Consider the following 111,002-nt stretch of genomic DNA (forward strand, 5'->3'; position numbering starts at 1 on the left):
GCCGCGACCATGCCGACGCCGGCGCCCACGCCCCAGGACACCACGCGCCCCGCGCAGTCGGCCCGCCGTCGTACGCCGGTCCTCGTCGCCGTGACCGCCGTGCTGGCCGTCGGCGCGGCCGTCGCCCTCGTCCTCGCCCTGCGCGGCACCGGCGACGAGAAGAAGCACGTCGGCGGTGCCGCGGAGAGCGGCACCGCCGAGACCGGTTCCTCCGCACCGGGCGCCGTCACCACTCCCCCGAGCCCGTCGCCCACACCGACCCCGTCCGCGTCGCCGTCCGCCGCACCGGCCGGGAACGGCGGCTGGATCGCCCAGCTCCACTCCGAACCGTTCTCCTCGGGCACCGCGGCCCGCGATCAGCGCCTCGCCCAGATCCGTGCGTCCGTGCCCGAGGCCGTCTTCGTCCGCAGTGACGACTACGCCTCCCTCCGCCCGGGCTTCTGGGTGATCTACGCCCCGGGCCCCTTCACCGACGGTCGCGCGGCGCTGGCCTTCTGCGCCGAGCGCGGCCGTACCACGGCGAACGGGTGCATGGGCCGCTATCTGAGCGCGAGCCCGGCCGATTTCGCCCTCCAGTGCCGGCCCCCGGCGACGAACCCGACGGGGCGGTGCACCCGCGACTCCGACTGATCCGGTCCGGCGACGGTCCCCGCGATCTCCCCGCCGAAATTCAATTGTCCCGCCCACCTCCCTGCCCCTAGCGTGCTGCACGTGGGAATCAACGCGATCGTGAACTCCGGTCTCGGCCGGGGCTGCGCGCAGGCCATGCGGCCGCGCCGCGCCCCCGGTGCCCTGACCGGCCCGGGGAACCACGCCTTCTGACGGTTGCACCGTAGGGCTTTCCTCTCCTCATCCTCCTGTCTCCGGTCGGGGCCTTCGTCTGCCCGTATGCCCTTCACGGAAGACAAGGACCGCAGGCCATGGCCCGCACCATTCGCGCTTCCCGCGCGCTTTCGCAGAACTTTCTGGCCGACCACGCCACCGCCGACCGGCTCGCCCGGCTCGCCGTCCCGTATCCGCGGCGGGACACCCTCGTCGTCGAAGTGGGTGCGGGACAGGGCGCGTTGACCGAGTCGCTCGCCCCCCGCTGTCGGGAGCTGCTCGCCTACGAGATCGACCCCCGGCTCGTTCCGGGGCTGCGCGCCCGGTTCGGCACCGCTCCTCACGTCCGGGTCATCGGCGGCGACTTCCTCGCCGCAAGGCCCCCGCGTGCCCCCTTCTCCGTCGCCGGGAACGTGCCCTTCTCCCGTACCGCGGACGTCGTCGACTGGTGCCTGCGGGCCCCCGCGCTGACGGACGCCACGCTCCTCACGCAGCTCGAGTACGCCCGTAAACGCACCGGGGACTACGGGAGTTGGACCCTGCTGACGATCCGGAGCTGGCCGCGCCACGAGTGGCGGTTCCTCGGACGCGTCGCCCGGACCCGGTTCCGGCCGGTGCCCCGGGTCGACGCCGGGGTCGTACGCATCGAGCGCCGCCGCACCCCGCTGATCGCCCCGGACGCGTACGGCTCCTGGTCGCGCCTGGTCGAGCTGGGCTTCTCGGGGGTCGGCGGCTCCTTGCACGCCTCGTTGCGCCGCGCCCATCCCGGGCGCCGCGTCGACGCGGCGTTCCGGGCCGCGCGCCTCCCTCCGCGCACGCTGGTCGGCGAGGCGTCACCGGGGCAGTGGCTGCGGCTGCACGAGGTCCTCGCGGCCGGCTGAGCGCCGGTGCCGCACAGGCCGCGGCATCAACTCACATGACATGCAACCCCGAAGCGATCCGGGCCCTCTAAACGAAGGCAGAGGGCGACGCACGCAGAGGAGTGGTCCGTTGGACGGCATCGAGTCTTCCGCCGTGGGTGCCGCGTCCCAGGACGGGCGGCCCCGGCGCGGGGTGTCCCGCCGCGGGTTCATGGTCTACACGCTCGCCGCGTCCACACTGACCGTCGCGGCCCCCCTCGGCTGCGACGGGCCGCGGGCGGAGGGTGCCGAGACGGCCGCTCAGGGCACGCGCGGGGCTTCCGACGTCGTCGTGCGGGGCACCGACGACGAGATGCTCGTCCTGGAGGTCACCGAGGCGAACAAGGTGGTCGTACGGCTGCCGCGGGTCGAGGTCGGCCAGGGCATCACGACCGCGGTCGCCATGATGGTCGCCGAGGAGCTGGACGCCCGGCTGGTGGACGTGCGCATCCCGCTCGCCGACGCCCGCACCAAGGGCAACCAGTTCACTGGCGGTTCGAGCTCGGTGAGCTCGCTGTACGGCCCCGCGCGCCGGCTGGCGGCCACCGCACGCGCCCGGCTCGTGACCGCGGCCGCCCGGCGGTGGCATCTCCCGGCGCGGACCCTGCGTACCCGGGACACCATGGTCGTCGCGCCGGACGGACGTACGGCCACGTACGGGTCCCTGACAGCGGTCGCCGCCGGAGTCCGCCGTCCGGCCGTCCCCAGCAAGCCGAAACCGGCGTCCCGGCACCGGGTGATCGGGCGGCCGACGAGCCGGATCGACGCGCGGGACATCGTCACCGGCCGGGCGAAGTACACCGGAGACCTGTCGGTGGCCGGAGCGAAGCCGACCGTCGTGGCCCGGCCGCCGACGCTGGGCGGGAAGGTCGTCTCGGTGGACGCGCGGGCGGCGCGCGCGATGCCTGGGGTCCTGAAGGTCGTCAAGGTGGACACCGGTGTCGCCGTCGTGGCGGAGTCCTTCCACCACGCCTTCAAGGCCAGGGACGCCCTGCGGATCAAGTGGGCTCCGGGTCCGCTGGCGCGGCTGTCCGACGCCGCGATCCGCAGCCGGCTGCGGGCTGCCGTCCCCGCTCTCGGGGCACCGCCGAGCGGATCGGCACAGGTCGCGGCCGAGTTCGAGTTCGCCTTCGTCAGCCATGCGCCGATGGAGGTGCTGACCGCGGTGGCGGACGTGCGCGCCGGTCGGGCCGAGATCTGGTTCTCGTCCCAGGGCCCCATGGGCGCACGGGACACCATCGCCTCGGTCGTGGGCGTGCCGGCCTCGAAGGTGAAGGTCCATGTGGTGCGGGGCGGCGGATCGTTCGGACGGCGGCTCAACGACGACGTGGCGATAGAGGCGGCCCTGATCTCGAAGGCCGCCCGGCTGCCGGTGAAGCTGATGTGGAGCCGCGCCGACGACACCCGGCACGGCAGGATGCGCCCCGCCTCCCACCATCGGATCCGGGCCAGCCACGCGCGGGGCAGGGTGGTGGCGTTCGCCCATGCGACGGCCTCGGTGAGTGAGTCGTACGACGAGAAGGGGCTGACCGGCCAGGGCGGCGCTACCCCGCTGCCCAGTGACAGCGGCCTCTACAACTTCGGGCGTCTGTCCGGGGATTCGGGCTCGGTGGAGCTGGCGATGCCGCTGGGCGCCTGGCGTTCCGTGGACTCGGGGACGGTGCGGACCGCGGAGGAGATCGTCGTCGACGAGGTCGCCCGGAGCCTGGGCAAGGATCCGGTCGCCTTCCGCCGTACGACACTCAGGAGCAAGGCCGTCAAGGCCGTACTGGACAAGGTCGCCACCGCCGGGAACTGGGGCCGGCCGCTGCCGAACGGGCAGGCGCAGGGAGTGGCCGTACACGAGGAGTACGGCTCCTGCGTGGCCTGTCTGGTCGAGATCGACGCCACCGATCCGAAGCAGCCCCGGGTGACCAGGGTCGTCATGGCGGCCGACGTCGGAACGGCCGTCAATCCGCGCGGTCTTGAGGCCCAGCTCATGGGCACCGCGGTCGACGGTATCTCCACCGTGCTCCAGGCCGGACTGCACATCGACCGGGGCGCCGTCCGCGAGGGCAGCTTCGCCGACTTCCGCTACGCCCGCCAGCAGCACGCCCCGCTCCACTTCGAGGCGCACATCCTGCCCTCCCGCCGGGAACCCGGCGGAGCCGGCGAACTCGGTGTCCCGGCCGCGGCCGGCGCCGTCGCCAACGCCTATGCCCGCGCGACCGGGACCCGGCCCCGCCGCTTCCCGGTCGACTTCTGAGAAGGTGCCGATGCCGTCCTACTCCTTCGTCCTGAACGGCAAGCCGGTCACCGTCGAGGCACCGGCCGACATGCCGCTGCTGTGGGTGCTGCGCGACCTGCTGGACGTCACCGGCCCCAAGTACGGCTGCGGTGTCGGCGTCTGCCGTGCCTGCACCAGCCATCTCGACGGCGCGGAGATCCAGCCCTGTGTCGTCCCCGTGGCCGACTGCGCGCGACGCGAGGTCACCACCATCGAGGGCCTGGCCGACGGCGACACCCTGCACCCCGTCCAACAGGCCTGGCTCGACGTGGACGTGGCGCAGTGCGGCTTCTGCCAGCCGGGCCAGATCATGGCCGCGGCGGCACTGCTGAAGCGGACGCCCGAACCGAGCGACGCCGACATCGACCGGATCGAGAACGTCTGCCGCTGCGGCACCTACTCCCGGATCCGCGAAGCGATCAAGAAGGCGGCGGCGCAGGACTGATCCGCCTCAGTCGTCCGCGATCAGCTCCACGGGCGTGGCGATGACGTCCACGAGGGCACCGCCGCGCAGTGCGGTCAGCGCGAGTGGACGCCCGATGGCGTCCTCCAGCATCAGGCGCTGGAGTGTCTGCGCGCTGGTCACGGGCTCGCCTCCCGCGGTGATCAGCAGATCACCGGTGCGCAGCCCGGCACGGGCGGCGGGAGAGGCGGGTACGACCTCGACGATGCGCAGGCCGGTGCGCCGGCCGGTCCGCTCCCGCAGCGGTGGCGGCAGCGGGGCGGGGGTACCGGCCACCCCGAGACAGGCGCGGCGCACCCTGCCGTGGGCGAGCAGGGTGGCGACGATCTGCCGGCTGGTCGCGTTGATCGGGATGGCCAGGCCGAGGCCGACCTCGGCGATCGCGGTGCTGATGCCGACGACCCGCCCGTCGGCGGTGGCGAGTGCGCCGCCGGAGCTGCCCGGGTGGAGCGTGGCGTCGGTCTGGACGACGTCGTCGATGATGCGGCCGGCCGCACCGGCACTGGTGGGCAGCGACCGCCCCAGGGCGCTGACCACGCCGGCGGTGACGCTGCCGGCCAGTCCGAGCGGGTTGCCCACGGCCACCACCAGCTGGCCGACGCGCAGCCCGTCGGCCTCGCCCAGCCTGGCCGGGGGCGGGGTGGGACCGTCGGCGCGGACCACCGCGAGGTCGGACAGCGGATCGGCGCCGATGACGTGGAACGGGGTGGTCGTGCCGTCGGCGAACGACGCCGTGCCGGCGTCGGAGTGCCCGACGACATGGGCGTTCGTGAGCAGGAAACCGTCGTCGGTGAACACCACCGCGGAGCCGGTGCCGACCACGAACCGCCCTCTGGACCTGCGGTGCGCGACGTTCAGGGCCGCCACCTTGGGCGTGAGTTCGGCGGCGACCTCGGTGACGATCAGGGAGTAGGTGTCGAGTGCGGCCTGCTCCATGCCGGAGCGGTCGGGCTCGGAGACTGTCTCGGCCACGAGCGGTACCTTCCGCCTGCCCAAGGGACCCGCTTGCCCAAGGGGCTGATTACATGCTTACACCCTTGCGGCCGAAAAGGGCACCGGTCCTCACTCCGCCGGCTGTGCGGACGTCAGCACGCCGATCTTGTCGACACGGTGTTCGGGATTGCCCCTGTCGTCGCGCCAGTAGTTTCCGGCCGCGTTGTCCTCGGGGGTCAGACAGGTCGAGACGGTGATCATGGCCTGGGTGGGGCGCTCGCCCGGGGAGCCCGGCACGGCTGCCCGCTGCTCGGCGAGCGAGCGCGCGGAGCGGAAGGACGTCGTTCTGGTGTCGGTGATCTCGTACTCATAGCGCGTGCCGCCCGCTGTGACGAAGACCGGGTCGCCCACGTCAAGGTCCGGAAGCAGCCGCAGGGGGCCGCCGGCGGAGAGGCGGTGGGCCGTGACGAGGTAGTTGCCGACCTCCCCCGGGCCGACACCGCCCCGCTCGCCGTACGGGCTGGCCGCGAGGCCGCGGTTCTGGATCCGGGTGCCCGGTTCGTCGTCCGTCGTCCCCTCGTACGGGACGACGCGCAGGCCCTCGACGCCGATGTCCTCAATGGTCAGCGAGGCGGTCCGACGCGGGTCGCCGGTCTTGGGCGGAGCCGGCTGCGCCGAAGGGGACTGCTGTGGGGGTGCAGCCGATTTCGTCGCGGGGGACCACGATTCCCGGGCACGCGTCTGGTCGCCGGTGGTGCCCTCGCCGCCGGAGCAGCCGAGGAGCACGGCGATGCCGACGCCGGCCAGGAAAGCGGGACGCGCTCGGGAACGGGCCATGGCACTCGCGGAACGAACGAGAGCCGACCTGGTGTTCCCGCCGCCGGCTCAGCCCCTTAAGGTCGCCCACACGGCATTGCCGCCGGTGAGCCTCGACCGGTCGACTCCCCAGGTCTCGGCCAGCTGATCCACGAGGAACAGTCCGCGACCGCCCTCGTCGTCAGGGCCCGACTCGCACGGGGGCAGACCGTGGCGCAGGTGATTGCGGTCGTGCACTTCGACACGCAGACATCTGTCCGTGACGAGGCCCATGCCGCACAGGATGCGCGCGCTGAGGGTGTGCCGGACGGCATTGGTGGCCAGCTCGGACAGCAGCAGGAGGGCGTCCGCGCAGAGCTCGCCCGGCAGCTGCCATGCGTTCAGTCGCGCGCTCATCGAGCGCCGGGCCACTCCGACGCTGGAACGCTGCGCGGGGAGTTCGAGCCAATGGGTCCGGTCCGGGCTGAAGGCGTCCAAGGACAGCGGGGTGGAGGTCGTGTGGGGGGACACGGTTTCGCCTTCCGTGGGGGGCGGTCGCCGCGGGGAGCGGAGGAAGGTCAGCGAAAGGCCTGCGCGGGAGGGGTGTGCTGTTCTGACGGGCCCGGCGCCGTGGGTATCGGCGCATACCAACTCTCATGAGGGGCATGAGAGATCGGCGATGAAGCGGCTCGCGTGTGGCGGGACGGTTCACACAAGTAACTATGCTCGCACCCTAGTTCAAGCTGCAACCGACTCCCTGATAATTTCAGCAAGCCGGTATCGCTCTGGCTGAATCAGCAAGTCACTGTCAGAGTCACACTGATGACGGTCCATCAGGAGGTAGGGCGTGAGCGAAGGTCGATCGGGCGCAGGCAACGCCGGCGCACCCACCGTTCTCCGCATGATCCTCGGCCGACGGCTGCAAGATCGTCGGCGGGAGGCGGGCGCGTCGCTGGACGACGCGGCGAAGGCCCTGCGCGTGACGTCCCTGACCATCCGCCGCCTGGAGAAGGCGGAGGTCGCCCTCAAGCCGCTCTACGTGGAGAAGCTGCTCGAGACCTACGGGGCCGACCGGCAGGAGATCGACGAGTTCGTCGCCCTCGCCGAGCGGGCCAACGAACCCGGCTGGTGGCATGCGTACCGCGATGTGCTGCCGAACTGGTTCAGCGCCTACGTGAGTCTGGAGACCGGCGCCAAGACCCTGCGCACCTACGAGCCCCACTACGTCACCGGGTTGCTCCAGACCGAGCGGTACGCACGCGGAGTGCTGAGCGGAGGGTTCCCCAACGACGGCGACGAGGATCTTCAGCGCCGTGTGGACCTGCGGTTACGTCGACAGGGCCTGCTGGAGAGACCTGACGCCCCCACGCTGTGGGTGGTGATGGAGGAGGCCGTACTGCACCGGGTGGTCGGCAGCTCCGAGATCATGCGGGAGCAGATCGAGCGGCTCCTGGAGGTCTCCCGGCTGGAGCACGTCAGCGTCGACGTCGTGCCCTTCACCGCCGGCGCCCATGTCGGGGTGTGCGCGCCGTACACCTACTTCCGCTTCGAGGAACCGGAACTGCCCGACATCGTCTACACGGAGATCCTGTCCGGTGCCATGTATCTGGACCAGCGCTCCGATGTCGTGGCCCATCTCGAGGCGCACAACCGCATGTCCCTGCTGACCTCGGACACGGACAGCAGGGCACTCCTGAACCGCATGCGCAAGGAGTATTCATGACCACCATCGACGGTCAGGTCTACAACGGAATGCCCGCGTCGGACCTCGGCGAGCACGGCTGGGAGTCTCCTTGGAGCGGCCCCAACGGCGGCCAGTGCGTACAGACGAAGCAGCTCTCCGACGGCCGCGTCGCCCTGCGGCAGTCGACCGATCCCGCCGGCCCCGCGCTGATCTACACCCCGGCCGAGATGGCCGCGTTCGTCGCCGGAGTCAAACGCGGTCTCGCCGACCACCTGGCAATCGGCTGACCCCTCTCATCTGCGGGAAGGACCGAGCCGCCCCCCGGCCACGACCTGCCCGACGCCCCCCACGCACCTCACCGAAAGGGACAGGATGACCAACCCCCACGCCGCGCGGGACATCGACACCAGCAGGCCCCACTCCGCCCGGATGTACGACTACTACCTCGGCGGCAAGGACCACTTCGAGGTCGACAAGCAGGCCGCCGAGACCGTGGCGGCGGCCTACCCCGGCATCTTCGTGTGCGCCCGCGAAAACCGTGCGTTCATGCACCGCGCCACCCGCGTCCTCGCGCAGGAGCACGGCATCCGCCAGTGGCTGGACATCGGCACCGGTATCCCCACCGAGCCGAACCTGCACCAGGTGGCCCAGTCGGCGGTCCCCGAGGCCCGCGTCGTCTACGCCGACAACGACCCCCTCGTCCTGAAGTACGCCGAGCGCCTGATGCGCAGCACGCCCCAGGGCCTCACCACGTACATCGAGGCCGACGTCAACGACCCGGACGCGCTGCTGAGCGCCCCCGAGCTGGCGGAGGTCCTCGACCTGGACCGGCCCGTGGCCCTGTCGCTCAACGCCCTGATGCACTTCGTCACGGACGCCCAGGACCCGCACGGCATCCTGGGCCGTCTGCTGGCCGCTCTCCCCTCGGGCAGCGCGCTGGCCCTGAGCCACTGCACCCCCGACTTCGACCCGGCCACCTGGCAGAAGGTCACCGACATCTACACGAACGCCGGTACGCCGGTGCAGTTCCGCTCCCAGAAGGACGTCGCCCGCTTCTTCGACGGACTCGAACTGCTCGACCCCGGCGTCACCGTCGGCCACCGCTGGCGCCCGGACGACGCGCCCACCGCCTCGGACGCCGAGGTCAGCCTGTGGACGGGGGTGGGCATCAAGCCGTAGCCGTCGCCCAGCCCCGCCGTGTCGGGGATTCTGTAGCCGATGCCGATCGTGTGTGTCGTTGTCGTCATGGCCGTCGCGAACCTGCTCAACAACTGGCTCGCGCGGAACCCCGTCATGTACGTGATCACCTGTGTGACCGCCACGGCGGCGCTGCTGATGATCGCCCGCTGGGACGGCCTCACCCCGGAGGAGCTGGGACTGGACGCGGCGGGGATGCGCCGGGGGCTGCGGTGGGCTCCCGTCCTGGCCGGAGTCGTTCTCCTCGTCCTGCTCCTCCTCGTGGCCGTGCCGTCGAGCCGCGAGGCGTTCCGGGACTCCCGGGCGGCCGATCTGTCGCTGGGACGGCTGCTGTGGGGAGTGCTGGTGCGGGTGCCGTTCGGCACGGTGCTGCTGGAGGAGACCGCGTTCCGTGGCGTGCTGTGGGCCATGATCCGGCGTCGGCACGGAACGGCATGGGCCACGGCCGTGTCGTCGCTGCTGTTCGGGCTCTGGCACCTGCTGCCCTCCCATGGTCTCAACCGTTCGAACGCCGCCGTCGCCTCCGTCTTCGGAGACGGCCCGGCGGCGGTTGCCTCGACCGTCGCCGTGGCCATCGCCGCCACGGCCGCCGCCGGCGTCGTCCTGTGCGAGGTGCGCCGCCGTTCGGGCAGCCTGCTGGCGCCCGCGGCGCTGCACTGGTCGGTCAATGCCTTCAGCTACGCGCTGGCCTGGGCGGCACCACGGTGGTGGCTCGACAGCTGACAGCCCCGCTCCTCGGCGGCTGCCGAAGGCGGGGCTGGTCGGTCGGCGTCGATCTCCGGGTCACCGGCTCCGGGGCGCAAGCCGGCGCGCAAGCAGGGGAATGATGACGGCGGCGGCCACTACGTGCGACACGGACAGGACGATCTGTGTGGAGGTGGCCGTGTGCGGGGCGACGGCGGGTCCGGCGAGGGACAGCGCGGTGAGCGCGACCGTGATCGCCGTGAAGGTGCGGGCGGGCCGGCCGGCCCACCGGGCGAGGGCCACGGCCAGGACGACCCCGGCGACCGACCAGAAGATCACTCCGCCGGCGAAGCCGCCCACCGGGATTTCCGCGGCCTCCTTTGCACCCGGACTCGCCGCTGCCATCGGCACTCCGGCCGCCCGGCAGACGAGCGAGAACGCCTCGGTCACGACGGCGCCCGCGAGGACCGCGAGGACACCGACCAGCCATACGGGGCGGCTGTCGAGGAAGCGGGTGGTACGGCGGGGCGTGGACGCGGACTGGGCGAGGGTCTGGGTCTGGGACACGGTCACGCTCATGGTTGGGTCTCCTGTTCGGCTTCGGGGCTCGGTGTGCCTTTCGTGGAGTAAGACCGAGCCCCGTCGCAGAACTGAGCGGTCACCGGGGAAAGTTCTTCGAATTCTTCGAAGTGCGCACGTAGTCGAAGCGTGCGATGCCGCCGGCAGTGTTCTGGGAGACCAGGCCGATCCTGAGGGGCTGCTCGTCGCGCAGGGTCCACACGCCGGTCCAGGTCCAGTGCTCCCCGTCCGTGCTCGTGGCGGCCCGCACCCTCCAGGTAGGCGAGGTAGTCGGGGTGGTCGACGGGGTTGTGCCGGCCGGGCAGGTCGGGGCCGTCGAAGCCGTACGAGGCGGCGTTCCGGTGGGTGCCGACGTGCCACTTGCCGATCAGGCCCAGCTGGGGGTCCCGGTCGGCCAGGGCGGATGGGAAGGTGAAGGCGTCCTCGCGCAGATCCTCCAAGTAGCCCACGTTGCGTTCGTAGTTGGCGAGCATCCGGTGGCGGAACGGCGCCTGGCCGGTGAGCAGGCTGGCGCGGGCCGGGGCGCAGATCGCGGTGGGCGTGTAGAAGCGGTCGAAACGGGTGCGCGGGAAAGCAAACGGCAGCCCCGGCCGACCGGTGACCTGGTCGGGGGGCTGCCGGGGAAGGTGACTACTTCGCCTGTGCACCGCCGAGCCACTTGAGCCCGTCGATCAGGAAGCGGTTCTGCGTGGGGCTCGCGAACGTGGAGGACAGCCGGGTGTTGGTCTCGTAGTTCATGGCGTTGTGGCCGAAGTTCGCGTACAGCATCTTGTACTGGGAGTTGGTCCAGAGGATCGGGTAGTAGCCGCTGTACCAGGACTGGTTCGGGTCCGTGCCCAGGGGGAAGCTCGCCGGGTCGACGGATGCCAGGATCTTGATGTTCGGGTTGGTCCGCAGGTCGTTGGACCAGCTGTACCACTCGCTGACGGCCGAGGTGAAGGTCGCGGGCAGCCCGGTGGTGGCGGGGTGGGTGCGGTCCTCGGTGCGCAGGATCGCCGTGGTCGGCCCCCAGGTGTTGGACCTGAAGTTCCCGCTGCCGAGGAACTGGTTGTAGTACCAAGGCCAGCCGCCGGCGTTCGTGGTGAACGCCGAGACATGGAAGCCCATCCAGCCGCCTCCGGCCCGCATGTACCGCTCGAAGCCGGTCCGTTGGGCCGCGGACTGCGGGGCGTCGTCCAGGAACAGGACGACCTGGTAGTCGTTCACACCGCCGTTCGCGAGCAGGTTCCAGTCGGTGGTCGCCGTGTAGCTGAAGTTGTTCTCCGCGGCCGTCCGCGGGAACCACTCGTTGGCCTCCTTGACGAAGTCGATGTGGGCGGCGTCCCAGGTGCCGTTGTAGAAGGCGACGACCTTGAAGTCGGGGGCCTGGGGCCCGGCGTGGGCCGGGGCGGTGAACCCCAGCACCAGCGCCAGCAGAAGCACCAGTCGTGCCGCGAGCCGCCTCACGGGTAGCTCACCAGGTTGGCCACGTTGGTGGAGGAGTTGGACGGGCCGCCTCGGTCGTTGATGACGTGCCGGATCGTCCCGGTGCCGCCGAGCGACACGGTCACCATGTTCTGGAAGCGCACGTTCGGGTTGTCGGGAACCTCGAAGGCATGCTCGGCGGTGACGCTGGAGTTGACGTTGAAGAAGCAGTAGCTGCCGAGGCCGTAGGCCTGATGGCTGGTGACCGAATCAGCGACCTTGTAGGCGGCGTAGCCCTGCGTGGAGCCGTTCATCCAGGCCTCCTGGTTGGGTGGGTCGTACGGCATCTCGTTCTGGTAGAAGTACGTCCGGCCGCCGTTGCCGTTCCAGATCGTCTGGTGCTTCTGGTAGTGCTCGACGAACAGGCCGTACATCGTCACGTCGTCGCCGTTGACGATCAGTCCGGTGTCGGCCGTATTGCTGTTCCAGCCGATACCGGAGCCGTGGTCACCGCGCCAGATCCACATGTGATCGCCGATGACGTCGTCGCTGTTCACGACGAGGCTGGTGGTCGCCTTGCCGACGGCGGCCCCGCCGACGCGGAAGTACACGTCGTGCAGGGAGGTCGGGTTGGCCGAGTGGTCGGTGGAGGCACCGGACTCGCCCAGCTCCACGAGCGTCTTCGAGTTGGTGGTCCCGGCGTCGAAGAGGACGCCCGCGAGCTTCACGCCGTCGACGTCGGCGACCGTCATGGCGGTGACGCCGTTGTCGGGGATGAACGTGGCGAGGCCCAGTCCGAGGACGACCGTGTCGGGGCGGGTCACCTTCAGGGTCTGGTCCAGGTGATAGACGCCCGGAGTGACCAGCAGGTTCTTGCCTTCGGCCAGAGCCGCGTTGATCTGTCCGGCGGTCGCGCCCGGCTTGACGACGTAGAACTGGTCGAGGCCGAGCGAAGTGCCCGCGGCGTCACCGTTCGCCCACGTGGTGGCCGAGGAGTTGGCGCGCAGGGACGGTACGAACACCTGGTAGGTGCCCGCGTCGTCGACGTACAGGAAGGGCTTCTCCCGCACCGTGGGGGTCTCGTCCACGGTGGTGTAGGGCGGGTTGGGGAAGCTGTTGCCGGGCACGCCCTGGCTGCCGACGAAGACCATGTTCCAGTTGGAGCCGGTCCAGCTGCCGAGCTGGGAGTTGCGGGTCAGCCACTGCTGCTGGCTGCCCGAGTCGACCTGCCCGTCGATCTTGGTGTCGGCCATGAAGCCGCCGCTGGACCAACCGCCGTCGCTCAGCTCCAGGTTGCCGCGGACATGCATACGCCGGTAGCCGGAGGCCTGCGACACCGCCCAACGGTCCGTTCCGCCCGTGGGGTTGACCGACAGGTTCTCGGCGCCGCGCCAGAAGTTCTGGGTGGCGTTCTGCGGCGGGAACCAGTCGGCCTCCACGTGCACGGCGCCGTTGATGGTGACCGAGTCGGGCGACGCGCCGAGGCCCAGGACCTGGGTGTAGAAGCCGACGTTGACGTCGGCGTCGTACGTGCCGGGCTTGAACATCACGGCGTAGCGCTCGGAGCCGAACTGGTTGGTCTCCTGCTGCTGGAAGATCTCGTCCAGCCGGCTCTGGATCGTCGAGGACGACATGGACGGGTCGAAGACGACCACGTTGGGGCCGAGGTCGACATCCTCTGCCTTGGTGTTCGCGTTCGTGACCTGGGAACCCTGTGCGGCGCTCTCCTGGGCGGCCCCGGCGGGCTGGAGGGTGAGGACCAGGGTGGTGGCGGCCGCGGCCGCGAGGGCCGCTGCCCACGGGGCGCGGGACCTGATGAAACGGTGGCGGCCGCTGAAGGGTCGCCTGGGAAGTCGGAGCACGTCTTCTCCTGTGCCGCCGAAGCGGCGGGTGTGGGGGGGGTGGGTCGGGAAGGGGGGATCAGCCGTCGTATCCGGCGAAGACCTTCGTGAACTCCCAGGGCTGCTGGGAGATGCCCGAGCAGGAGTCGGCCGGGCCGCCGCTGCACGGACGGTCGCGGTTGACCGACCAGAACGTCAGCCGTGCCAGCTGGTGCTCCTGGGCGTAGCCGAGGATGGTGCGGAAGTCGTCGACGGTCACCGTCTCGTTGTTGTCGGTGATGCCGTTCATCGAGGAGATGCCGGAGTGCCGGTACGCCTCGTCGTCCGTGTAGCCGTAGGCGCTCTTGACCGTGTTCTTCAGCCCCTCGGCGGCCTGGACGGTGAGGTCGCCCATGTTCTGGCCGGAGCCGCCGAAGTTGAACGGCATGATCGTCCAGCTGTCGACGCTGAGCCCGGACGCGGCCGCCTTGTCGATCAGGCTGCTGTCGGGGCCGTTCTGGCCGGAGCCGAAGGTGACGTACACCTTGATCCCGGGGTTGGCGGCCTTGATGGCCTTCAGGGCGTCGACCGTGCGCTGCTGCACAGTCGGGCTGTCGTAGGCCTCGGCCTCGATGTCGATGTCGATCGCCTTGAGCCCGTAGGCGTCGATGACCTTCTGGTACGCGGCGGCGAGTTCGTCCGCGCTGCCGCAGGAGCTCTCCAGCTTGTTGCCGCTCCAGCCGCCGAAGGACGGGATGACATCGCCGCCGGCTCCACGGACGGTGTCGATGGTCTGCTGGTCGACTCCCCCGGTCAGCGGACGGCTGCCGTCCCACTGCGGGTTGCAGGTGCCGTTGCTGAGGACGAAGGCCAGCGTGAACCACTTGACGCCCGTCTCGTTCATCACGGTCGTGGGGTCGGGCGGGCTGCCCCAGCCGTTGTAGAGGTACGGCGCGACGGCCATGGACGCGGTGGGCGCCGGCTCTTCCGCGTCGGCGAGTGTCGCGCCCGCGCCGGTGAGCAGGACGGCGATGGCTGCTGTGTACAGAAGCCTTTTGGTCATCGGATTTCGGTCCGTTTCGCGTGGGGGGATGAAATTTGCAGGTGCATGACAGACCAGCGCACCCACTTAGTTCACCTCATGATCTAAGGAGTGAGGGAATGCCCTGTCAAGGGTCTGGTACGGACCAGCCCTGCCGACGTGCGACAGGGCCGGGGTGTCACGGTGGCCCCTGAACCCGCTTCCTCGGCACCGCTGCCACGCCGGACACGGCGGCCTCCAACAGGCGGCGGAAAGTGGGGCATTCCAGGTGGCTCGGGGCGGGGCAGTCGGCGGCATGCCGAAGGGAGTCACGCAGTACGCCCAGTTCACGGATCCGCCCGTCCAGCTCCTCCGCCTTGGCCGCGAGCATCTGCCGGTCGATGTGCGGCCGTCCGTCGGGCGTGAGCATGCGCGCGATCTCGTCGAGCGAGAAACCCGCGGTGCGCCCCAACGCGATCAGCGCCAGGCGCTCCAGCACTCCGGGATCGTACTGACGGCGCAGCCCTCGTCTGCCCGTCGAGACGATCAGCCCTTTTTCCTCGTAGAAGCGCAGCGTCGAGGCGCGAACCCCGGCGCGGTGTGCCACTTCGGCGATGTCCAGGTGTGTCATCCCCTTGACTTCAAGTCGGCTTGAAGTAGAACGCTGGCAGCCCGACCCGACGAAGGCAAGCACAGGAGATGATCATGGACGTCACGCGCAGGACCGACGACGGACAGGCGGCTCGTTGGAAGGGGGCCGCCGGCCACGCCTGGGTCGAGGCACAGGCGGTGTTGGACGAGGTGCTCAGGCCGTTCGAGGAACTGCTGGTCGAAGCGGTGTCCGACGAGCACGGAGGCCGAGTGCTCGATGTCGGCTGCGGCACCGGCGGCACCACGCTGGCCGTCGCACGACGGCTCGGTCCGACGAGTCACTGCGTCGGCGTCGACATCTCCGAACCAGTGATCACCGCCGCCCGGCAGCGCGTCGAGCAGGAGGGCACACCGGCGTCCTTCATCTGCGCCGACGCACAGGAGTACGCCTTCGAACCCGCCGCCTTCGACACCGTCATCTCGCGTTTCGGCGTCATGTTCTTCAACGACCCCGTCCGGGCCTTCGCCGGTTCATCGCCTGGCGCGGCCCCGCGGAGAATCCGTTCATGACGACGGCCGAGCGCGCCGCGGCACCGCTCCTGCCGAACCTCCCCGCCCGACGACCGGACGAGCCCGGCCAGTTCGCCCTCGCGGACTCGGAGAGAATCCACAGCATCCTGGCGGAGAGCGGATGGGCCGGGATCGACATCAGGCCGATGGACGTGACCTGCTCCCTGCCGAAGAGCGAACTGGTCGGCTACTTCACGCGACTCGGACCGGTCGGCATGACCCTGCGCGAGGCGGACGAGCAGACCCGGGCGCAGGTCGTCGAGACGGTCCGCGCGGCGTTCGACACCTTTGTGCAGGGCACGGAAGTCCGCTTCACCGGGGCCTGTTGGACGGTGAGCGCCCGAGCGTCGTCCGGGTGATCAGTGGATCGCGAACTGGACTCGGGTCGCCTGCACGGCGTCCGGCCGGAGCGCGATGCCAGTGACGGTGAGCTGTTCTCCGAAGATGTCGGTGACCCTGATCGCGCCGCCACATCCGCTGCCGTCCTCGGAGATGAAGTAGTTGTATTCCGTTCGCGGCAACTGACGCCAGCCGCCGCTGGTGCGGACCTCCAGCCGGGCCACCGGATTGCGGTGGCCCATCGCCTGGATGCCGCACCAATACCGGCTGGATCCGGTCTTGTACCGGATGGAGAGCGTGCCCGCGCTGCTCGGGCTCACCAGCTGCCACGCGATCGGGATGCGCCCGGCCGAGGGCGCGGCGAGCTTGGCGAAAGCCTCCGCGCTGAGGTCGATCTGACCGGGCGCGCACTCCCCTGGGCACTCGTTGGTGATACGGACGGTGATGGCGGCTCCGTTGTCCGCACGGACGAGCACATACGCCCCGCATGCCTTGGCCGACTCGTAGTCGGTGTGGTTCATCGCCCCGGTCAGCACGTCACTGCTCGGGTCGTAGAGACAGGCGCCGCTGCCGTCCGAGTCGTAGAAGGTGGCGACTCCTCGGTAGGTGGCGCCGGGTCGTATGCGGTCGGCCAACGGCGCTGTGCCGGACGCCGATCGGGACGTCTGCGTGGCCGACGGCTTCGCAGAGGCGGCGGCCTTCGGCGGGGCTTCTTCGGCCGACGGCTTCGCGGAGGTGTCCGTCGGACGGGGAGTCGCGGGCGGGGAGGCCGTCGCAGGCGGGCGGTTCGCGCGGGAGCCGGCGACGGGTGTGGCCGGGGCGGGTCCCGCGTCCGCGTCGCGGTCCGGGAGGAGTACGACGATCAGGGAGGCGACGATGACCGCCGCGGCCGCCGATATGAACAGCCACCGTCTGCGCACCGGACCTCCTCGACGGCCGCCATGGGCTGCCGTGGCGGACAGAAGCAGCGATCGTGCCAGACCCGGAAGCACGCCCACAACCCCGATCTCGGGGTGCGGTCGGGGCCGGCCGGCTCCGAAACTTTTCGTGTATCCGGCAACCCTTTTCCGGGCGCGGGCGACAGGCGCATAGTGAGGGCGCCGTTCTATGCGCCCGATGAAGGAACAAGATGACACGGAAGAACGCCCTGGTCGTCCGAGGCGGTTGGGAGGGACACCGGCCGGTCCAGGCCACGGAGTTGTTCCTGCCCTTCCTCCACAGCAGCGGATACACCGTCCGGATCGAGGAGTCGACCGACGTCTATGCCGACGCCGCCGAGATGGCCGGCACCGATCTCATCCTTCAGTGCATCTCGATGTCGGAGATCACCGCCGAGCAGCTGGCGGGACTGAGCGCGGCGGTCGAGGCCGGCACCGGCTTCACCGGCTGGCACGGCGGGATCTGCGACTCGTTCCGTGCCTCCTCCGACTATCTCCACCTGGTGGGAGGGCAGTTCGCGACCCACCCGGGCAAGGAGCCGTGCGAACGTCAGGGGGAGGCGGAGGACAACTTCCTGCCGTACACCGTCGACATCACGGAGCTCGGCCGACAGCACCCCATCACGGCGGGCGTCGGGGACTTCGAGCTCCGCACCGAGCAGTACTGGGTCCTGCACGACGACCTCATCGACGTACTGGCCACCACCACCCATCCCGACCGGACGTGGCAGCCCTGGCACCGGCCGGTCACCTCGCCGGCGGTCTGGACCCGTCGGTGGGGCGCCGGACGCGTCGTGGTGACGACACCGGGACACAGCCTCGACGTCCTGGAGAACCCCAGCGTGCGCACCATCATCGAGAGGGGCATGCTGTGGGCGACGCGCACCGCATCGGCGTCGTAGGTCTCGGAGTCATCTCCCGCGCGTACCTGGACACCCTCGGCGGCCATCCCGCCATACGGATCACCGCGGTCGCCGACCTCGACGCCTCCCGGTCGGCCGCGGTCGCCGCCGAACTGTCCGGCGCGCAGGCGCTGACCGTCGAGGAGTTGCTGAGCAGCCCCGACGTGGACACCGTACTGAACCTCACCGTCCCCGCGGCCCACGCCGGGATCGCCCTCGGCGCCATCGCCCACGGGAAGAACGTCTACGGCGAGAAGCCGCTGGCCGCCGAACTCGTCGACGCCCACGCCGTCATGGAAGCCGCCGCCCGGGCGGCCGTCGGTGTGGGGTGCGCGCCGGACACCGTCCTGGGCACCGGAGTCCAGACGGCGCGGGCGGCGGTGGAGGCAGGGAGCATCGGACGCCCCTTGTTCGCCACGGCCGTGATGGTCACCCCGGGACACGAACGCTGGCATCCCCACCCCGACTTCTACTACACCGCCGGCGGCGGCCCCCTGCTGGACATGGGCCCGTACTACCTCGCGTCCCTGATCCATCTGCTGGGCCCGGTGCGCGCCGTGATCGGGGCCGCCGGTCGGCTGCGCACCGAGCGCGTCATCGGCTCCGGCCCGCGTGCGGGCGAGCGGATACCGGTCGAGGTCGACAGCCATGTCTCCGGTGTGCTGGAGCACGCGGGAGGGACCCTGACGACGATCACGACGAGCTTCGACGGTGTGGCCACCACGGCAGCGCCGATCGAGGTCCACGGCGAGACGGGGACCCTCTCCGTGCCGGATCCGAACCGCTTCGACGGCGCCGTACGGCTCTTCGAACTCGGCGGCACGCGGTGGCGTACGCTCCCGCCCTCCGCCGGCTACGTCGACGCCGCACGGGGCATCGGTCTGCTCGACTTCATCGCCGCCGACGGCCGGCGGGCAGCTCGCGCGAACGGTGACCTCGCCCTGCATGTGCTGGAGACGATGGACGCCCTGCTCCGCTCGTCGGCCGAGGGGCGGCGCATCGAACTGACGACGTCGGCGGAGCCACCCGTACCCGTTCCGCTGACGCCTGCCGAGGAGTGGAGAGGAACCGTCGCGGGCTGACGCCGACGGGGGTCAGTCCACGGGCCACGTGTGCGCAGGGGCGTTGAGGTGCATGTAGTCCTTGTACGTCGTCGTCATCAGCCGCAGCGCCTCCCACCGGTCCGAGGTGACGGTCTTCTCCAGGTGGTGGACCGTCTCCGCCTGCCACAGGGCGCCGTTGCGGGCGGTGACGCAGCGCTGCTCGATGATGCCGAGCATGGGTTCGCGCCAGGTCGCGTCCATGCCGGCCAGCTCCAGACCCCGATGGGCCAGCGGCAGCAGGCGCCGCAACACCAGCTCGGTGACCGGCACTTCGCCCATGCCGGGCCAGTACAGGCGCGCGTCGATGCCGTCGCGGGCCGCGGTGTGGAGGTTCTCCTCGGCGACCGAGAACGACATCCGCGACCAGATCGGCCGGTCCTCGTCGACGAGGGCACGGGTCAGGCCGTAGTAGAAGGCGCCGTTGGCGATGATGTCGGCCACGGTGGGACCGGCGGGCAGTACGCGGTTCTCGATGCGCAGATGCGGCCCGCTGTCGGTGACGGCGTAGACGGGTCGGTTCCAGCGGTAGATCGTGCCGTTGTGCAGTGTCAGTTCCCCCAGTTGCGGAACGCTGTCGTGGTCCAGCGCCTCCTGCGGGTCCTCGTCGTCGCACAGCGGCAGCAGCGCCGGGTAGTAGCGGACGTTCTCCTCGAAGAGATCGAAGACGCTGGTGATCCACCGCTCTCCGAACCACACCCGAGGCCGTACCCCCTGTGACTTGATCTCCTGCGGACGGGTGTCGGTGGCCTGCTCGAACAGGGGGATGCGGGACTCGCGCCACAACTCCCGGCCGAAGAGGAAGGGCGAGTTCGCCGCCAGGGCGATCTGCACGCCCGCCACGGCCTGGGCCGCGTTCCAGTAGTCCGCGAACTCCTTCGGGGCGACCTGGAGATGGAACTGGGTGCTGGTGCAGGCCGCCTCGGGGGTGATGACGTCGGCGTACATCGACAGACGCTCCACGCCGTCCACCCTGATCCGCAGATCCTCGCCGCGCGCCGCGAAGATCTGCTCGTTGAGCAGCCGGTACCGCGGATCACCGGACAGAGCGGTCTCACCCACGTCCGACTCGCCCAGGGTCGGCAGAATCCCGACCATGATCAGATGCGCGCCCACGGCCGAGGCGCGTTCCTCGGCGTGGTTGAGTGCGTCGCGGATCGCCTGTTCCCAGGCGCCGGGGCCGCCGGCCGTCAGCTGCCGGGGCGGAACGTTGATCTCCAGGTTGAAGCGGCCCAGCTCGCTCGACCAGGCGGGGTCGGCGATCGCCTGAAGGACCTCGGTGTTGCGCATCGCCGGCCGCCCGGCGTCGTCCACGAGGTTGAGCTCGATCTCCAGACCGACCTGGGGTCGCTCGCTCTCGAAGGCGGACTCGCGCAGCATCTGGGCCAGCACATCGAGGCAGGTGTGCATCTTCTCCCGGTACAGGCGGCGGTCCTCCCGCGTGAACACCAGGGCCGGCACGTCACGTCCCATCGCGCCCTCCCGAGTTCCCTCGGCGGATACCTCTCGTCCCCAGCGTCGCACCTCGGACGGCACCCGAACAGTCGGCGCGCAGCCGCGGCTCGGTGCGCAGGCGGCGCACCGGCCCGCTGCTCACCCAGGGTGCTCGTGGACTCAGCACAGGGTGAAGCAGGAGGCCGACCTCGGCTGCCTGTGCGCGGCAGGGATCAATCATCCTCCGGCGAGAAATGCCGCGGCCCGGCCGCGCCCCCTGGTGGGGTTCTGGCGCGTCCGGGCCGCCGTGCTCGACTACTTGTCGTGCTTGTCCTCGTGCTGACCGTCCCACGTGGCAACAGCGTTGGCCGTCGAGACAGCCACCGCGGTGACGTCCGGAGCGTCCTTGTCGTGGTCGCCCGCGAAGCTGACGCCGACACCGAGGGCGGACAGCCCCGCGACCACTGCCGCAACGACCACAGCACGCTGAATCTTGCGCATAGTTGACCCTTTCTCAGGCGGGCACAAAGCCCTGGCTTGGCAATTTGGTGTGATCATATGCACACAAAACGTGGCGATTTCGGATCTTTGGCACGTACGTGTGCCGTGTCGGATCACAAGGGCCGACCGAAGGCAGCGACGCCACGGCTGCGGCGTCGGAGTGCTTTCACGACAAGATCATGAAGTCCGGCGTGCCATACCGGACCTTCTGTAGTATTTGGTACTAATCTCCGCGTCACGGTACGAAGTCGATCTCTCACGGATCGCACCCACCTCACTCACCGGAGATGACATGCACAAGCTTCGCAAGGCTGCCGTCCTGGTCGCCGCTGTCAGCAGCGTCGGACTGCTCGGCGCCGGCACCGCCGTCGCCAACGGCGGCGACGGTCACGGCGGCAAGGGCGGCGGCAACTTCAACGTCCTGCAGAGCTCCGAATGCAAGTCGCACGACCTGAACGTCGACGTCCTCGGCCAGGTCGGGGTGCTCAACGGCGTGCTGGGCCAGGGCCTCAACGGCGAGGGCAACTCGGGCGGCCAGGGCACGCACCTGGGTGCGGGCATGGGCTGCAGCAACAGCGCCTTCTAAGCACGTCACGTTCGCGTAGGCGGCCAAGAGCAGAAACAAGAGCAGAAAACAGATCCCGGCACCGGGCCCCAGGCCCGGCGCCGGGATCTCCGTCGTTGGGTCAGTCCTTGTAGTCGGGGGCGATGCGCTCGACGAGTCGGAGCAGTGCCGACCAGGCGAGGTCGTATGCCTTGTCGTCCTGGAGGTCCGAGCTGTCGTCCTCGCCCGCGAGTTGGCGCCCGGTGAGCGCGCAGACGTCGGGGCTCGGGGTGACAAGTTCGGCGCCCCCGGCGGTGGCCGCGGTCTGGATCTCGCAGGCCTTGTCCAGGTAGTACATGCGCAGGAACGCCTGGGCGGGGGTCTCACCGACGGTGAGCAGGCCGTGGTTGCGCAGGATCATCGCGGGGTGACCACCGAGGTCGGCGACGAGCCGCCGCTGTTCGGCGAGGTTGAGGGCGACGCCTTCGTAGTCGTGGTAGCCGAGCCTGCCGTAGAACTCCATGGAGATCTGGTTGAGCGGCAGCAGGCCGTGTCCCTGGGCCGCGACGGCGCAGCCGGCCTTGGTGTGGGTGTGCAGGATGCAGTGGGCGTCGGACCGGGCGGCGTGGATGGCGCCATGGATGACGAAGCCCGCGGGGTTGACCGGATGGGGGCTCTCCTCGACGGCTCGGCCGGTCAGGTCGATCTTGACGAGGTTCGACGCGGTGATCTCTTCGAAGAGCAGGCCGTAGGGGTTGATCAGGAAGTGCTGCTCCGGGCCGCGGAGCCGGACGGAGATGTGGGTGAAGATCAGGTCGGTCATCCTGAAGTGGGCCACCAGGCGGTAGACCGCGGCGAGTTCGCGGCGCAGTCGCAGTTCCTCGCCGGCCGCGGTCGAGGCGGCGGTGCGGTCGGGGCGCTGGGACGGCTCGGTCATCGGTGGCTCTCCTTCGAGGTGCGGAATGAGTGTGTGCCCCGGGCTGTGCGCCCGGGGCGGATTCGGTGCTGCGGGACCGGACCGGTCAGGCCACGCTGAACTCCGGTGCGACGGCGGCCGGTTCGCCCGCCAGGCGGCGGCGCCAGGCGTCCACGACGGCCTCCTCGGTCGGCTTGGTCAGGAGGCTGACGGCCACGTAGGCGACGAGGCCGGCGAGCAGGCCGTAGTAGATCGGCTCGTTGGCGAGGAGTCCGTCGGTCACCATGAAGGCGATGACCGTGGTGCCGCCCGCGATCATCGAGGCCATGGCGCCGGGCAGGTTGCCGCGCTTCCAGACGAGGCCGCCGAGGATGGGCACGAGCAGGCCGCCGACGAGCAGGTTGTAGGCGACGGTGAGCGCTTCGATGACGTCGCCCAGGACACAGGCGATGCCCATGGCGGCCACGCCGAGGACGACGATGGCGAGCCGGTTGGAGCGGATCTCGTCGCCCTCGCCCGAGCCGGTGACGGCGGGGTGGGTACGGCCGCGCAGCCGGGCCCGGATGTCGTTGTTGGCGACGGTCGCGGAGGCGATCAGGGCGCCGCTCGCGGTGGACATCATCGCGGAGAGGGCGGCGGCCAGGACCAGTCCTCGGACGCCGGTGGGCAGTGCGTGCCGGACGATCGTGGCGAACGCCTGGTCGGCGGCGGCGAGGTTGGGGTAGAGGGCCTTGGTGGCCATGCCGATGAAGGCTCCGGCCAGGGCGTAGACCAGGCAGTAGACACCGGCGACGGTGCCGCCCCAGGCGGCGACCTTGTCGGAGCGGGCGGTGAAGACCCGCTGCCAGATGTCCTGCCCGATGAGCATGCCGAAGGTGTAGATCAGGACGAAGGTGAAGATGGTCTGGCCGCCGATGGAGGTCGGGGAGAGATAGCCGTTCGGCAGCTTGTCGGCCATGGCAGCGAAGCCACCGGCCTTGACCACGGCGATGGGCAGCAGCAGGACGAGCACACCGAGGCTCTTGACCACGAACTGCACCATGTCGGTGAGGGTGATGGACCACATCCCGCCGAGCGCCGAGTAGCCGACGACGACCGTGCCGCCGATGAGCACCGCGACCCAGCTGGGCACGTCGAACAGGACGTCGAAGACGCTGGCGTAGGCGATCGTGGAGGTCACGACCAGCATGAGCGTGTAGATCCACATCACGATGCCGGAGATCACGGCGGCGGTGTCGCCGTAGCGCAGGGAGAGCATCTCGGCGACGGTGTAGACCTTCAGGCGGGCGATGCGGGCGGAGAAGAAGACGCTCAGGGCCAGCAGTCCGAGTCCGATGGCGAAGACCATGGCGGCGCCGGAGATGCCGTAGGTGTAGCCCAGGCGTACGCCGCCGATGGTGGAGGCTCCGCCGAGGACGACGGCGGCCATCGTGCCGGTGTACATGAGCGGGCCCAGTCGCCGGCCGGCGACGAGGAAGTCGCTCTTGGATGCGGCACGTTTCTTGCCCCACCAGCCGACGCCGATGATGCCCAGCAGGTATGCGGCCATGACGAAGTAGTCGACGGTCATCAGAGTCCTCCGGGAGCGGAAAGATGCGGAGAGGTCGGCGACCGGGTGCGGGCCGGGCCGGGGCGCCCTGGGAGTGGGGGTGCCCTGGGAGTGGGACGACGCTATCGGCGTTCGCGCCGGCGCCGAAGTGGCGGTTCTGTCCAATATGGAGTCGCCCATTGGATGATTCCGTCAGTCGTGTGCGAAGGCGCCGGACCGGGAGGATGTCACCTCATGACCGAGTCCGAGCAACCGTCCGTGCCCCTGAGCGTGCTGCTCGCCGACCCTGCCCTGGACCTGCGCCAGGTCGCAGGACCTGTGGGGAACCAGCAGGTCAGTACGGTCGGCACCACGGAGATCGAGGACCCGTCGCCGTACCTGGTGGGCGGCGAACTGCTCCTCACCGCGGGCGTGCGGCTGCCGCTCGACGCGGCGGGCATCGACACGTATGTACGGCGGGTCGTCGCCGCCGGGGTGAGCGCGCTCGGGTTCGGCGTCGCCCCTGTGCACGACGAGGTTCCGCCCGAGCTCGTCGCCGCCTGTGACCGCCACGGGCTCCCGCTCCTACGACTGCCGCCGGCCACCCCCTTCGTGGCCGTAGGGCAGGCCGCCTACGCCGCGATCGCCGAGGCCCGCAACCGTGAGCTCCGCGAGATCTCCCGAGCACAGTCGGCGCTGGCCGCGGCCGCCGCCCGGCCGGACGCCCACCAAGCCGTGCTCGACCGGCTCAGCGCGCACACCGGCGCCTGGGCGGTCCTCTACGACGCCCAGGGCAACGAACTGTTCAGCGCCGGCCCCCGACCCGACTCCCCCACACCGGGACGGGTACGCGACCTCGCCGTACGCACCGCCGCCCGCGTCCGCACCGGCCCCGCGGGACGATCCGCACCGGCCGCGGCAGCCGATCACCAGGGCGGAACCCACCTGACCGTCCACACCCTGCCCGGAGCGGACGGCACCACCACGACGCTCGCCCTCGGCCAGGCCGCCACCACAGCGCCGACCCTCGTCCACCGCCAGATCACCGGCACGGCGACCGTCCTGCTGGCCCTGCTCACCAGCCCCCGGCACGCCCTGGGCACCGACACCCACAGCGCCGGCGCGCTGGTACGGCTCATGCTCGGAGCCACCCCGGCCGACGTCGCCCCCGCCCTCGCGCCCGGCGGTACGACGAAAGCGGGCGACCACTGGATCGTGGTCCACGGCCGCCGACACACCCCCCTGCGCTCCACGCCGGCACCGCATCCGGGCGACGACCCGGCCCAACTGGCCGCCCTGGGCACTGCCTTGGGCACCCCCCACCTCTACGTCGACGGCTCCGAACTCACGGCACTGGTCCCCAGTGCACCGGACGCCCGCCCCTCGGCTCCCGCGCAAGCCGCAGACCTCGGCTGGGTCCTCGGTTTCAGCACACCCGTGCCGCCCTCCGAGCTGCCGCACGCCGATCGTCAGGCCGAACGCGCCCTCCAACGCGCGATCACCGGCCAAGTCCCCGCCGCCGTGCACACCAAGGACCCGCTCACCGTTCACGGGCTCATCCCCCCTGCCGACGCCCGCGACCTGGCCCGCACCCGCTTCGCCCCACTCGACCGTGCCGGCACGCCCGGCGCCCCGGTCCTCCTCGACACCCTGCGAACCTGGCTGACCCTCCACGGCAGTTGGGACCGCACCGCCACGACCCTGCACATCCACCGCAACACCGTGCGCCACCGCCTGGCCCGCGTCGCAGAACTCCTCGACGTCGACCTCCAGGACCCCGGCGTACGCATGGAACTCTGGTTCGCCTTGCAGTGGCTGCCGGGCGGGGTCGAGGACTGAGGGCGCGGTCGGGGTGGGATGGCGTGACGCGGGGGCCCGCTTCCGGGTGGCGGCGTGTCTGCGCGTGGGGCGGCGGCGGAGTTTCTCTGGGCTGACCACACAGCCACCGCGGCACGACACTCCTGGGCCAGGATGAGCCGGTGACAAGATGGTTCCGCAGCTACTGGGACGAAGACCACACCTGGTTCTACTTCGAGGTCGGCGACGACGGATGGGTGACCCGGCAGGTCGAACTCGAAGGGCCTGCGCTACGCCCCGTCGCAGCCGCCTCGGCCGAGGAAAACGACACTCGGTACGGCTTCACTGCCGAGACGCCCGTCGCCGACTGGGAAGGCCACGTCGAGGAGTCCCTGACCCTCCAGGACTTCGAAGACGTATGGGCCGTAGCCCGGCGATACCTCGCGGCGCGCGAAACCTGACATGCCGGCTTGCGCCTCCAGGCCCGCAGAGCGGCTGCTCACCTTCACATCGCGAATGGCCAGCGGCTTCCCCTGCGAACCAGATGGACGGGCGGGATGCGTGCGCGATGCGCGAGCGGACTGAGGAGCACCCGCCGTCACGAGCAGGATCGAGCGACATGCCGGGAACACCATGCCTGGATGCCTGAGTCGCCCCCGTACAGGATGCCCGGCTGTTGCCCTGGGGTCGCCCAACTCACGGCAGCCGAGGACTTCATGGACGACTGAGATCCGAGGCCGAGACAACAGCCTTGCCCCATCCGGGCACCCCGCCTAGCCTGACTTTGTGCCGCAAATAAACAAAGCCCGAACGCACAACGCCGTGCCGGGTTGCGACCTCACCCGGCTCCGCGTCGCCCTGACCGTGTTCTTCGCCCTCGACGGCTTCATCTTCGCCGGGTGGGTCGTCCGCATTCCCGCGATCAAGGAGCAGACCGGCGCCTCCGCCAGCGCCCTCGGCCTGGCGCTGCTGGGTGTCTCGGCCGGCGCCGTCGTGACGATGATGCTCACCGGCCGCCTGTGTCGACGTTTCGGGAGCCACCCGGTCACCGTGATCTGCGGCATCCTGCTCTCCCTCAGCGTCGCCCTGCCGCCGCTCACGCACTCCGCCCTGGCCCTCGGCGCCGTACTCCTGGTCTTCGGCGCCGCATACGGCGGGATAAATGTGGCCTTCAACAGTGCCGCAGTCGACTTGGTGCGGACCCTGCAACGCCCCATCATGCCCAGCTTCCACGCCGCTTTCAGTCTCGGCGGCATGACCGGCGCCGGCCTCGGCGCACTGGTCGCAGGAGCGCTGTCCCCCACGCAGCACCTGCTCGGCCTCACGGCGATCGGCCTGCTCGTCACGCTCCTCATGGGCCGTACGCTGCTACGTATCCAGCCCCCGCCGACACCTGAGAGCACGCCGAAGGACGAGTCCGCGCCGCCCCGCCCGGGTACGCGCACCCGTCCCCTCGTGATCACCTTCGGGCTCATCGCCCTGTGCACGGCCTACGGCGAGGGAGCCATGGCCGACTGGAGCGCCCTGCACCTCGAACAGGACCTGGATGCCGCAGCGGGCGTCGCGGCCATCGGCTATTCCTGCTTCGCGCTCGCCATGACCATCGGGCGGCTCACCGGCACACAGTTGCTCCAACGCCTCGGCCAGACCCGCACGTTGGTGTACGGCGGCACGACCGCCGCGGTCGGCATGCTGCTCGGCGCGCTCGCTCCCTCCCTGTGGGCCGCGCTCCTCGGCTTCGTGATCACCGGCCTCGGCCTCGCCAACCTCTTCCCCGTGGCCATCGAACGCGCCGGCACCCTGGCCGGCCCCGACGGAGTCGCGATCGCGTCCACGCTCGGCTACGGCGGCATGCTCCTCGGCCCGCCCGCCATCGGGTTCATGGCGGACTGGTTCTCCCTGCCCGGCGCCCTCACCAGCGTGGCGGCCCTTGCCGCCACGGCAGCCGTCATCGGCTTCAGCACACGACGTGCGACAGAGCGCTGATCCCCCACCTCCGGTTCGGAAAGAACTCACCCGCACTACGCCGCCGCGGTCGGCGACGTAGTCGGCAGCCCGTAGGCGCCGGCTTACCGGCCCAACCCTCTTCTTACGAATGCGGAGGGAGCGGTGGCGGAATGCGGCGGAAGGGTGCATCGATGGATCACGCTCGCCGCAGTCGGCGGAGTGGTTCTGGCGGTCTTCGCCTTCCTCGCCCATCGGAAGACCCGCTCCCAAAGCGCTTGGTTTGCATCGCCCAGAAACGGTGAGGCGTCCCGGATGTCCCCGCGCTTTGCCACAGCAGTCACAGCCATCACAGCAGTTACGGCGGTACCACCGGCCAGACCCGTATCGGGCCGCGTGCGTTCCCCACGGCGTGTGCTGGGGACGGGGACGGCGTGGTGAATCAGGCGACCGGCACTGCGCCTGATCGCGACATGCCCCAGGCTCGTGAAGGGGCGAAAGAGCGGGACGCTTTCTTCGACAACGCCAAGTATCTGGCGATCGTGCTGGTGGCGATGGGGCACGCATGGGAGCCGCTGCGCGACGGAAGCCGGAGCGTCACGGCGCTCTATACGCTCGTGTACGCCTTCCACATGCCGGCGTTCATCGTCATCTCCGGCTATTTCTCGCGTGGTTTCGATGCGAGCCCGGAGCGGCTCAAGCGGCTGGTGACCGGTGTCGCCGTTCCGTACGTCATCTTCGAGACGGCGTACACCCTCTTCACCAGGTGGACCGACCAGGTGCCGGACCGCCCCGTGAGCTTGCTGGATCCGCTGTATCTGACGTGGTTCCTCGCGGCGCTGTTCATCTGGCGGCTGACCACCCCGATGTGGCGGTTGGTGCGTCGGCCGCTGCCCCTCGCGCTGGCCGTCGCGATGCTGGCGACGCTGGCGCCGGCCATCGGCAAGGACCTCGACCTGCAACGCACGCTCCAGTTCCTGCCGTACTTCGTGCTGGGTCTGTGTCTGAAACCCGAGCACTTCCGGCTGGTCCGCCGCCGCGAGGTGCGCATGCTGGCCGTGCCGGTTTTCCTGTGCGCGTTCGTCGCGGCGTACTGGGCGGTGCCGCGGATGACCGGAGCCTGGTTCTACCACCGTGACAGCGCCCAGGAACTCGGCGCACCTGCCTGGTCCGGGCCCGTCATGACCCTGGTCACCTTCGGCTGCTCGCTGCTCCTGGTCGCCTGCTTCCTGGCCTGGGTGCCCCGGCGGCGCATGTGGTTCACCGTGCTGGGCGCGGGCACCTTGTGCGGCTATCTGCTGCACGGGTTCCTCGCCCAGGGCGCCAAGTTCTGGGGTTGGTACGACCCCGCCTGGATCCATCGGCCACCGGGCGCGATCGCCGTCACCGTGGTGGCGGCCGGCATCATCACCGTGCTGTGCACCCCACCCGTACGGCGCGTCTTCCGCTTCGCCGTGGAACCGAGGATCACGTGGGCCTTCCGGCGGAGTCCTTCTTACGCTCCGGCTCCGAGGGCGGCGGTACCAGGCCGTCGCACCATGTAGACGTCGATGGGGTCCTGAGTCTCCACGGTGAACCCGTGCCGCTCGTACAGTCGTCGGGCGGCGCTGCCCCGCAGGACGTTCAGGCGGACGAGCATGCGGTCGGCGTCAATCTGCTCCAGCAGTGTGCGAAGAACAGCCGATCCGAGCCCCCGGCCCTGGAGGCCCGGAGCGAGATAGAAGTGCTCCAGCCACCGCCCGTCGTCCGCCGGGCGCACCGTGACGCAGCCCGCGAAGGCGCCCTCGGCCACGATGATCGACGTGTGCTGCGGGGAGAAGGAGTCCCGCAGCCGCTGCCGCACCCGATGCTCGTCGAACCGTCCCAACCGCTCCAGGTCCGTTCGCATCACCGTTGCGCGCAGCTCCGCGATCGCCTCGACATCCGCCGGCTGCGCAGGGCGCAACGCCCATACCGCGGCAGCGCCCGACCCGGTCGCCGGCGCCGCCTGGCCCAGCCGTATTCCGTCCACCCGCGCACTCGTTCCGCCCATGGCCGGAGTATCTCAACGGTTCACCGGGACCACGTAAGCAACAAGATCGCTCACCGGCTCAGGATCCAATGATTCAGCTCGGCAACTGCTGCGTCACCCGCCACAGCCGACGCGGCAGTTCCCCCTCCTCGAAGGCGTACACGTCGACTCCTTCCCAGTCCTCCGCCAGCTCCTCCACCAGCGTGCGGTCGAAGAAGTGCACCGCGAAGCCGTCGTGCTCGAAGATGTCGTCGCCGTGGGAGACGCCGACGCCGTAGTGGGCGTCGCCGATGTGGCGGACGGTGTAGACGAGGGCGCCGCCCGGGCGCAGTACGCGGCGGACCTGGGTGACGAGCGCGTGGATCTCCTCCGTGGACAGGGCCATGCACAGCAGCATGTGCGCGAATACCCCGTCCACGGACGCGTCGGGCAGCGGTAGCGGCTCGCGTACGTCGTGGACCGTCGTCGTCACCGACAGGCCGGACTCGGCCGCCCTGACGCGGAGTTGCTCCAGGCCCTCGGCGCTGAAATCCGTGGCGTGCACGGCGAAGCCCTCGCGGGCGAAGTACAGGGCGTCCCGTCCGTGGCCCGCACCCAGCTCCAGCACCTCGTTCGCTCCGGTCCTCCGGAAGACCCCGGCTGCGTGCGTCGCGGGAGCGGACGGCTCATCTCCGTACATCCCCGGATGACCGGCGTACGTCCGCTGCCAGTGACTCCGCTGCCACCGAGCCAGTGACTCGTCCCGATCCCGCTCGCCCATCGGCACTCCTCCGTTTCGCGAAACCCCGACAGGGCCGAGGGCAGCCTAAGGTGCACGCACCGCGTTCCCCGGGAACCCGGCAACCGGCCGCTGCGCTCTTCCCCTCGACCGCACTCCATACGGCACACTCGGCGCATGGAGACACCCGAGTTCGTAGGGACCCTGGACCGGGAGGGCCGGTTGCTGGCCGCGGCCGCCGAGGAGGCGGGGACCGACGCGAAGGTGCCGTCCTGCCCGGACTGGCAGGTGCGGGACCTGCTGCGGCACACGGGGATGGTGCACCGGTGGGCGGCGGGATTCGTCAACGAGGGGCACACCCGCTTTCACCCCGCCGCCGATCTGCCCGACCTCGACGGCGCCGAGCTCCTGACCTGGTTCCGGGAGGGGCACCGCCATCTCGTCGGCACCCTCTCCGCCGCGGCTCCCGACGTGCAGTGCTGGCACTTCCTCCCCGCGCCGTCGCCGCTCGCGTTCTGGGCGCGGAGGCAGGCGCACGAGACCACCGTGCACCGTTTCGACGCCGAACTGGCCCGCGGCCGTACGCCGTCCGAGATCGACCCCGGTTTCGCCGTCGACGGCATCGGCGAGCTGCTGCTCGGCTTCCACGCCCGCCCCAGGAGCGCGGTCCGCACCGACGCGCCCCGAGTGCTGCGGGTACGGGCGACGGACACGGACGGCGCGGTGTGGACCGTACGACTGTCCCCGGAGCCGCCCGTTGCCACCCGCGACGATGCCCGGGCCGTCGACTGCGAGATCAGCGGTCCGGCGGCTCGGCTCTATCTGTCCCTCTGGAACCGGCTGCCGTTTCCCGCCGTCACCGGCGACGCCTCACTCACCGAGCTGTGGCGGGAGAAGTCCGCCGTCACGTGGAGTTGAGACCGACAGAACCACCATCACGTGGAGCTGAGATCCGCCGTCAAGTGGAACCGTTTCCGGCGAGCATCCGCGTCAGCACCTCGCGCTGCACCGGCAGCACCTCGCCGTGCAGTGCGCGCCCCTTCGCGGTGAGGGCAACCCGGACGCCCCGCCGGTCCTCCGGACACATGGCGCGCTCGACGAGGTCGTCCTTCTCCAAGCGGGCGATCAGCCGCGACAGCGCGCTCTGGCTGAGATGGACCTGCTCGGAGATCTCCTGCACCCGGTAGGCACACGAGTCTCCGGACAGCACATCCAGTACCTCGAAGTCACTTGCGCACAGGCCGTGTTGGTGGAGTGCGCGGTCGAGTTCGCACTGCGTGCGGGCATGCAGTGCCAGCATGTCCCGCCACTGTTCCACGAGCGCCTGTTCGGGCTTCTTCGCCGCCATAGCGCGGCACCGTAGCAGAGACGCCACTTTGTTGCATCCGAATTAAATGCGCTTGCATCAGATGCATGCGCATGTAGTCTCTGTGGCATGACCTCTCCGCTCACCACTCCCACGTCCCAGGGGCGTTGGACCCCTCGTCTGTGGGGCACCCTGCTGGTGCTCTGCGCCGCGATGTTCCTGGACGCGCTGGACGTGTCGATGGTCGGGGTCGCGCTGCCGTCCATCGGCGCCGATCTCGGTCTGTCCACCTCGACGCTGCAATGGATCGTCAGCGGCTACATCCTGGGATACGGCGGCCTGCTGCTGCTCGGCGGACGGACCGCCGACCTGCTGGGCCGACGCCAGGTCTTCCTGGTGGCCCTGGGTGTCTTCGCGCTCGCCTCGCTGCTCGGCGGGTTCGTCGACTCGGGCCCGCTGCTGATCGCCAGCCGCTTCATCAAGGGCCTGAGCGCGGCGTTCACGGCGCCGGCCGGCCTGTCGATCATCACCACGACCTTCCCCGAAGGCCCGCTGCGCAACCGGGCCCTGTCCATCTACACCACCTGCGCGGCCACCGGCTTCTCGATGGGCCTGGTGCTGTCCGGTCTGCTCACCGAGGCCAGCTGGCGCCTGACCATGCTGCTGCCCGCGCCCATAGCCCTGATCGCCCTGATCGCCGGCCTGAAGCTGCTGCCGCGCAGCGTCCGCGAGAAGGACCACGACGGCTACGACGTTCCCGGCGCCGTTCTCGGCACGGCATCGATGCTGCTGCTGGTCTTCACCGTCGTACAGGCCCCGGAAGCCGGCTGGGGGTCCGCCCGTACGCTGCTGTCCTTCCTCGCCGTCGCCGTGCTGCTGACGGTGTTCGTCCTGGTCGAGCGGCGTTCGCCGGGCCCGCTGATCCGGCTCGGTGTACTGCGTTCCGGCAGCCAGATCCGCGCCCAGCTCGGTGCCATGGCCTTCTTCGGGTCATACGTCGGCTTCCAGTTCCTGGTCACCCTCTACATGCAGTCGCTGCTCGGCTGGTCCGCGCTGCACACGGCGCTCGCCTTCCTGCCCGCGGGCGCGCTCGTCGCCCTCTCGTCGACGAAGGTGGGCTCGATCGTCGACCGGTTCGGTACGCAGCGGCTGATCGCGGCGGGCTTCGCGCTGATGGTCGTCGGCTATGCGCTGTTCCTGCGCGTCGACCTCGACCCGGTCTACGCAGCCGTGATCCTGCCCTCGATGCTGCTCATCGGCGCCGCCTGCGCGCTGGTCTTCCCGTCACTCAACATCCAGGCCACCAACGGCGTCGAGGACCACGAGCAGGGCATGGTCTCCGGTCTGCTCAACACCTCGGTCCAGGTGGGCGGCGCGATCTTCCTGGCCGTCGTGACGGCCGTGGTCACCGCGGGCGCGCCCGAGAACGCCACCCCGCAGGCCGTCCTCGACAGCTACCGGCCCGGCCTGGTCGTCGTCACGGGCATCGCCGTCGCCGGGCTGCTGATCACGCTGACCGGGTTGCGCACCGCCCGTCGTCCGCAGCAGTCCGTTGTGGTCGCCAAGTCCACCGCGAAGGAGGCGGAGCGCGTTTCGGTACGCGACTAGGGGGACGCCTCCCACACCGTGCGCCCGACGGGGGCTGCTGTTGCTCCGCCGGGCGCACGCCTGTGAGACCGCGCGGATGAGCGAATACGGGGGGCGGCATGATCAGGCCCGGCGGGACGCGATCACCGTCGAGATCGGATACGCGTTGTTCAGCGCGGCGTTCGCGGCCGCCGTCGTCCACGGAGCCGTCGCCGGTCCGGCCCTGCTCTTCCAACTCCCGGACGTCATGGAGACGATGTTGCTGCGAGGCGGGCCGGTCCTCGCGCCGGTGCTGTTTCTCGCCCGGGTGATCAACGTGCTGGTGCGGTACCAGCGGGCGCCGCTGCCTCAGCCCAGCCACCCCGGCCGCACCAGCCCCGACTCATAGGCCAGCACGACGAGTTGGGCGCGGTCGCGGGCGCCCAGTTTCACCATCGTGCGGCTGACGTGGGTCTTCGCGGTGAGGGGGCTGACGACCAGGCGGCGGGCGATCTCCTCGTTGGACAGGCCGATGCCGACCAGGGCCATGACTTCCCGTTCCCGTTCGGTGAGTTCGGCGAGGGCGTCGGCGGCCGCGGGCTCCTTGGAGCGGGCCGCGAACTCGGCGATCAGGCGGCGTGTGACGCCCGGCGAGAGCAGCGCGTCTCCCCCGACCACCGCCCGTACGGCACGCAGGAGTTCCTCCGGCTCGGTGTCCTTGACCAGAAAGCCGGAGGCTCCCGAACGGATCGCCTCGAAGACGTACTCGTCGAGCTCGAAGGTGGTGAGCATGACCACCTTGACGTCCTCCAGCGCGCTGTCGTCGCTGATACGGCGGGTCGACGCCAGTCCGTCGAGCCGGGGCATGCGGATGTCCATGAGGACGACGTCGGGGCGCAGTTCGCGCACCATCCGCAGCGCTTCCTCACCGTCGGCGGCCTCGCCGGCCACCTCGATGTCCGGCTGGGCGTCGAGCAGCGCCTTGAAACCGGCGCGGACCAGGGACTGGTCGTCGGCGAGCAGTACGCGGATCACCGGTCGTCCTCCTTCGCCTTCACCTTCAGCGGCAGTACCGCGAGCACGCGGAATCCGCCGTCGTCGCGTGGTCCCGCCTCGATCGTGCCACCCAGGGCCGCGGCCCGCTCCCGCATTCCGGCCAGTCCGTTGCCGCTGCCCCCGGCGTCGGCGCCGGTCGCGGGCCCGTCGTCGTCGATGCGCAGCCGTAGCGCGCCGCCGCCGTGATCGAGGTGCACGCGCGTGTGCCGCGAACCCGAGTGCCGTACGACATTGGTGAGGGCCTCCTGGACGATGCGGAACGCGGCGAGGTCCGTGCCGGGCGGAAGCGACGGGGACGCGCCCTCGATCTCGACCGAGAGGCCCGCGCTCGCCGCCTGCTCCACGAGCTCGGGCAGCCGATCGAGTCCGGGCGCGGGCGCACGCGGCGCGTCACCCGGCGTGCGCAGCGTGTCGAGCACCTGGCGGACCTCGCCGAGCGCCTCCTTGCTGGCGGCCTTGATGGTGGTGAGGGCCGTGCGCGCCTGCTCCGGGTCGGAGTCGAGGAGCGCGAGGCCCACGCCCGCCTGGACGTTGATGACCGAGATGCTGTGGGCGAGGACGTCGTGCAGCTCGCGTGCGATCCGCAGCCGCTCCTCGTCGGCGCGCCGCCTGGCCGCCTGGGCGCGCTCGGCCCGCTCCCGGGCCCACTGCTCACGCCGGACCCGGACCAGTTCGGCCAGCGCCACGATGGCGACCACCCAGGCGGCCACGACCCCTTCCCGCCCCCAGGCCTGAGGGCCGTCCCCGGACGGCGGCAGCCAGCGGTACAGCCAGTGGGCGATCAGTACATGTCCGGCCCAGAGCATCGCGACGGCCGCCCACGCGGCCCGGCGGTGCCCCGAGACGATGGCACTGAAGCAGGCCAGGGCCACGGCGAGGAAGATCGGTCCGTAGGGATACCCGGCGCCGAAGTAGATCATCGCGGCCGCCGCCGTACCGAAGACGACCGGAACCGGATACCGCTTGCGCCACAGCAGTTGGACGCAGGCCACGACCAGCAGCGCCCGCGCGAAGGGGTCCAGCGCCGCGCGTTCGCCGACCTGCTCCTGCGCCGCGTAGGTCGACCCGGCCATCACGAACACGGTGAGCGCCGCAGTCGAGCGCCACGGCCACCGTGCGCCCCGTTCCTCGTCGTCCCAGCGGTGTGCCCACGGCGGCCCGTGTCGCCACCAGCGCGACGGGCCGTCGCCACGTCCGTGAAGCCTGTCCATGCCCGCAACGCTAGACGCCGGGGACCACCCCGGACGTCAGCCGAGCGAGGTGATCACACGTACTCCCCGTGAAGTACGTCCATGAACTCGTACGGCTCATGGCGGCACACCCTCTGAGTGAGCGTCCGGTCGAGTTGCTGCTGCCGTCGCCCACGCTGTCGTCGCCCGCGCCGCCGGTGCCGTCGCTCCGCTAGCGGGCGGAGGCCCGGCCCTGCTGCGGATACACCAGGCCCACGCCGTGGGCGAGTTGGGCCACGGCATGCCGGAAGAACGTCTCGCGGTCCTCCACGACCCGGTGGAACTGACCGAACAGCTCGAACCCGACCAGTCCATACAGCTGCGCCCAGGCCGCGACGAGCGCGGTCACCGTCTCGGGCGGCAGGTCGGGGGCGAGGTCGGCCGTCATCCGTGCGGCCTCGGGGCGCAGTTCGGCGGGCAGCGGCGGCTTGGCCAGGCCGAGGCCCTGGTGCGCGTCGCGGAGGATGCCGATGAAGACGTGGCCGACCCGGGAGGCGGCGGGGACGGTGTCGTCGGGTGCGGTGTAGCCGGGGACCGGCGAACCGTAGATCAGCGCGTACTCGTGCGGATGCGCGAGCCCCCAGGCGCGTACCGCCTCGCACACCGCGACCCAGCGCCGGGCGGGCCCGGCGTCCGCGGCCTTCTCGTGCGCCGCTTCCGCGCTCTGGCCCACGGAGTTGTAGGCGTCGATGATGAGAGCGGTGAGCAGGTCGTCGCGGCTGGGGAAGTAGCGGTAGAGCGCGGAGGAGGCCATGCCGAGTTCGCGGGCCACGGCCCTGAGCGAGAGCTTGGCGGCACCTTCTGCCGCGAGCTGTTTGCGCGCCTCGTCCTTGATGGCGGCGGTGACCTCGATCCTGGCTCGGGCGCGGGCTCCTTGTGCGGTACTCATACGACAGAGTGTTCCATGTTTCGGAGCACTGCACACAAACAAGAGCAGCGAACACAAAAGAGAGCAGTGCTCTTGCTTTGGATCACCGATCTCGGGCACACTACACAGGAAGCGAGAGCAGTGCTCACAAAAGCGAGCGCCGCTCACCCAAGCGAGCACCGCTCTTCCACCATCTCTGGGGGTACCCCGATGTCCACATCCACCCACGTCCAGAAGCCCGGCTGGTTCACCATCAACGTCCTCAACCGTTCCGTGGCCTGGATGACGCGCCGCGGCCTCAGCATCTGGGGCTCCCGGGTCCTGGCCGTCCGCGGCCGCAAGAGCGGTGAGTGGCGCACGACGCCGGTCAACCTGCTCACCGTGGACGGCACGCAGTACCTGGTGGCGCCCCGCGGTCATGTCCAGTGGACGCACAACATGCGGGCCGCGGGCGGCGGCGAGCTGCGGCTCGGCAAGAACGTGGAGACGTTCACGGCGACCGAGGTCGCCGACGACGACAAGGCCCCGCTGCTGCGCGCCTACCTCAAGCGCTGGAAGGCCGAGGTCGGCGTGTTCTTCAAGGGCGTCGGCCCCGACTCGTCCGACGAGGAGCTGCGTCGCATCGCCCCCGACCACCCGGTGTTCCGGATCACGGTCACGAGCTGACGTCGCTGACGCCGTCGGCCTCGCCGCCGACGGGTCGGCGGTCCAGCGCGGTCAGGGCGCGCTGGGCCATCGGATGCGAGCGGACGAGCTCGCCGAGAGACGTCGAGCCGCGGGTGATGTCCGCAAAGGCCTTCCAGGCCGGCCGGACGCCGGACAGCGCCGCGTGGAAGAGGCCGGGGCGCCGCTCGAACAGGGCCAGCATCCGCTTGCCGACGGCCATCTCCACGCCCAGGCCCGCCTTGATGGCGAACGCGTAGTTCAGGGCCTGGCGCCGGGTGTCCACCGCGTCGTTCGCCTCGGCGATCCGCACCGCCCACTCCCCCGCGAGCCGCCCCGACCGCAGCGCGAACGAGATGCCCTCGCGTGTCCACGGCTCCAGCAGCCCCGCCGCGTCCCCGCACACCAGCACCCGCCCGCGCGACAGCGGCGAGTCATCGGCACGGCAGCGCGTCAAGTGGCCGGAGGAGATGCTCGGTTCGAATCCGGCGAGGCCGAGTCGCCCGACGAAGTCCTCCAGGTAGCGCTTCGTCGCCGCGCCTTCGCCCCGCGCCGAGATGACCCCGACCGTCAGCGTGTCCCCCTTGGGAAACACCCAGCCGTAACTGCCGGGCATGGGCCCCCAGTCGATGAGCACCCGGCCCTTCCAGTCCTCGGCGACCGTCTCCGGCACCGGGATCTCCGCCTCCAGGCCCAGATCCACCTGGTCGACCTTCACGCCGACGTGCGCGCCTATCCGGCTGGCGCTGCCGTCGGCCCCGACGACCGCACGGGCGAGCAGCGTCTCGCCGCCCTGCAGCAGGACGGCGACCGTGCGCCGGTCCGGCACCGCCGAGCCGTGCTGCTCGACCCGCGCCACCGTGACGCCCGTACGCAGCTCGGCGCCCGCCTTCTGCGCGTGCTCGACGAGCTGCTGGTCGAACTCGGGCCGGTTGATCAGGCCGAACAGCATCTTCCTGGAGCGGCGCGTGCGCGTGAAACGTCCGTTGTTGGAGAACGTCACCGCGTGCACCCGGTCCCGCAGCGGCAGCTCGAAGCCGGGCGGCAGGGAGTCGCGCGAGGGGCCGATGATGCCGCCGCCGCAAGTCTTGTAGCGCGGCAGCTCGGCCTTCTCCAGCAACAGCACGCGCCGCCCCGCGACCGCCGCCGCGTACGCGGCCGAGGCCCCCGCGGGTCCCGCGCCCACCACGACGACGTCCCACACCTGCTGTACGTCGTCCGCCGAAGAGTTCTCGCTGCTCACGATGGTCTACTGCTCCTGATCAAGCCGCTGCCGCACCTGTCTCCCGCATCCTACGGCGGCTTTCGCCGCAGTCCGCTGTGGGAGGATCACACCACTTACTCGTCACAACGTCGCACCCACAAGGAGCGTGCCCATGTCGTCGAATCCGGTCGCCGAGACCGTCGCCTCCCTGATGCCCAGGGCGCGGGCGGAGCTCACCGAACTGGTGGCGTTCAAGTCGGTGGCGGACTTCGACCAGTTCCCGAAGAGCGAGAGCGAGGGCGCCGCCAACTGGGTCGCGGACGCCCTGCGCGCCGAGGGTTTCCAGGACGTGGCCCTGCTCGACACCCCTGACGGCACGCAGTCCGTGTACGGCTACCTGCCCGGCCCCGAGGGCGCGAAGACGGTCCTGCTCTACGCGCACTACGACGTGCAGCCGCCGCTGGACGAGGCCGCCTGGACCACCCCGCCCTTCGAACTGACCGAGCGTGACGGCCGCTGGTACGGCCGTGGCGCCGCCGACTGCAAGGGCGGCGTGATCATGCACCTGCTCGCGCTGCGCGCCCTGAAGACGAACGGCGGCGTGCCGGTGCATGTGAAGGTGATCGCGGAGGGGTCCGAGGAGATGGGCACCGGCGGTCTGGAGCGGTACGCCGAGGAGCACCCGGACCTCCTGGAGGCCGACACCATCGTCATCGGCGACGCGGGCAACTTCCGCGTCGGCCTGCCGACGGTCACCTCCACCCTGCGCGGCATGACCCTCCTCCGCGTGCGGATGGACACCCTCGAAGGCAACCTGCACTCGGGCCAGTTCGGCGGCGCCGCACCCGACGCGCTGGGCGCGCTGATCCGCGTACTGGACTCGCTGCGTGCTCAGGACGGTTCGACGACGGTCGACGGGCTCACCGACGAGACGTCGTGGGACGGGATCCAGTACGACGAGGAGCAGTTCCGCGAGGACGCCAAGGTCCTCGACGGCGTCGAGCTGATCGGTTCGGGCGCGGTCGCCGACCGCATCTGGGCGCGTCCTGCCGTGACGGTCCTCGGCATCGACTGCCCGCCGGTCGTCGGTGCCACCCCGTCCGTGCAGGCGAGCGCCCGTGCGCTGATCAGCCTCCGGGTGCCGCCGGGCGTGGACGCGGCCGAGGCGACCAAGCTGCTCCAGGCCCATCTGGAGGCGCACACACCGTGGGGCGCCCGGATGCAGAGCGAGCAGGTCGGCCAGGGTCAGGCGTTCAGCGCCGACACCAGCAGCCCGGCCTATGCGGCGATGGCCGAGGCGATGGCGGTGGCGTATCCCGGCCAGGAGATGCAGTACGCCGGCCAGGGCGGCTCCATCCCGCTGTGCAACACCCTCGCCGCCCTCTACCCGGACGCGGAGATCCTGCTCATCGGTCTGAGCGAGCCGGAGGCCCGGATCCACGCGGTGAACGAGAGCGTGTCGCCGCAGGAGTTGGAGCGGCTCTCGGTGGCGGAGGCGCTGTTCCTGCGCAATTACGCGGGCAGTTGAGCCACCCCGCCGTGTCCCGCGCCGCGCGCCTCGACGCCCACGGCTCCATCGCGACCTGTCTCGCTCTCCTCAGCGACCACGAACTCGCCGGGCTGGTGGCGGAGAGCTCCTCCGTCACCACGGGCATCGGCGGGCGCGGCGCGGTCACGGAGGTCGCCGGCCGCCGTGTCTTCGTGAAGCGGGTGCCGCTCACGGAGCTGGAACTGCGTCCGGCGAACGGCCGCTCCACCGCGAACCTCTTCGGGCTGCCGTCCGTCTGCCAGTACAACATCGGCGGCCCGGGGTTCGGGGCCTGGCGGGAGCTGGCCGCCCACGAGATGACGACCAACTGGGTGGTGTCGGGCCGGTTCGCGGGGTTCCCTCTGCTCCACCACTGGCGGGTGCTGCCGGACGCGGTCCAGCCGCTCCCCGAGGAACTGGCCGACGTGGAGCGGGCCGTGGCCTCCTATCCGCGCGGCGCCGAGCAGGTGCGGGCGCGGATCGAGGCCCTGGCGTCCGCTTCCGCGAGCCTGACGCTGTTCCTGGAGTACGTGCCGTACACACTGCACGACTGGCTCGCCGGGCAACTCACCACGGACGACAGCGCCTGCGCCTTCGTGGAGAGCGAGCTCGAGGCAGTGATCACCTTCCTGCGGGGCCAGGAACTCCTGCATCTGGACACCCACTTCACCAATTTCCTCACGGACGGCCACCGCCTCTACCTCGCCGACTACGGCCTCGCCCTCTCCTCCCGCTTCCGACTCACCCCTGAGGAGAGGGACTTCTACGACCGGCACCGTGACTACGACCGGGCGTATGCCACCGGGTATCTCGCGAACTGGCTCGTCAGCACCCTGCGGGGCTGCGGCGGCCAGGAGCGTGATGCCTTCATGCGTGCGTGCGCCGAGGGCGCGCCGCCGGAGGGGCTGCCGCCTGTCGCGGCGCGGATCGTGGCCCGGCATGCGCGGACGGCCGTGCTGATGGTGGAGTTCATCGGACGGCTCCAGGAGGAGAGCCGGGAGACGCCGCTTCCGTACGAGGCACTCCGGACGGCGCTCACCACGGACGCGTGACGACGGAGGGTCACGGCGTCGGGATCCCGCCCTCCAGATACAGCGCCGCCCCGCGCTCGCGCGCCCGCAACGCCCACCTCAGCCGCTCGTAGCGGACGGGCGGCAGCAGGTCGGCGGCCTCCGCCTCGCTGACGAAACGCCAGTCGCGCAGTTCGGGGCCGGGCAGCAGCACCCGGTCGGCGTCGGTGGAGTCGAGGCGGCCTCCGTCGTAGAGGAGGCGCAGGCCGCCGTAGCCGGGCGGGGCGGGCGGTTCCCAGTCCACGACGAGCAGCCGGGGTACGTCGTCGAGCCGGATCCCGGTCTCCTCGGTGACTTCGCGCATGCCCGCGCGGGCGGGCGCCTCGCCGGGTTCGACGACACCGCCCGGGAACTCCCAGCCGGCCTTGTACGTGGGATCGACGAGCAGCACCCGGTCGTGTTCGTCGAAGAGGAGGACACCTGCGGCGACCGTCTCGGCGGTGGGCTCCGGGGTCTGCACGATGTCGCAGGCGGGGACGGTACCGCTGCCGACCGCGTCGGCGATACGGACCGCGGTCTCGTACGGGGTGAGAGTGCCGGAGTCGACGGGGTGGGCGTCGGCGCTGAGCCAGGAGGCCAGGGCCGCGCGGTACGGCTCTATGTGGTCGTAGGACCACTGCCGTACGCGCATCTCACCGTCGGGCAGGTCCGGCGGGACCTCCCGCCCCGCTATTCGCTCCCGCAGGATCGTTTCCGCCGGGGCGAGCAGCACATGCCGGACACTGATCCGGCGTGCGGCGAGACCACCGAAGATCTCATCGCGGTAGTCCTGGCGCAGCAGGGTCATCGGGACCACCAGGGTCCCGCCGAGCTCGGCGAGCATCGCGGCCGCCGTGTCGATCACGAGTCGCCGCCAGATCGGCAGATCCTGGTAGTCGCCGACCTCGGCGAGGTGCTTGGGCGGGAGCAGATGCGCGAGTGCTCCGCCGATGACCTCGGGGTCGAAGAGCGTGCTGTTCGGGATCAGGTCGATCAGTTCCCGTGCGGTGGTCGTCTTCCCCGCACCGAACGCACCGTTGATCCAGACGATCACGGTTCCCCCTCTTCTGTTGGCCCCCTGTGGCTTGCCCGCTCCACCCTGCCACCAAAACCAGCCGTCGTTTAGGGCGCAGATACGGCGACGCCGGTGAACCCCGACAGCGGGGGTCACCGGCGCCGTGCTCCGGCCGTCGGACTCGTCAGCCGACCTTGCCCTTGCCCTTCTTCACATGCGGGGTGTCATCCATCGCCATACGGAACTCCTTGGCGAGGACCGGGTCGACGGTGCCGATGGTCCCGTCGACGTCGAGGACAGCCGGACTATGGACCACAGCCGGGTTGCTGCCGAGAACGGCCGGACCGTGGAGAACGGCCGGACCGTCCAGCACGGCCGGCCCGTCGGGAGCGGCCGGACCGTGGGGAAGAGCCGGGTCGTCCCCGTGGGCGTGGGACGGCGAGACGGCCGCGACGACGAAACCGGTGGCAAGGGAGGCGATGGCGAGCATGCTGCGCTTCTTCATGCCGGTTTCAACTGCGGGAACCGGGCCGGGGTCACGCAACGCTTCCCGACGGAACCGCTGAGGACTTCATCGGCCCGACCTGGCATGCTCGGCTCGGCGGCGATGACGAGGAGAGCGGATGAGCGGGCAGAGCGACCACATCCACGTCGACGCGAAGGCGGTGCGCGACAGTGCCGCCACGCGCAACATCCTGGCGGCCGGCTTCGGTCTCGCAGCCGACCTCCCGGCCACCGTGACCACGGGATGCGGCCTGCGTGTGCCGTACGCGATGACGTCCTCGCGTCCGGAGAGCGTCACCTGCCTGCCCTGCCGCGAACACGCCGCTCGGCACCATCTGCGCATGGCCGAGGACATCGAGCGCCTGAGTGCCATGGCGGGCTCCACCCTCCCGCGGGACGACGCGGAGCGTGCGGCGGCCTCGCTGCGCGACGTCGCCCGCCGCTTCTCGGAAATGTGAGCACGGCCCAACACAATCGAACGCGCATCTTCCAACAGACTCCGACACGTCCTACCGTAAACGCACTGGCACCGATGACGCGTACATGTAGTCATCCTATCTTTCGGTGGTTCGGAGGAAGCGTAACGATGCGTCACCCTCACACCCGCACAACCCGCAGAAGATTGGTCGGAGCACTCGCGGCAGGGCTCCTGTGCACCGCAGGACTCGCCGCACCCGTCCACGCGGCCACGGCCGCCGCCGAAGACACGGCCCAAACACCGGCCGAAGGCCTCGCCCTCACCCCGCCGATGGGCTTCAACAACTGGAACTCCACGAACTGTCGGGCCGAGTTCAACGAAGCCATGGTCAAGGGAATCGCCGACATATTCGTCGAGAAGGGCCTCAAGGACGCCGGGTACCAGTACGTCAACCTCGACGACTGCTGGGCCCTGCCGACGCGGGACGCGAACGGCAAACTCGTGCCCGACCCCGTCCGCTTCCCGAACGGCCTCAAGGCGGTCGCCGACTACGTGCACGCCAAGGGGCTCAAGTTCGGCATCTACACCAGCGCCGGCACGAAGACCTGCAACGACGCCGGCTTCCCGGGCGGGCTGGGCCACGAGTACAGCGACGCGCAGCAGTTCGCCGACTGGGGCGTCGACTACCTCAAGTACGACAACTGCAACAACCAGGGCGTGGACGCGAAGCAGCGCTACACCACCATGCGCGACGCCCTCCTGGCGACCGGTCGGCCCATCGTCTACAGCATCTGCGAATGGGGTGAGAACAAACCCTGGGAGTGGGCGGCAGACGTCGGACAGCTGTGGCGCACCACCGGCGACATCAGCGACAGCTGGAGTTCGATGCTGTCGATCCTGAAGCAGAACCTCCCACTCGCGGAACACGCCGGTCCGGGGCGCTGGAACGACCCCGACATGCTGGAGGTCGGCAACGGCGGTATGACGGACACCGAGTACCGCTCGCACTTCTCGCTCTGGTCGATCATGGCCGCGCCGCTGCTGATCGGCTCCGACCTGCGCGGAGCGTCCGACGAGACCTTCGAGATCCTCGGCAACAAGGAGGTCATCGGGGTCGACCAGGACCCGCTGGGCAAGCAGGGCACGGTCGTGTCGTCGGAGGGCGGACGCTGGGTCGTCGCCAAGGAGATGCAGGACGGCAGCCGCGCGGTGGCGCTGTTCAACGAGTCCGCCAGGGCGCAGCGCGTCACCACGTCCGCGTCGGCCGTCGGCCTGCCCGAGGCCCGCGCCTACACCCTGCGCGACCTGTGGCAGCACAAGAGCTACAACACCGCGGGCGCGATCTCGGCCACGGTCCCGGCGCACGGCACCGTTCTCGTACGGGTCGCGGCCGACCCCCGCTGGGCCAAGCACCCGCCCGCCGTCGAACTCGGCCTGGACGGCAGCCCGTTGTTCGAGGCGGGCGAGCCTGCCACGCTGACGTCCACCATCACCGACCTGGGACGCACACCTGCCAAGCGCGCCTCCGTCGCCCTGACCGGGCCCGCGGGATGGACCGTCAAGGCGAAGTCACCGACGACGACCGCGGCACTGCCGACGGGCCGTTCGCTGCGCACCAAGTGGTCGGTCACCGCCCCGTCAGGGACGCCTGGGGGATCGTATGACCTGGCACTCAAGACGAGTTATCAGTCGCCCTCCGGTGTCCGGGTCGTCAGCTCGGTGCCCATTGCCGTGTCCGTGGTGGTGGCACCATCCTCGGGGACGTCCGGGCTCGGTGATCTTCCGTGGCTGTCGACCAGCAACGGCTGGGGGCCGGTCGAGCGCAATACCAGCAACGGCGAGAGCAGCTTGGGCGACGGCAATCCCATCACCGTCGAGGGAGTCGTGTACGACAAGGGACTCGGTGTGCACGCCGACAGCGTGGTCGAGTACTACGCCGGCGGCGGGTGCGAGACGGTCAGCGCGGACGTCGGTGTCGATGACGAGGCACAGACGACCGGCAGCGTCGCCTTCGAGATCTGGGCCGACGGCACCAAGGCCGCCTCGACGGGCGTTCTCACCACCGCGATGCCCGCCCAGCCGCTGACCGCGGATGTGACGGGCGCCGCGACGATCCGCCTCGTCGTCACCGACGGCGGCGACGGCTCCACCTGGGACCACGCCGACTGGGCGAACGCCCAGCTGAGCTGCTGAGGCCGGCACCTTCGCAGCCGGCCTCCGGCTGAACGTTCCTGTCGAGGCCTCCCCGCCTCACACCCCCGCCGCGGGGGGGGGCGCCCCCCCCGCGCGCCCCCCCGGGGCCGCCCCCCCCCCCCCCCCCCGCGGGGCCCCCCCCCCCCCCCGGGCCGCGCCCCCCCGCGGCCGCACCCACCAGTCCCGCGTCCGTCCCCATCTGCGCCGGCGTCACCGTCAGGCGCTGGACGAAGGACAGGGTGGCGTAGTCGCTCAGCGCCTTGCGCAGCGGCGTGAACAGCACATCGCCCGCCTTGCCGACACCGCCGCCGATGACGGCGATGTCGATCTCGACCAGGGTCGCGGTGGCGGCGATGCCGGCGGCCAGGGCCCTGGCGGCGCGCTCGAAGGAGGCGACGGCGACCGGGTCGCCCGCGCGGGCGGCGGCGGCCACCGCGGCGGCGGACGTGTCACCGTCGGGGCCCGGACGCCAGCCGCCCTCGATCGCGCGCCGGGCGATGTTCGGGCCACTCGCGATGCGCTCCACGCAGCCGCGCGAACCGCACGGGCACGGGTCGCCGTCGAGGTCCACGCTGATGTGGCCGATGTGGCCCGCGTTGCCGGTCGGCCCGGGGTGCAGCTGTCCGCCCAGGACCAGGCCGCCGCCGACGCCCGTGGAGACGACCATGCACAGCGCGTTGTCGTGGCCGCGGGCGGCGCCCTGCCAGTGCTCGGCCGCCGTGATCGCGACGCCGTCGCCGATCAGCTCGACGGGCAGCCCTCCGGCGGCGGTCCGCACGCGCCGTACGAGCGGGTAGTCGCGCCAGCCGGGCACGTTCACCGGGCTCACCGTGCCCGCGGAGGCGTCCACCGGGCCCGCGCTGCCGATACCGAGGGCGGTCGCCCGGCCCCACAGCTCGGATGCGGTGAGTTCGCCGAGCACCTCCTCGACGGCGCGCATGACGGTCTCGCCGTCCTCCTGCGCCGGTGTCGCACGCTGCGCACGCACCAGGATGCTGCCGTGGCCGTCCACCAGCGCTCCGGCGATCTTGGTGCCGCCGATGTCGAGCGCGGCCACGAGGTCGGTGTGCATCAGTGTCTGATCTCCCCGTCAAGGATCGGATCTCCCCGTCTGCAACGGGAAAAGGGTGGGCCGGTCTCACGGTGGGGACGCAGGCCGGAGATTGCGGTGGACAGTCTCTCCCGCATCTGACAACGTTGTCCAGGCTCTATGCTCGACGCCACATCCTCATACAAGACCATGGCCCGACGCATCCCCGTGGACGACAGGACAGGACACCGCACTGTGCCCGAAACCAGCCGCCGTGCAGATCGCCTCGCAGACCGCATCTCCGGGAACCGCTACGGCAATCGTCCGACCATGAAGGACGTGGCGGCGCGTGCGGGAGTCGGACTGAAGACCGTGTCGCGCGTGGTCAACGGAGAGCCGGGGGTCACACCCGAGACGGAGCGCCGCGTCCAGGAGGCCATCGACGCCCTGGGCTTCCGCCGCAACGACAGCGCGCGGGTGCTCCGCAAGGGCCGTACCGCCAGCATCGGCCTGGTCCTGGAGGACCTCGCGGACCCGTTCTACGGTCCGCTCAGCCGCGCGGTCGAGGAGGTGGCCCGCGCACACGGCGCCCTGCTCATCAACGGCTCCAGCGCGGAGGACCCGGACCGTGAGCAGGAGCTGGTGCTGGCGCTGTGCGCACGGCGGGTGGACGGGCTGGTCGTCATCCCGGCCGGTGACGACCACCGTTATCTGGAGCCGGAGCTGAGAGCGGGCGTGGCCACCGTGTTCGTGGACCGTCCGGCCGGGAAGATCGACGCCGATGTCGTGCTCTCGGACAGCTTCGGCGGCGCCCGCGACGGTGTGGCCCACCTCATCGCCCACGGCCACCGCCGGATCGGCTTCATCGGCGACATGCCCCGCATCCACACGGCCGCCGAGCGGCTGCGCGGCTACCGGGCGGCCATGGAGGACGCGGGGATACCGGTCGAGGACGCGTGGATGTCCCTGGGCGTGACGGACCCCGAGCGGGTGCGCCGGGCGACCGAGGAGATGCTCACCGGCTCCTCGCCCGTGACCGCGGTCTTCGCGGGCAACAACCGGGTGACGGTCACCGTGATCCGGGTGCTCGCCGAGCACTCCCGCCGGATCGCCCTGGTCGGGTTCGACGACATCGAGCTCGCCGATCTGCTGGAGCCGGGCGTCACGGTCGTCGCCCAGGACGCCGCCACCCTCGGCCGCACCGCCGCCGAGCGCCTCTTCCGCCAGCTGGACGGCTCCCTGGTCGTCCCGGAGCGCATCGAGCTCCCGACCCGGCTGATCACCCGTGGCTCGGGCGAACTGGCGCCGACGGACTGAGGGCGCCCGTGGACGACCGCACCCTGGAATCGCTGGGCCTGGCCGACGCTCCGCGCGATCATCCGCTGCTCTACCCGGGCGCGTGGCCGAGGGAGTCCGGCCTCCTGGACGGTGACCGGCTGCTGCCGCTGGACCGTCCGGTGCACGAGGACCGCGTCCCCGTCCTCGCTGTCGGGTCCAACGCCTGCCCGGCCCAGATGCGGCACAAGATGGCCGAGTCGGGCATCACCTCCCCCGTGCCGATGGTGAAGGCCCGGGTCACGGGCATCGAGGTCGGCGTCTCCGCGCATGTGAGCCGCCTGGGGTATGTGTCCGCGTCACCGTTCGAAGCGCCCGGACATGTCCGGGAGTTGTTCGTGACCTGGCTGGATGCCGAGCAGCTCGCGGTCGTCGACGCGAGCGAGGGCGTGCCGCTGCCGGACGGCAACTACGGCCGTGCCTGGCTGCCCGCGCCGGAGGTGCTCGTGGAGTTGGAGGACGGCACCGGCCTTCCCGGCGCGTTCGTGTACGTCAACCGCCACGGTGTCCTGCACGACGGCACTGGCGTTCCGCGCACTCATCCGGGACAGCGTGCCCTGCTCACCGAACTCCTCGCGGGCTCGGCGCGGTTGAGGGAGCTGTTCGGTGGCACACCGGAGGAGTTCTGCTCGCGGGCCCGCGCCGACCGGCGGCTGTGCGCGGCGGGGACGCGGCTGCTCGCCGAGGAGGGGCTGGTGACGGCCTCGGGACTGGAGCGGTACGGGCCGGTTCAGCAGGTCGGGAGTCCGGGGACCGGCTGGTCGTTGTCACCGCCCTGGATGTAGACGTCGCTGATGTAGACGCCCGTGTTGCCGCTGTCGTCGTCCGTCTTGGCCCACCAGACGTTCGTCCAGTCGCCGGAGGTCTCCCGGCGCCCCAGATTCGCCTGGCAGTAGAAGTAGTTGGTGCCCGCGTTCAGGGTGCCGGCCTCGGCGCCGTCGGCGGTGTACGACGTGGTGGTCCGCCAGACCTCGCAGTTGTACTTGCCGCCGCCGACGGACACGCAGGCGGGTGTCGGCGCCGGGGTGGTCTCGCCGCCCCCGCCGGTCGCGCCGCCGCTGTCGGTGCCGCCTCCCGTCGTGCCGCCGCCGGCCGTCTTGGTCGGTGCGGGCGTGGAGTCCTGGCCGCCGGACGTGCCCTCGCCCTTCTCGGACGGCGCCGCCGTCGGGGCGGGTGTCTTCTCGTCGCCCTGCTCGGTGGGCTTGGCGGTGTCGGAGCGGTCGGCGTCCGGGCTGCCGGACGCCGGGGAGGTGGCACCGGCTGATGTGACGGAGGACGTGGGCCGTGGGCCGGCTTGCGTGTCACCGGTGTCGTTCAGCACGGCGACCGCGACTCCGGTTGCCGCGAAGACGGCCACCACGGCCAGCACGGCCGGCAGGACGCGTCCGGTACGGCGGCGGGAGGGGGCCGACGCGGCCACGGGGCCGGTGGGCGCCGAGGGGTCCTGGGCGGCGGGCGTGGCGGGGCCGAAGCCCGGCATCCCCGACCCGGTCTGCGCCGACGAACCGAAGCCCGGTGTCCCCTGGGTCCCCTGTGTCCCCCAACCGGCCTGTCCTTCCTCCCCGGGCTGTGCCGGCGCTTCCGCCCCCTGTGCCACAGGCGCGACGGACTCCGGCGGCCCGAACGCCGACGGCACCGCCGGAGGAACGCCGGGCTGTGCCTCCTCCGGAGGAGCGCCGCTCGCCCGAAGTGTCGTCGTCGGTACGTCCGTCCCCGAACCGTCCGCCACCCGCCGCAGCAGTTCCCGTGCCTCGTCGGCCTCCGGACGGCCCTCAGGCCGCTTGTCCAGCAGGCGTTGGAGCACGGGGCCGAGCGGCCCGGCCCGGTGCGGCTCCGCCGGCGGCTCGGCGACGATGGCGGTGAGGGTGGAGAAGGTCGACGTACGGCGGAAGGGCGCGACGCCCTCGACGGCCGCGTAGAGCGTGGCGCCCAGGGCCCAGACGTCGGAGGCCGGACCGGGATCGGCGCCCTGGGCCCGCTCCGGAGCCATGTAGTCCAGGGATCCGACGAGATGGCCGCTGCGGGTGAGGTGGGTGGCCGAGCCGTCGCCCGGGTCGTCCATCGTGGCGATGCCGAAGTCGGTGAGGACCACACGCCCCGAGTGCTCGAGCAGGATGTTGCCCGGCTTCACATCGCGGTGCAGGACGCCGGCGCGGTGGGCCGCGGCCAACGCGTCCAGCACCTTGGCCCCGATGTCGGCCGCCTCGCGCGCGTCGAGCGTGCCGCGCTCGCGCAGGACGGCGTCCAGCGACGGGCCGTCGATCAGTTCCATGACGATCAGCGGGCGGCCGTCGACCTCGGTCACATCGTGCACGGCGACGACTCCGGGGTGGCGCACCCGGGCCGCCGCCCTCGCCTCACGCTGCATCCGCAGCCGTAGATCGGCGAGTTCGGGGCCGTCCGCGTCGGTGTAGGTGCGCAGTTCCTTGACGGCGACCTCGCGACCGAGGACCTCGTCGACTGCCCGCCAGACCACGCCCATGCCGCCGCGACCGAGCTGGGCCACGACGCGATAGCGCCCGGCCAGCAGTCGACCGGCCTCGTCCGTCTGTCCGTTCTCCCCCGAAGACACCGCTGCCCCGTTCCTGTGACACGCCTTTCGTGCCGTACAGACTACGGGGCGCCAGTGACAGCGCGGTCAGGAGACCTCGGCTGTGACAGCTCCGCTACGTCGTCACTTGGCGGATGCCGTCAGATCCCCGCGCCGGGGCGCCGCGAAGCCCTCCAGGTCGGCCCGGGTCAGCCCGGTCGCGCGCGCGACCTCGGCGATGTCGAGGGCGCCGCAGTCCAGGCCCCGCAGCAGATACCCGCTGAGCGCCTTCGCGGTGGCGGGCTCGTCCATGACGTCGCCGCCGGCCCGGTTGGCGTACCGGGTGAGGCGGGCCGCGGCCTGCTCGAAGCCCTCGCGGTAGAAGGCGAAGACGGCCGCGTACCGGGTCGGGATGTGACCGGGGTGCATGTCCCAGCCCTGGTAGTAGGCGCGGGCCAGGGCGCGCCGGGTGAGGCCGTAGTGCAGCCGCCAGGCGTCGTGGACCTTCTCGGTCGTACCGATCGGGAGGACGTTGGTGGAGCCGTCCGAGACGCGTACGCCGGTGCCCGCCGCCGCGACCTGCATGATCGCCTTGGCGTGGTCGGCGGCCGGGTGGTCGCTGGCCTGGTAGGCGGCGGAGACGCCGAGGCAGGCGCTGTAGTCGAAGGTGCCGTAGTGCAGCCCGGTGGCGCGGCCCTCGGCGGCCTCGATCATGCGGGCGACGGTGGCGGTGCCGTCGGCGGCGAGGATGGACTGGCTGGTCTCGATCTGGATCTCGAAGCCGATCCGGCCGGGCTCGAGACCGCGCGCCTTCTCAAAGGCCTCCAGGAGCCGCACCATGGCGGTGACCTGCTCGGCGTACGTCACCTTGGGCAGCGTCAGGACCAGCCCGTCGGGCAGCCCGCCCGCCTCCATCAGCCCGGTCAGGAAGATGTCGAGGGTGCGGATGCCCCGGTCCCGTACCGGCGCCTCCATGCACTTCATGCGGATGCCCATGTACGGAGCCGCCGTGCGGTTCGCGTACGCCTCGGCGATCAGCCGGGCCGCACGGGCCGCCGCCTCGTCCTCCTCGGCGTCGGGGCGCGGGCCGTAGCCGTCCTCGAAGTCGACGCGCAGGTCTTCGATGGGCTCGCGCTCCAGCTTGGCCCGCACGCGCGCGTGGACGGGCTCGGCGAGGTCGTCCGCGAGGCCGAGGACGGCGGCGAAGGAGGCGGCGTCCGGGGCGTGTTCGTCGAGGGCCGCGAGGGCCTGGTCGCCCCAGGAGCGGATGGTGTCGGCGGTGAAGACGTCACCGGGGACGTAGACGGTGTGGACGGGCTGACGGGTGCCGGGGTCGCCGGGGTAGCGGCGCTCCAGTTCGGCGTCGACCGGCGCGAGGGAGGCGCTGATCTCCTCGCTGACGGCGCCCGCGAGGCTTGTCGCCGCCTTCTCCTGCTGGCCCTGACCCATCCCACACCCTCCTGTTTTCCGCAGTACGGAATCAACAATCCGTAGAACGAAGTTATCCGGGGACCTTCCCGCCGGTCAACACCACTTCCGAACCGGTCCACTCCAGGCTTTCGACATGTTCACGTCCATCTCACATGGCGATAGAACACTTCCGTACGCACGACTCGTCCGGCAGCCCCCACCGAAGGAGCCCCCGTGCCGCAGCACAGCCGAGTCACGCGCCGTCTGGGCCTGAAGACCGCGTTGGCGGCGGCGATCGCCGTCCCGCTCTCCAGTACAGCACTGTCCGGACCGTCCGCCTCCGCGGAGGAATCCCGGTCCGCGAACGGCCGCCTGGAGGTCATGTCCTTCAACCTCCGCTTCGCCAGCACCACCGAACCCAACAGCTGGACCGTCCGCAGACCGGTGATGCGCGAACTGCTGCGCCGCGAGGGCCTCCACCTCATCGGCACCCAGGAAGGCCTCTACCAGCAGGTCAGGGACATCGAGTCGGATCTCGGAGCCCACTACGACTGGATCGGCACCGGACGCGCGGGCGGCAGCCGCGACGAGTTCATGGCGATCTTCTACGACACCCGACGGCTCGCCCCGCTCGAGTACGACCACTTCTGGCTCTCCGACACCCCGAACGTCATCGGCTCCAACACCTGGGGCGGCGGCTCCATCCGGATGGTCACCTGGGTCCGTTTCCGTGATCTGGCCGACGGCGGCCGGGAGTTCTACTTCCTCGACACCCACCTCGACAACGCCAGCCAGAACGCACGCGCGCGTGCCGCCGCGCTGACCGTCCAGCGGATCGCCGGACTGGACCCCTCGCTGCCCCTCCTGGTGACGGGAGACTTCAATGTCGCGGCCCACAAGAACCCGGTCTACGACACCATGCTGAGCGCCGGCCTCGTCGACACCTGGGACACGGCCGCCGAGCGCAGCCCGCTGTACGCGACCTTCCACGGCTACAAGCCGCTGACGCCGGACGGCGACCGCATCGACTGGATCCTGGCCACACCGGGGGTCACGACACACCGCGCGTCGATCAACACCTTCGCCGTGAACGGCCAGTTCCCGAGCGACCACCTGCCGGTGCAGGCGTCGCTGACCCTGGGATGAGCCAGGGCCTGTTCTGAGTTGCCCCGTCGTCCACGCGGAGCGCGGGCGCAGCAGCGTTCGGTGCGCAGGCGAGGCAACTCAGAGCAGGCCCTAAGGCCCCCGCGACCGTCGGCACGGTCGCGGGGGCCTCGTTCAGCGCTCGACGGATCAGCCCTTGCGGGTCTTGATCTCCTCGGTGAGCTGCGGGACGACGTCGAAGAGGTCGCCGACGACGCCGTAGTCGACGAGGTCGAAGATCGGGGCCTCGGCGTCCTTGTTGATCGCCACGATCGTCTTCGAGGTCTGCATACCGGCGCGGTGCTGGATGGCGCCGGAGATACCGGAGGCGATGTACAGCTGCGGCGAGACCGACTTACCGGTCTGGCCGACCTGGTTGGTGTGCGGGTACCAGCCGGCGTCCACCGCGGCACGCGAGGCACCGACGGCCGCGCCGAGGGAGTCGGCGAGCCCTTCGATGATCGCGAAGTTCTCCGCGCCGTTCACACCGCGGCCGCCGGAGACCACGATCGCGGCCTCGGTCAGCTCCGGGCGGCCGGTCGACTCGCGCGGGGTGCGGGCGGTGACCTTGGTGCCGGCGGCCTGCTCGGAGAAGGACACGGCGAGGGCCTCGACCGCGCCGGCGGCCGGAGCGGCCTCCACGGCGGCGCTGTTGGGCTTGACCGTGATGACCGGGGTGCCCTTGGCGACACGGGACTTGGTGGTGAAGGAGGCGGCGAACACCGACTGCGTGGCCACCGGGCCCTCGTCACCGGCCTCCAGGTCGATGGCGTCGGTGATGATGCCGGAGCCGATGCGCAGCGCCAGACGGGCGGCGATCTCCTTGCCCTCGGCGGAGGACGGCACCAGCACGGCGGCCGGGGAGACGGCCTCGACCGCGGCCTGGAGGGCGTCCACCTTCGGGACGACCAGGTAGTCGGCGTACTCGGAGGCCTCGTGGGTGAGGACCTTCACGGCGCCGTGCTCGGCGAGGGTGGCGGCGGTGTCGGCGGCGCCGGCACCGAGGGCGACCGCGACGGGCTCGCCGACACGGCGGGCCAGCGTCAGCAGCTCCAGGGTGGGCTTGCGGACGGCACCGTCCACGTGGTCGACGTAGACGAGAACTTCAGCCATGGGAATGCTCTCCTGCGAATTGCGAGGGCTTGAGGGGGCGTAGGCGGGTGGGCCTCGGATGCCGGGTCGGCCAGGGGGCGACCCCCGGACCCGCAGCGGCTAGATGAACTTCTGGCCCGCGAGGAACTCAGCGAGCTGCTTGCCGCCCTCGCCCTCGTCCTTGACGATCGTGCCGGCCGTACGGGCCGGGCGCTCGGCCGCGGAGTCGACGACCGTATAGGAACCCTCCAGGCCGACCTCCTCGGCCTCCAGGTCCAGGTCGGACAGGTCCCAGGACTCGACCGGCTTCTTCTTGGCCGCCATGATGCCCTTGAAGGACGGGTAACGCGCCTCGCCCGACTGGTCGGTGACCGACACGACGGCCGGCAGCGATGCCTCCAGGGTCTCGGAGGCGGCGTCGCCGTCCCGGCGGCCCTTGACGGAGCCGTCCTCGACGGAGACCTCGGAGAGCAGCGTGACCTGCGGGACGCCCAGGCGCTCGGCCAGCAGCGCCGGTACGACGCCCATGGTGCCGTCGGTGGAGGCCATACCGGAGATGACCAGGTCGTAACCGGCCTTCTCGATCGCCTTGGCCAGCACCAGCGAGGTGCCGATGGCGTCGGTGCCGTGCAGGTCGTCGTCCTCGACGTGGATCGCCTTGTCGGCACCCATCGAAAGGGCCTTGCGGAGCGCGTCCTTGGCGTCCTCGGGGCCCACGGTCAGGACGGTGATCTCGGCGTCGTCGGCGTCGTCGGCGATCTGCAGCGCCTGCTCGACGGCATATTCGTCGAGCTCGGAGAGCAGACCGTCCACGTCGTCCCGGTCGACGGTCAGGTCATCGGCGAAGTGCCGGTCGCCAGTGGCGTCGGGCACGTACTTCACAGTGACAACGATCCTCAAGCTCACGCCGGCTCTCCTACTGCATCGTCATTTTTCGGCTGCCTACTTGCAGGCAGCATAGGCGCCCCAAGCGGCCGATCCCGGTCGGGGCGGCCTGCGCACCGACCGAAATATTACTCGCCAGTACACCCAGTTCCTGCCCGCTAAGCAAGCGCTTTGAACTGTGACCTTTGCAACGCAGCGTAACCGGAACTCGACGGTCCCGCAGAAGAGTCCGGGGCCCGGTCAGTCACGCAGCGCGGTGAACCGCCCCTGGTGGTACACGAGCGGACGTCCGGGTCCCGCGGGGTCGCCGTGGACGACCTCGGCGAGCACGATGCGGTGATCCCCCGCGGGCACGCGCGCGTGCACCCGGCACACGAGCCAGGCGAGGACGTCGTCGAGGACGGGGACCCCTTCCGGCCCCTCCCGCCAGGTGGTGGACGCGCCGAAGCGGTCGGCGCCACTGCGGGCGAAAGTCGCGGCGAGCTCCCGCTGGTGCTCGCCGAGTATGTGCACGCCGACATGCTCAGCCCCGGCTATCGCGGGCCAGCTGGAGGCGCCCGTGCCGATTCCGAAGGACACGAGCGGGGGTTGGGCCGAGACCGAGGTCAGGGAGGTGGCGGTGAAGCCGGCCGGGCCGCTGTCACCGAGCGCGGTGATGACGGCGACGCCCGCCGCGTGCCGCCGGAAGACGGAGCGGAACAGGTCGGTGGTGGTGAGCTGACGGGTGACCAGATCGGGCGTGGTCGTCATGGAGTTGTCCTTCTGCGGGGAGAGCGGCGAGCGGTCCTGGGAGGGTCAACGGCCCGGACAGCGCGCGCTCGCATGGCGGGCCAGGTCTATGTGCACCCGCCCGAAGAGAAGGAGTTCCTGAGGCATAAGGCCAGGGTCACGATAGGTGGTGCGCGCAGTCAAGTACGTCCCGGCATATGGGAGATGCCTCACCGCGCTCAGACCGCCTCCCCCAGGGCCGCGATCACATCCGCCTTGCGCGGCTGACCGGTGGCCCGCCGCACCACCTGACCGTCGGCGTCCAGGACCAGCACGGTCGGGGTCTTGAGGATGCCGAGTCGGCGTACGAGCTCCAGCCGGGCCTCGGCGTCGATCTCGATGTGGGCCACGCCCGGCACCATCTCGGCCACCTCGCCCAGAATCCGCCGGGTCGCGCGACAGGGTGCGCAGAAAGCGCTGGAGAACTGCACGAGGGTTGCGCGCTCGCCGAGATCCTCGCCCAACTCGGCCGCGCCGAGCAGCTTTCCGTCGTCGCGCCCGCGCACCCGCACTCTCCCGTTCCGCCACCGATGCAGCACTCCGTAGGCGCTCGCCACCACGAGCACCGCCACACACACCACAAGTCCGGTCATCGTCTCCTCAAGCATTCACACGACTGCAAAGATTCCCGACGCCCCGAATCCTTTCCGCTGCGGAATGCTTGATTCCCATGGACATCGACGCAAGAGGGCCGCGGTTCGGGGCGGCCGTGAGCACCGTTGTACTGGCGGTCGTTCTGATCACCGGCAGCGCCTGGCTGCTGGCCTGGCAGACGCTGGCATTCGCGCTGGGCGCCGCGGGCGGGGTGAGCCGGTCACCGTACGGCCTGCTCTTCCGGAAGGCCGTGCGGCCCCGGATCGGGCCGCCCACCGAGTTCGAGCCGCCGGAGCCGCCCCGCTTCGCGCAGGCGGTGGGGCTCCTCTTCGCGGGGCTCGGGCTGGTCGGCTACACGGTGGGGCCGCTCTGGCTGGGGCTCGCTGCGACGGGGGCCGCGCTCGCCGCCGCCTTTCTCAATGCTGCATTCGGGTACTGCCTGGGGTGCGAGATGTACCTGCTCATCCGCAGGATTGCGGTACGCACGGAGTAAAGGCGGCGTAAAAGCCCGAGGTGGATCATGGGGTCGAAGTGACGAGGATCTCGCCGTTCACAGGCACGAACACTGGCTGTCCGTCCGTTCTTCGGGCACGATCTGCGAGATGCCGTAAACCTACGGCTGCGTAACTTTCCCGCCGGGAGCCCTTTACCTGGCAGAGAAGGAAGGGTTCACCCCGTCCATGGCAGAGCTTGTCTACCGCCCCGTTATCGGTCTCGCCGTCACGTTGTTCAAGGCGTGGGACCTGAAGATCGACTGCAAGGGGTCGGAGAACATTCCGCGCTCGGGCGGCGCCGTGCTGGTGAGCAACCACATCAGCTATCTGGACTTCATCTTCGACGGCCTGGCAGCGCTCCCGCAGAAGCGCCTGGTCCGCTTCATGGCCAAGGAGTCGGTGTTCCGGCACAAGATCTCCGGACCGCTGATGCGCGGGATGAAGCACATTCCCGTGGACCGCAAGCAAGGTGAGGCGGCGTACGCGCACGCGCTGGACTCGCTGCGCTCCGGTGAAGTCATCGGGGTGTTCCCGGAGGCCACGATCTCGGAGTCGTTCACGCTGAAGAGCTTCAAGTCGGGCGCCGCCCGGCTGGCCCAGGAGGCGGGCGTTCCGCTGATCCCGATGGCCCTGTGGGGCACACAGCGGCTGTGGACCAAGGGCCACCCGAAGAACTTCAAGCGCAGCCACACCCCGATCACCATCCGGGTCGGCGAGGCGATCGAGGCCTCCCGCGACAAGTACGCCGGAGCGATTACGCGCCAACTGCGCGATGCCGTACAGGAACTCCTCGAAGCCGCGCAGCGGGCCTACCCCGTGCGCCCCAAGGACGCCCAGGACACCTGGTGGATGCCGGCGCACCTCGGCGGTACGGCGCCGACACCGGAGCAAGTCCGCGCGGCCGAGGCCCGCTAGCGCTTCGCCGGGACTACTGCTCCGTGCCGCCGGTCGGGGGGCGCACCGTCACCCGCGCCCCCGGGCTGAACTTCTCCAGCAGTTCTACGAGTTCGGCGGCCGCCGCCTCGACGTCGGCGACCGGCATCGGAGCCAGGCTCTCCAGCAGGAAGAGCGCCGAGGTGCTCTCCTCGGTGAGCCGGGTGCGCGGTCCCTGGCGCCAGTTCCAGCGGCGGCAGGTCACACTGGCCTCGTCGCACCACACCACCTCGCCGGCGTCCGGGTGCTCAACGGCCTCCTCACCACCGGCGACGGTCACGAAGTCCTCGTCGCCCGTGGCCCGTACAAGACGCATGCCGCCCTGGATGCGGTCCAGGTCCTCGCCGCCGACGGGGATCAGGTGGGCGACGCTGATGGCGTTGTAGAGGTCGACAAGCACATTGATCCGGGGCAGGCCCGCCTCCGACAACGCCCGCTTGGCCAGCGCCTCCGCCGAGTTGCGGGTCCGCGACGGCTTCGACCCGAACGCCGTGTAGGCCTCCCGCCATGCGGCGATGTGCGCGTCCTCGTGCGGCGCCCGCCCGTCCAGACGTACGGCGAGCCGGCGGGCCGCGTCGTCCAGGAGCGCCGAACTGTCTGCGGTGCTGGGTCCGTTGACGAGGCCGTGCGCCTCGATGGCGATGTGCGTGAAGCCGGGTACGAGGTCGCGCACCTCATCGGACACGGTCAGCGTGAGAGTCATGGTCGGCCTTGCCTCAGAGTGCGGTGGGGAGCGTCTGCCACAGGTGCGGCCGGTCACGCGCCGCCTTGAGGGCGTCGAGCACGACCGGGTGTGATTCAGCGTACAACACCGGGTAGTCCATCTCATTGGACTCAGGGTCGGGCACGAAGGCCAGCCGCTCGCCGTCGAGGGAGAACTGGGCGTCCACGCCGGGCTTATTGCCCCTGGGATCCTGCCGATGCCAGGCGCCGTTGAACCGGACGGCGACAAGACCGTGCACCACCTCGAACCGCTGGTAGCAGAGCGCCGTCGGAATGTCCTCGGCCCGCAGCAGCGCCGCCAGGGCGTGCGCCTTGGCGTAGCAGATACCCGTGCCCTGCTCCAGGACGTCCGAGGCACGCCAGGTGACCCGTAGGTCGCCGGAGTCCTGCGAGTGCGGGATGGCGTCACGCACGTACTCGAAGGCGGCCCGCGCATAGGCATACGAGTCAACAGCCTCCTTGGCGAGTCGGGCCGCAGTCGCCCTTACCACCGGATGCTCATGGTCAATAACCTCGTCGGCGGCCAAGTAGGCGGACAGGTCAGGGTTTTCCTGGATCAGCTGCATACCTGCGGAGCCTAGATATGCAGGTCGAGGCAAGTCAATGAATTTTCTAAGCTCCGCATACCTATGCAGTACACGATCGGTTGAAGAACGGCTGAAGACCGCCGCAACCAGACATCCGAGCACAACCGTTGCACCCCGCCGTCGGTCTCGGCCACCGGCAGACCGTCGACGAGGGGGAATTCATGAAGGACCAGCAGACCGGGCCGACACGACGTGTGAGATACCGGCTTCTCGCGGGCGTGCTCGCCGCGGGTGCCCTGGCGGCGGTCGGAGTCGGGCCGGCGCACGCCGTCTCCGACCAGTTGTGGATCAGCGTGCCGTCCGAGACGGTGCTGCCCGGGCCGGACGCGGACGGCAGCGCACCTGAGCGGAACCTTGCGGTGGACGTCACCCACGACAACCTCGACAACAGCGTGCCGGGCGGGCAACTGACGGTGGACGCAAGCGAGATCGCCGCCTTCGCGCGGGTGTCGTGGCCCGCCAACTGCGTGCCCGAGTCGGACGTCAGGGCGCTCTGCACCTTCCCGGAGATGCCGGCCGGGACGGAGCGCGTGCCGGCCGCCGAGCTCGGGCTCCGCGCGCTGCCGGACGCGGACCTCGGCGCGTCGGGGTCCTTGCGCTACACGGCCGGCGCCGGGGAGCTGACCTCGAGCCCGGCGGAGACCCTGATCACCCTCGGCAACGGACCGGATCTCGGCCTCAGCCAGGCCGAGAACCAGCGCGGGCTCACTCCGGGCACGGCCACCCGCGTACGGGCGACGGTCGCCAACAACGGCAACCGCGCCGTGGATCGCACGCTGCTGTCGCTCTACGCCTCCTACGGGCTGCGGTTCAAGGAGCGGCACGCCAACTGCGAGTACCAGGAGCAGGACACCGGTACGTTCGCGCTGTGCGTGCTGGACGAGGCGGTGGCTCCGGGTCAGCAGTACGCGCTGGTGACCGAGCTCGGCGTCGGGCGCAGGGCGCTGTACGAACGGTTCGACCACTCCGTCCTGCCCTATTCGGACGCGGCGCTGGAAGAAGCCCGCGGCGACGGGGCGTGGACCCGGGGAACGGGCGCCGAGCTGAACCTGCGGCCCATGACCGGGCAGCCGGCCGCGGCCGCGGAGAACGACCTCGACCTGTCCGACAACTACCGGACCGTCATCCTCGACGCCAAGAACACCGCCGACCTGAAGCTCACCGGCAGCAGGGTGCGCGGGGCCGTCGGAGACACGGTCACCGCCCGGGTGACCGTGTCGAACCGCGGCCCGGCCTGGGTGGCGTCGCTGGGCGTCGGCGCGCCGGTCGCCGTTGTGCGCTTCCAGGCGCCGGAGGGCACCAAGGTGCTCGACATGGACGAGTGCTGGTCGTCGGAGCCGGACGATCCCGGCCCCGTGACCGACTACTTCTGCGCGACGCCCGTCTGGCTGCACGACGGGTCGTCCCACACCTTCGAGATCCCGCTCCAGATCGAGCGGGTGGTACGCGGTGCCCGGGCGACCGTCTCCACCGTCAACGACATGCCTGAGCTGGAGATCAGGAAATTCGATCCGAACCTGCGCAACAACACGGCGGCGATCGTCGTCAACGGCTGAACGGTGAGGAGGGAGGAGACGGCCTAACGCGCCATCTCCTCCTTCAGCGCCGCCACGAACCCGTCCACGTCCTCCTCGGTCGTGTCGAAGGCGCACATCCAGCGCACGTCGCCCGCGGCCTCGTCCCAGAAGTAGAAGCGGAACCGCTTCTGCAGGCGCTCGCTCACGTCGTGCGGGAGGCGCGCGAACAGGGCGTTGGACTGCACCGGGTAGAGGAGTTCGACGCCGTGTACCGCGCGCACGCCCTCCGCCAGCCGCTGGGCCATCTCGTTGGAGTGCCGCGCGTTGCGCAGCCAGAGGTCCTTGGCGAGGAGCGCCTCCAACTGGACCGACACGAAGCGCATCTTGGAGGCGAGCTGCATGGACAGCTTGCGCAGATGCTTCATGTGGCTGACGGCGTCCTGGTTGATGACGACGACCGCCTCGCCGAACAGCGCGCCGTTCTTGGTCCCGCCGAGGGAGAGGATGTCGACGCCGACCGCGTTGGTGAAGGTCCGCATGGGCAGGTCGAGCGAGGCCGCCGCGTTGGCGAGGCGGGAGCCGTCGACGTGGACCTTCATGCCGTGCGCGTGGGCGTGTTCGCAGATGGCGTGGATCTCGTCGGGCGTGTAGACGGTGCCGAGTTCGGTGCTCTGGGCTATGGAGACGACCTGCGGCATGGCCCGGTGCTCGTCCTCCCAGCCGTACGCCTGCCGGTCGATCAGCTCGGGCGTGAGCTTGCCGTCGGGTGTGGGCACGGTGAGCAGCTTGAGGCCGCCCATGCGCTCGGGAGCGCCGCCCTCGTCGACGTTGATGTGCGCGCTCTCGGCGCAGATCACCGCGCCCCAGCGGTCGGTGACCGCCTGGAGCGCCACGACGTTGGCGCCGGTGCCGTTGAAGACCGGGAACGCCTCGGCGGTGGCGCCGAAGTGGCTGCGGATGATCCGCTGGAGGTTCCCGGTGTAGTCGTCCTCGCCGTACGCGACCTGATGGCCGCCGTTGGCCAGGGCCAGGGCGGCGAGCACCTCGGGGTGGGCCCCGGCGTAGTTGTCGCTGGCGAAACCGCGGATCTCCGGGTCGTGGTGGCGACGAGCCTGCGTAAAAGCGGTCTTCGGAGGGTTCACGGCTTCTCGGTGAGCCACAGACGGTGTCCGTTCACTTCTGCGGCGGGCTTGTCCCAGACGTCGACGACGGCCTCGGCCAGGTCCTTGACGTCCGTGAAGCCCGCGAACTTCGCGTTGGGTCGCTCGGCGCGCATCGCGTCGTGCACCAGCGCCTTCACCACCAGGATCGCAGCGGCCGCGTTCGGGCCCTGCTCGCCCCCGGCCTTGCGGAAGTAGTCGGCCGTGGCCAGCGTCCACGCCTCGGCGGCGGCCTTGGCGGCGGCGTAGGCGGCGTTGCCCGCGGTGGGCTTGGTGGCACCGGCCGCGCTGATCAGGACGTACCGGCCGCGGTCGCTGCGCTGCAACGCCTCGTGGAAGGCGAGGGAGGTGTGCTGCACCGTGCGGATCAGCAGCAGCTCCAGGAAGTCCCAGTCGTCGAGATTGGTCCTGGTGAAGGTCTCGCTGCCGCGCCAGCCGCCGACGAGGTGCACCAGGCCGTCGATCCGGCCGAAGTCCTTCTCGATGCGGGTGGCCCAGTCGTGGGTGGACTGGAGGTCGAGCAGATCGACCGTGTCGCCGACGACGGTGGCGCCGCCGTGCGCGTAGCTGGCCGCGTCCACGGCCTCCGCCAGCCGCTCCGGGTCGTTGTCCGAACCGACGACGGTCGCGCCTGCCTCGGCCAGCCTGAGCAGCGCCGCACGCCCGGCGGGTCCGCCCGCGCCGGCCACCGCGATCACCGCACCGCTGAGAGCTCCGTTCGCCATGATCTTCGCCTCCTGAGCCACGTTCTTGGTGCGGTCGCTCACGCGGCGACCCGCTCGGCGGTGTCCCCGGTGATGCCCCGAGTCGAGGCAATCACGTTCTTGAGCTTCTTGGACAGTGCCTCATAGAACATGCTCAGCGGAAACTCGTCCGGAAGCACGTCATCGACGAGCTTGCGCGGCGGCAGGGTCAGGTCCAGGGCCTCGGGACCCTTGGCCCACTTGGAGCCGGGGTGCGGAGCCAGGTAGGTGGAGACCAGCTCGTAGCCCTTGAACCAGTGGACGAGCTTGGGGCGGTCGATGCCGTCGCGGTACAGCTTCTCGATGTCGGCGCACAGCTGGTTGGTGACCTGGGGTGCGCGCTGCCAGTCGATGAAGAGCTTGTTGTCGGTCCAGCGGACGACGTCGTGCTTGTGGAGGTAGGCGAAGAGGAGCTGGCCGCCGAGGCCGTCGTAGTTGCGGACGCGCTCACCGGTGACCGGGAAGCGGAACATCCGGTCGAACAGCACCGCGAACTGCACGTCACGGGCCTGCGAGACACCGTCGGCCTCCAGCTGCACGGACTCCCTGAAGGCGGTGAGGTCGCAGCGCAGCTCTTCGAGGCCGTACATCCAGAACGGCTGGCGCTGCTTGATCATGAACGGGTCGAAGGGCAGGTCGCCGTGGCTGTGGGTGCGGTCGTGGACCATGTCCCACAGGACGAAGGCCTCCTGGCACCGCTTCTGGTCGTGGACCATGGCGGCGATGTCGGCGGGCAGGTCGAGGCCGAGGATGTCGACGGCGGCCGCGGTCACGCGACGGAAGCGGGCTGCCTCTCGGTCGCAGAAGATGCCGCCCCAGGAGAAGCGCTCGGGGGCCTCGCGCACGGCGATGGTCTCCGGGAAGAGGACGGCGGAGTTGGTGTCGTAGCCGGCCGTGAAGTCCTCGAAGGTGATGCCGCAGAACAGCGGGTTGTCGTAGCGGGTGCGCTCCAGCTCGGCCAGCCAGTCCGGCCAGACCATGCGCAGGACGACCGCTTCGAGGTTGCGGTCGGGGTTGCCGTTCTGCGTGTACATGGGGAAGACGACCAGGTGCTGGAGGCCGTCCGCGCGATGCGCGGCGGGCTGGAAGGCCAGCAGCGAGTCGAGGAAGTCCGGCACCTGGAAGCCGCCGTCGGACCAGCGGCGCAGATCCTCGACGAGGGCCTCGTGGTAGGCGCGGTCGTGCGGGAGCAGCGGCGACAGCTCCGCGACGGCGTCGGTGATCCGGCGTACGGCGAGTTCGGCGTCCGCGGATTCCGGGGCGCCCTCGGTCTCGAAGTCGATCGATCCGTCCTTGGACTGCCACGGCCGGATCTGCTCCACGGCATCCTTGAGGACGGGCCATGCCGGGTGCTCCACCACCCTGGCCACGGGAGGAACCTGACCCTCCACACCCACCTGCACAAGAATTTCCGTCATACCTCACCCTCCACGGGAGAACCTCGCGTAAGGACACCGTATGCATACGGGGTTTCCTCCAGCAAGTGGATCCTCGGGAAAATATCCTGCCTGAACCCCATCGTCACCGAACTTTTTCCTGTCAGATGCCGCGACGGCGATTACTTCGGCTGTGAGCGGGCAGACGGGACTCGGGATCGACGACTGCCTGCGGTCAATCCGCACAGGACTCGCCCACGCCCGGGTGACCGTGCGGGGGCCCGGGCAGGCAGGTTCGCCGTGCGCTGCACGCCAATCCCCGGTGAACGTGCGGGTACATCGCGGGTAGGGGCCGTTAGGCTGCGGCCCTGCCGCGCGAAACGTCCGCTCCGTTTCGCGCGTGCCCGAGCCGCCGTCGACGGAAGCGAGTTGGAACCTTGAACTTCCTTACCATCGGTCACCGCGGAGTCATGGGTGTCGAACCCGAAAACACCCTCCGTTCCTTCGTCGCCGCCCAGCAGGCCGGCCTCGATGTCATCGAACTCGATCTGCACCTGAGCAAGGACGGCGCCCTCGTCGTCATGCACGACGCGGACGTGGACCGCACGACCGACGGAACCGGCCCGATCGCCGAGCAGACCCTCGCCGAACTGCGCGCCCTGGACGCGGGCCGCGGGGAGCGCGTGCCGGTCTTCGAGGAGGTCCTGGACGCGGTGAAGTGCCCGCTTCAGGCCGAGATCAAGGACGAGGCGGCGGCGCGTGCGCTCGCCGAGGTCATGCACCGGCGGGATCTGCTCGGCCGGGTCGAGGTGTCCTCGTTCCACGACGAGGCGATCGCCGAGATCGCCCGGCTGGTGCCCGGGGTGCGCACGGCGCTCATCGGCAGCCGCTTCGGCACCGACATCGTCGACCGTGCCGTAGAAGCCGGTGCGCGGACGGTCTGTCTCAACATCCGCCGGCTCACGCTGGAGGTGGTGGAGCACGCGCGGAAGGCGGACCTGAGGATCATCGGCTGGGTGGTGAACACACAGGACCACCTGCGTCTCGTACGGGCTCTGGAGCTCGACGGCGCCACCACCGACTACCCGGAGATCAAACGCACCGGCCGCTTCACGGCGTAGCGGTCAGGCGAGTTCCTTGACCAGCAGCTCGAACTGAAGGTCATCGCGCTGGGGAATGCCGAAGCGCTCATCGCCGTACGGGAACGGCGTCATCCGTCCCGTACGGCGGTAGCCGCGCCGCTCGTACCAGGCGATGAGGTCGTTGCGTACGGAGATCACCGTCATGTGCATCTCGGTGGCGCCCCAGTCCGCACGGACGGCGCGCTCCGCCTCGGCGATGATCACCTTGCCGAGACCCTCGCCCTGGACTCGCGGGCTGACCGCGAACATCCCGAAGTAGGCGTGGTCCCCGCGGTGTTCGAGCTGGCAGCAGGCGATGACCTCGCCGGCCCGCTCGACGGTCAGCAGCCGGCTGTCGGGCGACTTGATCACGGCCCGCACACCCTCCGGGTCGGTCCGCTGCCCTTGAAGGATGTCCGCCTCGGTGGTCCAACCGGCCCGGCTGGAGTCACCGCGGTACGCCGACTCGATCAGTGCGACCAGTGTGTCCACATCGGCGTCGACTGCGTCTCGAAACGTCAGTCCGGTGGCTGCGGTCTCCATGGGGGACGACTCCGATCTCCGGCGCGGCTCAGGCACGGACGAGGGTAACGCAGCCACTAGGCTCCGGATGCATGGTGCATGTACTGAGCAGCCGTATCCTCCTGCGACCGACCGATCCCGAGCGGTCCCGGATGTTCTACGGCGAGCAGCTGGGCCTGTCCGTCTACCGCGAGTTCGGTACCGGGCCGGAGCGCGGCACGGTCTACTTCCTCGGCGGCGGCTTTCTGGAGGTCTCCGGACGGTCCGACACTCCACCGTCCCCGGCCGTGAAGCTGTGGCTCCAGGTCGGGGATGTGGCCGCGGCGCACGAGGAGTTGCGGGCGAAGGGCGTCGAGGTCGTGCGGGAGCCGGTGAAGGAGCCGTGGGGGCTGATCGAGATGTGGATCGCCGATCCGGACGGAACGCGGATCGTGCTGGTGGAGGTACCCGCGGACCATCCGATCCGGTACCGGCCGGGGATCTGAGCGGGCAGCGCTGAGCAGGGCAGCGCCCCAAAGGGGCGCGGGGCTGTATCACTACGCGGCTGCGCCGCGCGGGCGCGGCCAGCCACGACGGCCCCGCAGACGATCGACGGCCTAGCGCGGCACTTCCCGGCGGCACCCCCCGCGGAGCGCCCAGCAGCGATCCGTGCGGGTCAGTTCGCGGAATCCCGCCGCGAGCAGGTGGTCGAGCATCGCGGTGTCGGTGGCGGATTCGTAGGCGAGCAGCCGGTCCGCGCCGCACAGGCGCAGCCAGTCGGCGGCCTGGGCGAGGAGCCGGCGCTCCAGGCCCTGGCCGTACCGGGCCGGATCGTGCAGATTGCCGATGTCGGCCAGGCCGGCGGCACGGGCCTGGCGTTCGGGGCGGGCCAAGGCCGTGTCGACCTCGATGAAGCCGAGGGTGCCGCCGTCGGCGTGCGCGGTGAGACGGGTGCCGCACTCCCCCAGGGTGCGCTCGACCGTGACGTCCGGCCAGGGTTCCGGGTCCGGCAGGTCGGCCACCCGCGCCAGGAGGATCACCTCGGTGTCCCCCACGTGCCGGAAACCGGCGCGTTCGTAGACGCCGCGGATGTGCGGCCAGTTGCGGGGCAGGCCGTAGACGGCGGGGGCGGGGATCTCGCCACTGGCGTAGCGGGCGCGGACTCCCCAGCGCGCCAGTCGGGCGAGGCAGGCGCTCATCAGCAGGTCGGCGGCGTCATCGGCGTCCGGCCGGAACGAGGCCGGCGGGTGACAGACGAACCAGTCGATCTCACCGATGTCGCGATATCCCTCGCCCACCTCGGAGTCGTCGCGGTACCGCAGCAGATGCGCGGCGGCCACGACGTGGTCGCGCTGCTCGACGACAAGTGTCGTCCGCTCCCGCACCCATGGGTCGGTGATGAACTCGTCCGGCTGTCGCTCCAGGCTGCTGAGGACCGTGTTCACCGAGACGGAGACACCGGGTACGACGGCGGCGACATGCGCGTTGATCAGGTCGGTGAGCTGGTCGCGGTCGGCGCGACGGAAGGGGCGCACGGTGGGCGCGGGCATGCGGGACCTCCGGGAGAACGTGCCGGGCTGGAGGCCGCCATGCGATGCGGTACGGGGCCGAGCGTACGTCGGCGGCCGCGCAGGGCACCAGTGGATTCGCGTCGGATGGCCGGACACCCGGGCCGGGCATAGCGTGCCGAAGGGGGCTCCCGCGGCTGCCTTACGGAAGGGAACGCCATGAAACTCGACAAGCCGGTGCCCGGCGGGCCCTGCTGGACGGAACTGGGGACCAGTGATGTGGCCGGCGCCCGGCGGTTCTACGCGGAGCTGTTCGGCTGGCGCTCCGAGACGGACCCACGCCAGGAGGCCGGCGGCTACACGGTTGCCCACCTCGGCGATTCCGCGGTCGCCGCGCTGACCCCGCTGTACCAGGAGGGCCAGCCCGTCGCCTGGAACGTGTCGTTCGCGGTGGCGGACGTCGACGAGGCGGCGCAGCAGGTGGCGGGGGCCGGCGGGACGGTCCTGGTCGGGCCGATGGACGTGTTCGACGTGGGGCGGTTCGCGGTGGTCCTCGATCCCACCGGTGCGGCCTTCCAGTTGTGGCAGGCGCGGGCGTTCCCCGGCGCCGGGCTGTTCAACGCGCCCGGGGCGCTGGGCTGGGTGGAGCTGCTGACCCGGGCCCCGGAACGGGCCGAGTCCTTCTACACGACGGTGTTCGGCTGGAGCGTCAACTCCTCGGCGCACTACACGCAGTGGGGCATCGACGGCGCCGACTTCGGCGGTATGACGACGATGGACGACAAGTTCCCGCCCGAGGTGCCGCCGCACTGGCTGCCGTACTTCGCCGTGGCCGACGTGGACGTCACCGCGGCCACCGCGGCGGGGGCGGGCGGCACGGTTCTCATGGAGCCGACGTCCGTGCCGGACGGGCCGCGGATCGCGGTGCTGCGGGATCCGCAGGGGGCGGTGTTCGGGGTGTATCTCGCGGGAGACGAGGGCTGAGGGGACGGCAAACGCCGGGTCGACGGCCCTGGCGTCGGCTTGCAAGGTGGACGACCCCACCGCCCTGATCAGACGCGCAGGCCGCCCAGCCGCCCTTCCAGCTGCGCGAGCAACTCGCCCAGCAGACCGGCGAGTTCGCCCTTCGACGGGGTGTCCAGGCCGGACAGTACGGTGGTCTCGTAGGCGAGTTGCTCCGGCAGGATCCCGTCGACCAGCTCCCGGCCCGCGTCCGTGAGGCGGACGTGGGTGACGCGGCGGTCGCGGGTGTCGACCCGCCGCTCCACCAGGTCGCGCTCGGTCAGCTGCTTGAGGCGCTTGGTGACGGCGGCGCCCGAGGAGAAGGTCTCGCGGGCCAGTTCGCCGGGGGTCAGCTCGTGCCCCGTGCGGCGCAGCGCGCCCAGCAGGTCGAACTCGGGGCGGTTGAGCCCGACCCGGCGCAGCGGGGCGTCCTCGGCCTGCTGGAGGAGCGCGGCGCACCGGTTGATACGGCCGATGATCTCCATGGGGCCGGTGTCGAGGTCGGGGTGCACGGCCCGCCACTGCCGGACGACCGCCGCGAGCGTGTCCCCCTGCGGCACACCGGCGCCGGCCTCTCCGTTCGTTGCCGTCATGGCCGTACGTCCTCCGTCGTCGGTTCGCTCTGTCCCACCCGTCCTACCGTCGCGGCGAGCGTACGGTGTCCCGCCTGCTCGGCGAGCACGACCCGCTCCTCGGGCCGGGCGCGCTGCCACCACTCGCCGGCGGCGGCGTCCGCGGTGGCACGCAGCTCGACGAGCGCCGCGGTGAGGTCGTGCCGCGCGGATGCCAGGGCGCCGGGGGCCGTGTGCGGCTCCGCGAGGAGGCGGGCGGCGCGTTCGCGGGCGCGCTCGACCACGGTCAGCGCGTGCTCGACGCGGTGGCCGGCCCGCCGGTTGGTGACGGCGACGGCCGCGGCGAAGCCGACCAGCGCGCCGACCAGGGTGTCCACGACCCGCTCGGTGATGAGCCGTCCGGGCTCCTGGAACCCGGTGAACTCGGTGATGAGCAGCGCCATCGGGGTCACGCAGATGCTGCCGAGCCAGTAGTTGCGGCCCATCAGCGCCTCGGCCCCGAAGTTGCAGGCGAGGCAGCACAGGACGAGGGCCGCCGGACCGAGGTGGGCGAGGGGCACGACGGCGGCGAAGAGGAGGACACCGACGAGGTTGCCGACGACGCGCTGAACGCCCCGGCTCCAGGTGAGGGTCGTGTTGGCCTGGTAGAGCGCGGCCGCGGTGACCAGGGCCCAGTACGGGCGGCCGATGCCGAGCGCGAGGGAGGCGTATCCGGCGAGGGCGCAACCGAGGGCGGTGCGTACGGCAATGGGGGTCAGCGGGCCGAGTCCGCGCCGCAACAGGCTGCGCTGAACGGTGAGTTCGGCGTCCGCGGCCGGCGCGCCGACCTGGGGAACCGGTCCGGTGCCGCGCAGGTCGCGGGCCCAGCCGCGCAGTCGCGCCGGGTCCGTGTCGGCGGGTGCGGCGAGGGCGATCTCGGCGCGTACGACGAGCTGTTCGAGGGCGCGCCGGGGCGCGGTGCGGGCTCCGGCGGAGAGCAGTGACTGCCGGGCCGTGTGCACGGCTGCGGCCGCGGCGGCGCGGGCGTGGCCGTCTCCCGTGCGGTGTGCGTCGGCGTGTGCGGCGGCTGCGTTCAGTGCGTGTGCGACGGCGCGGCGCTCCGGGCCGTGCGGGCGGACCAGTCCGGGCGCCATGGCGACGAGCCAGGCCCAGACGCCGGCTGCCAGGCCCAGCGCCAGGTGGCCGGGGACCTGGCCGAGGGTCTGGGGCGCGAACAGGGCGGCGGAGCTGATGAAGGTGAGGACGACGTTGCCCGGCGGGCCGATGCGGGTCGCGTCGCAGAGGACCTTCTGCACGGCGGCGAGCAGCGCGCCGACGGCGACCAGGGCGACGGTGTTCGTGGTGAGCGAGGCGGTGACCAGAGCGACGGCGAGGCCGCCGAGCATGCCGAGCACGACCCAGGCCAGGGCTCGGGCCCGGGCTGCGTAGGGGCGGTTGTGGGCGTACAGCGCGCACAGGGACCCGGCCATCGTGTACATGGCCAGATCGAGGCGGTCGAGCGCCAGCAGGGTCAGGTTGGGCGGGGCGACCGCGGCGACCGCGCTGAGGGCGGGCTTGAACCAGATGCCGGAAGGGCGGCCGAGGCGCAGCACTCCGGCGAGCGGGATTCGGGGGGTGGAGGTCGCACAGCTCATGCCTATAACGTTAGCAGGTGTTTTACCCGTGAAACATATCGCTCACCATGCGTGCCCCCTCGAATGCCCCCCGCGTACACCCTTGCGCTCGCATGCGCGCCGCCTGCCCCGGGCATCCCATGACCGACCGTCCGACGTCGAGCGGGGAGGCGCGTGTGCACGGACCGGCTTCGCCCGGCTGGCTGCTGGTCGCGCTGTGCGCGGCGACCGGCGCCTACTGTCTGCTGCGCATGCGCAGCAGCGTCGAGGAGCAGCGCCGTGCCGCGGGCGGCGAGGCTCTGATGGGTTTCGGCATGGCCGCGATGGCCGTACCGGCCGCGGTGTTCACACCGCCTTCGTGGGCGTGGCCCGTGTACGCGGCCGTGTTCGGCGGGGCCGCGCTGCACGCGCTGTGGGCGGCGCGGACGAACGCCCACCATCTGCACCACCTGGTGGGCGCCTCGGCCATGGTCTACATGGCGCTCGCGATGGCCGTCTCGCCCGGTCGGCACGGCGACTCGGGGGTCCCGCTCGTCACGGGGGCGCTGCTGGCGTACTTCGTGGGGTACGTGCTGGTGTCCGGTACCCGGCTGGCGCCCGTCGCCGCCGCCGGCGGCGGGAGCGTCGGGTGGGGTGACCGGCCGGAGTTGTCGCGGGCCTGCCGGCTGTCGATGGGGATCGGGATGGTCGCGATGCTGCTGACGCTCTGACGTACCGGCTGTATACGGCCGTGGTCTGCGTCACTTCGACGGGGCAAGCCGTACCCCTGGGCGTTCCGCCGCTCATAGGGTGCTCGCATGATGGTCCCCGCGGCACTGTTGCTGCTCGGCGCCCTGACCGCCGTGGTCGCCCCTCGGCTGCTCGCCCGGGCCGACTGGCCGGACCGTGAACCCGTGGTCGCCCTGTGGGTGTGGCAGTGCGTGGTGGCGGCGGTGCTGCTGTGCTGTGCGCTGTCGATGACGCTCAGCGCGGCGGCGGCCTGGCAGGCGGTGCGCGGTCATGTGTTCGCGCCCGCACCGCACGCCGTGGTGGAGGCCTACGCGTTCGGTGCCACCGGCCCCTGGGCGGCCACGACCGCGACGGCGCTCGCGCTGGGCGGGGTGTGGACCGCGGCGATGCTGGTCCGCGAGGTCCTACGGGCCCGAGTACGGCGTCGGCAGAGCGGGGCCGAACTCCTCTTCCGCGCCCCGCAGTTGCCCGGCGAGGAGCCCGACAGTCGTCGGCTGGTCGTCCTCGAGGGCGAGCGTCCCGACGCCTGGTGGCTGCCGGGTGCGGCGCCCCGGCTGGTCGTCACCACCGCCGCGTTGCGCCGGCTGAAGGGCCGGCAACTGGACGCCGTACTGGCCCATGAGGAGGGCCATGCGCAGGCGCGGCACGACTGGCTGCTGCACTGCTCGGCCGCGCTGGCGGGCGGGTTCCCGCAGGTGCCGGTGTTCGCCGCCTTCCGCGCCGAGATGCATCGGCTGGTCGAACTCGCCGCCGACGACATGGCCTCCCGACGCTTCGGCCGACTGACCACAGCTCTGGCGCTCGTGGAGCTCAACGAGGACCGGGGCGTATTCGGCCCCTGCCCGACCCCGCAGGCCCATGTCCCACACCGCGTCAACCGCCTGCTCACTCCCCCGACCCGACTCTCACCCGCCCACCGCCTGCGCCTCACGGCAACGGCCGCACTGGTGCCCCTCGTGCCGGTACTGGTGACGTTCGTACCGGCACTGCGGACGCTGGGCTGAGCATGCGGCCGCCCCGGAAGCCGGCCACGCTCCGACGCTCGTGGAACTCAACGAGGACCCGGGCCTGTTCGCCCCTGCCCGCCGCCTGCGGCACACGGCAGTGGCCGCGACCGTGCCGGTCGTGCCCGTACCGGTGACGTTCGTACCGGCACTGCGGACGCTGGGCTGAGCATGCGGCCGCCCCGGAAGCCGGCCACCGCTCCGACGCTCGTGGAACTCAACGAGGACCCGGGCCTGTTCGCCCCTGCCCGCCGCCTGCGGCACACGGCAGTGGCCGCGACCGTGCCGGTCGTGCCCGTACTGGTGATCTTCCTACCGGCACTGCGGACGCTGGGCTGAGTCTTCGGATCCAGCGGCGCGTCAAGCGGCTGAGCATTCAGCGGCCCCGGGATTGGCCTCTCGCCCCGCTGGTCGGCGAGGATCGCAGCATGCACACCCCGTCCGTCGACTCCCCGCCCCGTCCGCCCGACCACCGGCGTACCGTCCGTGCCGCCGCTGCCCTGGCGGCGTCCTCGGTGCTGCTGCTCGTTCTGGTCGCGTCGGAGTGGGGTCCGCTGATCGCGCTCGACGGCGACGTCGCGCGCACCAGTCACCGGTGGGCGGTCGACGGTCCGGGAACTACGCAGGCGTTCCGGATCCTCACGGACTGGGTCTGGGATCCGTGGACGATGCGCATCCTGTGCACGGCCGTCGTGGTGTGGCTGGTGTGGAGACACCGGGCCTGGTGGACGGCCCTGTGGCTGGCGGTCACCGTGGCGCTCGGCACCCTGGTGCAGCAGTCCCTGAAGGCGGCCGTCGGCCGCGCCCGGCCGGTCTGGCCCGACCCCGTCGACTCGGCCCACTACGCGGCCTTCCCGTCCGGCCACGCCATGACCGCCACGGTCGTCTTCGGCCTCCTGCTGTGGCTCCTGCACCGCTACGAGCCCGCCCGCACCCTGTGGCGTACGGCGGTGGCGGTGGCGGTGATCTCCGTGGTCGGCGTCGGTCTGACCCGCGTGTGGCTGGGCGTCCACTGGGCCTCGGACATCGTCGGCGGCTGGCTGCTGGGCGCGACGCTGGTGGCCCTGGCGGTGCTGGCGCACCGGCGGTGGCTTGCGTGACCGCGCGGAACGTGGTGTTCCGGCCATGGGCGGCGATCTTCCCGCCCGGGAGGACGTGCCCTCGTAGGATCGCCCCATGACTGCCGTGCTGTTCGATTTCTCCGGGACCCTCTTCCGTGTCGAGTCCACCGACTCCTGGCTGCGGGGAGCTCTGGACGAGGCCGGGATCGCGCTTCCGGAGACCGAGTTGACCGAGACGGCGCGGGCGCTGGAGACGGCGGGTGCGCTGCCCGGCGGAGCCGATCCGGTGCGGCTGCCCACGGAGGTCGCCGAGGTGTGGGACGTCCGCGACCAGAGCTCGGAACTGCACCGGGCCGCGTACACCGGGCTCTCCCGCCAGGTGCCGCTGCCCGATCCGGGGTTGCACGACGCACTGTACGAGCGCCATATGTCGCCGGGCGCCTGGGCGCCGTACCCCGACGCGGCGGAGGTCCTGCACGCCCTGCACGAGCGCGGGGTCCAGGTCGGCGTGGTGAGCAACATCGGCTGGGACCTGCGCCCGGTGTTCCGCGAGCACGGCCTCGACCCCTACATCGACGCATACGTCCTGTCGTACGAGCACGGCATCAGGAAACCCGACCCACGGCTGTTCGCGACCGCCTGCGCGAAGCTCGGCGTCGATGCGCGGGACGTGCTCATGGTCGGTGACGACCGTCGCGCGGACGGCGGCGCGGCAGCGCTGGGGTGCGAGGTGCACTTCGTGGACCATCTGCCGGTGGCACTGCGGCCCGACGGCCTGCGGCCGGTACTGGACCTGGTGGGCTGAGCCACCCGCATGACCACCCGTATATGGCCGCCCGCCTCGGACGATCCCCCGTTTCGCCCGAGGAGGACGGCAGCACCGGACGGGCCCATGGATGGGGCCGGTCCGGATGCGCTGAGTATAGTTGGCTGCCAACCAGTCAACGCAGGAGTACAGCATGTCCCCGCGCAGCGCCTCGGTCAATGAAGAGTTGCGGCGGCGTTCCCGGGAACGGCTTCTCCAGGCGGCGGTCGAGCTGGTCGGTGAGCACGGGTTCGAGGCCACCACGCTGGGCGACATCGCGGACAGAGCCGGCTCGGCGCGCGGTCTGGTGTCGTACTACTTTCCCGGCAAACGCCAGCTCGTGCAGTCCGCCGTACACCGGTTGATGCACCGCACGCTGGAGGAGGCCCTGGAGCGCGAGCCGCGTACCGAGGACGGTCGGGAGCGGATGGCGCGGGCGATCGACGCGATCCTGGGACTGGCCCGGGACCGGCCCGTACTGATGCGCCAGCACATGGCCGGACTGTTGCAGGCCGAGGGTTTCGTGCCGTGCCCGGAGCAGCGGCGCCTGGCCGAACTGCTGCGGGACACCGTCGCCCGCACGGGGTCGCAGGACGTCGACGCCGACTACCCGATGCTGCGCGCCCTGCTGATGGGCGCGGTCTACGCGGCGCTGGTCCCGGGTGTTCCGATGCCCGTGCCGGTGCTGCGGGCGGAGCTGTTCAAGCGCTACCGGCTGGACTGGGACCTGGGCGTCCCGCCGGACACCGAGGCGGCGTCCGGCGGGACGGGTGACACAGATCTGTCGCGGTTCTTCGCGACCGGCGAAGGGCCCGCCGATCAGTCGAAGTAGTCCGGCTGGGTCTGCACGTTGAGCTCGCTCAGCCGGACCCACTTGGCCGGGTCCGTGCGCTTGTCGCTGATCTTGAGGACGTCGAAGCCCTTGGCGATGTCGTTCGAGTAGATGTAGCCGTTGTAGTAGTACGCCGACCACGCGCCGCCGGTCGTCATCGTGTCCGTGGTCAGCGGGCCCCGCTCGAAGTAGGCGATCTCCTTCGGCTTCGCGGAGTCGGTGAAGTCCCAGACCGAGACGCCGCCCTGGTACCAGGCCTGGACCATGAGGTCCTTGCCCTTGACCGGGATCAGCGAGCCGTTGTGGGCGACGCAGTTCTCGGTGTCCGCCTGGTGGCGGGGGATCTTGAAGTAGCTGCGGAAGACGAGCTTGCTCTTGTCGCCCTTGCCGACGATGTCGTAGATGCCGTCGGCACCGCGGTTCGGGCCGATCGCCGCGTTGCAGGTGGCTCCGACACCGCCGCCCAACTCGTCCGTGAAGACGACCTTGTTGGCCTTCTGGTTGAAGGTCGCCGAGTGCCAGAACGCGAAGTTGACGTTGTCCTGGACCTGGTCGATGACCTTCGGGTGCTCCGGGTCCTTGATGGAGAACAGGATGCCGTCGCCCATGCAGGCGCCCGCCGCGAGGTCCTTGGAGGGCAGCACGGTGATGTCGTGGCAGCCGGTGGTCTTGGAGACGCCCGGGTTGGTGGGCGAGCCGGGGTTGCCGCCGCCATCGGTGCCCTCACCCGGGAAGAGGACCGGGAAGCTCACGACCGCGGCCTTCTCGGGGGACTTGCGCGGCACCTTGATGACCGAGATGCCGTCGTGCGGCGGCCGGCAGTCGGGGAAGGTGGCGCTCGGCGAGTACGAGGAGACGTAGACGTAGACGTTCTTGCGCTCGGGCACCAGCGTGTGGGTGTGCGAGCCGCAGGCGGTCTCCACGGCGGCGACGTACTTCGGGTTCGCCTTGTCCGTGATGTCGAAGATCTTCATGCCCTCCCACGACGACTTCTCGGTCGCGGGCTGCGAGGTGCTGTTGCAACTGCTGTCGCTGCGCGAGGCGTCGGTGGACAGGAAGAGCAGGTTCCCGGAGACGGAGATGTCGTTCTGACCGCCGGGGCACAGCACCTGGGAGACGGTCTTCGGGGCCTTCGGGTTGCTGATGTCGAAGACGCGGAAGCCGTCGTAGTTGCCGGCGAAGGCGTATCTGCCCTGGAAGGCGAGGTCCGAATTGGTGCCGGGCAGCACGTCCTTGGGGATGTTCGTGACGTGCTGGATGTTGGCCGAGTGGACGATCTCGTCCTGGCCGGGTATCTCGCCGCTCTCCAGGGCCTGTCGCACTTCGGCCTGGGTGCTCGCGGAGACGTCCTTCTGCGCCGCCGGGCCGTCCCCCGGGTCGGGGGTCGCGGCTGCCGGACCGCCCGTGAGCAACGTGGCCAGCAGCCCGGCGGCGGCAGCGCCGACTGCCAGGCGTCTGCGCCGCGTTCGGGGTTCGTTCAACAGGATCACTGTTTCCTCCCTCGTTCCGTTCGGGTGAGAACGGTTCGTGCACGCCGAAGTATCGTCTTCATCATGCACATACCAACAGGGGGCAACGAAGATGTAATCAAGGTTTTCTCACAGTCGCTCACGGAAGCGTGTTAAGAGGGACATCGGCACTCACAAGGTGCCCCTGGCCCCGCCTGCCACTGGAGGTTGTCGTGCCCCTTCGCCGTGCGTCACGTGCGTCCCGCGCACCCCTCGCCACGGTCTTGCTCGCCGCTCTCGCCGTACTGACACTGGGGAGTTGCGACTCCGGATCCGACGCCGACCAGGCCTCGGCGAGCGGGCCGTCGGTGATCGCTCCGGGCAAGCCCGGCGAGGAGAACCGGACGCTGTCCGCCGAGGACGCCGCACAGCAGCGCGTCGACGACGACTCCCCCAACTCGGCGGACGTGTCGTTCGCCCGGATGATGATCCAGCACCACTCCCAGGCCCTGGAGATGACCGGACTCGCCGCGGACCGCGCCGAATCGACCAAGGTCAAAAAGCTCGCCGAGCGGATCGCGGCCGCGCAGGGACCGGAGATCGACGCCATGAAGGGCTGGTTGAAGACGCACGGCGAGAAGGAGACGGGCGGCGGACACGACCACGCCTCGATGCCCGGGATGGCGACGGAGGGTCAGCTCCGCAACTTGCGCGCGGCACAAGGAAAAGCATTCGATCAGCTCTTCCTCACCCTGATGATCACCCATCACGAAGGGGCGATCACCATGGCCACGGACGTGAAGGCGCAGGGCAACAACGTCCAGGTCGAGGAGATGGCGGACGACACGATCGCCCAGCAGACCAGCGAGATCAACCGAATGCGGGACCTGCCCTGAGCTGAGCCCGCCTCAGCGGCGCGCATGACGCGCCGTCAGGAATCCCGCGTCACGGGCCTGGGCGATCAGCCGGAGCGATCTGCGCCGGCTGTGCCCGGTCGCGCCCATCACCGCGAGGACGGGATCGGCACCACCTTCCTGCGCCGCGCGGTACTCCCGGGCCACCAGCCACTGCCCCGCGACACCGCCCGGCCACGCCGGCCGGGCGCGCCGCGACACCACCGGCTCACCGGCGGGCCCCGCGCCGCACACCTCGGACAGCGGGCCCTCGACCCACTCGGCGAGCACCGCGAGATCGTCGAGGGACAACGCCGGCTGCGCCCGCACGTCCTCGATGCAGACCCCTCCGCCGGACACCACGGCGAGCAGATCGACCTGCGCCCCGTCCGGGAACGCCAACCGCACGCCCCACCAGGACATCACGCCCCCATCGGCCCCGTCTTCCCGCACTTCCCACGCGGGCCACACGGACACCGAACCGTCCATCGGACAACGATCAGAAAGATCAAGAAAGGATGCGTCCAACACACACGCAACGTAACCGCATGATCACACTCCATACGAACGAACACGCACGCGTGTGCCCGGTACAGCACCCTGTCAGCGGAGCATCAGCGGTGCGATGCTGGAACCATCAGCGATCTCCGACGGTCCCTCGGGGTAAGGAGTTCCGCCGTGCTGCGTGTTGCCGTCATCGGCTCCGGGCCGAGCGGGGTCTACACCGCCCAGAGCCTCGTCCAGCTCCACTCCGACGTGCTCGTCGACGTCCTGGACCGGCTGCCGTGCCCCTACGGCCTGGTGCGCTACGGCGTGGCACCGGACCACGAGAAGATCAAGTCCCTCCAGAACAACCTCCGCACGGTCCTGGAGCACGAGCGCGTACGGTTCCTCGGCGGCATCGGAGTCGGCCCCGGCGGGGTACCGGCCGCGCGGCTGCGCGAGCTGTACCACGCGGTCGTGTACTGCGTGGGCGCCGCGACGGACCGGCATCTGGGCATCCCCGGCGAGGACCTGCCGGGCAGCTGGTCGGCGACCGAGTTCGTGTCCTGGTACAGCGCCCATCCGGACGCCACCGCCGACGGGTTCGTGCTCGGCGCCCGCTCCGCGGTCGTCATCGGCGTCGGAAACGTGGCCGTGGACGTCACCCGGATGCTGGCCCGCGGCCCGGCCGAGCTGAGCCCGACGGACATCCCGCAGGCGGCGCTCACCGCGCTGGCGGCGAGCCGGGTGACCGAGATCAGCATGGTCGGCCGGCGCGGCCCCTCCCAGGCCCGCTTCACCACGAAGGAACTGCGCGAACTGGGTGCCCTGCCGGACACCGACGCGACGGTGGACCCGGCGGAGCTGGCACTCGATCCGGCCTACGCGGACCCGTCCGGGCTGCCCGCGGCGAACCGCCGCAATGTGGAGGTGCTGCGCGGCTGGACAGAACAGCCGCCCGCGGACGCCCCGCGCCGCATCCGGCTGCGCTTCTTCCTGCGGCCGATCGAACTGCTCGCCGATTCCGGGCGCGTGAGCGCGGTGCGCTTCGAGCGGACCCGGCCGGACGGACAGGGCGGGGTGACGGGCACCGGCCGGTACGAGGACATCGAGGCGCAGTTGGTGCTCCGATCGGTGGGTTATCGCGGAGTGCCGCTGGAGGACCTGCCGTTCGACACGGCGACCGGGACGGTGCCGCATCTCGCGGGCCGCGTGCTGCGCGAGGACCTCGTCGCGCCGGGCGAGTACGTGGCGGGCTGGATCAAGCGGGGGCCCACGGGAGTCATCGGCACCAACCGACCGGACGCCAAGGAGACGGTGACATCCCTGCTGGAGGACGCCACCGTGCTCGTAGAAAAGGATCTGCCTGAGGATCCGCTGACGGAACTACGCGCCGAGGGCTTGGAGCCTGTCGAGTGGTCCGGCTGGCAGGCGATTGAACGAGCCGAGGCAGCACTCGGGGCATCCTTGGGCCGGGCAGTGGTGAAGCTCCCCGACTGGCAGTCACTGATGACCGCCGCGCACAGCAGCGCCCCTTAGGGGCGCGGGGCGGTATCAATGTGCGGCTCCGCCGCGCGGGCGCGAGCAACCACACACGACCCGCAGCGAGACACGAAGCGGCAACACCCCCGAAATCAACAAACTGTTCAAGGAGCCTACGGTCTCGCCCATGACAAGTACCGCACCCGTGCACCCCGTCGACGAAGTCCCGCCCGCCCGCCAACTCGCCGCCTTCGGCCTCCAGCACGTCCTCGCGATGTACGCCGGTGCCGTGGCCGTCCCCCTGATCGTCGGCGGTGCGATGAAGCTGTCGCCCGCGGACCTGGCGTATCTGATCACCGCCGACCTGCTGGTGTGCGGAATCGCGACGCTCATCCAGTGCATCGGCTTCTGGCGCTTCGGCGTGCGGCTGCCGATCATGCAGGGCTGTACGTTCGCGGCCGTGTCGCCGATGGTGCTCATCGGTACGACGGGCGGCGGACTGCCTGCGATCTACGGAGCCGTGATCGTCGCGGGACTGGCGATCATGCTGCTGGCGCCGGTCTTCGGGAGGCTGCTGCGCTTCTTCCCGCCGCTGGTCACCGGCACGGTGATCCTGATCATCGGTATCTCGCTGCTGCCGGTGGCGGGCAACTGGGTCGCGGGCGGCGCCGGGGCGGAGGACTTCGGGGCGCCGAAGAATCTGGCGCTGGCCGCTTTCGTGCTGGTGGTGGTGCTGGCCGTGCAGCGGTTCGCGCCGTCGTTCCTGAGCCGGATCGCCGTACTGATCGGCATCGTGGTGGGCCTGGCGGTCGCGGTGCCGTTCGGCTTCACGGACTTCGACGGGGTCGGGGGCGCCGACTGGGTCGGTATCAGCACGCCGTTCCACTTCGGCGCGCCCACCTTCGAGGCGTCGGCGATCATCTCGATGCTGGTGGTGGCGCTGGTGACGATGACCGAGACGACCGGTGACCTGATCGCGGTCGGTGAGATGACGGACCGCAAGGTCGAGCCGCGTTCCCTCTCCGACGGGCTGCGCGCCGACGGCTTCTCCACCGTCCTCGGCGGCGTCTTCAACACCTTCCCGTACACGGCGTACGCGCAGAACGTCGGGCTCGTCGGCATGACGCGGGTGCGCAGCCGCTGGGTCGTGGCGGCCGCGGGCGGCATCCTCGTGCTCCTCGGCCTGCTGCCCAAGCTGGGCGCGGTGGTGGCGGCGATACCGGCGCCGGTGCTCGGCGGCGCGGGTCTGGTGATGTTCGGGACGGTGGCGGCGAGCGGACTGCGCACGCTGGCGCAGGTCGACTTCAAGGGCAACGACAACCTGACAGTGGTGGCCGTCTCGGTCGCCATGGGCGTGCTGCCGGTCGGCGTGCCGACGATCTACGAGAAGTTCCCGGACTGGTTCCAGACAGTGATGACCAGCGGCATCAGCGCGGGCTGTCTCACGGCGATCGTGCTGAACCTGCTCTTCAACCACCTTCCCGCAAAGGCCGGTTCAGCCGCCCAGGCGGACGGCCTGACGGGCGGCGGCGTCGAGGAGGGCGTCGAGAAGTCCCGGGAAGAGGCCGTCTAGGTCGTCGCGGCGCAGGCCGTTCATCTTGGCCGTGCCCCGGTAGATCTGCCGGATCACACCGCTCTCGCGCAGCACCCGGAAGTGGTGCGTGGTCGTGGACTTGGTGACGGGCAGGTCGAAGTGCGAACAGGAGAGCTCGTCGCCGTCGGCGGCGAGCTCTCGCGCGATCCGCAGCCGCATCGGGTCGGAGAGCGCATGGAGGATGCCCTCCAGCCGGATCTCGTCGCGCGCCGGGTGCGGAAGATCACGACTGGTGGTGGCGGTGGTCACGGCGACTCCAGTTCGTCCGGGGAGGATTTCATTGTACGAAGGGTCTCGTAGTTTGACACCTCACGTACTACGATGCCTATCGTACGAGTCGCCCTTCGGTCCCATGACGATTGGAGCAGCTCACCATGAGCGCCCTCTTCCAGCCTTTCCGCCTGCGCGAACTGACCGTCCCGAACCGGGTCTGGATGGCCCCGATGTGCCAGTACTCGGCCGCACCGGAGGGCCCGGACGCCGGGGTCCCGAACGACTGGCACTTCGCGCACCTTGCGGCACGCGCGGCGGGCGGCACCGGACTGATCCTCACCGAGGCCACCGCGGTCGCCCCCGAGGGCCGTATCTCACCGTACGACCTGGGCATCTGGAACGACACCCAGGTCGAGGCGTTCCGCCGGATCACCCGCTTCCTGCGCTCGCAGGGCACGGTGCCCGGCATCCAGCTCGCACACAGCGGGCGCAAGGCCGCGACCGACCGGCCCTGGAAGGGCGGGGCGCCGGTCGGCCCGGACGCGTACGGCTGGCAGCCGGTGGCGCCGAGCCCGGTCGCGTTCGACGAGCGGCACCCGGTGCCGGACGAGCTGACCGTGGCTCAGATCCACGAGATCGTCGGCCAGTTCACGGAGGCCGCCCGCCGTGCCCTCTCCGCCGGCTTCGAGGTCGCCGAGATCCATGGCGCCCACGGCTATCTGATCAACGAGTTCCTCTCGCCGCACTCCAACCACCGCACCGACGCGTACGGCGGCTCGTACGAGAACCGCACCCGCTTCGCCCTGGAGGTCGTCGACGCCGTACGGGAGGTGTGGCCGGACGACAAGCCGCTGTTCTTCCGTATCTCGGCGACGGACTGGCTGGAGGACGGCGGCTGGACCGCGGACGACACCGTCCGTTTCGCCGCCGACCTCAAGGCCCACGGCATCGACCTGCTCGACGTCTCCACCGGCGGCAACGTCTCCGGCGCCCGCATTCCGACGGGCCCCGGCTACCAGGTCCCGTTCGCCGCCCGCGTCAAGGCGGAGACCACCCTGCCCGTCGCGGCCGTCGGCCTCATCACCGACGCCGAGCAGGCCGAGAAGATCCTCGCGAACGACGAGGCCGACGCGGTGCTCCTCGGCCGCGAGTTGCTGCGCAGCCCGTCCTGGGCCCGGCACGCGGCCCGCGAACTGGGCGGGGACGTGCACGTGCCGGACCAGTACCACCGGTCGGTCTGAGCCAACTAGGGGTTCCCCTCCTCCCCAGGGGGTACGACACCCCCACGGAGTGCTCCCTCAAGGTCAGGGCCGATGCCTCCGCGGGCACGATGCGCCGGGCCCGGTCGACGGCAAGGCTGGTGGCACCAGTCATGAGGAGGGCGTCATGAACCGCCAGACCCGCATCCGCCCCGTCCGTCGGCCCACCAGCACGCGCGACACCACGATCGACCGAAGGACACCCTCGGGGCGGATCCTGCCGTACTAACCGCTCGTGCAGGCCGTGCCGTTGAGCGTGTGGGCGGACGGCGCCGCACTGCTCCCCGTGTGGCTCGCCTGATAGCCGATCGTGACGCTCGCGTTCGGGGCGATGCCGCCGTTGTACGAGGCGTTGGTCGCCGTCACCGCTCCAAAGGCCGGTGTGTACGTGGCACCCCAGCCGTTGGTGATCGTCTGACCGGCGGGCAGGGTGAAGCCGAGTCGCCAGCCGTTGATCGCGGTCGTACCGATGTTGGTGATCGTGACGGAGGCGGTCAGACCGGTGTTCCAGGCGCTGACCGAGGTGGCCACGCGGCAGGCACCGGCCGGCGGTTGGGGCGCCGGTCCGCCGCTGTCCAGGCCGAAGAACGTGAGCACACGGGCGGCCATGCCGTAGCTGTACAGGTTGTGGCCGACGCCCTGGAGGCTGATGGCCTCGACGGGTGCCCGGTCACCGGTGGCGCCGTAGCGGGTGCGGGTCCAGCCGGACTGGGGCGAGTCGGTGGCGGCCGGGGTCTGGCCGACACCGAGCACGTTCGTCCACTGCTTGATCTCCTCCCCGAAGTTGGGGTGGCGCAGCACGTCGTCCTCGGTGCCGTGCCACAGCTGCATCCGCGGCCGGGGGCCGGTGTAGCCGGGATGGGCGGCCCGCGCCAAGTCGCCCCACTCCTGCGGCGTGTGGGTCACGGTGCCGTTCGCGCACGCGCTGTTCCACTCGGAGCCGTCGGTGGTGGCGAAGCAGCCGAACGGCACACCGGAGAACGCGGAGCCCGCCGCGAACACGTCCGGATAGACACCCAGCAGGACGTTCGTCATCATCGCGCCCGAGGAGATGCCGGTGGCGAAGATCCGGCTCGTATCGGCGTCGTAGGTCCGGGTCACCCAGTCGACCATGGACCTGATCCCGACCGGGTCGCTGCCGCCGCCGCGGCGCAGCGCCTGGGGCGAGGAGACGTCGAAGCACTTGCTGGCGCGGGTGACCGACGGGTACACGACGACGAACCCGTAGCGGTCGGCGAGCGAGGCGTACTCCGTGCCGGAGTACATCGCCGGTCCGGAGCCCGTGCAGTAGTGGACGGCCACCAGGACCGCCGGGTTCGCGGTCACGCTGTCCGGGACGTAGAGGTACATCTGCAAGTTGCTGGGGTTCTCTCCGAAGCCGGTGACCTCGGTGAGCGTCGCGGTGGGCGCCCGGGTGCGGGCGGCGGCCGGGGGTGCGGTGAGGAGCGCTGCCGCGAGCAGTGCCTCAAGCGCTCCGCAGAGTGCCGTGAGCACGGAACGAAGCGGTCTGCGCGCTGTGAGGACAGGCACGTGGTGGTCCCTTCGTGATGGCGGCTCGTGGGGCCGTCGACGCGGAAATCGACGGGGCATCGCTGAGGGAGCATCAGGCATGGTGGCATGCGCATGGCCGTCATGGAAGCGCTCCCACGGACAGTTCGAGGTCCGTCGGCCGCTGACCGGCGACGTCCGGATGCGTTCTGCGCGAGCCGTTGACTAGAAAGCGCTTGCCCCCTACGTTCCGTTCAGCAGGCTGAACCGGCGGGCTCCCCCGCTCGGCCGCAATCAGCGGCGTGCCCCGGGCCCAGTGTTCAAGATGACGTACGTCATTCATAAATACGTCCATTCAAGGCCTCCCGAAGGGACGCACCCGCATGCGTACAGGCCCCTTCCGTGCACACGCGCCAAGAACCACCCTGGTGACGGCCGCCGCGGCCGCCTTCGCGACGGCGGCCGCCCTCGCCCTCCCCCAGCCGGCCGGCGCCGCCGAGACCTCGCCGGTCGGATTCGGCGCCGGCACGACCGGCGGCGGCAGCGCCACCGCGGTCACCGTCTCGACGCTGAGCGCCTTCCGGACGGCCGTCACCGGCAACACGGCGAAGGTCGTCCGGGTGAACGGCCTGATCCCGCTGAGCGGTCAGGTGGACATCGGCTCCAACACCACGGTCCTGGGCGTCGGTTCGGCGTCCGGGTTCACCGGCGGCGGGTTGCGGCTGAAGGAAGTCACGAACGTCGTCATCCGCAACCTCGACATCAGCAAGCCGGTCGCGCCCGCGGACGGCATCACCGTGCAGGAGTCGACGAAGGTCTGGATCGACCACAACGCCTTCTCGGCGGACCGCGACCACGACAAGGACTACTACGACGGTCTGCTCGACATCAATCACGGCGCCGACAACGTGACCGTCTCCTGGAACACCTTCAAGGACCACTTCAAGGGCTCGCTCGTCGGGCACAGCGACAACAACGCCGGCGAGGACACCGGTCACCTGAAGGTGACGTACCACCACAACCACTTCAGCAACGTCTACTCGCGCATCCCCAGCCTGCGCTTCGGCACCGGCCACTTCTACAACAACTACGTGGAGGGCGCCGACACCGCCTGCCACTCGCGCATGGGCGCCCAGATGCTCGTCGAGAACAACGTCTTCCGTACGACGAAGATCGCGGTCACCACGAACCGCAGCAGTGACGTCGACGGATACGCCAACCTGCGCGGCAACGACCTCGGCGGGGCCGCCACCGAGGTCTCGCAGGTCGGCACCTTCACCGCCCCGCCGTACGGCTACACGGCGGAGTCCGCCTCGACGGTCGTCTCCTCGGTGACGTCCGGCGCGGGCGCCGGAAAGATCTGACCAGCCCTCCATCCCACCAGCCCCCAACTGGAAGAAGGCATCGGGACATGACTTCACCAGCACTGCCGCGAGCCCGCCGGCGCGCACTGACCGGCACCCTGGCCGCACTCGGGTTCTCGTCTGTCATGATCATGACACTCGGCGCGCCACCGGCGAGCGCCGCCACCTGGCCGACACCCACCAGCAGCCAGGCGGTGAGTTCCACCATCTCCGTGTCCGGCGTCCGGGACGGCGGCATGGTGCGCTACTACGGCAGCGGCGACCTGGCCGGTGACGGCCAGGAAGAGGGCCAGGACCCCATCTTCGAGCTCGCGGCCGGCGCGACACTGAAGAACGTCATCATCGGGGCACCGGGCGCCGACGGCATCCACTGTGAGGGCAACTGCACCCTCCAGAACGTGTGGTGGGAGGACGTCGGCGAGGACGCCGCCACCTTCCGCGGCGGCTCCACCTACACCGTGACCGGCGGCGGCGCGAAGAAGGCCGCCGACAAGGTCTTCCAGCACAACGGACCGGGCACCGTGAACATCTCCAACTTCGCCGTCAGCGAGTTCAAGACGCTGTACCGCTCGTGCGGCGACTGCTCCACGCAGTACACGCGCAAGGTGAACCTCAGCAACATCGAGGTGACCGGCACGGGCTCGACGGCACGGCTCGTCGGGATCAACGTCAACCGCAGCGACGTGGCGACGCTGCGCGGCATCACGATCCTCAACGACTCCGGCCGCAAGGTCATCCCCTGCCAGAAGTACAACAACAACACCGCGGTCGGTACGGGCCCCGACAGCACCAACTGCCTGTACTCCACCTCGGACATCACCTACAGGTAGACCCCCGGGCGATCTGCCCGCGGTGAAGGCGGCCGTCCGAAGCGCCCCTGCACGGCGCTTCGTACGGCCGCCGAGTCATGCCCGGTGCTCCCGCACCGTCTGCGTGAACTCCCGCCGGTAGTCGGCGTACGCGGCGCGCAGGCGCGGGCCGGGCCAGTCGGCGGGGAGGAGCGCCTCGGGCAGGACGGGGTCGCGGAGCAGATGTCGTACGACGGCCGCGAAGGCGGTGAGCCGGTCGGCGGGGCGGTCCACGCGCGCGATGTGGCCGAGCAGGGCGTGAGCCGTGGCGGCCCAGGTGTCGAGTGGCCACAGGGTCGAGGCCAGGTCGGGTGCGGGCTGTTCGGGCCGGGCGGTGAAGGACCGGAGCACCGTTTCGAGCTCGGCCGGGAGCGAACGGCGGAGATTGGCGGGGCGCAGCCAGACTCCTTCGCGCAGTTCGGCGAGGCGCAGGGTGGTCAATCGGGCGCGCAGTTCGGCGCGTTCGGCGGGACCGCGGCCCGTCGCGGTGATCACGGCCATCTCCCAATCACCGTTCCACGCGCGCGTGCTGGGCTCCACGGCATCGTCCTGGCGGCGCTGGCGCTCCAGCAGCCGGTCCCCGATGCGGTAGCCGGCTTCTGTGCGTCGCAGGTCTCCTGCGGCCGTCATCCGGCTGAGCGCCGCCCTCAGGGTGGAGCCGCCGACACCGAAGGGTTCCACCATGCGCGCGAGGTCCTTGACCGGCATCTCGGGTGGATGGGTGCCGAGGAGCAGGCTCAGGACGACCGAGCGCGCCGAGAGCGGGCGCAGGTGCAGCTCGTCTGCCTGGACCGTTCGCATGGGGACGTACTGTACGGGCCGGATCGGCATGTTGCATGATTGCCACGACCGTAGAAATAGTGCAACACTCGCGGCATGGCCTCGATACTCGCGCAGGAAGACGGCCCCCTGGGCTCCGCCACGCACGACGTCACCAACCAGCCCCCTCCGCCGGCTCCGTACGACGCGTCCGCCGACACGGCCCTGCTGGAAGGGCTGCACCGGGAGGGCGCCGGGTGGGCCGAGGACGGGCTCCGGCGGCTGGGGCTGCGGGCCGGGAGCGTGGAGGCCCAGGAGTGGGGCGAGCTGGCCAACCGGCATGAGCCCGAGCTGCGCACGCACGACCGGTACGGCAACCGCGTCGACGAGGTCGAGTTCCATCCGAGCTGGCACCGCCTGATGCGCGTCGCGGTCTCCGAAGGGCTCGCCGCGGCGCCCTGGTCCGAGGACCGGCCCGGCGTCCATGTCGCCCGGACCGCGGGCGGGTTGGTGTGGGGGCACACGGAGGCCGGGCACGGCTGTCCGACGTCCATGACCTACGCGGCCGTCCCCGCGCTGCGCCGTCAGCCGGAGCTGGCGAAGGTCTACGAACCCCTGCTGACCAGCCGGGAGTACGACCCCGGGCTCCGGGTGCCGTCGGAGAAGCGGGGCCTGCTGGCGGGCATGGGGATGACCGAGAAGCAGGGCGGCTCGGACGTCCGCACGAACACGACGACGGCGACGCCGACCGCCGAGCCCGGCGTGTACACGCTGCGGGGGCACAAGTGGTTCACGTCGGCGCCGATGTGCGACGTGTTCCTGGTGCTGGCGCAGGCCCCTGACGGTCTGTCGTGCTTCCTGGTGCCGCGGATCCTGCCCGACGGGACCCGGAACACCTTCCGGATCCAACGCCTCAAGGACAAGCTGGGCAATCGCTCCAACGCGTCCTCCGAGCCGGAGTTCGACGGGACCGTCGCCTGGCTGGTCGGGCCCGAGGGCCAGGGCGTCAAGACCATCATCGAAATGGTCAACTGCACACGGCTGGACTGCGTGATGATGTCGGCGACGTTGATGCGCCAGACGCTCGTGCAGGCGGGACATCATGTGCGGCACCGCAGCGCGTTCGGCGCGCGTCTGCTCGACCAGCCCCTGATGCGCAACGTCCTGGCCGATCTGGCGCTGGAGTCGGAGGCCGCCACGACGCTCACGCTGCGGCTGGCGGGCGCGGCCGACCGGGCCGTGCGCGGGGACGCCGGTGAGGCGGCTTTCCGCCGGATCGCCACCGCCGTCGGCAAGTACTGGGTCACCAAGCGGGGCCCGGCCTTCACCGCGGAGGCCCTGGAATGCCTGGGCGGCAACGGCTACGTGGAGGAGTCGGGCATGCCCCGCCACTACCGCGAGGCTCCCCTGTTGTCGATCTGGGAGGGGTCGGGGAACGTCAACGCCCTTGATGTGCTGCGGGCGTTGCGCCGGGAGTCCGGCGCTGCGGACGCGCTGTTCGCCGAACTCGCCCTGGCGCAGGGGGCGGACGCCCGACTGGACGCGGCCGTGAACCGGCTGCGGGGCGCGCTGTCCAAGGGGTCCGAGGCCGGCGCCCGGCGTCTGGTGGAGCAGATGGCCCTGACCCTCCAGGCCTCCCTCCTGGTCCGGCACGCCCCGTCCGCGGTCGCCGACGCCTTCTGCGCGAGCCGGCTCGGCGGCGACTGGGGGCACGCCTTCGGCACCCTTCCCGACGCCGCTGATCTGGACGCGATCCTGGAGCGGGCCCTTCCGTCGGCGGACTGACCGGATCGCACACAGTCACGCCCCGATTCCGCTTCGTTGTCAGTGCCGTGGTGCACACTCACGACCAGGTGGTACTCGCCTGGGGAGGACAACGTGTTCACGGGGATCAACGAGGTCGACTGGGCCGCGCTGCGGCACGCGTACGGCAGCGCGGAGGACGTGCCCGGCATGCTGCGGGGCCTCGCCTCCGCGGACCGGGCCGAGCGGGACACCGCGCTCGACGGCATGTACGGCGCGGTGCACCACCAGGGCGACGTGTACGACTCGACGCTCGCCTGCGTGCCGTTCCTGTTCGCGCTCGTGGGGCGGGAGGAGGTGCCCGACCGGGCCGGGATCGTGGAGCTGCTGGTCAGCATCGGCGGAGGGGACGACGGCGCGGAAACTCTGAGTGGCGCCTACGCGATGGCCCGTACCGCGGTCCGGGCCGGAGCGCAGGTCTTCGTACGACTGGCCGGGGACCCGGACGCCGGGGTGCGGAGGGCGGCCGCGGGGGCGGTGGTGCGGTTCCTGGACGAACCGGCAACGGTGCTGGGGCTGTTGCGCGAGCGCCTCATGGTCGAGCGGGACGACGCCGTGCTGCTCGCCCTCACGGAGGGCCTCGGGCTCTTCGTCCGACGGCATCCCGGTCGGGCCGCCGCGGCGCTGGACCTCCTGACGGCGCAGAGCGCGCCGCCGTACGGTCCCGGGCTGCGGATCGCCGCGCTCGGCCAGCTGGCGGGCTGCGCTCCCGACCGGCTCCCGGACGACCTGGTGGGCACGGTGGTGCGGCTGCTCAGGGACCGGTCCGAACGGCGGCCGACGCGTCCGTGCGACCGGGACCGGCCGGAAACGGACACGCTCGTCGGCCGACTGCGGCGGCTGCGCCCCTCGGACGAGGAGGGCTCCCAGCTGCTGCGCACACTCCACACGGCCCTCGACGACCGGGTGGACGACCGGATCGGCCTGCTGTGCGGCCAGTTGACCAGCCCCGATCCTGTCGACCGGTGCAACGCCGTGTGGATGTCGACGGGGTTGTTCCGCGAGTGGCGCGCCGACCACACCGAACCCGTGGCGTTGATCGGTGCCCAACTGGGCGAGGACGAGGACCGTTTGCGCGACGCGGCGGTGACCGTCCTCGCGGATCTCTTTGAACTCGCCGCGCCCGCCGCCGACCCACTCGACACACTGGTCACCTCCCGCCCCGACCTGTGGGTACGGCAGTGGACACGCGGCACGCCCACCCTGGGCGGACCGCTCAAAGCACTGGCCCGGACCGGCGATCCACGAGCGGTGCCGGTGCTGGCGGAGGTCCTCGCGGGGCCGGTCGTGCCCGGCGACCTGGGGCAGGTGATCCGCCATCTGGGCCGGGCCGCGGCGCCGTTGGCTCCGGCGTTCCGGCACAGGCTCGCCCGAATCCCTCTTGACTCCCCCGATGTGCATGAGCGCGCCCTGACGGTGCTGCCGGCACTGGAGGCGCTCCACGACAGGGAGTGTGTGCCTGGGGTACTGCGGCTGCTGCTCGGCATCCCGGAGGAGGCGCGGCTGCGGGACGCCGTCGTGGCGAACGCGGTACGGACCCTGGGGGCGATCGGAAGCTCGGCGCACGAGGCGGTGCCGGCGCTGCGCGGACTGCTGGAGTGCGACTCCGCCATAGCGGCCGCGGACGCGCTGTGGTCCGTGGAGGGTGACGCGGAGGCCGTACTGCCCGTCCTGCTCCGGGAGTTGACGGGCGGCACCCCGCATCGACGCAGGGCGGCGGCCGACGTACTGGCGCGGCTGGGTCCCGCGGCACGCCCCGCGCTGCCCGGTCTGCGGCCGCTGACCGAGTCCGGCACCGTCTGGGAACGGACGTCGGCGGCCTGCGCGGTCTGGCGGATCACCGGAGCGCCGGACACAGTGCTTGCGGTGCTGCGCTCCGCCTGGGCGGAGAATCCGCACACGCGCGCCACCATCGCCGGGTGCATCGCCGCCATGGGACCGAAGGGAACACCCCTGCACGACCTGCCCCGGGCCGAACTCGCCTCCGCACGGCGGCACCGGACATCCTCCGGCGGATTCGGCAGCCATGACGTGTTCGCCGACGAACAGCTGCTGCGGGTGTGCCGTGAGGCTTTGGGGGGTGGGTAGGCGAAGGGGACCCGGTCCCGGCGCTCAGCCCGTCGTCCTGCCCCACAGCGGGCCGAGCAGCGCCCACTCCGCGTCCCACATCTCCATCCGCCTGCGCTCCAGTCGGCCGTGCAGGAACCGCCCGCAGACGAAGGGAACCGCCGCCGCGCCCACTCCCATCAGGGCACCGGTCATCGCGGCCTGTGAGCGGGCCTGGGACGCGGTGGCGGGCCTGGTCACCAGGCGGCCCTTCCGGTCCGTCCACACCGTGACCGTGGTGCCGACGGCGCTGCCCGTCCGGACCCGGGCCTGGCCGGTGTGCACGGAGCCGTCAGGCGCGGTCCAGCGCACCTTGCCCCACACCCGCTCGCCGCTGACCGCGCCCGAGTTCGCGAGGGCCTGACCGGCCGCCTGCTCGGTGAGACGGGCCGCAGCGGGACGCCACTCGACGCGCTCCCTGGCCAGCCCGTGCTCCACGGACCGGTTCACCGCCAGACCCGCGCACACCCCGACGAGGAGGGTGATCACCCAGGCACCGAGCAGCACCCAGGCCTCCACCATGTCGGCCTGACGCTTCAACGGGTTGCGCCGCCAGCGCCACAGCCACACCTTCGGACCACGGAACGCCATCGAAGGCTTCCTCCTCATGAGCGCACGAACATCCCCGACCGTCCTTCCATACGGCGAACGGCTCGCGGATGCTCAGGGATAGTCCCCCGAACCGACGGTCCCACGGGCCCGACGCGCTTACGGGCATCTGACCGAAAGTGACCGGGTCGTACCGGGATCGGCACGGAGACCAGAGCCGTGCGCCGCCCCACTGCGGCCACTGCACCACCCTGACCTGCGCGGCCGTCGTTTCCAGAGGTGACTGTCAGTGGTGGGGTGCAGACTGGCCGGTGTCTGAGACAAAGACGTCGAAGCACAGCGGAGGTGATCGGCATGACCGAGGTACTGCTCGCCGTGGGCACGCGCAAAGGCCTGTTCATCGGGCGCAGGCGCGATGGTGCCTGGGAGTTCGACGAGAGTCCCTACTTCAACGCCCAGGCCATCTATTCGGTCGCGGTCGACACGCGTGGGGACCGCCCGCGGCTGCTGGCCGGCGGCGACAGCTCACACTGGGGTCCGTCCGTGTTCCACTCCGACGACCTCGGCCGGACCTGGACCGAACCGTCCCAGCCGGCCGTCAAGTTCCCCAAGGACACCGGCGCTTCACTGGAGCGGGTGTGGCAGCTGCACCCGGCCGCCGCGGAACCGGACGTGGTGTACGCGGGCACGGAACCGGCCGCGCTGTACCGCTCCGAGGACCGCGGCGAGACCTTCGAGCTCGTCCGCCCTCTGTGGGAACACCCCACACGCTCGAAATGGGTGCCCGGCGGTGGCGGTGAGGGCTTGCACACCGTGGTGACCGACAAGCGCGACCCCCAGGCCGTGACGGTCGCCGTCTCGACCGCGGGCGTGTTCCGCAGCGGCGACGGCGGCGCCAGCTGGTCACCGTCCAACTCCGGTGTCTCCGCGGTGTTCCTGCCGGATCCCAACCCGGAGTTCGGGCAGTGCGTCCACAAGATCGCACAGGACTCGGCGACCCCGGACCGGCTGTATCTCCAGAACCACTGGGGGGTCTACAGAAGCGACGACGCGGGCGCGCACTGGACGGACATCGGCGAGGGCCTGCCCTCCACGTTCGGTTTCGCGGCGGCCGCCCACCCCCACCGCGGTGACACGGCGTATGTGTTCCCGATCACCGCGGACGCGGACCGCGTGCCCGCCGACCACCGATGCCGGGTCTTCCGCACGGCGGACGCGGGCAAGACCTGGGAGCCGCTGTCGGCGGGACTGCCGCAGGAGGACCACTACGGCACGGTGCTGCGCGACGCGCTGTGCACGGACGACGGGGACCCTGCGGGCGTCTACTTCGGCAACCGCAACGGCGAGGTGTTCGCCTCCGCCGACGACGGCGACAGCTGGGAGCAGCTCGCGTCGCATCTGCCGGATGTGCTGTGTGTCCGTGCGGCGGTGGTGGGTTGAGCGCTCCGGCCGGCCTTGGCCACCGGTTGATCGCCGCTGCCCGTACGGCAGTAGGGTGACGCCCGTGGCACCACGACCCTTGCATGAAATCGTCGAAGCGGGCTGGGCCAAGGCCCTGGAACCCGTCGCCGGACGGATCGCCGAGATGGGCGAGTTCCTGCGTGCGGAGATCGCCGCGGGACGCACCTATCTTCCGGCCGGACCGAATGTCCTGCGGGCCTTCCAGCAACCCCTCGACGACGTCCGTGTCCTCATCGTGGGACAGGACCCTTATCCGACGCCGGGACACGCGGTGGGGCTGTCGTTCTCGGTCGCACCCGACGTGCGTCCGCTGCCCGGCAGCCTCATCAACATCTTCCGGGAGCTGAACACCGATCTGGGGCTGCCCCAGCCGTCCAACGGTGATCTGACACCGTGGACCCAGCAGGGCGTGCTGCTGCTGAACAGAGCGCTCACCACGGCCCCGCGCAGTCCGGGCGCGCACCGCGGCAAGGGCTGGGAGGAGGTCACCGAGCAGGCGATCCGGGCGCTGGCGGCGCGCGGCAAGCCTCTGGTGTCGATCCTCTGGGGCCGTGACGCCCGCAACCTCCGCCCACTGCTCGGCAACCTCCCGTCGGTGGAGTCCTCCCACCCCTCCCCCATGTCGGCCGACCGCGGCTTCTTCGGCTCCCGTCCCTTCAGCCGGGCCAACGATCTGCTGATCCAACAGGGCGGTCAGCCGGTGGACTGGCGTCTGCCGTGACAGGTGCGGGGGCCGGAGCGGATGCGGCCCCGCCTGTTCCCGTACGTCCCGCACATTCCGCGGCCACGGGCGGTTTCCTCGCCGTCGACTCGGGCGGTTCCGGCCTGCGTGTCGTCGTGGCGCGCCTGGACGGGGGTGTGACGGCCCGACGGGAGTCGCGGGAGCCGGTGCGGACCGGGGCCCGTGGCATTGATCCCGGGCATCTGATGGAGCAACTGCTGCCCATGGTCCGGGCGTTGGCCGCAGAGACCGGCGTGGAGGATCTGGGCACGGCCGCCATCGATGCCGCCGGGCTCTCCACGCTCGGCGATGCCCTGCGCGCCGAACTCCCGGGTGCGCTGCGGCGCGAGCTCGGTGTGCGGACGGTCGCGCTCGTCGCCGATGCCGTCGCCGCGTATGTCGGCGCGCTCGGGCCGCGGCCCGGTGCCGTGGTCGCCGCCGGTACCGGGCTGATCGCGACCGGCACGGATCTGACGTGCTGGCGTCGCGCCGACGGCTGGGGCCATCTGCTGGGCGACTGCGGGGGCGGCGCGTGGATCGGGCGGGCCGGGCTGGAGGCGGCGCTGCGGGCGTACGACGGCCGGCCGGGCGGGTCCGCCGCGTTGCTGGCGTGCGCCGAGGAGACGTTCGGCCCGATGCCCGGGCTGCCCGGCAAGCTGTATCCCCGCCCGGACCGGCCCGCCGTCCTGGCCTCCTTCGTGCCGCAGGTTGCCGAGTGCGCGGGCGGTGACCCGGTCGCCGCGGACATCCTGCGCACGGCCGCCCGGCACATGGCCGAGTCCGCGGCCGCCGTCTGCCCGGCCGGCGCGGACGCCCGAGTCGCCGTCACCGGCGGGCTGCTGAAGATGGGCGCCCCTCTCGTCGTACCGCTGGAGGAGGAGCTGGCCCGACGGCTGCCGCAGGCGCGCCGGGTCGCGTCCGCCGGCGATCCGCTGGACGGGGCCGTGCGCATCGCCACCGACCTCGCGGCGGGCGCACTCACCCTGCCGGGTGACGAGGCGATGCTGACCGTGGTCACCACGAAGGGGGACTGACCCACAATCCGACCGGTACCCGCTGAGCACTGCTGATCCGACCGTAACTCATCAGACAAAACCGGACGGATACCGCTCACCTGCACCCTCCCCGAACAGGGGAGCCCAGGAAGCCAGTAACATGCCTCGCCATGAGCTCCCCCACTGGGCCCGCGTCCGGCCTGCCAGTACGAATGCCGCGACCTCGTCAGCCCGGGCGGCACCGCCGACCCGAGCCCCTGGCGGCTCCCGAGGGCGCGCCCGCGCTCGTGCTCGCCGTGCCGGGCACGCCCAGCGCGGCCACGCGCAGCCTGTCCGAGGAGGTCGTGAGCATCGCCCGCTCCGAGCTCCCCGGTCTGGACGCGCGGATCGGATACCTCGACGGCGACGACGCGGAGTTCCCCACGCTCACGTCCGTGCTCGCGTACGCCGCGCAGGAGCGCACGGCCCGCTATGAGCAGGCCCGCGCCGCGGGTGTGGACGCCAAGGAGCCGGACGGCCCGGTCGCCGTCGTCGTACCGCTGCTCGCCGGTCCGGACGCCGCGCTGCTGCGCCGGGTCCGCCAGGCCGTCATGGACAGCCGTGTCGCGGCGGATCTGGCCGATGTGCTCGGCCCGCACCCGCTGCTCGCCGAGGCACTGCACGTGCGCCTGTCGGAGGCCGGTCTGGCCCGCGCCGACCGCGCCCGTCTGTTCACGGTGGCAACCGCCGCGGACGGCATCGTCCTGGCCTCGGTCGGCGGTGAGGAGGCCGTGCAGGCGGCCGGGATCACCGGCATGCTGCTCGCCGCGCGCCTCGCCGTGCCGGTGATGGCGGCGGCGCTGGACCAGGAGGGTTCGATCTCGTCCGTGGCCGAGCAGCTGCGCAACTCGGGCTCGCAGCAGCTGGCCCTGGCGCCGTATCTGATCGGTCCCGAGATCGACCCGGGCCTGGTCGAGGCGGCGGCCAAGGAGGCGGGCTGCTCCGCCGCCGAGCCGCTCGGTCCGTACCCGGCGATCGGCAAGCTCGCGCTGGCCAAGTACACGACGGCGCTGGGCATCGCCCCGCAGCAGCCGCAGGGCACGCCGGTCCGCTGATCCTCGCGGGATTCCGTACGACGCCGAAGGGCCCGCTCCTGGCAACGGAGCGGGCCCTCGGCGTGTCGGCCGCGGGTCAGCCGATGACCACGCAGGAGGCGGCCGTCACCTCGATCAGACCGCCGGGGCGCGGCAGGCCGGAGTCCGGGTCGACGGTGAACCAGGTGACGTCGCCGGAGCGCTCGTTCGCCGCGTAGAGGAAGCCGTCCGCCGCGGTGAGGGCCCGCGGCCAGTGGCCGCCGCAGGTCACCGTGCCCACCAGCCGCAGTTCCTCGCCTTCGACGGCGAACGCGGACACCACGTCCTCGCCGCGGGTCACGGTCCACACGAAGCGGCCGTCCGGCGAGGCGGCGATGCCCGACGGGTAGGCGTCGCCGGCCGGCTGCCCCGCCAGCACCGGAGTTTCGGCCAGCGGCTTCAGCGAGCCGTCCACGGCGTCCCAGCGGCAGACGGTGACGGTCGGCGTGAGTTCGTTGAGCACGTACGCGTAGGTGCCGCGGGGGTGGAACGCCAGGTGCCTCGGTCCGGAGCCCGGGCGCAGCGCGATCTCCCGGTGCAGTTCGAGGCTTCCGTCGGTCAGCGTGCACACGCGGACGGAGTCCGTGCCGAGGTCGACGCTGACCGCCCATCGCCCGCTCGGGTCGGGCTGTACCTGGTGGGCGTGCGGGCCCTGCTGGCGGGGTGTGTGCGGTCCCGAGCCGGTGTGCCGGAGCACGTGGGACGGGGCCGGGGCCAGGGTGCCGTCGGCGCGCACGGGCACGGCGCTGACGCTGCCGGAGCCGTAGTTGGCGGTCAGGACGTGTCCGTCGAACACGCTGAGGTGGGTGGGCCCACTGCCGTCGACCGGCACCGGCTGTCCGGCCCGCTCGGGCTTGTCGCCGTTCATCCGGTACGCGGCCACCGCGCCCTCGGCCGTCTCACTGACCGCGTAGAGCGTGTCCCCGTCGGGCGACAGGGCCAGAAACGAGGGGTCGGGCACACCGTCCACGCTGCTCAGGACGGTGAGCGCGCCGGTGTGCGGGTCCACGGCCGCCGTCACGATCCCTGGGCCTCCGGCCGCCGTGAACGACCCGATAAAGGCCCGCCGCTGCCGCCTGCCACCGTCTCCCACCGCTGTCCCCTCTCGGCGCCCTGTGGTGTCCCGGGTGACGGTAGCAGTCGATCACGATCGGTCTAGACCAAGCGGGCCCAGGGGGCGCGAACGGTTTCACGGCCCGGCGAGCGGGGATCGCGAGGAGCCCGCTGGAGCTTCGCCAGTGGCGGGCACGGCGATGTCGCCACCTCCACTGAGCGCCTCGACCAGGGCCGCCACTCTCGCCGGCACGCCGCGGCGAGCCCTACGTCGTGCGAACTCACGCCCCGACGGGCAGCGAGCGCGACGGCGCCCGCAACGGGTTCGTGGTTGCCCCGACGGCGAGCTCCACTCGCCGACCCGCCACGGCGAGCCGCGCGTCGTGCGAACTCACGCCCCGACGAGCGGCGACCGCGACGGCGCTCGCAACGGCTTCGCCAAGTCCCCCAGGGCCCGCTCCACGCCATGGAGATGCGCCAGCGCAGGCTCCGTCGCCAATGCTCCGGCGGTGGACACGGCGACGTCGCCACCTCCCGTGAGCGCCTCGACCGCGGCCTCCACTCGCCAGCACGCGGCGGCGAGGCGGGCGTCGTGGGAGGCCTCGGGGTCGGCGGTGATGGCGGCCAGGCCGCGGATCTCGCGGGCGCAGTCGTCGAGCAGGGCGAGGACGCGGCGGGCGCGGTGCTTGCGGCCGAGCATCGGGTTGAGCGGGTGCACCAGCGGGGCGACGGAGAGGCGCACACGGCCCAGCAGCTGCTCCAGGTCGGCGACCCGGGCGGTGGGGTCGGCCGTGTCGTCTCCGGCGAGGCGGGCGGCTGCCTCGGCGGCGCAGGCGTGGACGCAGCGCAGGGCGCGCTGGATCCAGGCGTGCGTGACGGTGTGGGTGGTGACGGGCAGCACGAAGAGCACGGCCAGTACGGCGCCGAGCGCCCCGACACCGGTCTCGGCGAGCCGCAGTGCGAGCAGCGCGGGTTCCAGGACGCCCAGGAGGCCGTAGAGGAGCTCGGCGAGCACCGTCACGCAGAGCATCATCCAGGTGTATGACACGGCGGCCGTGTAGAAGATGCCGAAGACGCAGGCGGCGAGGAGGACGGCCGTGGGGACGGCGGACCCGTGCAGCGGGACGGCGACGAGCAGGCCGAGGCCGATGCCGATCACCGTGCCGAGGACGCGGCGGAAGCCACGGACGAGGGTCTCGCCGCGCGAGGTGGTGTTGACGAAGACCCACCAGGTGGCGCCGACGGCCCAGTACCAGCGCTCCCCGGAGAGCAATTGGCCCACGACGAGGGCGAAGCCCGCGCCGGCGGTCGCCTGGATCGCCTGGCGGGTGGTCACGCGGGACAGTCCGGTGCCGGCCGGCGGGGCGGGCACGGGCGCCGGGGGCAGGAGGCGCTCGTAGCACCACAGCCCGAAGCGCACCGCCGAGGCGGCGAGCACGGACAGCAGGACGGCGGCGTACAGCTCGGGCAGCTGCCCCGGGGTGGCGTGCAGGAACTGGGCCACGAAGTAGGTCATGAAAGCGAACACGCCGAGACTGTGGCCGCGCGGCCCCCAGCGGCGCGCGTAGACGCCCGCGCCGACCACGGCGAGGAAGGTGAGGTCCCGGGCCACAGGCTGGTCGTGCAGCTCGGCCGCGGCGGCGAGGACGGGCAGGCCGACGGCGGGCAGCAGCGCGGTGGTGACGGCCTGCCCGCGGACGGTGGCGTCGGTGACCGTGAACAGGGCGAGCAGCGCGGCGAGCCCGCCGGTGACGGCACCGGGAAGGGAGTGTCCGGCAAGGCCGCAGGCGACGACCGCGAGGCCGATGCCGAGGACGGCACGGACGGCGAAGCGCAGCCGCATCCGGCCCGGGTCCGGAGCCACGAACACCCTCTTCAGCACTGCTTCCCCGCCCCCTTCGGCACCGGCATGAAAAAGGCGCCGCGGTATCCGCAGCGCCATCGACGTGCCCATCACAGCATCAACGACCCACCTGGCTCAACTGCCGTCCGGAATGCTGGACCATTGGCACAGGTATAACGGACACGGCACGTCCACCGACGGGCCAACGGACCAAGGACGAGGAGGCGGCGCGCCATGGCCGTGGACGAGCTCGACACCCGCATCCTGCGGCTGCTGCTGGAGCAGCCCCGCACGAGCGTGCGCGAGTACGCCCGCATCCTCGGCGTCGCCCGCGGGACCTTGCAGGCCCGCCTGGACCGGCTGGAGCGGGACGGCGTGATCACCGGGACCGGCCCGAGCCTCTCCCCCGCCGCCCTCGGCCACCCGGTGCTCGCCTTCGTGCACATCGAGGTCACACAGGGCCATCTCGACGACGTGGGTGACGCCCTCGCCGCCGTACCGGAGATCGTCGAGGCCTTCTCGATCACGGGCGGCGGGGATCTGCTGACCCGGGTCGTGGCACGGGACAACGCGCACCTGGAGGATGTGATCCAGAAGCTGATCAGTCTGCCGGGCGTGGTGCGTACCCGCTCGGAGGTCGCGCTGCGCGAACGCGTCCCGCACCGGCTGCTGCCGCTGGTCGAGTCGATCGGCCGCACGGCCGCGAAGTGATCACCTGCCGGACCCGGCACGCACGCCCCTTGGCATCCTGGTCCCCATGAACAGTCTCGGCGCCACCTCGGTCATCTTCGATCTCGACGGAACGCTCGTGGACAGCGAGCCCAACTACTTCGAAGCGGGCCGTCAGGTCCTCGCCGAGCGCGGCGTCCCGGACTTCACCTGGGCGGACCACGAGCGGTACGTCGGGATCAGCACGCAGGAGACGGTGGCGCTGTGGAAGGAGCGGTACGGCCTGCGTGCCTCGGTCGCCGAACTCCTCGCCGCGAAGAACCGCACCTATCTGGAGCTGGCGCGCACCGCCACGCGCGCGTACCCGGAGATGCGTACGTTCGTGGAGCGGCTGGCCGGCGAGGGCGTCCCCATGGCCGTGGCCTCGGGTTCGTCGCCCGAGGCCATCGAGGCGATCCTGGCCGGCACCGGCCTGGACGCCCAGCTGCGCACCGTCGTCTCCGCCGACGAGGTCGAGCGCGGCAAGCCCGCCCCCGACGTCTTCCTGGAGGCAGCCCGCCGGCTCGGCGCCGCCCCCGCGGACTGTGTGGTCCTGGAGGACGCGGCGCCGGGTGCCGCCGCCGCGCACGCGGCCGGGATGCGCTGCATCGCGATCCCGTATGTCGCCGCGCAGGCCGACGCCCCGGAGTTCGCGACCGCGGGGATGCTCCTGCGCGGCGGTCAGACGGAGTTCACGGCACGGACCGCGTACGACTGGCTCCTGCACTCCACGTCACCGGCCTGACCCTCAGGGCCGGGCCTCGTACCGCGGCTTCGGGGCCGGCTGGATGTTCTGGTTCAGGCGGAAGACGTTGTCCGGGTCGCGGTCGGCCTTGATGCGGGCCAGGCGGTCGTAGTTGCCGCGATAGCTCGCGCGGACCCGCTCCTGGCCCTCGTCCATCATCATGTTCACGTAGGCGCCGCCCGCCGAGTACGGGTGCAGGGACTCGAAGTAGTCGACGGTCCACCGCTTGATGAGGTCGGCGTTGGCCGGATCCGGGTCGACACCCGCGTAGACAGAGGCCCAGCGTGCCTCGCGGTAGGCCCAGGGGGTGTCCGAGGGCCCGACGTCATGGGCGGCGCCGTCGATCGGGTAGAGGTGCATCGTCGACTGCATCGTGGGCACCTCGGCGCCGAACTTGGCGTGGAGTTCGACGGCCTCGTCCGGGATCTCGTTGACGAAGTCGGCGCGCCAGTACCACTGGTGGCCCGGCGGGTACAGCCCGTCGAACATGGACTGCATGTCGGGGTGGGGCATCGGACCGGGCGCGTGCAGCAGCGGCTCCGGCAGCGCGTCGAGCAGCGGGGCCATCTCACGGGCGGCGGCTTCGGTGTCGTCGCCCGTGTAGCACCACACGACGCCGGCGATCTTGCGCAGATGGAGTTCTTCGGGGAACGGCGGGGCGGGCGGGACGTTGCCGTACAGGAAGAACCCACTGAGCTCGCGGGGTGCGTTCGGCAGGAAGTCACGGTAGGCGGTGAGGACTTCGGCGCTGATCTCGACGGGCCAGAAGGTCGGTCCGGCGACGACCGTGCTCACCTCGTGCAGCCGGAACAGGAACGACGTCACGACGCCGTAGTTGCCGCCGCCGCCACGGATCGCCCAGAACAGATCGCTGTTCTCGTCGTCGGCGGCCCGCACCTGCCGGCCGTCGGCCAGCACCACGTCGGCCTCCAGCAGGTTGTCGATGGTCAGCCCGCACTTGCGGGTGAGATGGCCGAGACCGCCGCCGGTCGCGATGCCACCGACTCCGGTCGTGGAGATGATGCCGCTGGGCGTGGCGAGTCCGTGCGCGTTGGTGGCGCGGTCGACCTCACCCCACACACAGCCGCCGCCGACCCGGACCGTCCGGGCCTCGGGGTCCACGTGGACGTCCTTGAGCGGGGACAGGTCGGCGACGACTCCGCCGTCGACGGTGCCGAGCCCGGCTCCGTGGTGGCCGCCGCCGCGGACCGCGAGCGGCAGATCCTGGGCGCGGGCGAAGGCGATCACGCGGGCCACGGCGTCGGCGTCCGCGCAGCGCGCGATGAGGGCGGGACGCTTGTCGATCATGCCGTTGTAGACGGCGCGGGCCTCCGGGTAGCCGGAGTCGTCGGGTCCGATCAAGTCACCGGTGAAGCCGGTCAGTTCGCGGCGTGCCGCCTGGGCTGGTGTGCTGGACATGCGGTTCCCCGTTCCTGTGTCCGAATACGGTCGGATTCGCATGTTTCTAGTACGGGCAGGGCCTTCCGGGCATCCGTGCGGGTCACCCAGCTCGGGCCGACGGCATACCTACGTTTCGGGTTCCGCCAGCAACCCCAGCTCGGCCGCACGCGCGGCGGCCTGCCGTCGGGTGGGGGCGTCCAGCTTCTCCAGCACGGCCCGTACGTGGTTGTCGACCGTGCGTACCGAGACGACGAGCCGATGGGCGATCTCGAGGTTGGTCAGGCCGTCCGCCAGCAGCCGCATGACCTGGAGCTGGCGTTCGGTGAGGCCGGCGGGGTTGCCCCGGGTGGCCGCGAGCGGGCCTCGGGGGATGTGGCGGACGCCGAGCCCGCGCAGTTCGGTGCGGATCAGGCGGGCCAGTGGTTCGGCGCCCAGGGTGTCGAGGGCGGCGAGTGCGGTCAGTTTGTCGGCCGGGGCGGGGCTTTCCGCGAGGGCGGCGGCGTGCTCGTACGGGCAGCCCGCGGCCCGCCAGAGCGCCGCCGCCCGGCGCCAGTCTCCGGCGGCCTGCACGGCGTACGGATGGTCCGAGCCGTCGGCCGGGACGCGGTGTCCGGCCTTGGCGAGCCAGTGGCCGAGTTCGGCCTGGTAGGGGCCGACCGCGAGGCGGTGGGCCTGTGCGTGGACCGGTCCGGCGGCTTCCGCCACGGCCGTGTGATCCCCGCGCAGCCAGGCCGCCTCCGCCCGCGCGGCCGCCACCGGCACGGTGCGTTGCAGCTCGCCCGTGCGCACGGCGAGCTTCCAGGCTTCCGCGAGGAGCTCGCCGGCGCCGGGCCGACCACGCCGGATGCGGACGCGGGCGAGCACGGTGAGTGCCGGGCAGCGGGCCGGCACGAAGTCGTGCATGCCGAACTCGGCGTGCTTCTCGGCGTCGTCCCAGTCCCCGGCCGCGAGCCGGCGGATGGCCAGCTCGACGTGCAGATAGTTGAGGAAGCCGACGTGTTCGGCACGTTCGGCCAGTTCCATCGCCGGGGGCAGAAAGGCATCAGCTTCGGCATACCGGACGTTTTCCAGCAGCGTCCAGATGATGTTGGCGTAGGACCGGCAGGCGTGCTCGACCTCGCCCGCGGCGAGCGCCACGTCGAGGCTCTCCTCGACCTGCGCACGCCCGCTCGGGTCTCCGCTCTTCCAGCGGGCGCTGCCCACGTTGTTGAGGGCGTGCGCGAGGATCGCCGGGTCGTCGGCCTTGCGGGCCAGCTCGATGGCGCCCTCGCCGTACGTGATCGCCTCGGCGTACCGGTCGGCCAGCATCCGCAGCTGCGAGGTGTTGCTCAGGGCGAGCGCCAACAGCCGGTCGTCACCTGCGTGCTCCAGTACGGCGATGGCCTCCCGCGCGGCCGCCTGTGCCTGCTCGGGATCGCCGGCCCACCACTGGATACGGGACAGCCAGCGCAGATCGGAGCCGAGGGCGAGGGTGTCGCCGAGGGAGCGGCGCAGGGCTACGGCGTCCCGCTGGGCGGTGACGGCGGCGGCCGAGTCGGCGATGGTGTAGCTCTCCACCGCATAGCGTTCCAGCAGGTCGGCCAGTTCCGCCGGGGCGTAGCGCTGCCGTTCCCGCAGCACGAGCCGCAGATGGGCGGCGGCCTCACGGTGGGCGCCGGCGCCGGAGGCGTCCCGGGCCGCGTCGGGTCCGTAGCGGGCGACGGCGTCACGGTCGCCGGCCTGGGCGGCGTGGTGGACGATGCGGGCGGGGTCGGACCCGGGCCGGGCGACGAGCGCCGCGAGGACGTTGCGGTCGAGCTCGATCCGGCGTGCCGCGGGCAGGGAGTCGGCGATCGCACGGCGGATCAGCTCGTGCCGGAACGCGACGCGCTCCGGGGTCACCGCCAGCAGACCGCGCTGCTCGGCCGCCGCGAGGAGCTCCGCTGGATAGGCAGTTCTTTTGCTGCGGGTCGGCGGGGGCTGGTCGCTCCCCCATCGCGGCGGCAGCCGCATGTCGGACACGGTCCCGCGCCCCTTGCGGGGCGCTTCACCACGCCCGCCCGGTACGGCGACGCCGTCCGCGAAGAGCGCTTCGACCAGGGAACGTTCGACGGCGGAGGGTACTACTGCGAGCTGCTCCAGGGCGTCCCCGGTGGGACCGTCCAGTCCGCGCAGCCGGGCCAGCACCGCGTCCACGACCGTGGGCGGCACTCCCGCGGTGCCGCCCTCCGCCACGACCTCGGCGACGAAGAACGGGTTGCCCGACGTCACGTCGTACACCTGCGCCGGATCGAGGCCGCTGGCGGCGCTGAGGGTGCGCACCGCGTCCCGGGACAGCCGGGCCAGCGGCAGGCGGTGCACGCGGTCCGCGCGGGACACCTGGCCCAGCAGGTGCCGCAGGGGGTGCTCGCGGCTCAACTCGTCGTCCCGGTAGGTGAGGACGAGGACCGCGGGCAACCGCTCCATTCGGCGTACCAGGAACCGCAGTGCGTCCAGCGACGCCTCGTCGGCCCAGTGGACGTCCTCGACGACGAGCACGGCCGGATGCGGTACGCCGGCCAACTCCCCTTGCAGGGCCTCGTACACCCGATGCCGGTCGACGCCCTCCATCACGGCCTGCGCCAGCTCTCCACCGATGCTGCCGATGAGGTCGCGGAACGGGCCGAGGGGACGCCGGGTGGCGAGGTCGTCGCACTGGCCCACCAGGATGCGCGCGCCGCCGGGCAGCCGGTCCGGCATCGCCTTCACCAGGCTCGACTTGCCGATCCCGGCCTCTCCGAAGACGAGCGCCACAGATCCGGCCCCGTCCGCCGCCTCCTGAGCGGCCGCGGCCAGTCGCACCAGCTCGGGCTCGCGCTCGAGGATCCCCCAATCCACGGGGCAGATTCTGCCACCCGGGGCCGCCCACGGCGCGGGCAAGCTTCAGCCCGGTGCCGGACGCGATCGTCCGGAACCCGACGCTCCCGACCCGTTGACGCCCTTCCGCCCCCTCCCTATCGTCTGGTCGATTACTCGCACATTGTTCGAAATATCGACCACCACGTACCCGCAAGTACATCGATGCGCGGAGGAGCACACATGGCACCGCCCCTCTCCAGACGATTCCTTCTCCAGGCCGCGGCACTCGGCGCCACGACCCCGGCACTCTCCTTCGCGGCCACCGGCCGGGCCGCCGCCGCACAGGACGCGCCCGCCGCAGCCGACGCACCCGCCACCTGGACCACGCAGCCGTTCGCACTCGACGAAGTGCAGCTCCGACCAGGGGTGTTCGCCGACAAGCGGCAGCTGATGCTGGACCACGCCCGCGGCTACGACGTGAACCGGCTGCTCCAGGTCTTCCGCGCCAACGCCGGTCTCGCCACGGGCGGCGCGGTCGCGCCCGGCGGCTGGGAGGGGCTGGACGGCGAGGCCAACGGCAATCTGCGCGGGCACTACACCGGGCACTTCATGACCATGCTGTCCCAGGCCTTCGCCGGCGCCGGTGAGCAGGTCTTCGCCGACAGGATCAGCACGATGGTCGGGGCGCTGACGCAGGTGCGCGAGGCGTTGCGCCGCGCCCCCGTGGTCCTCAAGGCCGCCGGGAGGTTCGGGACCGCGGCGGAGAACGTCCGCGGCTCGTACCAGTACGTCGATCTGCCCGCCGCGGCCCTGGGCGGCGCCTCCGCGGTCACCCTGTCCGCCTGGGTGAAGCCCACCCACGCCGGCAACTGGGCCCGGATCTTCGACTTCGGCAACGACACCACGCGCTACCTCTACCTGGCCGCGCGCAACGCGAACGGCGTGCCCCGCTTCGCCGTCACGACCAGCGGCCCCGGCGGCGAGCAGGGCATCGACGGCACGGCCGCGCTGGCGCTGAACCAGTGGAGCCACCTGGCGGTGACGATCGCGGGCGGCACCGGCACCCTCTACGTCAACGGCACGGCCGTGGCACGGAACACGGCGATGACGCTCACCCCGGCGGCCCTCGGCACGCTGGCCCACAACTGGCTCGGTCGCTCCAATTTCGCCGGCGACCCGGTCTTCGCGGGCGCCTTCGACGAGTTCAACGTCTGGTCGCGGGCCCTGACCGCCGCCGAGATCACGCAGTTGCAGAGCAGCCGGGCCGCCGACAGCCCGGCTGGACGCGGCACCCTGGCGTCGTACGCCTTCGACGAGACCACCGGCGCGACCTTCGCGGACGCCTCCGGCCGCGGACTGACCGCCACCCTGCGCCGCACCTGGGGCGCGCCCAGCCATCCCGGGTTCCTGGCGGCGTACCCCGAGACCCAGTTCATCCAGCTGGAGTCGATGACGGCCAGCGACTACACGCGGGTGTGGGCGCCCTACTACACCGCCCACAAGATCCTCCGGGGGCTGCTGGACGCCCATCTCGCCACGGACGACGCCCGGGCGCTGGACCTCGCGTCGGGCATGTGCGACTGGATGTACTCCCGGCTGTCCAAGCTGCCCGCCGCCACGCTGCAACGTATGTGGGGGCTGTTCTCCAGCGGCGAGTTCGGCGGCATCGTCGAGGCGATCGTCGATCTGCACTCGCTCACCGGAAAGGCCGAACATCTCGCGCTGGCCCGCCTGTTCGACCTGGACAAGCTCATCGACGCCTGCGCGGCGAACACCGACACCCTCGACGGGCTGCACGCCAACCAGCACATACCGATCTTCACCGGTCTGATCCGGCTGTACGACGCGACGGGCGAGACGCGCTATCTGACCGCCGCGAAGAACTTCTGGGGCATGGTCGTACCGGTGCGGATGTACGGCATCGGCGGCACCAGCACCGGGGAGTTCTGGCGGGCCCGGGGCGTCATCGCGGGCACGATCGGCGAGACCACCGCGGAGAGCTGCTGCGCGTACAACATGCTGAAGCTGAGCCGGACGCTGTTCTTCCATGAGCAGGACCCGAAGTACATGGACTACTACGAGCGGGCCCTCTACAACCAGGTGCTCGGCTCCAAGCAGGACAAGGCGGACGCGGAGAAGCCGCTCGTCACGTACTTCATCGGGCTGACGCCCGGTCATGTCCGGGACTACACGCCCAAGCAGGGCACCACCTGCTGCGAGGGCACCGGTATGGAGAGCGCCACGAAGTACCAGGACTCGGTGTACTTCAGGAAGGCCGACGGCAGCGCCCTGTACGTCAACCTCTACAGCCCCTCCACCCTGACCTGGGCGGAGAAGGGCGTCACGGTCACCCAGACCACCGACTACCCCAGGGAGCAGGGCAGCACCCTCACGATCGGCGGTGGCAGCGCCTCCTTCGAGCTGCGACTGCGGGTGCCGTCCTGGGCGACCCGCGGCTTCCGGGTGACCGTCAACGGCAGTGCGGTGTCCGGGACTCCGGCCCCCGGAAGCTACTTCGCCGTCTCCCGCACCTGGCGGAGCGGCGACACCGTGCGGATCACCGTCCCCTTCCGGCTCCGGGTCGAGAAGGCCCTCGACGATCCGTCCCTGCAAACCCTGTTCTACGGCCCGGTGAACCTGGTCGCCCGCAACTCGGCCACGAGCCATCTCCAGTTCGGCCTGTACCGCAACGCCGCCCTCTCCGGCGACCTGCTCCCCTCGCTCTCCCCCGTCAGCGGCAAACCGCTCCACTACACGCTCGACGGCACGGAGTTCGCCCCTTTCCTGGAGGGCACCGAGAACCCGACGCACGCCTACTTCCGGCGCAGCGAACCCCGTGTCGTCCTCGGCACCACCGACTCCGGTGTGGCGAACCCCGCGAAGGCCGACGGCACCACGCTGCTCGACGAGATCTGGGCCGGGGCTCCGTTCGCCGACAAGGCCGCGCTGGTCGCGCGCGTGCGGTCCACCGTGAACGCCTGGGTGTCGTCCGGCCTGCTCGGCCAGGCGAACGGGCAGACGGTCGTCGGCGCGGCGGAGAGGGCGACGTACGTGCCCTGACATCCGACGGCGGGCGCGCGCATCCGCTCGTCCGGCGCGCGCCCACCGCCCCGCACGGGATCCTGGAGTCGGCACCGCGGGCTCATGGAACGAGGACCGTCATGGCGTACGACGAAGGACTGACCCAGCGGATCCGGGGGAGGCTCGGCTCGGACCCGGAGGTCACCGAGAAGAAGATGTTCGGCGGCATCGCCTTCCTGCACCACGGCAACATGGCCGTCGGGGTGAGCGGCGACGACCTCATGGTCCGGGTGGGCCCCGACGGCACCGACGCGGCCCTGGCGCGCCCGGGTACCCGGATCTTCGACATGACGGGGCGGCCGATGCGCGGCTGGGTCCTCGTCGACGGTTCCACGCTCGCGGAGGACGCCGATCTCGCGGCGTGGGTCGACGAAGGGTGTGCGTTCGCGGCGAGCCTGCCGCCGAAGTGAGCCCCGGGCTACGACCGGCGGCGGGGCTTGCCGCGCTTTGCGCCACCGCCGCGGGCGGGCTTGCCGGCCGCGGGCTTGCGCCGGGTGCCGGCCGCCTCGGGGCGCTTGCCCTTCGGCTGCGGCTGGGCGGCGGGCTGCGTACGGCCCCTCGTGCTGTTGACCGTCCGCCCGCGGACGATGCCGATGAAGTCCTCCACCAGGTCGGTGGTCGCCTCCTCGGGCCACGACAGGACGACGCTCGACTGAGGAGCGTCCACGACCGTGCGGTAGGTCAGATCCCGGCGGTGGTGCAGCCGGGCGAGCGACTGGGGCACGACGAGCAGGCCGACGCCCGCCGCCACCAGCTCGACGGCGTCCTCCGTGGTGGCGGGGCGCTCGACGGCGGGCCGTCCGGGCGGGCGCTCCCAGTCGAAGACGTCGTCCAGGGGGTGGAACACCACCTCGTCGGCGAGATCCTCGACGGACACCTCCTCGGCCGCGGTCACCAGGTGGTCCTTGGGGACCATGACGACCGTCGTCTCGGTGTAGAGGGGGATCGCGCTGAAGAACGTACGGTCCACCGGGAGCCGTACGAAGCCCGCGTCGGCGTCGCCGCCGCGCAGGACGTCGGATGCCTCCGCGGCCGGTACGGCGACGAGGGTCAGCGGGACGTCGGGCAGGCGCTCGTTCCAGATCCGCACCCACTTGGCGGGCGTCACCCCGGGGACGTACGCCAGCCGGAACGATGGGGAACCTTCCGAGCCTGTCACCCCGCCAGGTTACCCGGCGTGGTCGGGAGCCTCCTGCCCGGTCGTTAGTCTTGACAGCATGAAGTCGCACCAGAGCACCCAGACGATGAAGCCCGCGACCGCGGCGAAGAAGCTGGGTGTGTACCTCGAGGCCACCCCCGCCGAGTTCCAGGAGGGTGTCGTCTCGCGTGCCGAGCTGAACGCACTCCAGGCCGATCCGCCGCGGTGGCTGGAGGACCTGCGTGCCAACGGCCCGCACCCCCGTCCGGTCGTGGCGGCCAAGCTCGGTGTGTCCATCGCGGGTCTCGCGCGCGGCGGGGTCACGGAGCCGCTGACCACCGAGCAGATCGAGGTCCTGAAGAAGGACATGCCCGACTGGCTGGAGAAGGAGCGGGCCACCCAGGCCGAGGTCCGCAAGGAAGCGGCCCGCATCAAGAAGAAGAACTCCGAGCGGGCCGACGACCAGCAGTCCTGACCTGCACGGTCTCCCCTGCCGTGATCACTGTGGGACGGTGGATCGGCATCCCCGAGCCGGTCAGCGGCGCCCCCGTCCCGCCCCGCCGGGTCGCGACGATCTCCGCGGCGATGGACAGAGCCGTCTCCTCGGGCGTCCGGGCGCCGAGATCGAGGCCGATGGGTGACCGGAGCCGCGACAACTCACCATCGGTGAGCCCCACTTCGCGCAGCCGCCGTTCCCTGTCCACATGCGTCCGGCGTGAGCCCATCGCGCCGACGTACGCGACGGGCAGTCGCAGCGCCGTCTCCAGCAGGGGTACGTCGAACTTGGCGTCGTGGGTCAGCACGCACAGGACCGTGCGCTCGTCGGTCTCCGTGCCCCGGAGATAGCGGTCCGGCCAGTCGACCACGATCTCGTCCGCCTCGGGGAAGCGGGGGCGCGTGGCGAAGACGGGGCGGGCGTCGCACACGGTGACGTGGTAGCCGAGGAACTTTCCGGCCCGTACGAGGGCGGCGGCGAAGTCGATCGCGCCGAAGACGATCATGCGGGGTGGTGGGACTCGAGTCTCGATGAAGAGGGTGAGGCCGCCGGGGCAGTGCGATCCGTCCTCGCCGATTTCGAGCGTGCGGGTGCCTCCGGTGGTCAGTGTCGTGAGGGCCTCGGCGGTGACACGACCCGTGGGAAAGGTTGTCGGTTCGCCGCGGGTCCGTTGTGGCTGGTCGCGCAGTTCCCCGCGCCCCTGACGGGGCGCGACCACAGCCTTGCCCATAAGCTCGGTCGGTCCACGCACCACCCTGGCCAGGGCCGTCGGTTCCTCCCGCGCCGCGGCCGACAGTGCCGCCTCGAAGACATGCCGGTCCGGTGCGTCCCGTGTCACCGGTGTGACCAGGACCTCGATCACGCCGCCGCACGTCAGGCCCACCGCGAAGGCGTCCTCGTCGCTGTATCCGAACCGTTCGACAGCCGGCTCGCCGTCTTCGAGGGCCTGCATGCACAGGTCGTACACCGCCCCCTCCACGCAGCCGCCGGAGACCGAGCCGATCACCGTGCCCGCGCTGTCGACCGCGAGGGCGGCCCCGGGAGGGCGCGGGGCGCTGCCGCCGACGGCCACGACGGTGGCTACGGCGAAGTCCCGGCCCTCCTGGACCCACTCGCTCAACTCGGCGGCGAGATCAAGCATCCCGGCCTGCCATCAGAATCCGGTCGGGGCGGATCGGCAGGTTGCGGTGGCGTACGCCGGTCGCGTGCCAGACGGCGTTGGCGACCGCCGCCGCGGCGCCCACGATGCCGATCTCGCCGATGCCCTTGATGCGGACGGGGTCGTCGTCGTCCGGGTCCTCCGGCAGCCAGTCCGCCTCGATGTGCGGGACGTCCGCGTTGGCCGCGAAGTGGTAGCCCGCGAGGTCGGCGCCGACATGGGCGCCCGAGGCCGGGTCCCGGACCGCCTCCTCGTGCAGGGCCATGGAGATGCCCCAGGTCATCCCGCCGACGAACTGGTTGCGGGCGGTGAGCGGGTTGATGATCCGGCCGGCCGCGAAGATGCCGAGCATCCGGCGGACGCGCACCTCGCCGGTGGTGATGTCGACGGCGGCCTCGGCGAAGTGGGCGCCGTAGGAGTGCCGTTCCTTCGGCGGGAGGGCGGCGATGGCCTCCATGGTGTTCGAGCGCACGGTGATGCCCTCCGGCGGGATGTCGGCGCTCAGGGCGAGTCGCTCCCGCAGGTCTTCCGCCGCGGCCGTGATCGCCCAGCCCCAGGAACTGGTGCCCATGGAACCGCCCGCGATCATCGCCGGACCGAAGTCGCTGTTCCCGATCAGGACGTCGACCCGCTCCGGCGTCACCTCCAGTGCGTCGGCGGCGATCAGAGTGAGGGCCGTCCGCGCGCCGGTGCCGATGTCCGCCGCGGAGATCCGGACCGTGAAGCGGCCGTCGGCCTCCGCGGTCAGCGCCGCCGTGGACGGAACGGCGCCCGCGTGGAAGGTGCACGCGGCCGTGCCGGTGCCGAGCAGCCAGCGGCCGTCGCGGCGCACGCCGGGGCGCGGATCGCGCTCCGCCCAGCCGAAGCGCCGGGCGCCTGCCCGGAAGCAGGCGATCAGACCGCGGCCGGCGAAGGGCAGCCCGGACACGGGTCCGGCCTCGGGTTCGTTGCGAAGACGCAGGTCGATCGGGTCGACGCCGCACTTCTCGGCCAGTTCGTCGAGCGCCGACTCCAGCGCGAACGACCCCGGCGCCTCGCCCGGTGCGCGCATGAAGGTCGGGGTCGGCACGTCGAGACGTACGATCCGGTGGGCCGTGTGGTGGGCCGGGGCGTCGTACAGCACGCGCCCCGGTGTGGCGCTGGGCTCCATGAACTCATGGACCCTCGAGGACTGGTTCAGCGCCTCGTGGGCGAGCGCACGCAGCCGTCCGTCGGGGTCGGCGCCGAGCCTGACGCGCTGTGCCGTGGGGCTGCGGTAGCCGACCAACGAGAACATCTGACGGCGGGTCAGGACGACTCGGACCGGGCGCTGGAGGACGGTCGCGGCCATCACGGCGGCCACCTGGTGGGCGCGGACGCCCTTCGACCCGAAGCCGCCGCCGACGTGTTCGGAACGCACGCGCACCGAGGCCGGGTCGAGCGAGAACAGGTTCGCGAGTTCGCCCTGGACCCAGAGGGCGCCCTGGTTGGAGTCGACGACTTCGAGGCGGCCGCCGTCCCAGAGGGCCGTCGCCGCGTGGGGCTCCATCGGGTTGTGGTGTTCCTCGGGTGTGGTGTATTCGGCGTCCACCACGACCGCGGACCGGGCGAGTTCGGCGTCCAGGTCGCCCTTCGCCGTCGAACCCGGGCCGACCGGGGTGTCGGCGGCGAGGTAGGCGTCCGGACGCCCGTCCTTGAACGCGATGTCGTGCGGCTCCTGGTCGTAGTGCACCACGAGCGCCTCGGCGGCTTCCCGCGCCTGCTCGGAGGTCCGGGCGACGACCAGCGCCACGGGCCAGCCCGCGTACGGTACCCGGTCGTGCTGGAAGAGCGCGACGGACGGGTCGGGCGGCATTCCCAGGAACCCCGCGTAGTCGGTGTCGACGTGCAGGGCGTTCCCGTGGTGCAGGACGGTGAGGACGCCGGGCATGGCCAGG

108 protein-coding genes and 3 pseudogenes (2 of these 111 only partly in view) are annotated in these 111,002 nt (G+C 71.1%); 59 read left to right on the forward strand and 52 right to left on the reverse strand.

Annotation, left to right across the window (positions count from 1 at the left end; all coding sequences use genetic code 11):
• From ACIHFB_RS04035 to ACIHFB_RS04050, 4 genes are all read left to right on the forward strand, one after another.
• Positions 1 to 630, forward strand: partial view of a serine/threonine-protein kinase gene (locus ACIHFB_RS04035; RefSeq protein ID WP_400125600.1) — the 3' portion only. The gene continues 816 nt to the left of window position 1, outside the view; 630 of the gene's 1,446 nt are visible here — the last part of the coding sequence; its start codon lies beyond the left edge, outside the window; its stop codon occupies positions 628 to 630.
• 290 nt (positions 631 to 920) lie between these two features.
• Positions 921 to 1,703, forward strand: a complete 783-nt coding sequence (gene erm, locus ACIHFB_RS04040) for an ErmE/ErmH/ErmO/ErmR family 23S rRNA (adenine(2058)-N(6))-methyltransferase (protein WP_400125104.1) — start codon at positions 921 to 923, stop codon at positions 1,701 to 1,703.
• Between the two features lie 190 nt (positions 1,704 to 1,893).
• Entirely contained in the window at positions 1,894 to 3,966 is a 2,073-nt protein-coding gene (locus ACIHFB_RS04045; protein ID WP_400125602.1) for a molybdopterin cofactor-binding domain-containing protein, read from the forward strand.
• A gap of 10 nt (positions 3,967 to 3,976) precedes the next feature.
• Complete coding sequence (locus tag ACIHFB_RS04050) at positions 3,977 to 4,432, forward strand: (2Fe-2S)-binding protein (RefSeq protein ID WP_365269669.1); 456 nt, start codon at positions 3,977 to 3,979, stop codon at positions 4,430 to 4,432.
• Positions 4,433 to 4,438: 6 nt separating this feature from the next.
• On the opposite strand, the gene ACIHFB_RS04055 is transcribed toward ACIHFB_RS04050, so the two are convergent.
• The 3 genes from ACIHFB_RS04055 to ACIHFB_RS04065 form a co-directional block, all read right to left on the reverse strand.
• A complete protein-coding gene (locus tag ACIHFB_RS04055; protein ID WP_365269672.1) occupies positions 4,439 to 5,422 on the reverse strand; it encodes a trypsin-like peptidase domain-containing protein in 984 nt (327 codons plus the stop codon).
• 90 nt (positions 5,423 to 5,512) lie between these two features.
• Positions 5,513 to 6,220, reverse strand: a complete 708-nt coding sequence (locus ACIHFB_RS04060) for a class E sortase (protein WP_365269675.1) — start codon at positions 6,218 to 6,220, stop codon at positions 5,513 to 5,515.
• A gap of 48 nt (positions 6,221 to 6,268) precedes the next feature.
• Positions 6,269 to 6,709, reverse strand: coding sequence for an ATP-binding protein (locus ACIHFB_RS04065; RefSeq protein WP_365269678.1), 441 nt, complete (start codon positions 6,707 to 6,709; stop codon positions 6,269 to 6,271).
• A gap of 316 nt (positions 6,710 to 7,025) precedes the next feature.
• Here ACIHFB_RS04065 and ACIHFB_RS04070 point away from each other — a divergent pair, with 316 nt between their 5' ends.
• The 4 genes from ACIHFB_RS04070 to ACIHFB_RS04085 all read left to right on the forward strand — a co-directional run bounded on the left by ACIHFB_RS04070 (position 7,026) and on the right by ACIHFB_RS04085 (position 9,782).
• Positions 7,026 to 7,901: a helix-turn-helix transcriptional regulator gene (locus ACIHFB_RS04070; protein WP_365269681.1), complete on the forward strand. Its 876-nt coding sequence runs from the start codon at positions 7,026 to 7,028 to the stop codon at positions 7,899 to 7,901.
• Positions 7,898 to 8,149, forward strand: coding sequence for a DUF397 domain-containing protein (locus ACIHFB_RS04075; protein WP_365269684.1), 252 nt, complete (start codon positions 7,898 to 7,900; stop codon positions 8,147 to 8,149). The genes ACIHFB_RS04070 and ACIHFB_RS04075 overlap by 4 nt, the downstream gene beginning before the upstream one ends.
• Positions 8,150 to 8,234: 85 nt before the next feature.
• Positions 8,235 to 9,041 (forward strand): SAM-dependent methyltransferase, encoded by an 807-nt coding sequence (locus tag ACIHFB_RS04080; RefSeq protein WP_365269687.1) that lies wholly within the window; start codon positions 8,235 to 8,237, stop codon positions 9,039 to 9,041.
• Positions 9,042 to 9,107: 66 nt separating this feature from the next.
• Positions 9,108 to 9,782, forward strand: a complete 675-nt coding sequence (locus ACIHFB_RS04085; protein WP_400125105.1) for a lysostaphin resistance A-like protein — start codon at positions 9,108 to 9,110, stop codon at positions 9,780 to 9,782.
• Between the two features lie 60 nt (positions 9,783 to 9,842).
• Here the strand turns inward: ACIHFB_RS04085 and ACIHFB_RS04090 are convergent, their stop codons facing one another.
• From ACIHFB_RS04090 to ACIHFB_RS04115, 6 genes and pseudogenes are all read right to left on the reverse strand, one after another.
• A complete protein-coding gene (locus ACIHFB_RS04090; RefSeq protein ID WP_400125106.1) occupies positions 9,843 to 10,322 on the reverse strand; it encodes a DUF6069 family protein in 480 nt (159 codons plus the stop codon).
• Between the two features lie 98 nt (positions 10,323 to 10,420).
• Positions 10,421 to 10,885, reverse strand: a pseudogene (locus tag ACIHFB_RS04095) (sulfatase-like hydrolase/transferase); the annotation flags it as partial.
• A gap of 79 nt (positions 10,886 to 10,964) precedes the next feature.
• Positions 10,965 to 11,768: pseudogene (locus ACIHFB_RS04100) on the reverse strand (ThuA domain-containing protein); the annotation flags it as partial.
• The gene (locus ACIHFB_RS04105) at positions 11,765 to 13,588 is read right to left on the reverse strand and encodes a coagulation factor 5/8 type domain-containing protein (protein WP_365269696.1); all 1,824 of its coding nucleotides are present in this window, start codon (positions 13,586 to 13,588) and stop codon (positions 11,765 to 11,767) included. The gene ACIHFB_RS04105 and the pseudogene ACIHFB_RS04100, both read right to left, overlap by 4 nt.
• A gap of 58 nt (positions 13,589 to 13,646) precedes the next feature.
• Positions 13,647 to 14,609: a chitinase gene (locus ACIHFB_RS04110; RefSeq protein ID WP_400125107.1), complete on the reverse strand. Its 963-nt coding sequence runs from the start codon at positions 14,607 to 14,609 to the stop codon at positions 13,647 to 13,649.
• Between the two features lie 157 nt (positions 14,610 to 14,766).
• Positions 14,767 to 15,198: a helix-turn-helix domain-containing protein gene (locus tag ACIHFB_RS04115; RefSeq protein ID WP_365269699.1), complete on the reverse strand. Its 432-nt coding sequence runs from the start codon at positions 15,196 to 15,198 to the stop codon at positions 14,767 to 14,769.
• A gap of 74 nt (positions 15,199 to 15,272) precedes the next feature.
• Between ACIHFB_RS04115 and ACIHFB_RS04120 the strand changes: the two genes are divergently transcribed.
• Both ACIHFB_RS04120 and ACIHFB_RS04125 read left to right on the forward strand, forming a co-directional pair.
• Positions 15,273 to 15,728: a class I SAM-dependent methyltransferase gene (locus tag ACIHFB_RS04120; RefSeq protein ID WP_400125108.1), complete on the forward strand. Its 456-nt coding sequence runs from the start codon at positions 15,273 to 15,275 to the stop codon at positions 15,726 to 15,728.
• Complete coding sequence (locus ACIHFB_RS04125) at positions 15,725 to 16,087, forward strand: hypothetical protein (protein WP_400125109.1); 363 nt, start codon at positions 15,725 to 15,727, stop codon at positions 16,085 to 16,087. The genes ACIHFB_RS04120 and ACIHFB_RS04125 overlap by 4 nt, the downstream gene beginning before the upstream one ends.
• Here ACIHFB_RS04125 and ACIHFB_RS04130 read toward each other — a convergent pair whose 3' ends face one another.
• Positions 16,088 to 16,987, reverse strand: coding sequence for an expansin EXLX1 family cellulose-binding protein (locus ACIHFB_RS04130; protein ID WP_400125110.1), 900 nt, complete (start codon positions 16,985 to 16,987; stop codon positions 16,088 to 16,090).
• A 209-nt stretch (positions 16,988 to 17,196) separates the two neighbouring features.
• On the opposite strand from ACIHFB_RS04130, the gene ACIHFB_RS04135 reads away from it, so the two are divergent.
• The gene (locus tag ACIHFB_RS04135; RefSeq protein WP_400125111.1) at positions 17,197 to 17,907 is read left to right on the forward strand and encodes a ThuA domain-containing protein; all 711 of its coding nucleotides are present in this window, start codon (positions 17,197 to 17,199) and stop codon (positions 17,905 to 17,907) included.
• Positions 17,877 to 18,989 (forward strand): Gfo/Idh/MocA family protein, encoded by a 1,113-nt coding sequence (locus tag ACIHFB_RS04140; protein ID WP_400125112.1) that lies wholly within the window; start codon positions 17,877 to 17,879, stop codon positions 18,987 to 18,989. The genes ACIHFB_RS04135 and ACIHFB_RS04140 overlap by 31 nt, the downstream gene beginning before the upstream one ends.
• A 12-nt stretch (positions 18,990 to 19,001) precedes the next feature.
• Here the strand turns inward: ACIHFB_RS04140 and ACIHFB_RS04145 are convergent, their stop codons facing one another.
• Together ACIHFB_RS04145 and ACIHFB_RS04150 are read right to left on the reverse strand one after the other, a co-directional pair.
• Positions 19,002 to 20,480 carry a glutamate--cysteine ligase gene (locus ACIHFB_RS04145; protein WP_400125113.1) on the reverse strand — a complete coding sequence of 493 codons (1,479 nt, stop codon included), beginning with the start codon at positions 20,478 to 20,480 and terminating at the stop codon, positions 19,002 to 19,004.
• A 276-nt stretch (positions 20,481 to 20,756) separates the two neighbouring features.
• On the reverse strand, positions 20,757 to 20,942 hold the full coding sequence (locus tag ACIHFB_RS04150) for a hypothetical protein (protein WP_365269717.1): 186 nt from the start codon (positions 20,940 to 20,942) through the stop codon (positions 20,757 to 20,759).
• Positions 20,943 to 21,234: 292 nt separating this feature from the next.
• On the opposite strand from ACIHFB_RS04150, the gene ACIHFB_RS04155 reads away from it, so the two are divergent.
• Positions 21,235 to 21,528, forward strand: coding sequence for a hypothetical protein (locus ACIHFB_RS04155; protein WP_365269720.1), 294 nt, complete (start codon positions 21,235 to 21,237; stop codon positions 21,526 to 21,528).
• A 100-nt stretch (positions 21,529 to 21,628) separates the two neighbouring features.
• Here the strand turns inward: ACIHFB_RS04155 and ACIHFB_RS04160 are convergent, their stop codons facing one another.
• The gene (locus tag ACIHFB_RS04160) at positions 21,629 to 22,423 is read right to left on the reverse strand and encodes a class II aldolase/adducin family protein (protein WP_400125114.1); all 795 of its coding nucleotides are present in this window, start codon (positions 22,421 to 22,423) and stop codon (positions 21,629 to 21,631) included.
• An 85-nt stretch (positions 22,424 to 22,508) separates the two neighbouring features.
• On the reverse strand, positions 22,509 to 23,972 hold the full coding sequence (locus ACIHFB_RS04165) for a sodium:solute symporter (protein ID WP_365269726.1): 1,464 nt from the start codon (positions 23,970 to 23,972) through the stop codon (positions 22,509 to 22,511).
• Between the two features lie 213 nt (positions 23,973 to 24,185).
• Here ACIHFB_RS04165 and ACIHFB_RS04170 point away from each other — a divergent pair, with 213 nt between their 5' ends.
• From ACIHFB_RS04170 to ACIHFB_RS04185, 4 genes are all read left to right on the forward strand, one after another.
• A complete protein-coding gene (locus ACIHFB_RS04170; RefSeq protein WP_400125115.1) occupies positions 24,186 to 25,769 on the forward strand; it encodes a PucR family transcriptional regulator in 1,584 nt (527 codons plus the stop codon).
• Between the two features lie 140 nt (positions 25,770 to 25,909).
• Positions 25,910 to 26,188, forward strand: a complete 279-nt coding sequence (locus tag ACIHFB_RS04175; protein WP_365269732.1) for a hypothetical protein — start codon at positions 25,910 to 25,912, stop codon at positions 26,186 to 26,188.
• 361 nt (positions 26,189 to 26,549) lie between these two features.
• Complete coding sequence (locus ACIHFB_RS04180) at positions 26,550 to 27,713, forward strand: MFS transporter (protein WP_400125116.1); 1,164 nt, start codon at positions 26,550 to 26,552, stop codon at positions 27,711 to 27,713.
• A gap of 431 nt (positions 27,714 to 28,144) precedes the next feature.
• Positions 28,145 to 29,215: an acyltransferase family protein gene (locus tag ACIHFB_RS04185; RefSeq protein ID WP_400125117.1), complete on the forward strand. Its 1,071-nt coding sequence runs from the start codon at positions 28,145 to 28,147 to the stop codon at positions 29,213 to 29,215.
• On the opposite strand, the gene ACIHFB_RS04190 is transcribed toward ACIHFB_RS04185, so the two are convergent.
• Positions 29,167 to 29,703 carry a GNAT family N-acetyltransferase gene (locus ACIHFB_RS04190; protein ID WP_400125118.1) on the reverse strand — a complete coding sequence of 179 codons (537 nt, stop codon included), beginning with the start codon at positions 29,701 to 29,703 and terminating at the stop codon, positions 29,167 to 29,169. The two genes, ACIHFB_RS04185 and ACIHFB_RS04190, sit on opposite strands and share 49 nt — an antisense overlap.
• Positions 29,704 to 29,776: 73 nt before the next feature.
• The gene (locus tag ACIHFB_RS04195) at positions 29,777 to 30,442 is read right to left on the reverse strand and encodes a class I SAM-dependent methyltransferase (RefSeq protein ID WP_365269741.1); all 666 of its coding nucleotides are present in this window, start codon (positions 30,440 to 30,442) and stop codon (positions 29,777 to 29,779) included.
• Between the two features lie 135 nt (positions 30,443 to 30,577).
• On the opposite strand from ACIHFB_RS04195, the gene ACIHFB_RS04200 reads away from it, so the two are divergent.
• Positions 30,578 to 31,318 (forward strand): maleylpyruvate isomerase family mycothiol-dependent enzyme, encoded by a 741-nt coding sequence (locus ACIHFB_RS04200; protein WP_400125119.1) that lies wholly within the window; start codon positions 30,578 to 30,580, stop codon positions 31,316 to 31,318.
• A gap of 40 nt (positions 31,319 to 31,358) precedes the next feature.
• Here ACIHFB_RS04200 and ACIHFB_RS04205 read toward each other — a convergent pair whose 3' ends face one another.
• Positions 31,359 to 31,748 (reverse strand): MarR family transcriptional regulator, encoded by a 390-nt coding sequence (locus ACIHFB_RS04205; protein WP_365269747.1) that lies wholly within the window; start codon positions 31,746 to 31,748, stop codon positions 31,359 to 31,361.
• Positions 31,749 to 31,835: 87 nt separating this feature from the next.
• Here ACIHFB_RS04205 and ACIHFB_RS04210 point away from each other — a divergent pair, with 87 nt between their 5' ends.
• The gene (locus tag ACIHFB_RS04210) at positions 31,836 to 33,314 is read left to right on the forward strand and encodes an MFS transporter (protein ID WP_400125120.1); all 1,479 of its coding nucleotides are present in this window, start codon (positions 31,836 to 31,838) and stop codon (positions 33,312 to 33,314) included.
• Between the two features lie 76 nt (positions 33,315 to 33,390).
• A complete protein-coding gene (locus ACIHFB_RS04215) occupies positions 33,391 to 33,681 on the forward strand; it encodes a DUF6332 family protein (RefSeq protein WP_400125121.1) in 291 nt (96 codons plus the stop codon).
• Here the strand turns inward: ACIHFB_RS04215 and ACIHFB_RS04220 are convergent.
• Both ACIHFB_RS04220 and ACIHFB_RS04225 read right to left on the reverse strand, forming a co-directional pair.
• Positions 33,642 to 34,307, reverse strand: a complete 666-nt coding sequence (locus ACIHFB_RS04220) for a response regulator (RefSeq protein ID WP_400125122.1) — start codon at positions 34,305 to 34,307, stop codon at positions 33,642 to 33,644. The genes ACIHFB_RS04215 and ACIHFB_RS04220 overlap by 40 nt on opposite strands.
• A complete protein-coding gene (locus ACIHFB_RS04225) occupies positions 34,304 to 35,539 on the reverse strand; it encodes a sensor histidine kinase (RefSeq protein ID WP_400125123.1) in 1,236 nt (411 codons plus the stop codon). Before ACIHFB_RS04225 ends, ACIHFB_RS04220 begins: the two co-directional genes overlap by 4 nt.
• Positions 35,540 to 35,607: 68 nt before the next feature.
• Here ACIHFB_RS04225 and ACIHFB_RS04230 point away from each other — a divergent pair, with 68 nt between their 5' ends.
• Positions 35,608 to 35,733 carry a hypothetical protein gene (locus tag ACIHFB_RS04230; RefSeq protein ID WP_400125124.1) on the forward strand — a complete coding sequence of 42 codons (126 nt, stop codon included), beginning with the start codon at positions 35,608 to 35,610 and terminating at the stop codon, positions 35,731 to 35,733.
• On the opposite strand, the gene ACIHFB_RS04235 is transcribed toward ACIHFB_RS04230, so the two are convergent.
• On the reverse strand, positions 35,730 to 36,446 hold the full coding sequence (locus ACIHFB_RS04235; protein ID WP_400125125.1) for a TetR/AcrR family transcriptional regulator: 717 nt from the start codon (positions 36,444 to 36,446) through the stop codon (positions 35,730 to 35,732). The two genes, ACIHFB_RS04230 and ACIHFB_RS04235, sit on opposite strands and share 4 nt — an antisense overlap.
• A gap of 189 nt (positions 36,447 to 36,635) precedes the next feature.
• Between ACIHFB_RS04235 and ACIHFB_RS04240 the strand changes: the two genes are divergently transcribed.
• Positions 36,636 to 37,091: a nitroreductase family deazaflavin-dependent oxidoreductase gene (locus tag ACIHFB_RS04240; protein ID WP_365269765.1), complete on the forward strand. Its 456-nt coding sequence runs from the start codon at positions 36,636 to 36,638 to the stop codon at positions 37,089 to 37,091.
• Here the strand turns inward: ACIHFB_RS04240 and ACIHFB_RS04245 are convergent.
• On the reverse strand, positions 37,081 to 38,331 hold the full coding sequence (locus ACIHFB_RS04245) for a geranylgeranyl reductase family protein (RefSeq protein WP_400125126.1): 1,251 nt from the start codon (positions 38,329 to 38,331) through the stop codon (positions 37,081 to 37,083). The genes ACIHFB_RS04240 and ACIHFB_RS04245 overlap by 11 nt on opposite strands.
• 133 nt (positions 38,332 to 38,464) lie before the next feature.
• On the opposite strand from ACIHFB_RS04245, the gene ACIHFB_RS04250 reads away from it, so the two are divergent.
• Positions 38,465 to 39,820 carry a dipeptidase gene (locus ACIHFB_RS04250; protein WP_400125127.1) on the forward strand — a complete coding sequence of 452 codons (1,356 nt, stop codon included), beginning with the start codon at positions 38,465 to 38,467 and terminating at the stop codon, positions 39,818 to 39,820.
• Between the two features lie 11 nt (positions 39,821 to 39,831).
• Positions 39,832 to 40,872 carry a protein kinase family protein gene (locus tag ACIHFB_RS04255; protein ID WP_400125128.1) on the forward strand — a complete coding sequence of 347 codons (1,041 nt, stop codon included), beginning with the start codon at positions 39,832 to 39,834 and terminating at the stop codon, positions 40,870 to 40,872.
• A gap of 10 nt (positions 40,873 to 40,882) precedes the next feature.
• Here ACIHFB_RS04255 and ACIHFB_RS04260 read toward each other — a convergent pair whose 3' ends face one another.
• Both ACIHFB_RS04260 and ACIHFB_RS04265 read right to left on the reverse strand, forming a co-directional pair.
• On the reverse strand, positions 40,883 to 41,923 hold the full coding sequence (locus ACIHFB_RS04260) for an NUDIX domain-containing protein (RefSeq protein ID WP_400125129.1): 1,041 nt from the start codon (positions 41,921 to 41,923) through the stop codon (positions 40,883 to 40,885).
• Between the two features lie 145 nt (positions 41,924 to 42,068).
• A complete protein-coding gene (locus ACIHFB_RS04265) occupies positions 42,069 to 42,389 on the reverse strand; it encodes a hypothetical protein (RefSeq protein ID WP_365271119.1) in 321 nt (106 codons plus the stop codon).
• Between the two features lie 118 nt (positions 42,390 to 42,507).
• Here ACIHFB_RS04265 and ACIHFB_RS04270 point away from each other — a divergent pair, with 118 nt between their 5' ends.
• The gene (locus ACIHFB_RS04270) at positions 42,508 to 42,846 is read left to right on the forward strand and encodes a hypothetical protein (RefSeq protein WP_400125130.1); all 339 of its coding nucleotides are present in this window, start codon (positions 42,508 to 42,510) and stop codon (positions 42,844 to 42,846) included.
• Between the two features lie 128 nt (positions 42,847 to 42,974).
• Positions 42,975 to 44,999 (forward strand): NPCBM/NEW2 domain-containing protein, encoded by a 2,025-nt coding sequence (locus ACIHFB_RS04275; RefSeq protein ID WP_400125131.1) that lies wholly within the window; start codon positions 42,975 to 42,977, stop codon positions 44,997 to 44,999.
• 163 nt (positions 45,000 to 45,162) lie between these two features.
• Here the strand turns inward: ACIHFB_RS04275 and ACIHFB_RS04280 are convergent.
• Positions 45,163 to 46,071 (reverse strand): annotated as a pseudogene (locus ACIHFB_RS04280) (ROK family protein); the annotation flags it as partial.
• Between the two features lie 168 nt (positions 46,072 to 46,239).
• On the opposite strand from ACIHFB_RS04280, the gene ACIHFB_RS04285 reads away from it, so the two are divergent.
• Positions 46,240 to 47,346, forward strand: a complete 1,107-nt coding sequence (locus ACIHFB_RS04285) for a LacI family DNA-binding transcriptional regulator (protein ID WP_365269789.1) — start codon at positions 46,240 to 46,242, stop codon at positions 47,344 to 47,346.
• A gap of 8 nt (positions 47,347 to 47,354) precedes the next feature.
• Positions 47,355 to 48,149, forward strand: a complete 795-nt coding sequence (locus ACIHFB_RS04290; RefSeq protein WP_400125132.1) for a hypothetical protein — start codon at positions 47,355 to 47,357, stop codon at positions 48,147 to 48,149.
• Here the strand turns inward: ACIHFB_RS04290 and ACIHFB_RS04295 are convergent.
• The gene (locus ACIHFB_RS04295) at positions 48,095 to 49,936 is read right to left on the reverse strand and encodes a protein kinase (protein WP_400125133.1); all 1,842 of its coding nucleotides are present in this window, start codon (positions 49,934 to 49,936) and stop codon (positions 48,095 to 48,097) included. The genes ACIHFB_RS04290 and ACIHFB_RS04295 overlap by 55 nt on opposite strands.
• Before the next feature lie 102 nt (positions 49,937 to 50,038).
• Positions 50,039 to 51,343, reverse strand: a complete 1,305-nt coding sequence (locus ACIHFB_RS04300; protein WP_400125134.1) for a DUF6986 family protein — start codon at positions 51,341 to 51,343, stop codon at positions 50,039 to 50,041.
• A gap of 195 nt (positions 51,344 to 51,538) precedes the next feature.
• Here ACIHFB_RS04300 and ACIHFB_RS04305 point away from each other — a divergent pair, with 195 nt between their 5' ends.
• Entirely contained in the window at positions 51,539 to 52,450 is a 912-nt protein-coding gene (locus ACIHFB_RS04305) for an endonuclease/exonuclease/phosphatase family protein (RefSeq protein WP_365269801.1), read from the forward strand.
• Between the two features lie 147 nt (positions 52,451 to 52,597).
• On the opposite strand, the gene ACIHFB_RS04310 is transcribed toward ACIHFB_RS04305, so the two are convergent.
• The 4 genes from ACIHFB_RS04310 to ACIHFB_RS04325 all read right to left on the reverse strand — a co-directional run bounded on the left by ACIHFB_RS04310 (position 52,598) and on the right by ACIHFB_RS04325 (position 55,785).
• Complete coding sequence (locus tag ACIHFB_RS04310; protein WP_365269804.1) at positions 52,598 to 53,560, reverse strand: electron transfer flavoprotein subunit alpha/FixB family protein; 963 nt, start codon at positions 53,558 to 53,560, stop codon at positions 52,598 to 52,600.
• Positions 53,561 to 53,659: 99 nt separating this feature from the next.
• Positions 53,660 to 54,445: an electron transfer flavoprotein subunit beta/FixA family protein gene (locus ACIHFB_RS04315; protein WP_365269807.1), complete on the reverse strand. Its 786-nt coding sequence runs from the start codon at positions 54,443 to 54,445 to the stop codon at positions 53,660 to 53,662.
• A 219-nt stretch (positions 54,446 to 54,664) separates the two neighbouring features.
• Positions 54,665 to 55,174 carry a flavin reductase family protein gene (locus ACIHFB_RS04320; RefSeq protein WP_400125136.1) on the reverse strand — a complete coding sequence of 170 codons (510 nt, stop codon included), beginning with the start codon at positions 55,172 to 55,174 and terminating at the stop codon, positions 54,665 to 54,667.
• A gap of 197 nt (positions 55,175 to 55,371) precedes the next feature.
• Positions 55,372 to 55,785, reverse strand: a complete 414-nt coding sequence (locus ACIHFB_RS04325; RefSeq protein WP_400125138.1) for a TlpA family protein disulfide reductase — start codon at positions 55,783 to 55,785, stop codon at positions 55,372 to 55,374.
• A gap of 77 nt (positions 55,786 to 55,862) precedes the next feature.
• Between ACIHFB_RS04325 and ACIHFB_RS04330 the strand changes: the two genes are divergently transcribed.
• Both ACIHFB_RS04330 and ACIHFB_RS04335 read left to right on the forward strand, forming a co-directional pair.
• Complete coding sequence (locus tag ACIHFB_RS04330) at positions 55,863 to 56,279, forward strand: DUF4395 domain-containing protein (RefSeq protein ID WP_400125140.1); 417 nt, start codon at positions 55,863 to 55,865, stop codon at positions 56,277 to 56,279.
• Between the two features lie 187 nt (positions 56,280 to 56,466).
• A complete protein-coding gene (locus ACIHFB_RS04335) occupies positions 56,467 to 57,195 on the forward strand; it encodes a lysophospholipid acyltransferase family protein (RefSeq protein WP_365269819.1) in 729 nt (242 codons plus the stop codon).
• 13 nt (positions 57,196 to 57,208) lie between these two features.
• Here ACIHFB_RS04335 and ACIHFB_RS04340 read toward each other — a convergent pair whose 3' ends face one another.
• Positions 57,209 to 57,916 carry a phenylalanine--tRNA ligase beta subunit-related protein gene (locus ACIHFB_RS04340; RefSeq protein WP_365269822.1) on the reverse strand — a complete coding sequence of 236 codons (708 nt, stop codon included), beginning with the start codon at positions 57,914 to 57,916 and terminating at the stop codon, positions 57,209 to 57,211.
• A gap of 13 nt (positions 57,917 to 57,929) precedes the next feature.
• Positions 57,930 to 58,502 carry a transglutaminase domain-containing protein gene (locus tag ACIHFB_RS04345; RefSeq protein WP_400125142.1) on the reverse strand — a complete coding sequence of 191 codons (573 nt, stop codon included), beginning with the start codon at positions 58,500 to 58,502 and terminating at the stop codon, positions 57,930 to 57,932.
• 182 nt (positions 58,503 to 58,684) lie between these two features.
• On the opposite strand from ACIHFB_RS04345, the gene ACIHFB_RS04350 reads away from it, so the two are divergent.
• Complete coding sequence (locus ACIHFB_RS04350) at positions 58,685 to 60,079, forward strand: hypothetical protein (protein WP_400125144.1); 1,395 nt, start codon at positions 58,685 to 58,687, stop codon at positions 60,077 to 60,079.
• Positions 60,080 to 60,102: 23 nt separating this feature from the next.
• Here ACIHFB_RS04350 and ACIHFB_RS04355 read toward each other — a convergent pair whose 3' ends face one another.
• From ACIHFB_RS04355 to ACIHFB_RS04365, 3 genes are read right to left on the reverse strand one after another with little or no spacing between them, the layout of a single operon-like run.
• Positions 60,103 to 61,182 (reverse strand): threonine aldolase family protein, encoded by a 1,080-nt coding sequence (locus ACIHFB_RS04355; RefSeq protein ID WP_400125146.1) that lies wholly within the window; start codon positions 61,180 to 61,182, stop codon positions 60,103 to 60,105.
• Complete coding sequence (locus ACIHFB_RS04360; RefSeq protein WP_400125603.1) at positions 61,179 to 61,925, reverse strand: SDR family NAD(P)-dependent oxidoreductase; 747 nt, start codon at positions 61,923 to 61,925, stop codon at positions 61,179 to 61,181. Before ACIHFB_RS04360 ends, ACIHFB_RS04355 begins: the two co-directional genes overlap by 4 nt.
• A gap of 38 nt (positions 61,926 to 61,963) precedes the next feature.
• Positions 61,964 to 63,361, reverse strand: coding sequence for a DUF6421 family protein (locus ACIHFB_RS04365; protein ID WP_365269833.1), 1,398 nt, complete (start codon positions 63,359 to 63,361; stop codon positions 61,964 to 61,966).
• 395 nt (positions 63,362 to 63,756) lie between these two features.
• Here ACIHFB_RS04365 and ACIHFB_RS04370 point away from each other — a divergent pair, with 395 nt between their 5' ends.
• Positions 63,757 to 64,440 (forward strand): glycerophosphodiester phosphodiesterase family protein, encoded by a 684-nt coding sequence (locus ACIHFB_RS04370; protein ID WP_365269836.1) that lies wholly within the window; start codon positions 63,757 to 63,759, stop codon positions 64,438 to 64,440.
• Positions 64,441 to 64,443: 3 nt separating this feature from the next.
• Here the strand turns inward: ACIHFB_RS04370 and ACIHFB_RS04375 are convergent, their stop codons facing one another.
• Positions 64,444 to 64,983, reverse strand: coding sequence for a GNAT family N-acetyltransferase (locus ACIHFB_RS04375; protein WP_365269839.1), 540 nt, complete (start codon positions 64,981 to 64,983; stop codon positions 64,444 to 64,446).
• A 71-nt stretch (positions 64,984 to 65,054) separates the two neighbouring features.
• Between ACIHFB_RS04375 and ACIHFB_RS04380 the strand changes: the two genes are divergently transcribed.
• On the forward strand, positions 65,055 to 65,447 hold the full coding sequence (locus tag ACIHFB_RS04380) for a VOC family protein (RefSeq protein ID WP_365269842.1): 393 nt from the start codon (positions 65,055 to 65,057) through the stop codon (positions 65,445 to 65,447).
• A gap of 111 nt (positions 65,448 to 65,558) precedes the next feature.
• Here ACIHFB_RS04380 and ACIHFB_RS04385 read toward each other — a convergent pair whose 3' ends face one another.
• A complete protein-coding gene (locus ACIHFB_RS04385; protein ID WP_400125150.1) occupies positions 65,559 to 66,491 on the reverse strand; it encodes an N-acetyltransferase in 933 nt (310 codons plus the stop codon).
• Between the two features lie 177 nt (positions 66,492 to 66,668).
• Here ACIHFB_RS04385 and ACIHFB_RS04390 point away from each other — a divergent pair, with 177 nt between their 5' ends.
• Complete coding sequence (locus tag ACIHFB_RS04390) at positions 66,669 to 67,433, forward strand: VOC family protein (RefSeq protein ID WP_365269847.1); 765 nt, start codon at positions 66,669 to 66,671, stop codon at positions 67,431 to 67,433.
• Between the two features lie 68 nt (positions 67,434 to 67,501).
• Here ACIHFB_RS04390 and ACIHFB_RS04395 read toward each other — a convergent pair whose 3' ends face one another.
• Together ACIHFB_RS04395 and ACIHFB_RS04400 are read right to left on the reverse strand one after the other, a co-directional pair.
• On the reverse strand, positions 67,502 to 68,044 hold the full coding sequence (locus tag ACIHFB_RS04395; RefSeq protein ID WP_365269850.1) for a MarR family transcriptional regulator: 543 nt from the start codon (positions 68,042 to 68,044) through the stop codon (positions 67,502 to 67,504).
• A complete protein-coding gene (locus tag ACIHFB_RS04400) occupies positions 68,041 to 69,657 on the reverse strand; it encodes an FUSC family protein (RefSeq protein ID WP_400125153.1) in 1,617 nt (538 codons plus the stop codon). The genes ACIHFB_RS04395 and ACIHFB_RS04400 overlap by 4 nt, the downstream gene beginning before the upstream one ends.
• Before the next feature lie 155 nt (positions 69,658 to 69,812).
• Here ACIHFB_RS04400 and ACIHFB_RS04405 point away from each other — a divergent pair, with 155 nt between their 5' ends.
• The 7 genes from ACIHFB_RS04405 to ACIHFB_RS04435 all read left to right on the forward strand — a co-directional run bounded on the left by ACIHFB_RS04405 (position 69,813) and on the right by ACIHFB_RS04435 (position 74,067).
• Positions 69,813 to 70,346: a DUF5134 domain-containing protein gene (locus ACIHFB_RS04405; protein WP_400125154.1), complete on the forward strand. Its 534-nt coding sequence runs from the start codon at positions 69,813 to 69,815 to the stop codon at positions 70,344 to 70,346.
• An 87-nt stretch (positions 70,347 to 70,433) separates the two neighbouring features.
• Positions 70,434 to 71,369 (forward strand): M56 family metallopeptidase, encoded by a 936-nt coding sequence (locus ACIHFB_RS04410; RefSeq protein WP_365269858.1) that lies wholly within the window; start codon positions 70,434 to 70,436, stop codon positions 71,367 to 71,369.
• A 40-nt stretch (positions 71,370 to 71,409) separates the two neighbouring features.
• Entirely contained in the window at positions 71,410 to 71,538 is a 129-nt protein-coding gene (locus ACIHFB_RS04415; RefSeq protein WP_400125156.1) for a hypothetical protein, read from the forward strand.
• Positions 71,539 to 71,540: 2 nt separating this feature from the next.
• The gene (locus ACIHFB_RS04420; RefSeq protein ID WP_365269860.1) at positions 71,541 to 71,708 is read left to right on the forward strand and encodes a hypothetical protein; all 168 of its coding nucleotides are present in this window, start codon (positions 71,541 to 71,543) and stop codon (positions 71,706 to 71,708) included.
• A gap of 89 nt (positions 71,709 to 71,797) precedes the next feature.
• Entirely contained in the window at positions 71,798 to 72,469 is a 672-nt protein-coding gene (locus ACIHFB_RS04425; RefSeq protein ID WP_400125158.1) for a phosphatase PAP2 family protein, read from the forward strand.
• A gap of 76 nt (positions 72,470 to 72,545) precedes the next feature.
• Entirely contained in the window at positions 72,546 to 73,235 is a 690-nt protein-coding gene (locus tag ACIHFB_RS04430; protein ID WP_365269866.1) for an HAD-IA family hydrolase, read from the forward strand.
• Positions 73,236 to 73,389: 154 nt separating this feature from the next.
• The gene (locus tag ACIHFB_RS04435; RefSeq protein WP_365269869.1) at positions 73,390 to 74,067 is read left to right on the forward strand and encodes a helix-turn-helix domain-containing protein; all 678 of its coding nucleotides are present in this window, start codon (positions 73,390 to 73,392) and stop codon (positions 74,065 to 74,067) included.
• Here ACIHFB_RS04435 and ACIHFB_RS04440 read toward each other — a convergent pair.
• A complete protein-coding gene (locus ACIHFB_RS04440; protein ID WP_400125160.1) occupies positions 74,055 to 75,557 on the reverse strand; it encodes an LVIVD repeat-containing protein in 1,503 nt (500 codons plus the stop codon). The genes ACIHFB_RS04435 and ACIHFB_RS04440 overlap by 13 nt on opposite strands.
• Before the next feature lie 191 nt (positions 75,558 to 75,748).
• Here ACIHFB_RS04440 and ACIHFB_RS04445 point away from each other — a divergent pair, with 191 nt between their 5' ends.
• On the forward strand, positions 75,749 to 76,411 hold the full coding sequence (locus ACIHFB_RS04445; RefSeq protein ID WP_400125162.1) for a DUF305 domain-containing protein: 663 nt from the start codon (positions 75,749 to 75,751) through the stop codon (positions 76,409 to 76,411).
• 12 nt (positions 76,412 to 76,423) lie between these two features.
• Here the strand turns inward: ACIHFB_RS04445 and ACIHFB_RS04450 are convergent, their stop codons facing one another.
• Entirely contained in the window at positions 76,424 to 76,885 is a 462-nt protein-coding gene (locus ACIHFB_RS04450; RefSeq protein ID WP_365271046.1) for a DUF6214 family protein, read from the reverse strand.
• A 201-nt stretch (positions 76,886 to 77,086) separates the two neighbouring features.
• Between ACIHFB_RS04450 and ACIHFB_RS04455 the strand changes: the two genes are divergently transcribed.
• Both ACIHFB_RS04455 and ACIHFB_RS04460 read left to right on the forward strand, forming a co-directional pair.
• Positions 77,087 to 78,430 carry an FAD-dependent oxidoreductase gene (locus tag ACIHFB_RS04455; RefSeq protein WP_365269878.1) on the forward strand — a complete coding sequence of 448 codons (1,344 nt, stop codon included), beginning with the start codon at positions 77,087 to 77,089 and terminating at the stop codon, positions 78,428 to 78,430.
• Between the two features lie 130 nt (positions 78,431 to 78,560).
• The gene (locus tag ACIHFB_RS04460; protein ID WP_365269881.1) at positions 78,561 to 79,946 is read left to right on the forward strand and encodes a nucleobase:cation symporter-2 family protein; all 1,386 of its coding nucleotides are present in this window, start codon (positions 78,561 to 78,563) and stop codon (positions 79,944 to 79,946) included.
• Here the strand turns inward: ACIHFB_RS04460 and ACIHFB_RS04465 are convergent.
• Positions 79,869 to 80,216, reverse strand: a complete 348-nt coding sequence (locus ACIHFB_RS04465; RefSeq protein WP_365269884.1) for a helix-turn-helix transcriptional regulator — start codon at positions 80,214 to 80,216, stop codon at positions 79,869 to 79,871. The genes ACIHFB_RS04460 and ACIHFB_RS04465 overlap by 78 nt on opposite strands.
• Positions 80,217 to 80,341: 125 nt before the next feature.
• On the opposite strand from ACIHFB_RS04465, the gene ACIHFB_RS04470 reads away from it, so the two are divergent.
• Positions 80,342 to 81,421, forward strand: a complete 1,080-nt coding sequence (locus tag ACIHFB_RS04470) for an NADH:flavin oxidoreductase/NADH oxidase (RefSeq protein ID WP_365269887.1) — start codon at positions 80,342 to 80,344, stop codon at positions 81,419 to 81,421.
• 243 nt (positions 81,422 to 81,664) lie between these two features.
• Here the strand turns inward: ACIHFB_RS04470 and ACIHFB_RS04475 are convergent, their stop codons facing one another.
• On the reverse strand, positions 81,665 to 82,933 hold the full coding sequence (locus ACIHFB_RS04475; protein WP_365269890.1) for a PHB depolymerase family esterase: 1,269 nt from the start codon (positions 82,931 to 82,933) through the stop codon (positions 81,665 to 81,667).
• Between the two features lie 377 nt (positions 82,934 to 83,310).
• Here ACIHFB_RS04475 and ACIHFB_RS04480 point away from each other — a divergent pair, with 377 nt between their 5' ends.
• Together ACIHFB_RS04480 and ACIHFB_RS04485 are read left to right on the forward strand one after the other, a co-directional pair.
• A complete protein-coding gene (locus tag ACIHFB_RS04480; RefSeq protein WP_365269893.1) occupies positions 83,311 to 84,291 on the forward strand; it encodes a polysaccharide lyase family 1 protein in 981 nt (326 codons plus the stop codon).
• A 47-nt stretch (positions 84,292 to 84,338) separates the two neighbouring features.
• On the forward strand, positions 84,339 to 85,121 hold the full coding sequence (locus tag ACIHFB_RS04485) for a pectate lyase (RefSeq protein WP_365269896.1): 783 nt from the start codon (positions 84,339 to 84,341) through the stop codon (positions 85,119 to 85,121).
• Between the two features lie 75 nt (positions 85,122 to 85,196).
• Here ACIHFB_RS04485 and ACIHFB_RS04490 read toward each other — a convergent pair whose 3' ends face one another.
• The gene (locus ACIHFB_RS04490; RefSeq protein ID WP_400125166.1) at positions 85,197 to 85,940 is read right to left on the reverse strand and encodes a PaaX family transcriptional regulator C-terminal domain-containing protein; all 744 of its coding nucleotides are present in this window, start codon (positions 85,938 to 85,940) and stop codon (positions 85,197 to 85,199) included.
• A gap of 75 nt (positions 85,941 to 86,015) precedes the next feature.
• Between ACIHFB_RS04490 and ACIHFB_RS04495 the strand changes: the two genes are divergently transcribed.
• Positions 86,016 to 87,683: an acyl-CoA dehydrogenase family protein gene (locus tag ACIHFB_RS04495; RefSeq protein ID WP_400125167.1), complete on the forward strand. Its 1,668-nt coding sequence runs from the start codon at positions 86,016 to 86,018 to the stop codon at positions 87,681 to 87,683.
• Positions 87,684 to 87,776: 93 nt separating this feature from the next.
• A complete protein-coding gene (locus ACIHFB_RS04500) occupies positions 87,777 to 89,789 on the forward strand; it encodes a HEAT repeat domain-containing protein (protein ID WP_400125168.1) in 2,013 nt (670 codons plus the stop codon).
• A gap of 24 nt (positions 89,790 to 89,813) precedes the next feature.
• Here the strand turns inward: ACIHFB_RS04500 and ACIHFB_RS04505 are convergent, their stop codons facing one another.
• Positions 89,814 to 90,398: a hypothetical protein gene (locus ACIHFB_RS04505; protein WP_400125170.1), complete on the reverse strand. Its 585-nt coding sequence runs from the start codon at positions 90,396 to 90,398 to the stop codon at positions 89,814 to 89,816.
• 312 nt (positions 90,399 to 90,710) lie between these two features.
• Here ACIHFB_RS04505 and ACIHFB_RS04510 point away from each other — a divergent pair, with 312 nt between their 5' ends.
• The 4 genes from ACIHFB_RS04510 to ACIHFB_RS04525 all read left to right on the forward strand — a co-directional run bounded on the left by ACIHFB_RS04510 (position 90,711) and on the right by ACIHFB_RS04525 (position 94,627).
• On the forward strand, positions 90,711 to 91,796 hold the full coding sequence (locus ACIHFB_RS04510) for a WD40/YVTN/BNR-like repeat-containing protein (RefSeq protein ID WP_400125171.1): 1,086 nt from the start codon (positions 90,711 to 90,713) through the stop codon (positions 91,794 to 91,796).
• 64 nt (positions 91,797 to 91,860) lie between these two features.
• Positions 91,861 to 92,538, forward strand: a complete 678-nt coding sequence (locus tag ACIHFB_RS04515; RefSeq protein WP_365269912.1) for a uracil-DNA glycosylase — start codon at positions 91,861 to 91,863, stop codon at positions 92,536 to 92,538.
• 104 nt (positions 92,539 to 92,642) lie between these two features.
• A complete protein-coding gene (locus tag ACIHFB_RS04520; RefSeq protein WP_400125605.1) occupies positions 92,643 to 93,572 on the forward strand; it encodes an N-acetylglucosamine kinase in 930 nt (309 codons plus the stop codon).
• A gap of 131 nt (positions 93,573 to 93,703) precedes the next feature.
• Entirely contained in the window at positions 93,704 to 94,627 is a 924-nt protein-coding gene (locus ACIHFB_RS04525; protein WP_365269915.1) for a hypothetical protein, read from the forward strand.
• A 76-nt stretch (positions 94,628 to 94,703) separates the two neighbouring features.
• Here the strand turns inward: ACIHFB_RS04525 and ACIHFB_RS04530 are convergent, their stop codons facing one another.
• Complete coding sequence (locus ACIHFB_RS04530; protein WP_365269918.1) at positions 94,704 to 95,738, reverse strand: lactonase family protein; 1,035 nt, start codon at positions 95,736 to 95,738, stop codon at positions 94,704 to 94,706.
• Between the two features lie 351 nt (positions 95,739 to 96,089).
• Positions 96,090 to 97,580, reverse strand: coding sequence for an FUSC family protein (locus ACIHFB_RS04535; protein ID WP_400125174.1), 1,491 nt, complete (start codon positions 97,578 to 97,580; stop codon positions 96,090 to 96,092).
• A gap of 195 nt (positions 97,581 to 97,775) precedes the next feature.
• Here ACIHFB_RS04535 and ACIHFB_RS04540 point away from each other — a divergent pair, with 195 nt between their 5' ends.
• Positions 97,776 to 98,252, forward strand: a complete 477-nt coding sequence (locus tag ACIHFB_RS04540; RefSeq protein WP_365269924.1) for an Lrp/AsnC family transcriptional regulator — start codon at positions 97,776 to 97,778, stop codon at positions 98,250 to 98,252.
• A 46-nt stretch (positions 98,253 to 98,298) separates the two neighbouring features.
• Positions 98,299 to 98,994, forward strand: a complete 696-nt coding sequence (locus ACIHFB_RS04545; RefSeq protein WP_400125176.1) for an HAD family hydrolase — start codon at positions 98,299 to 98,301, stop codon at positions 98,992 to 98,994.
• 3 nt (positions 98,995 to 98,997) lie between these two features.
• Here the strand turns inward: ACIHFB_RS04545 and ACIHFB_RS04550 are convergent, their stop codons facing one another.
• Positions 98,998 to 100,413 carry an FAD-binding oxidoreductase gene (locus ACIHFB_RS04550; RefSeq protein WP_400125178.1) on the reverse strand — a complete coding sequence of 472 codons (1,416 nt, stop codon included), beginning with the start codon at positions 100,411 to 100,413 and terminating at the stop codon, positions 98,998 to 99,000.
• Between the two features lie 108 nt (positions 100,414 to 100,521).
• Entirely contained in the window at positions 100,522 to 103,251 is a 2,730-nt protein-coding gene (locus ACIHFB_RS04555; protein ID WP_400125179.1) for an ATP-binding protein, read from the reverse strand.
• Between the two features lie 201 nt (positions 103,252 to 103,452).
• Here ACIHFB_RS04555 and ACIHFB_RS04560 point away from each other — a divergent pair, with 201 nt between their 5' ends.
• Together ACIHFB_RS04560 and ACIHFB_RS04565 are read left to right on the forward strand one after the other, a co-directional pair.
• Positions 103,453 to 106,272, forward strand: coding sequence for a beta-L-arabinofuranosidase domain-containing protein (locus ACIHFB_RS04560; RefSeq protein ID WP_400125181.1), 2,820 nt, complete (start codon positions 103,453 to 103,455; stop codon positions 106,270 to 106,272).
• Positions 106,273 to 106,373: 101 nt separating this feature from the next.
• Complete coding sequence (locus ACIHFB_RS04565; RefSeq protein ID WP_400125183.1) at positions 106,374 to 106,703, forward strand: TfoX/Sxy family protein; 330 nt, start codon at positions 106,374 to 106,376, stop codon at positions 106,701 to 106,703.
• Between the two features lie 8 nt (positions 106,704 to 106,711).
• Here the strand turns inward: ACIHFB_RS04565 and ACIHFB_RS04570 are convergent, their stop codons facing one another.
• The gene (locus tag ACIHFB_RS04570) at positions 106,712 to 107,452 is read right to left on the reverse strand and encodes a LysR family substrate-binding domain-containing protein (RefSeq protein WP_400125184.1); all 741 of its coding nucleotides are present in this window, start codon (positions 107,450 to 107,452) and stop codon (positions 106,712 to 106,714) included.
• A 58-nt stretch (positions 107,453 to 107,510) separates the two neighbouring features.
• On the opposite strand from ACIHFB_RS04570, the gene ACIHFB_RS04575 reads away from it, so the two are divergent.
• On the forward strand, positions 107,511 to 107,906 hold the full coding sequence (locus ACIHFB_RS04575) for a DUF5997 family protein (RefSeq protein ID WP_400125185.1): 396 nt from the start codon (positions 107,511 to 107,513) through the stop codon (positions 107,904 to 107,906).
• Here ACIHFB_RS04575 and ACIHFB_RS04580 read toward each other — a convergent pair.
• Positions 107,863 to 109,068: an XdhC/CoxI family protein gene (locus ACIHFB_RS04580; RefSeq protein ID WP_365269948.1), complete on the reverse strand. Its 1,206-nt coding sequence runs from the start codon at positions 109,066 to 109,068 to the stop codon at positions 107,863 to 107,865. The genes ACIHFB_RS04575 and ACIHFB_RS04580 overlap by 44 nt on opposite strands.
• Positions 109,061 to 111,002, reverse strand: partial view of a xanthine dehydrogenase family protein molybdopterin-binding subunit gene (locus ACIHFB_RS04585; protein WP_400125187.1) — the 3' portion only. 185 nt of this gene lie beyond the right edge of the window; 1,942 of the gene's 2,127 nt are visible here — the last part of the coding sequence; the start codon falls outside the window, past its right edge — the gene reads right to left on this strand; its stop codon occupies positions 109,061 to 109,063. Before ACIHFB_RS04585 ends, ACIHFB_RS04580 begins: the two co-directional genes overlap by 8 nt.

Source organism: Streptomyces sp. NPDC051963 (genome assembly GCF_044593495.1).
GTDB lineage: Bacteria > Actinomycetota > Actinomycetes > Streptomycetales > Streptomycetaceae > Streptomyces.

Bases quoted from the DNA above. Each gene is read 5' to 3' on its own strand.
- erm (WP_400125104.1), top strand. From the start codon at position 921: ATGGCCCGCACCATTCGCGCTTCCCGCGCGCTTTCGCAGAACTTTCTG.
- ACIHFB_RS04045 (WP_400125602.1), top strand. From the start codon at position 1,894: ATGGTCTACACGCTCGCCGCGTCCACACTGACCGTCGCGGCCCCCCTC.
- ACIHFB_RS04050 (WP_365269669.1), top strand. From the start codon at position 3,977: ATGCCGTCCTACTCCTTCGTCCTGAACGGCAAGCCGGTCACCGTCGAG.
- ACIHFB_RS04060 (WP_365269675.1), bottom strand. From the start codon at position 6,220: ATGGCCCGTTCCCGAGCGCGTCCCGCTTTCCTGGCCGGCGTCGGCATC.
- ACIHFB_RS04075 (WP_365269684.1), top strand. From the start codon at position 7,898: ATGACCACCATCGACGGTCAGGTCTACAACGGAATGCCCGCGTCGGAC.
- ACIHFB_RS04080 (WP_365269687.1), top strand. From the start codon at position 8,235: ATGACCAACCCCCACGCCGCGCGGGACATCGACACCAGCAGGCCCCAC.
- ACIHFB_RS04085 (WP_400125105.1), top strand. From the start codon at position 9,108: ATGGCCGTCGCGAACCTGCTCAACAACTGGCTCGCGCGGAACCCCGTC.
- ACIHFB_RS04090 (WP_400125106.1), bottom strand. From the start codon at position 10,322: ATGAGCGTGACCGTGTCCCAGACCCAGACCCTCGCCCAGTCCGCGTCC.
- ACIHFB_RS04110 (WP_400125107.1), bottom strand. From the start codon at position 14,609: ATGACCAAAAGGCTTCTGTACACAGCAGCCATCGCCGTCCTGCTCACC.
- ACIHFB_RS04115 (WP_365269699.1), bottom strand. From the start codon at position 15,198: ATGACACACCTGGACATCGCCGAAGTGGCACACCGCGCCGGGGTTCGC.
- ACIHFB_RS04120 (WP_400125108.1), top strand. From the start codon at position 15,273: ATGGACGTCACGCGCAGGACCGACGACGGACAGGCGGCTCGTTGGAAG.
- ACIHFB_RS04125 (WP_400125109.1), top strand. From the start codon at position 15,725: ATGACGACGGCCGAGCGCGCCGCGGCACCGCTCCTGCCGAACCTCCCC.
- ACIHFB_RS04135 (WP_400125111.1), top strand. From the start codon at position 17,197: ATGACACGGAAGAACGCCCTGGTCGTCCGAGGCGGTTGGGAGGGACAC.
- ACIHFB_RS04145 (WP_400125113.1), bottom strand. From the start codon at position 20,480: ATGGGACGTGACGTGCCGGCCCTGGTGTTCACGCGGGAGGACCGCCGC.
- ACIHFB_RS04150 (WP_365269717.1), bottom strand. From the start codon at position 20,942: ATGCGCAAGATTCAGCGTGCTGTGGTCGTTGCGGCAGTGGTCGCGGGG.
- ACIHFB_RS04155 (WP_365269720.1), top strand. From the start codon at position 21,235: ATGCACAAGCTTCGCAAGGCTGCCGTCCTGGTCGCCGCTGTCAGCAGC.
- ACIHFB_RS04160 (WP_400125114.1), bottom strand. From the start codon at position 22,423: ATGACCGAGCCGTCCCAGCGCCCCGACCGCACCGCCGCCTCGACCGCG.
- ACIHFB_RS04165 (WP_365269726.1), bottom strand. From the start codon at position 23,972: ATGACCGTCGACTACTTCGTCATGGCCGCATACCTGCTGGGCATCATC.
- ACIHFB_RS04170 (WP_400125115.1), top strand. From the start codon at position 24,186: ATGACCGAGTCCGAGCAACCGTCCGTGCCCCTGAGCGTGCTGCTCGCC.
- ACIHFB_RS04185 (WP_400125117.1), top strand. From the start codon at position 28,145: ATGCCCCAGGCTCGTGAAGGGGCGAAAGAGCGGGACGCTTTCTTCGAC.
- ACIHFB_RS04190 (WP_400125118.1), bottom strand. From the start codon at position 29,703: ATGGGCGGAACGAGTGCGCGGGTGGACGGAATACGGCTGGGCCAGGCG.
- ACIHFB_RS04195 (WP_365269741.1), bottom strand. From the start codon at position 30,442: ATGGGCGAGCGGGATCGGGACGAGTCACTGGCTCGGTGGCAGCGGAGT.
- ACIHFB_RS04200 (WP_400125119.1), top strand. From the start codon at position 30,578: ATGGAGACACCCGAGTTCGTAGGGACCCTGGACCGGGAGGGCCGGTTG.
- ACIHFB_RS04205 (WP_365269747.1), bottom strand. From the start codon at position 31,748: ATGGCGGCGAAGAAGCCCGAACAGGCGCTCGTGGAACAGTGGCGGGAC.
- ACIHFB_RS04210 (WP_400125120.1), top strand. From the start codon at position 31,836: ATGACCTCTCCGCTCACCACTCCCACGTCCCAGGGGCGTTGGACCCCT.
- ACIHFB_RS04215 (WP_400125121.1), top strand. From the start codon at position 33,391: ATGAGCGAATACGGGGGGCGGCATGATCAGGCCCGGCGGGACGCGATC.
- ACIHFB_RS04225 (WP_400125123.1), bottom strand. From the start codon at position 35,539: ATGGACAGGCTTCACGGACGTGGCGACGGCCCGTCGCGCTGGTGGCGA.
- ACIHFB_RS04235 (WP_400125125.1), bottom strand. From the start codon at position 36,446: ATGAGTACCGCACAAGGAGCCCGCGCCCGAGCCAGGATCGAGGTCACC.
- ACIHFB_RS04240 (WP_365269765.1), top strand. From the start codon at position 36,636: ATGTCCACATCCACCCACGTCCAGAAGCCCGGCTGGTTCACCATCAAC.
- ACIHFB_RS04250 (WP_400125127.1), top strand. From the start codon at position 38,465: ATGTCGTCGAATCCGGTCGCCGAGACCGTCGCCTCCCTGATGCCCAGG.
- ACIHFB_RS04265 (WP_365271119.1), bottom strand. From the start codon at position 42,389: ATGAAGAAGCGCAGCATGCTCGCCATCGCCTCCCTTGCCACCGGTTTC.
- ACIHFB_RS04270 (WP_400125130.1), top strand. From the start codon at position 42,508: ATGAGCGGGCAGAGCGACCACATCCACGTCGACGCGAAGGCGGTGCGC.
- ACIHFB_RS04275 (WP_400125131.1), top strand. From the start codon at position 42,975: ATGCGTCACCCTCACACCCGCACAACCCGCAGAAGATTGGTCGGAGCA.
- ACIHFB_RS04285 (WP_365269789.1), top strand. From the start codon at position 46,240: ATGGCCCGACGCATCCCCGTGGACGACAGGACAGGACACCGCACTGTG.
- ACIHFB_RS04300 (WP_400125134.1), bottom strand. From the start codon at position 51,343: ATGGGTCAGGGCCAGCAGGAGAAGGCGGCGACAAGCCTCGCGGGCGCC.
- ACIHFB_RS04310 (WP_365269804.1), bottom strand. From the start codon at position 53,560: ATGGCTGAAGTTCTCGTCTACGTCGACCACGTGGACGGTGCCGTCCGC.
- ACIHFB_RS04320 (WP_400125136.1), bottom strand. From the start codon at position 55,174: ATGACGACCACGCCCGATCTGGTCACCCGTCAGCTCACCACCACCGAC.
- ACIHFB_RS04325 (WP_400125138.1), bottom strand. From the start codon at position 55,785: ATGACCGGACTTGTGGTGTGTGTGGCGGTGCTCGTGGTGGCGAGCGCC.
- ACIHFB_RS04330 (WP_400125140.1), top strand. From the start codon at position 55,863: ATGGACATCGACGCAAGAGGGCCGCGGTTCGGGGCGGCCGTGAGCACC.
- ACIHFB_RS04335 (WP_365269819.1), top strand. From the start codon at position 56,467: ATGGCAGAGCTTGTCTACCGCCCCGTTATCGGTCTCGCCGTCACGTTG.
- ACIHFB_RS04340 (WP_365269822.1), bottom strand. From the start codon at position 57,916: ATGACTCTCACGCTGACCGTGTCCGATGAGGTGCGCGACCTCGTACCC.
- ACIHFB_RS04345 (WP_400125142.1), bottom strand. From the start codon at position 58,502: ATGCAGCTGATCCAGGAAAACCCTGACCTGTCCGCCTACTTGGCCGCC.
- ACIHFB_RS04350 (WP_400125144.1), top strand. From the start codon at position 58,685: ATGAAGGACCAGCAGACCGGGCCGACACGACGTGTGAGATACCGGCTT.
- ACIHFB_RS04360 (WP_400125603.1), bottom strand. From the start codon at position 61,925: ATGGCGAACGGAGCTCTCAGCGGTGCGGTGATCGCGGTGGCCGGCGCG.
- ACIHFB_RS04365 (WP_365269833.1), bottom strand. From the start codon at position 63,361: ATGACGGAAATTCTTGTGCAGGTGGGTGTGGAGGGTCAGGTTCCTCCC.
- ACIHFB_RS04375 (WP_365269839.1), bottom strand. From the start codon at position 64,983: ATGGAGACCGCAGCCACCGGACTGACGTTTCGAGACGCAGTCGACGCC.
- ACIHFB_RS04380 (WP_365269842.1), top strand. From the start codon at position 65,055: ATGGTGCATGTACTGAGCAGCCGTATCCTCCTGCGACCGACCGATCCC.
- ACIHFB_RS04385 (WP_400125150.1), bottom strand. From the start codon at position 66,491: ATGCCCGCGCCCACCGTGCGCCCCTTCCGTCGCGCCGACCGCGACCAG.
- ACIHFB_RS04390 (WP_365269847.1), top strand. From the start codon at position 66,669: ATGAAACTCGACAAGCCGGTGCCCGGCGGGCCCTGCTGGACGGAACTG.
- ACIHFB_RS04395 (WP_365269850.1), bottom strand. From the start codon at position 68,044: ATGACGGCAACGAACGGAGAGGCCGGCGCCGGTGTGCCGCAGGGGGAC.
- ACIHFB_RS04400 (WP_400125153.1), bottom strand. From the start codon at position 69,657: ATGAGCTGTGCGACCTCCACCCCCCGAATCCCGCTCGCCGGAGTGCTG.
- ACIHFB_RS04410 (WP_365269858.1), top strand. From the start codon at position 70,434: ATGATGGTCCCCGCGGCACTGTTGCTGCTCGGCGCCCTGACCGCCGTG.
- ACIHFB_RS04420 (WP_365269860.1), top strand. From the start codon at position 71,541: ATGCGGCCGCCCCGGAAGCCGGCCACCGCTCCGACGCTCGTGGAACTC.
- ACIHFB_RS04425 (WP_400125158.1), top strand. From the start codon at position 71,798: ATGCACACCCCGTCCGTCGACTCCCCGCCCCGTCCGCCCGACCACCGG.
- ACIHFB_RS04430 (WP_365269866.1), top strand. From the start codon at position 72,546: ATGACTGCCGTGCTGTTCGATTTCTCCGGGACCCTCTTCCGTGTCGAG.
- ACIHFB_RS04435 (WP_365269869.1), top strand. From the start codon at position 73,390: ATGTCCCCGCGCAGCGCCTCGGTCAATGAAGAGTTGCGGCGGCGTTCC.
- ACIHFB_RS04460 (WP_365269881.1), top strand. From the start codon at position 78,561: ATGACAAGTACCGCACCCGTGCACCCCGTCGACGAAGTCCCGCCCGCC.
- ACIHFB_RS04470 (WP_365269887.1), top strand. From the start codon at position 80,342: ATGAGCGCCCTCTTCCAGCCTTTCCGCCTGCGCGAACTGACCGTCCCG.
- ACIHFB_RS04480 (WP_365269893.1), top strand. From the start codon at position 83,311: ATGCGTACAGGCCCCTTCCGTGCACACGCGCCAAGAACCACCCTGGTG.
- ACIHFB_RS04485 (WP_365269896.1), top strand. From the start codon at position 84,339: ATGACTTCACCAGCACTGCCGCGAGCCCGCCGGCGCGCACTGACCGGC.
- ACIHFB_RS04490 (WP_400125166.1), bottom strand. From the start codon at position 85,940: ATGCGAACGGTCCAGGCAGACGAGCTGCACCTGCGCCCGCTCTCGGCG.
- ACIHFB_RS04495 (WP_400125167.1), top strand. From the start codon at position 86,016: ATGGCCTCGATACTCGCGCAGGAAGACGGCCCCCTGGGCTCCGCCACG.
- ACIHFB_RS04505 (WP_400125170.1), bottom strand. From the start codon at position 90,398: ATGGCGTTCCGTGGTCCGAAGGTGTGGCTGTGGCGCTGGCGGCGCAAC.
- ACIHFB_RS04510 (WP_400125171.1), top strand. From the start codon at position 90,711: ATGACCGAGGTACTGCTCGCCGTGGGCACGCGCAAAGGCCTGTTCATC.
- ACIHFB_RS04525 (WP_365269915.1), top strand. From the start codon at position 93,704: ATGAGCTCCCCCACTGGGCCCGCGTCCGGCCTGCCAGTACGAATGCCG.
- ACIHFB_RS04540 (WP_365269924.1), top strand. From the start codon at position 97,776: ATGGCCGTGGACGAGCTCGACACCCGCATCCTGCGGCTGCTGCTGGAG.
- ACIHFB_RS04545 (WP_400125176.1), top strand. From the start codon at position 98,299: ATGAACAGTCTCGGCGCCACCTCGGTCATCTTCGATCTCGACGGAACG.
- ACIHFB_RS04550 (WP_400125178.1), bottom strand. From the start codon at position 100,413: ATGTCCAGCACACCAGCCCAGGCGGCACGCCGCGAACTGACCGGCTTC.
- ACIHFB_RS04560 (WP_400125181.1), top strand. From the start codon at position 103,453: ATGGCACCGCCCCTCTCCAGACGATTCCTTCTCCAGGCCGCGGCACTC.
- ACIHFB_RS04565 (WP_400125183.1), top strand. From the start codon at position 106,374: ATGGCGTACGACGAAGGACTGACCCAGCGGATCCGGGGGAGGCTCGGC.
- ACIHFB_RS04575 (WP_400125185.1), top strand. From the start codon at position 107,511: ATGAAGTCGCACCAGAGCACCCAGACGATGAAGCCCGCGACCGCGGCG.
- ACIHFB_RS04580 (WP_365269948.1), bottom strand. From the start codon at position 109,068: ATGCTTGATCTCGCCGCCGAGTTGAGCGAGTGGGTCCAGGAGGGCCGG.